The organism is Salipaludibacillus keqinensis, from assembly GCF_003226325.1.
GTDB lineage: Bacteria > Bacillota > Bacilli > Bacillales > Salisediminibacteriaceae > Salipaludibacillus > Salipaludibacillus keqinensis.
Window position 1 is genome coordinate 1 of the sequence record NZ_PDOD01000002.1, and the last position, 115,343, is coordinate 115,343.

General features: G+C 39.4%; 101 protein-coding genes, 6 pseudogenes and 1 other annotated feature (1 of these 108 running past the window's edge). Of the genes and pseudogenes, 20 read left to right on the forward strand and 87 right to left on the reverse strand.

Features of this window, described 5'->3' with window-relative positions:
* The 16 genes and pseudogenes from CR194_RS07195 to CR194_RS07270 all read right to left on the reverse strand — a co-directional run.
* Positions 1–283: pseudogene (locus CR194_RS07195) on the reverse strand (hypothetical protein); the annotation flags it as partial.
* 367 nt (positions 284–650) lie between these two features.
* A complete protein-coding gene (locus CR194_RS07200) occupies positions 651–1,676 on the reverse strand; it encodes a TAXI family TRAP transporter solute-binding subunit (RefSeq protein WP_110609009.1) in 1,026 nt (341 codons plus the stop codon).
* A gap of 17 nt (positions 1,677–1,693) precedes the next feature.
* Positions 1,694–3,301 carry a long-chain-fatty-acid--CoA ligase gene (locus CR194_RS07205; RefSeq protein WP_110609010.1) on the reverse strand — a complete coding sequence of 536 codons (1,608 nt, stop codon included), beginning with the start codon at positions 3,299–3,301 and terminating at the stop codon, positions 1,694–1,696.
* A 132-nt stretch (positions 3,302–3,433) separates the two neighbouring features.
* Positions 3,434–5,395 (reverse strand): TRAP transporter permease, encoded by a 1,962-nt coding sequence (locus CR194_RS07210; protein WP_110609011.1) that lies wholly within the window; start codon positions 5,393–5,395, stop codon positions 3,434–3,436.
* Positions 5,396–5,442: 47 nt separating this feature from the next.
* Positions 5,443–6,630 carry a thiolase family protein gene (locus CR194_RS07215; RefSeq protein WP_110609012.1) on the reverse strand — a complete coding sequence of 396 codons (1,188 nt, stop codon included), beginning with the start codon at positions 6,628–6,630 and terminating at the stop codon, positions 5,443–5,445.
* Positions 6,631–6,675: 45 nt separating this feature from the next.
* On the reverse strand, positions 6,676–7,827 hold the full coding sequence (locus CR194_RS07220; RefSeq protein ID WP_110609013.1) for an acyl-CoA dehydrogenase family protein: 1,152 nt from the start codon (positions 7,825–7,827) through the stop codon (positions 6,676–6,678).
* A gap of 12 nt (positions 7,828–7,839) precedes the next feature.
* Complete coding sequence (locus tag CR194_RS07225; protein ID WP_110609938.1) at positions 7,840–8,685, reverse strand: 3-hydroxyacyl-CoA dehydrogenase family protein; 846 nt, start codon at positions 8,683–8,685, stop codon at positions 7,840–7,842.
* A 16-nt stretch (positions 8,686–8,701) separates the two neighbouring features.
* The gene (locus CR194_RS07230; RefSeq protein WP_110609014.1) at positions 8,702–9,682 is read right to left on the reverse strand and encodes an electron transfer flavoprotein subunit alpha/FixB family protein; all 981 of its coding nucleotides are present in this window, start codon (positions 9,680–9,682) and stop codon (positions 8,702–8,704) included.
* Positions 9,683–9,695: 13 nt separating this feature from the next.
* Positions 9,696–10,469 (reverse strand): electron transfer flavoprotein subunit beta/FixA family protein, encoded by a 774-nt coding sequence (locus tag CR194_RS07235; protein ID WP_110609015.1) that lies wholly within the window; start codon positions 10,467–10,469, stop codon positions 9,696–9,698.
* Positions 10,470–10,473: 4 nt separating this feature from the next.
* Positions 10,474–10,884: a PaaI family thioesterase gene (locus CR194_RS07240; protein ID WP_110609016.1), complete on the reverse strand. Its 411-nt coding sequence runs from the start codon at positions 10,882–10,884 to the stop codon at positions 10,474–10,476.
* Between the two features lie 16 nt (positions 10,885–10,900).
* Complete coding sequence (locus CR194_RS07245; RefSeq protein ID WP_110609017.1) at positions 10,901–11,680, reverse strand: enoyl-CoA hydratase/isomerase family protein; 780 nt, start codon at positions 11,678–11,680, stop codon at positions 10,901–10,903.
* Positions 11,681–11,715: 35 nt separating this feature from the next.
* The gene (locus CR194_RS07250) at positions 11,716–12,582 is read right to left on the reverse strand and encodes a 3-hydroxyacyl-CoA dehydrogenase family protein (RefSeq protein ID WP_110609018.1); all 867 of its coding nucleotides are present in this window, start codon (positions 12,580–12,582) and stop codon (positions 11,716–11,718) included.
* 21 nt (positions 12,583–12,603) lie between these two features.
* Positions 12,604–14,232 (reverse strand): long-chain-fatty-acid--CoA ligase, encoded by a 1,629-nt coding sequence (locus tag CR194_RS07255; RefSeq protein ID WP_233254271.1) that lies wholly within the window; start codon positions 14,230–14,232, stop codon positions 12,604–12,606.
* Between the two features lie 12 nt (positions 14,233–14,244).
* On the reverse strand, positions 14,245–15,396 hold the full coding sequence (locus CR194_RS07260; RefSeq protein ID WP_110609019.1) for an acyl-CoA dehydrogenase family protein: 1,152 nt from the start codon (positions 15,394–15,396) through the stop codon (positions 14,245–14,247).
* Positions 15,397–15,592: 196 nt separating this feature from the next.
* Positions 15,593–17,269, reverse strand: coding sequence for a sigma-54 interaction domain-containing protein (locus tag CR194_RS07265; protein WP_110609020.1), 1,677 nt, complete (start codon positions 17,267–17,269; stop codon positions 15,593–15,595).
* A complete protein-coding gene (locus CR194_RS07270) occupies positions 17,266–18,183 on the reverse strand; it encodes a ketopantoate reductase family protein (protein ID WP_110609021.1) in 918 nt (305 codons plus the stop codon). Before CR194_RS07270 ends, CR194_RS07265 begins: the two co-directional genes overlap by 4 nt.
* Positions 18,184–18,711: 528 nt before the next feature.
* Between CR194_RS07270 and CR194_RS07275 the strand changes: the two genes are divergently transcribed.
* The 4 genes from CR194_RS07275 (at position 18,712) to glaH (ending at position 22,441) form a co-directional block, all read left to right on the forward strand.
* Positions 18,712–19,380: a GntR family transcriptional regulator gene (locus CR194_RS07275; protein ID WP_110609022.1), complete on the forward strand. Its 669-nt coding sequence runs from the start codon at positions 18,712–18,714 to the stop codon at positions 19,378–19,380.
* 10 nt (positions 19,381–19,390) lie between these two features.
* Positions 19,391–20,611 (forward strand): L-2-hydroxyglutarate oxidase, encoded by a 1,221-nt coding sequence (lhgO, locus tag CR194_RS07280; RefSeq protein ID WP_110609023.1) that lies wholly within the window; start codon positions 19,391–19,393, stop codon positions 20,609–20,611.
* A 182-nt stretch (positions 20,612–20,793) separates the two neighbouring features.
* Positions 20,794–21,120, forward strand: a complete 327-nt coding sequence (locus tag CR194_RS07285) for a DUF3870 domain-containing protein (protein WP_110609024.1) — start codon at positions 20,794–20,796, stop codon at positions 21,118–21,120.
* Between the two features lie 388 nt (positions 21,121–21,508).
* Positions 21,509–22,441: a glutarate dioxygenase GlaH gene (glaH, locus tag CR194_RS07290; RefSeq protein WP_110609025.1), complete on the forward strand. Its 933-nt coding sequence runs from the start codon at positions 21,509–21,511 to the stop codon at positions 22,439–22,441.
* 974 nt (positions 22,442–23,415) lie between these two features.
* Here the strand turns inward: glaH and CR194_RS07295 are convergent.
* From CR194_RS07295 to CR194_RS07320, 8 genes and pseudogenes are all read right to left on the reverse strand, one after another.
* Positions 23,416–23,493: pseudogene (locus CR194_RS07295) on the reverse strand (gluconate 5-dehydrogenase); the annotation flags it as partial.
* 83 nt (positions 23,494–23,576) lie between these two features.
* Positions 23,577–24,035, reverse strand: coding sequence for an FAS1-like dehydratase domain-containing protein (locus CR194_RS07300; protein ID WP_110609026.1), 459 nt, complete (start codon positions 24,033–24,035; stop codon positions 23,577–23,579).
* An 18-nt stretch (positions 24,036–24,053) separates the two neighbouring features.
* Positions 24,054–24,818 carry a 3-oxoacyl-ACP reductase FabG gene (gene fabG, locus CR194_RS07305; protein WP_110609027.1) on the reverse strand — a complete coding sequence of 255 codons (765 nt, stop codon included), beginning with the start codon at positions 24,816–24,818 and terminating at the stop codon, positions 24,054–24,056.
* A 27-nt stretch (positions 24,819–24,845) separates the two neighbouring features.
* A pseudogene (locus CR194_RS07310) lies at positions 24,846–25,438 on the reverse strand (acyl-CoA dehydrogenase family protein).
* Positions 25,410–25,505, reverse strand: a complete 96-nt coding sequence (locus CR194_RS20515) for a hypothetical protein (RefSeq protein WP_233254337.1) — start codon at positions 25,503–25,505, stop codon at positions 25,410–25,412. Before CR194_RS20515 ends, CR194_RS07310 begins: the two are co-directional and overlap by 29 nt.
* Positions 25,466–26,059 (reverse strand): annotated as a pseudogene (locus tag CR194_RS20520) (AMP-binding protein). Before CR194_RS20520 ends, CR194_RS20515 begins: the two are co-directional and overlap by 40 nt.
* A 221-nt stretch (positions 26,060–26,280) precedes the next feature.
* Entirely contained in the window at positions 26,281–26,634 is a 354-nt protein-coding gene (locus CR194_RS20525; protein ID WP_233254272.1) for an AMP-binding protein, read from the reverse strand.
* Positions 26,635–26,807: 173 nt separating this feature from the next.
* Positions 26,808–27,578 (reverse strand): SDR family oxidoreductase, encoded by a 771-nt coding sequence (locus CR194_RS07320; protein ID WP_110609028.1) that lies wholly within the window; start codon positions 27,576–27,578, stop codon positions 26,808–26,810.
* A gap of 675 nt (positions 27,579–28,253) precedes the next feature.
* Here CR194_RS07320 and CR194_RS07325 point away from each other — a divergent pair.
* Both CR194_RS07325 and CR194_RS07330 read left to right on the forward strand, forming a co-directional pair.
* A complete protein-coding gene (locus CR194_RS07325) occupies positions 28,254–29,327 on the forward strand; it encodes a glycosyltransferase (RefSeq protein WP_110609029.1) in 1,074 nt (357 codons plus the stop codon).
* Entirely contained in the window at positions 29,314–30,693 is a 1,380-nt protein-coding gene (locus CR194_RS07330) for a protein kinase family protein (protein WP_199228145.1), read from the forward strand. The genes CR194_RS07325 and CR194_RS07330 overlap by 14 nt, the downstream gene beginning before the upstream one ends.
* 231 nt (positions 30,694–30,924) lie before the next feature.
* Here CR194_RS07330 and CR194_RS07335 read toward each other — a convergent pair whose 3' ends face one another.
* The 5 genes from CR194_RS07335 to CR194_RS07355 all read right to left on the reverse strand — a co-directional run bounded on the left by CR194_RS07335 (position 30,925) and on the right by CR194_RS07355 (position 37,745).
* A complete protein-coding gene (locus tag CR194_RS07335) occupies positions 30,925–31,917 on the reverse strand; it encodes a tRNA dihydrouridine synthase (RefSeq protein ID WP_110609030.1) in 993 nt (330 codons plus the stop codon).
* 1,049 nt (positions 31,918–32,966) lie between these two features.
* Positions 32,967–34,355 (reverse strand): dihydrolipoyl dehydrogenase, encoded by a 1,389-nt coding sequence (gene lpdA, locus CR194_RS07340; protein WP_110609031.1) that lies wholly within the window; start codon positions 34,353–34,355, stop codon positions 32,967–32,969.
* Between the two features lie 14 nt (positions 34,356–34,369).
* Positions 34,370–35,734: a 2-oxo acid dehydrogenase subunit E2 gene (locus tag CR194_RS07345; protein ID WP_110609032.1), complete on the reverse strand. Its 1,365-nt coding sequence runs from the start codon at positions 35,732–35,734 to the stop codon at positions 34,370–34,372.
* A 16-nt stretch (positions 35,735–35,750) separates the two neighbouring features.
* Positions 35,751–36,734: an alpha-ketoacid dehydrogenase subunit beta gene (locus CR194_RS07350; RefSeq protein WP_110609033.1), complete on the reverse strand. Its 984-nt coding sequence runs from the start codon at positions 36,732–36,734 to the stop codon at positions 35,751–35,753.
* A gap of 21 nt (positions 36,735–36,755) precedes the next feature.
* Entirely contained in the window at positions 36,756–37,745 is a 990-nt protein-coding gene (locus CR194_RS07355) for a thiamine pyrophosphate-dependent dehydrogenase E1 component subunit alpha (protein ID WP_110609034.1), read from the reverse strand.
* 209 nt (positions 37,746–37,954) lie between these two features.
* Here CR194_RS07355 and CR194_RS07360 point away from each other — a divergent pair, with 209 nt between their 5' ends.
* A complete protein-coding gene (locus CR194_RS07360) occupies positions 37,955–39,895 on the forward strand; it encodes a sigma-54-dependent Fis family transcriptional regulator (RefSeq protein ID WP_146035921.1) in 1,941 nt (646 codons plus the stop codon).
* Positions 39,896–39,909: 14 nt separating this feature from the next.
* Here the strand turns inward: CR194_RS07360 and CR194_RS07365 are convergent, their stop codons facing one another.
* The 5 genes from CR194_RS07365 to CR194_RS07385 form a co-directional block, all read right to left on the reverse strand.
* On the reverse strand, positions 39,910–41,109 hold the full coding sequence (locus CR194_RS07365; protein ID WP_110609036.1) for an iron-containing alcohol dehydrogenase family protein: 1,200 nt from the start codon (positions 41,107–41,109) through the stop codon (positions 39,910–39,912).
* A gap of 15 nt (positions 41,110–41,124) precedes the next feature.
* On the reverse strand, positions 41,125–42,570 hold the full coding sequence (locus CR194_RS07370; RefSeq protein ID WP_110609037.1) for an aldehyde dehydrogenase family protein: 1,446 nt from the start codon (positions 42,568–42,570) through the stop codon (positions 41,125–41,127).
* 36 nt (positions 42,571–42,606) lie between these two features.
* Positions 42,607–43,902, reverse strand: a complete 1,296-nt coding sequence (locus CR194_RS07375) for a TRAP transporter large permease (protein WP_199228146.1) — start codon at positions 43,900–43,902, stop codon at positions 42,607–42,609.
* On the reverse strand, positions 43,903–44,457 hold the full coding sequence (locus tag CR194_RS07380; RefSeq protein WP_110609038.1) for a TRAP transporter small permease: 555 nt from the start codon (positions 44,455–44,457) through the stop codon (positions 43,903–43,905).
* 76 nt (positions 44,458–44,533) lie between these two features.
* Entirely contained in the window at positions 44,534–45,610 is a 1,077-nt protein-coding gene (locus CR194_RS07385; RefSeq protein ID WP_110609039.1) for a TRAP transporter substrate-binding protein, read from the reverse strand.
* Between the two features lie 781 nt (positions 45,611–46,391).
* Here CR194_RS07385 and CR194_RS07390 point away from each other — a divergent pair.
* Together CR194_RS07390 and CR194_RS07395 are read left to right on the forward strand one after the other, a co-directional pair.
* Positions 46,392–46,679, forward strand: coding sequence for a hypothetical protein (locus tag CR194_RS07390; RefSeq protein ID WP_110609040.1), 288 nt, complete (start codon positions 46,392–46,394; stop codon positions 46,677–46,679).
* A 171-nt stretch (positions 46,680–46,850) separates the two neighbouring features.
* Positions 46,851–47,048 (forward strand): hypothetical protein, encoded by a 198-nt coding sequence (locus tag CR194_RS07395; RefSeq protein WP_110609041.1) that lies wholly within the window; start codon positions 46,851–46,853, stop codon positions 47,046–47,048.
* A gap of 184 nt (positions 47,049–47,232) precedes the next feature.
* Here CR194_RS07395 and atzF read toward each other — a convergent pair whose 3' ends face one another.
* Both atzF and CR194_RS07405 read right to left on the reverse strand, forming a co-directional pair.
* Entirely contained in the window at positions 47,233–48,978 is a 1,746-nt protein-coding gene (gene atzF / locus CR194_RS07400) for an allophanate hydrolase (RefSeq protein ID WP_110609042.1), read from the reverse strand.
* A pseudogene (locus CR194_RS07405) lies at positions 48,975–49,229 on the reverse strand (acetyl-CoA carboxylase biotin carboxyl carrier protein subunit); the annotation flags it as partial. The gene atzF and the pseudogene CR194_RS07405, both read right to left, overlap by 4 nt.
* Positions 49,230–49,319: 90 nt before the next feature.
* Here CR194_RS07405 and CR194_RS07410 point away from each other — a divergent pair.
* Positions 49,320–49,877 (forward strand): APC family permease, encoded by a 558-nt coding sequence (locus CR194_RS07410; protein WP_233254273.1) that lies wholly within the window; start codon positions 49,320–49,322, stop codon positions 49,875–49,877.
* Positions 49,878–50,323: 446 nt separating this feature from the next.
* Here the strand turns inward: CR194_RS07410 and CR194_RS07415 are convergent, their stop codons facing one another.
* Positions 50,324–50,662: a cyclic-phosphate processing receiver domain-containing protein gene (locus CR194_RS07415; RefSeq protein ID WP_233254274.1), complete on the reverse strand. Its 339-nt coding sequence runs from the start codon at positions 50,660–50,662 to the stop codon at positions 50,324–50,326.
* Between the two features lie 104 nt (positions 50,663–50,766).
* On the opposite strand from CR194_RS07415, the gene CR194_RS07420 reads away from it, so the two are divergent.
* The 3 genes from CR194_RS07420 to CR194_RS07430 all read left to right on the forward strand — a co-directional run bounded on the left by CR194_RS07420 (position 50,767) and on the right by CR194_RS07430 (position 54,710).
* Positions 50,767–51,675 carry a cupredoxin domain-containing protein gene (locus CR194_RS07420; protein WP_110609046.1) on the forward strand — a complete coding sequence of 303 codons (909 nt, stop codon included), beginning with the start codon at positions 50,767–50,769 and terminating at the stop codon, positions 51,673–51,675.
* Positions 51,676–51,887: 212 nt separating this feature from the next.
* Positions 51,888–52,337 (forward strand): CopY/TcrY family copper transport repressor, encoded by a 450-nt coding sequence (locus CR194_RS07425; RefSeq protein WP_110609047.1) that lies wholly within the window; start codon positions 51,888–51,890, stop codon positions 52,335–52,337.
* A gap of 132 nt (positions 52,338–52,469) precedes the next feature.
* Positions 52,470–54,710: a heavy metal translocating P-type ATPase gene (locus CR194_RS07430; protein ID WP_110609048.1), complete on the forward strand. Its 2,241-nt coding sequence runs from the start codon at positions 52,470–52,472 to the stop codon at positions 54,708–54,710.
* 129 nt (positions 54,711–54,839) lie between these two features.
* Here the strand turns inward: CR194_RS07430 and CR194_RS07435 are convergent.
* From CR194_RS07435 to CR194_RS07455, 5 genes and pseudogenes are all read right to left on the reverse strand, one after another.
* Positions 54,840–55,211, reverse strand: a pseudogene (locus CR194_RS07435) (cyclic-phosphate processing receiver domain-containing protein).
* A 128-nt stretch (positions 55,212–55,339) separates the two neighbouring features.
* Positions 55,340–56,440, reverse strand: a complete 1,101-nt coding sequence (locus CR194_RS07440) for a hypothetical protein (RefSeq protein WP_110609049.1) — start codon at positions 56,438–56,440, stop codon at positions 55,340–55,342.
* A gap of 267 nt (positions 56,441–56,707) precedes the next feature.
* Positions 56,708–57,277: a DUF6143 family protein gene (locus CR194_RS07445; RefSeq protein WP_110609050.1), complete on the reverse strand. Its 570-nt coding sequence runs from the start codon at positions 57,275–57,277 to the stop codon at positions 56,708–56,710.
* 234 nt (positions 57,278–57,511) lie between these two features.
* A complete protein-coding gene (locus CR194_RS07450) occupies positions 57,512–58,837 on the reverse strand; it encodes a short-chain fatty acid transporter (protein WP_110609051.1) in 1,326 nt (441 codons plus the stop codon).
* 189 nt (positions 58,838–59,026) lie between these two features.
* On the reverse strand, positions 59,027–59,548 hold the full coding sequence (locus CR194_RS07455) for a GrpB family protein (protein ID WP_110609052.1): 522 nt from the start codon (positions 59,546–59,548) through the stop codon (positions 59,027–59,029).
* A gap of 296 nt (positions 59,549–59,844) precedes the next feature.
* Between CR194_RS07455 and pdxK the strand changes: the two genes are divergently transcribed.
* Positions 59,845–60,663, forward strand: a complete 819-nt coding sequence (pdxK, locus tag CR194_RS07460) for a pyridoxine/pyridoxal/pyridoxamine kinase (protein WP_110609053.1) — start codon at positions 59,845–59,847, stop codon at positions 60,661–60,663.
* Positions 60,664–60,725: 62 nt separating this feature from the next.
* Here the strand turns inward: pdxK and hpaB are convergent, their stop codons facing one another.
* From hpaB to dacB, 9 genes are all read right to left on the reverse strand, one after another.
* Entirely contained in the window at positions 60,726–62,168 is a 1,443-nt protein-coding gene (hpaB, locus tag CR194_RS07465) for a 4-hydroxyphenylacetate 3-monooxygenase, oxygenase component (protein ID WP_110609054.1), read from the reverse strand.
* A gap of 179 nt (positions 62,169–62,347) precedes the next feature.
* Positions 62,348–63,772: a DHA2 family efflux MFS transporter permease subunit gene (locus CR194_RS07470; protein ID WP_110609055.1), complete on the reverse strand. Its 1,425-nt coding sequence runs from the start codon at positions 63,770–63,772 to the stop codon at positions 62,348–62,350.
* Positions 63,773–64,430: 658 nt separating this feature from the next.
* Positions 64,431–64,994 carry a class I SAM-dependent methyltransferase gene (locus CR194_RS07480; protein WP_110609057.1) on the reverse strand — a complete coding sequence of 188 codons (564 nt, stop codon included), beginning with the start codon at positions 64,992–64,994 and terminating at the stop codon, positions 64,431–64,433.
* A gap of 12 nt (positions 64,995–65,006) precedes the next feature.
* Positions 65,007–65,219 (reverse strand): class I SAM-dependent methyltransferase, encoded by a 213-nt coding sequence (locus CR194_RS07485; RefSeq protein WP_110609058.1) that lies wholly within the window; start codon positions 65,217–65,219, stop codon positions 65,007–65,009.
* Between the two features lie 76 nt (positions 65,220–65,295).
* Complete coding sequence (locus CR194_RS07490) at positions 65,296–66,516, reverse strand: MFS transporter (protein WP_110609941.1); 1,221 nt, start codon at positions 66,514–66,516, stop codon at positions 65,296–65,298.
* Between the two features lie 75 nt (positions 66,517–66,591).
* Positions 66,592–67,644 (reverse strand): ArsR/SmtB family transcription factor, encoded by a 1,053-nt coding sequence (locus CR194_RS07495; protein ID WP_110609059.1) that lies wholly within the window; start codon positions 67,642–67,644, stop codon positions 66,592–66,594.
* Positions 67,645–67,900: 256 nt separating this feature from the next.
* On the reverse strand, positions 67,901–68,857 hold the full coding sequence (locus CR194_RS07500; RefSeq protein WP_233254276.1) for an aminoglycoside phosphotransferase family protein: 957 nt from the start codon (positions 68,855–68,857) through the stop codon (positions 67,901–67,903).
* Between the two features lie 5 nt (positions 68,858–68,862).
* Positions 68,863–70,497 carry a methionine--tRNA ligase gene (gene metG, locus CR194_RS07505; RefSeq protein ID WP_110609061.1) on the reverse strand — a complete coding sequence of 545 codons (1,635 nt, stop codon included), beginning with the start codon at positions 70,495–70,497 and terminating at the stop codon, positions 68,863–68,865.
* Positions 70,498–70,556: 59 nt separating this feature from the next.
* Positions 70,557–70,822: a binding site (T-box leader), on the reverse strand.
* Between the two features lie 443 nt (positions 70,823–71,265).
* Positions 71,266–72,771 carry a D-alanyl-D-alanine carboxypeptidase/D-alanyl-D-alanine endopeptidase gene (gene dacB / locus CR194_RS07510; protein WP_110609062.1) on the reverse strand — a complete coding sequence of 502 codons (1,506 nt, stop codon included), beginning with the start codon at positions 72,769–72,771 and terminating at the stop codon, positions 71,266–71,268.
* A gap of 297 nt (positions 72,772–73,068) precedes the next feature.
* Between dacB and CR194_RS07515 the strand changes: the two genes are divergently transcribed.
* Complete coding sequence (locus tag CR194_RS07515; RefSeq protein ID WP_110609063.1) at positions 73,069–73,500, forward strand: DUF2621 domain-containing protein; 432 nt, start codon at positions 73,069–73,071, stop codon at positions 73,498–73,500.
* Positions 73,501–73,535: 35 nt separating this feature from the next.
* Here the strand turns inward: CR194_RS07515 and CR194_RS07520 are convergent, their stop codons facing one another.
* From CR194_RS07520 to yneA, 16 genes are all read right to left on the reverse strand, one after another.
* Entirely contained in the window at positions 73,536–74,051 is a 516-nt protein-coding gene (locus tag CR194_RS07520; protein WP_110609064.1) for a CcdC family protein, read from the reverse strand.
* A 63-nt stretch (positions 74,052–74,114) separates the two neighbouring features.
* Positions 74,115–74,729, reverse strand: a complete 615-nt coding sequence (locus tag CR194_RS07525; protein ID WP_110609065.1) for a hypothetical protein — start codon at positions 74,727–74,729, stop codon at positions 74,115–74,117.
* A 1-nt stretch (position 74,730) separates the two neighbouring features.
* The gene (locus tag CR194_RS07530) at positions 74,731–75,282 is read right to left on the reverse strand and encodes a peroxiredoxin family protein (RefSeq protein ID WP_110609066.1); all 552 of its coding nucleotides are present in this window, start codon (positions 75,280–75,282) and stop codon (positions 74,731–74,733) included.
* 366 nt (positions 75,283–75,648) lie between these two features.
* On the reverse strand, positions 75,649–75,855 hold the full coding sequence (copZ, locus tag CR194_RS07535) for a copper chaperone CopZ (protein ID WP_110609067.1): 207 nt from the start codon (positions 75,853–75,855) through the stop codon (positions 75,649–75,651).
* Between the two features lie 24 nt (positions 75,856–75,879).
* Entirely contained in the window at positions 75,880–78,276 is a 2,397-nt protein-coding gene (locus tag CR194_RS07540; RefSeq protein WP_110609068.1) for a heavy metal translocating P-type ATPase, read from the reverse strand.
* Positions 78,277–78,295: 19 nt separating this feature from the next.
* Positions 78,296–78,619 carry a metal-sensing transcriptional repressor gene (locus CR194_RS07545; protein ID WP_110609069.1) on the reverse strand — a complete coding sequence of 108 codons (324 nt, stop codon included), beginning with the start codon at positions 78,617–78,619 and terminating at the stop codon, positions 78,296–78,298.
* 153 nt (positions 78,620–78,772) lie between these two features.
* A complete protein-coding gene (locus CR194_RS07550) occupies positions 78,773–79,216 on the reverse strand; it encodes an SRPBCC family protein (RefSeq protein ID WP_110609070.1) in 444 nt (147 codons plus the stop codon).
* 25 nt (positions 79,217–79,241) lie between these two features.
* Positions 79,242–81,041 (reverse strand): ABC transporter ATP-binding protein, encoded by a 1,800-nt coding sequence (locus CR194_RS07555; protein ID WP_110609071.1) that lies wholly within the window; start codon positions 81,039–81,041, stop codon positions 79,242–79,244.
* Positions 81,038–82,795: an ABC transporter transmembrane domain-containing protein gene (locus CR194_RS07560; protein ID WP_110609942.1), complete on the reverse strand. Its 1,758-nt coding sequence runs from the start codon at positions 82,793–82,795 to the stop codon at positions 81,038–81,040. Before CR194_RS07560 ends, CR194_RS07555 begins: the two co-directional genes overlap by 4 nt.
* Before the next feature lie 121 nt (positions 82,796–82,916).
* Positions 82,917–83,990 (reverse strand): tRNA 2-selenouridine(34) synthase MnmH, encoded by a 1,074-nt coding sequence (gene mnmH / locus CR194_RS07565; protein WP_146035923.1) that lies wholly within the window; start codon positions 83,988–83,990, stop codon positions 82,917–82,919.
* Positions 83,991–84,082: 92 nt separating this feature from the next.
* Positions 84,083–84,292 (reverse strand): YneF family protein, encoded by a 210-nt coding sequence (locus CR194_RS07570; protein ID WP_110609073.1) that lies wholly within the window; start codon positions 84,290–84,292, stop codon positions 84,083–84,085.
* 118 nt (positions 84,293–84,410) lie between these two features.
* Positions 84,411–84,869 (reverse strand): sporulation inhibitor of replication protein SirA, encoded by a 459-nt coding sequence (gene sirA / locus CR194_RS07575; protein WP_146035924.1) that lies wholly within the window; start codon positions 84,867–84,869, stop codon positions 84,411–84,413.
* Positions 84,870–85,095: 226 nt separating this feature from the next.
* Entirely contained in the window at positions 85,096–87,093 is a 1,998-nt protein-coding gene (gene tkt / locus CR194_RS07580) for a transketolase (protein WP_110609075.1), read from the reverse strand.
* Between the two features lie 230 nt (positions 87,094–87,323).
* Positions 87,324–87,569 carry a DUF896 domain-containing protein gene (locus tag CR194_RS07585; protein WP_110609076.1) on the reverse strand — a complete coding sequence of 82 codons (246 nt, stop codon included), beginning with the start codon at positions 87,567–87,569 and terminating at the stop codon, positions 87,324–87,326.
* A 72-nt stretch (positions 87,570–87,641) separates the two neighbouring features.
* Positions 87,642–88,292 (reverse strand): YneB family resolvase-like protein, encoded by a 651-nt coding sequence (locus CR194_RS07590; RefSeq protein ID WP_110609077.1) that lies wholly within the window; start codon positions 88,290–88,292, stop codon positions 87,642–87,644.
* Positions 88,289–88,600: a cell division suppressor protein YneA gene (gene yneA, locus CR194_RS07595; RefSeq protein WP_158282202.1), complete on the reverse strand. Its 312-nt coding sequence runs from the start codon at positions 88,598–88,600 to the stop codon at positions 88,289–88,291. Before yneA ends, CR194_RS07590 begins: the two co-directional genes overlap by 4 nt.
* A gap of 225 nt (positions 88,601–88,825) precedes the next feature.
* Here yneA and lexA point away from each other — a divergent pair, with 225 nt between their 5' ends.
* The 5 genes from lexA to CR194_RS20680 all read left to right on the forward strand — a co-directional run bounded on the left by lexA (position 88,826) and on the right by CR194_RS20680 (position 91,791).
* On the forward strand, positions 88,826–89,449 hold the full coding sequence (gene lexA / locus CR194_RS07600) for a transcriptional repressor LexA (RefSeq protein WP_110609079.1): 624 nt from the start codon (positions 88,826–88,828) through the stop codon (positions 89,447–89,449).
* Between the two features lie 108 nt (positions 89,450–89,557).
* A complete protein-coding gene (locus tag CR194_RS07605) occupies positions 89,558–90,793 on the forward strand; it encodes a DNA polymerase IV (RefSeq protein WP_233254339.1) in 1,236 nt (411 codons plus the stop codon).
* Positions 90,790–91,116: a YolD-like family protein gene (locus CR194_RS07610; RefSeq protein WP_110609081.1), complete on the forward strand. Its 327-nt coding sequence runs from the start codon at positions 90,790–90,792 to the stop codon at positions 91,114–91,116. Before CR194_RS07605 ends, CR194_RS07610 begins: the two co-directional genes overlap by 4 nt.
* Before the next feature lie 240 nt (positions 91,117–91,356).
* Positions 91,357–91,653 carry a hypothetical protein gene (locus CR194_RS07615; protein WP_110609082.1) on the forward strand — a complete coding sequence of 99 codons (297 nt, stop codon included), beginning with the start codon at positions 91,357–91,359 and terminating at the stop codon, positions 91,651–91,653.
* 6 nt (positions 91,654–91,659) lie between these two features.
* On the forward strand, positions 91,660–91,791 hold the full coding sequence (locus CR194_RS20680) for a hypothetical protein (RefSeq protein WP_269845705.1): 132 nt from the start codon (positions 91,660–91,662) through the stop codon (positions 91,789–91,791).
* Positions 91,792–91,973: 182 nt separating this feature from the next.
* On the opposite strand, the gene CR194_RS07620 is transcribed toward CR194_RS20680, so the two are convergent.
* The 20 genes from CR194_RS07620 to CR194_RS07715 form a co-directional block, all read right to left on the reverse strand.
* Positions 91,974–92,336 carry a DUF4363 family protein gene (locus CR194_RS07620; RefSeq protein WP_110609083.1) on the reverse strand — a complete coding sequence of 121 codons (363 nt, stop codon included), beginning with the start codon at positions 92,334–92,336 and terminating at the stop codon, positions 91,974–91,976.
* A 35-nt stretch (positions 92,337–92,371) separates the two neighbouring features.
* Positions 92,372–93,100, reverse strand: coding sequence for a DUF421 domain-containing protein (locus CR194_RS07625; RefSeq protein ID WP_110609084.1), 729 nt, complete (start codon positions 93,098–93,100; stop codon positions 92,372–92,374).
* A 426-nt stretch (positions 93,101–93,526) separates the two neighbouring features.
* Positions 93,527–94,321 (reverse strand): hypothetical protein, encoded by a 795-nt coding sequence (locus CR194_RS07630; RefSeq protein ID WP_110609085.1) that lies wholly within the window; start codon positions 94,319–94,321, stop codon positions 93,527–93,529.
* Positions 94,322–94,674: 353 nt separating this feature from the next.
* Positions 94,675–96,012, reverse strand: coding sequence for a type I glutamate--ammonia ligase (gene glnA / locus CR194_RS07635; protein ID WP_110609086.1), 1,338 nt, complete (start codon positions 96,010–96,012; stop codon positions 94,675–94,677).
* A 279-nt stretch (positions 96,013–96,291) separates the two neighbouring features.
* On the reverse strand, positions 96,292–97,545 hold the full coding sequence (locus tag CR194_RS07640) for a methionine gamma-lyase family protein (protein WP_110609943.1): 1,254 nt from the start codon (positions 97,543–97,545) through the stop codon (positions 96,292–96,294).
* Positions 97,546–97,568: 23 nt separating this feature from the next.
* On the reverse strand, positions 97,569–98,819 hold the full coding sequence (hflX, locus tag CR194_RS07645; protein WP_110609087.1) for a GTPase HflX: 1,251 nt from the start codon (positions 98,817–98,819) through the stop codon (positions 97,569–97,571).
* 69 nt (positions 98,820–98,888) lie between these two features.
* Positions 98,889–99,839: an AAA family ATPase gene (locus CR194_RS07650; protein WP_233254278.1), complete on the reverse strand. Its 951-nt coding sequence runs from the start codon at positions 99,837–99,839 to the stop codon at positions 98,889–98,891.
* Positions 99,840–100,133: 294 nt separating this feature from the next.
* Positions 100,134–100,367, reverse strand: coding sequence for an RNA chaperone Hfq (gene hfq / locus CR194_RS07655; protein WP_110609089.1), 234 nt, complete (start codon positions 100,365–100,367; stop codon positions 100,134–100,136).
* Between the two features lie 41 nt (positions 100,368–100,408).
* Positions 100,409–101,341 carry a tRNA (adenosine(37)-N6)-dimethylallyltransferase MiaA gene (gene miaA, locus CR194_RS07660; protein WP_110609090.1) on the reverse strand — a complete coding sequence of 311 codons (933 nt, stop codon included), beginning with the start codon at positions 101,339–101,341 and terminating at the stop codon, positions 100,409–100,411.
* The gene (locus tag CR194_RS07665; protein WP_158282203.1) at positions 101,334–102,146 is read right to left on the reverse strand and encodes a class I SAM-dependent methyltransferase; all 813 of its coding nucleotides are present in this window, start codon (positions 102,144–102,146) and stop codon (positions 101,334–101,336) included. The genes miaA and CR194_RS07665 overlap by 8 nt, the downstream gene beginning before the upstream one ends.
* 24 nt (positions 102,147–102,170) lie before the next feature.
* Positions 102,171–104,045 (reverse strand): DNA mismatch repair endonuclease MutL, encoded by a 1,875-nt coding sequence (gene mutL / locus CR194_RS07670; RefSeq protein WP_110609092.1) that lies wholly within the window; start codon positions 104,043–104,045, stop codon positions 102,171–102,173.
* A 16-nt stretch (positions 104,046–104,061) separates the two neighbouring features.
* Positions 104,062–106,707: a DNA mismatch repair protein MutS gene (mutS, locus tag CR194_RS07675; protein ID WP_110609093.1), complete on the reverse strand. Its 2,646-nt coding sequence runs from the start codon at positions 106,705–106,707 to the stop codon at positions 104,062–104,064.
* 139 nt (positions 106,708–106,846) lie between these two features.
* Complete coding sequence (locus CR194_RS07680) at positions 106,847–107,419, reverse strand: outer spore coat protein CotE (protein WP_110609094.1); 573 nt, start codon at positions 107,417–107,419, stop codon at positions 106,847–106,849.
* 327 nt (positions 107,420–107,746) lie between these two features.
* Complete coding sequence (locus CR194_RS07685; RefSeq protein ID WP_110609095.1) at positions 107,747–108,871, reverse strand: M14 family metallopeptidase; 1,125 nt, start codon at positions 108,869–108,871, stop codon at positions 107,747–107,749.
* Between the two features lie 147 nt (positions 108,872–109,018).
* Complete coding sequence (locus tag CR194_RS07690; RefSeq protein ID WP_110609096.1) at positions 109,019–109,447, reverse strand: RicAFT regulatory complex protein RicA family protein; 429 nt, start codon at positions 109,445–109,447, stop codon at positions 109,019–109,021.
* Positions 109,447–110,994 (reverse strand): tRNA (N6-isopentenyl adenosine(37)-C2)-methylthiotransferase MiaB, encoded by a 1,548-nt coding sequence (miaB, locus tag CR194_RS07695; protein ID WP_110609097.1) that lies wholly within the window; start codon positions 110,992–110,994, stop codon positions 109,447–109,449. Before miaB ends, CR194_RS07690 begins: the two co-directional genes overlap by 1 nt.
* Positions 110,995–111,115: 121 nt before the next feature.
* The gene (locus tag CR194_RS07700; protein WP_110609098.1) at positions 111,116–112,294 is read right to left on the reverse strand and encodes a glycine C-acetyltransferase; all 1,179 of its coding nucleotides are present in this window, start codon (positions 112,292–112,294) and stop codon (positions 111,116–111,118) included.
* Positions 112,295–112,312: 18 nt separating this feature from the next.
* Positions 112,313–113,353: an L-threonine 3-dehydrogenase gene (tdh, locus tag CR194_RS07705; protein WP_110609099.1), complete on the reverse strand. Its 1,041-nt coding sequence runs from the start codon at positions 113,351–113,353 to the stop codon at positions 112,313–112,315.
* 331 nt (positions 113,354–113,684) lie between these two features.
* Complete coding sequence (locus tag CR194_RS07710; RefSeq protein WP_110609100.1) at positions 113,685–114,551, reverse strand: 2-oxoacid:ferredoxin oxidoreductase subunit beta; 867 nt, start codon at positions 114,549–114,551, stop codon at positions 113,685–113,687.
* 1 nt (position 114,552) lies between these two features.
* Positions 114,553–115,343, reverse strand: partial view of a 2-oxoacid:acceptor oxidoreductase subunit alpha gene (locus CR194_RS07715; RefSeq protein WP_110609101.1) — the 3' end only. It continues 952 nt past the right edge of the window; only the last 791 of its 1,743 coding nucleotides appear in the window; its start codon lies off the right edge, out of view — the gene reads right to left on this strand; the stop codon is at positions 114,553–114,555.

Here is a 115,343-nt window from a genome sequence, read left to right on the forward strand (position 1 = left end):
AACCTTTCCAAATCACGTCGATAGCACTGAATTGTACTAACAGAAAACCATAGAAAAACATGACGTGAATAATCCCGCTTTTCTTATCCTTCAATAATTTTTTTTGTCCAAATACCATGGTCATCATCGCTACACGCCGGTCTTTTATTGAGGTAATAAACTTTGGCTTCTTTCCCATTTTGATATAGGCCATTCTCGTTTTGACAAGACTTACGAAAAGATAAACGGCATATAACGTAATTGCTAGAAAGCCAATTAAGTTTATATATAGATATGTATCCATATTGAATTCTCCTTTCTTTGTGTCCTCTCAATTTACCTCTCAAAACCGCTTCTCCATGTAATTATTATTCAAGTCGATTCCATCTATTTTTATGGTTAATATTCTCATAGGGAAGTCTTTTAAGTATAGAGAGGGTAATTTCTTAGCATTAATTTACTTAGTAGATCCATTATTAGTAGACGTTAAATGCCAAACAATTAAAGCAGTGGCTAGGAAATAAATGATGCAGCCACTGCTAAGTAAATGAGGTCTTGCTCTCTAGAAGAAGAGACCTGGTTAGGTATCACTTCAAACTATATACTATTCTTTATTTCAGGCTGAAATCTTATTTATTAAAACTCTAAGATTACTAGCTTTCGAGGAAGACTTATTCAGCAACACCAATTTCCTCGTAATAACGCTTAGCTCCAGGGTGCATATTTTCTTCAGCATCGACTAACTCATGATATCCAATTTCAAGATCAAAGTACTCACCGCGGTTCGGTTGTTCCTCTACAAAACGGTCAACATTCTCCCACAGTGCTTTCGTTAACTCATAAACAGTATCTTCATCCATATCTTTATTTACAACGAGCATAGCCATGGTCGTAACAGTGTTTACATCCTCTTCTTGATTTGCATAAGAACCACTAGGAATACTTAGATCAGTTGTATAACCGAAACCTGCTTCTTCTAAATTATCCAGTGCATCCTGAGGGATATCCAGAGGTCTGATCGGATTTGTTGTATCTAATTCACTCAGTCCAGTGACGTAAGGAGACCCTCCTTGAACGACCATATCAATATTTCCGTCTCTCATTTGATTGTTTGCATCACCGTAGTTATTGTAGGTCACACTCCCACCGTTGTTTTCAATATCCTCTATTGTATAACCCATAGCTTCAAAAACTCGCACTGCCGTTTGAGAACTTGCATCATTTGCTTCTCCTGGAATAATATCAGCACCATTTTCTAAAGCGTCCTCAATAGATTCATAAGGACTTGAATCTAAGACCGCAAAGTTCCATAATGTAGGATACAATACTGCCATTCCCATAAGATCATCTTGAGGATCATCTTCAAAAGATCCTCTTCCTTCTTTTGCATCGGCGAAGTCAGATGCAAAAGCCATACCAGTTAACATTTCACTTCCATCGTTAACATCTCTAATATTTCCAATAGCTCCGCCTTCAACCACAGTAATATTTGAACCTTCTAAATCATCCATCCAAATATCTGACAATAATGTGGAAAGTGGATACCACCCAGAGGCTGTTGGTCCTGAAATATGTGAGTGCATTAAATCTTCGCCTCCGCCCCCATCTCCGTTTCCACCTCCGCTTGCATTATCGTCTCCGCAAGCTGTTAATGTCATTAATCCTGCTAATCCAGTTACTACCATAAATTTTTTCATAATATTAACCCTTCTTTCTACTTTGTATTATTAAGATTTTTTATTTCTTTCTGTAGTTCACGACGCAAAATTTTTCCTACACTCGTTTTAGGCAACTCTGAACGAAATTCAATATAAGCAGGCACTTTGAAGACTGACAGCCGCTTTTTCAGAAATACTTTTAATTCTTCTTGTGTAACGCTTTCCCCTTTCTTAAGAACCACAGCAGCATAGATTGTCTCACCTCTATAAGGATCGGGGACCCCGAACACTACTGCTTCGTTTATCGCAGGATGTTCATAAAACACTTGCTCTACCTCAACTGGGTAAATGTTGTAACCACTTGCGATAATTAGTTCTTTTTTTCTTCCTACGATGTAAAAATATCCATCTTCATCCATTCTTGCTAAGTCTCCAGTATAGAGCCAACCATTTTTCAACGTTCGATTTGTTTCCTTTTCATTTCTCCAGTAACCTTTCATCACTTGAGGTCCTTTAATAAGCAATTCACCAACTTCGCCATTTGGAAGCGCTTCTATTCCTTCTGCTTGGTCGACAATTAGGCAATCTGTATTGGGAACTGGAATACCGATACTTCCAACTTTTCTAATTCCCATTGTAGGATTGCGGTGTGTGGTTGGCGAAGTTTCAGATAGACCGTAGCCCTCTAATATTTGCGCACCGGTTTTTCTTTCAAACTCTTCTATTATTTCTATCGGCAAAGGTGCAGAGCCTGCCATACATAATTTCAGAGATTGCATGGCTTCTTCTGTCGCCTCTGGGTGTCGCAAGAGTGAGACGTACATTGTGGGCACACCAGAAAATAAGGTCGGCCTTTCCTTTCGAATCAAGTCGAGTAGACTCTTCGGTTCAAAACGCGAGACACATATGACGGCGGTTCTACGAAACATAGCTAGTAATAGAACAGCAGTCATTCCATATACATGATAAAAAGGTGCAACGCCTAAAATTTTCTCATCTTTTTTGTCCATTTCCTTAACTGTGAAATGATAGTTTTGATAAATATTGGAGTAAATATTTTGATGCGTGAGCATTACTCCTTTGCTTTTCCCTGTAGTGCCTCCCGTATATTGAAGAACGGCAATATCCTCTTTAGGGTTAATAGTAGGTTTGGGAGCCTGGTATGGTAACCCTTCCTTTATCAATTCTTCGAAAGAAGAGGCCGTTGGCGATGATTTGGCCTTGACGAATATTTGCTCCACATGAGAATTAGTGATAGCTTTTTCTATTTTTTCTTGCTGGTTTGTACTGGCAACCACCCACGTTGCCTCTGAATCAATAATTAAATTATTTAATTCGCTGCTAGTGTACAAGGGGTTTGCTTGTACCACTATCCCCCCCAGACGCTGAACTGCAAAGTAACAAGTAATATATTCTTTGCTGTTAAATAAGGAAATAAGCATTTTATCCCCTTGCTTGAATCCTTTATTAGATAAGGAATCGGCCAGTGCTGCAACTTTTTCATATAATGTTTTGTAGTTCCACCGATCCGCTCCATCAATAACAGCGGTATTATTCGGAGACTTTTCATATGCCTCATTTAGAATGGAGAACAAGGAACAGTTTGGTATGGAAACATGCTTTTGTACTCCCTTTGGGTAATTAATATGCCAAGGACGTATCATGTCATTGTCAGTCTCCTTTAAATGCTTAGAATGTCATAATAATCATGCAACTTTACAAGATGTCTAAACTTTAAAAATAGGGACTTATCAATAAACGTTCCAATCTCACTAACTCGAAAGTGCTTTTTCATATTAAGCAACAGTGTTAGAAGTTATAAGTTCTTTCCGATTGTTATACCACTGAATCGCAAATATACTTAGGAAAACAGCTACCCCGAGTAAATCTGAGATTGGTTCATAGGTAACAAGTAGTACGGCTGAGATTAAGAAAGACATTCGTTGCCATAAGTTTGTTCTGGAAACTGCAAAGCCTTGAATAAAGCAAGCAAACGCAATAAGGCCAATGGTCGCAGTACTTACTCCTAATATAACCGTTCCTGTACTACCATCTAAGAGCAAGTTTGGATTATAGATGAACATGTAAGGGAGCAAAAAGCCTGCGATTCCAATTCTCAATGATTGAAAAGAAGTTTGAAGCGGTTGGCCTCCAGCTATTCCAGCAGTAACGTAAGAGGTGATTGCTACCGGCGGAGTAATTCCAGAAAAGATTCCGAAATAAAATACAAATAAATGAGCCGCTATAACTGGTACATCTAACTGAATCAATCCGCCAACAGCTACTGTAGCCAAGATTACATATGCAGAAACAGTCGGCATACCCATTCCTAGAATAATAGACGCAACCATGATTAATAGGAGCATTGGTAGTAAATTACCTCCAGATAAATCAATGGCTAACCGGGAAAAGCGTGTTCCTAGACCTGTCATAATAACAGCACCTGTAATAACACCAGCACCGGCACATGCCATGATTGTAGAAATTGAATTCTGGATGCCAGCCTCGATCGCTGCTAAGAACTTCATGAAAGACAATCTTGTTTCTTTACGAAGTAAACTAATTATCATTAATGATACAATGGCCCACATACCGGCCCTCATAGGACTAAATCCTTGAACCATCATATAAACAATAAGAATTAAAGGAATAATTAAGTAGCCTCGTTTTAAAATTACATCCCAAAAGTTAGGAAGATCTTCCTTCGGTAAACCCTTCAATCCTTGCTTTCGAGCTTGTAAGTAAATCATTACACAGGCCATAAAGAAATAGAGTAACGCTGGTATCAACGCGTATCCGGCTATCTGAATGAACGGGATACCTGTGTACTCCGCCATGATGAAAGCTGCAGCTCCCATAATCGGAGGCATGATTTGACCACCCTGGGAAGCCACTGCTTCTACTCCACCAGAAAAATTCTTAGAATACCCTACTTTACGCATCAATGGGATCGTAAAAGGGCCCGTCATAGAAGCATTTGCTACTCCATTACCGGTGATCGTCCCCATCATACCACTGGACAAAACAGAGGCAAGAGCAGGACCTCCACGAATCCTTCCAGTTAAGGAAAATGCAAAATCTATGAAAAACTGACCAGCACCTGTCCTTAATAACAAAGAAGCAAACAGTAAGAATAAAATTAAAACTGTCGATGCAATATAAATAGGATCAGAGAAGATACCATTGGTTGAAATATACATAGTATCAATGAGCCGGTTAAAGCTGTAACCTGGGTGTCCCGCTAAACCTGGAAAATACGGTCCGGCAAATACATAAAAAATAAAAAATACAGTTAGAACAGACATAGCTATTCCAATGGTTCGACGAACCCCCTCTACGATCAAGGCCAACATTAATGTTCCGGCCACTTTATCAAGAGGTATCATATTTCCACTCCGTAATGAAATGTCGGGGTAAGAGAAATATGTAATGAATATAAGAATGAACGACAATCCAATAGGCACCATATCGAATAAAGGGTGCAAAGAAGTCCGCCCTTTTTTATATGGGACAAAACTAAAACATAACATTAGTGCCACGGAAGTAAAGACCGCTCTATGCTGCCAAGCCGGCATCCCACCAAAAGCTGCTGAGTATAAGATATAAAGGGCTAATCCAATACTTACAGCAGATAAAAACAATCTCCACGCGCGATACCCTACAGACATGTTGTTTGTAAAATCGAGCGACTGTTCGATGTTGCTTCGCTCTTCCATATCTGCTTCTAAATCTATTTTTTCATCTTTATTGGTATTCATCTAATACCCCCTTTATCCTTTGCATTGTTTGAATACGAGGCTTATAACTACAAGGCTTCGACCATCATGGCCATACCTTGTCCACCTCCAACACAAAGTGTCGCAATTCCTTTTTTCAGCTCGTTTCTTTTTAGTTCATGAACCAATGAGGTTAAAATCCTTGCTCCTGTTGCACCGAGAGGATGACCGAGAGCAATAGCACCTCCGTTTACATTTACTTTGTCTGTTGGTAGAGAAAGTTCTCGAATTACTGCTAATGCCTGAGAAGCGAAAGCTTCATTCAGTTCAAATCGGTCGATACCATCCACTCGTTCACCTGTTTGCCTCAACAATTTTTGAACAGCTGGAATTGGACCTACACCCATAATTTCAGGCGCTACACCAACAGAACACCATCCGGTAATTTTGGCTAGAGGCTGCAAATTTAACTCCTCCGCTTTTTCGCGACTCATCAACACTAAAGCTGCAGCTCCATCGTTTCTTCCACACGCATTCCCTGCAGTTACTGATCCTTCTTTTCGGAAAACAGGATTTAATTTTTCTAACTTCTCCAAAGTAGTGGATGGTCTTGGAAATTCATCTTCACTAAAGGTATACGTTTGTTTCCGGCCTTCGATCGTAATGGGATGGATCTCTTCTTCAAAAATACCGTTTTCTTTAGCTTTTTTATATCTCTCTTGACTCTGTACAGCAAAAACGTCTTGATCCTCCCTCGACACTTGATATCGTTCCGCTACATTTTCTGCAGTTTGGCCCATCCCTAGTCCTTCACCGTACACTTCCATTGGCTGTTGGCCATTTTCAGAGTTCGGATCCACGAGTTTAGGAGTACCACCAAATCGAGCTTCTCTTAAATATAATGGGGAATCGCTCATATTCTCTGTACCCCCGGCGACAACAATGTCTGCTTGTCCTGTCATAATTTGTTGGGCAGCTGACCCTACACTTTGTATGGATGAAGCACAGAGCCGATTAATAGTATAACTTGGGACTTCCACTGGAATTCCAGCTCTTAATGCCGCTACTCTAGCCACATTTGATGACTTTGTAGTTTGTCTTACTTCTCCTAAAATCACTTCATCTACCATTGCAGGATCAACAGTAGCTCGTTTAAGAGACTCTTGAATAACCTCAGCAGCGAGATAGCCCGAATCCATATTTTTCAATGAACCTCCGTATTTTCCAATAGCTGTTCTTACCGCACTTATGATTACGACTTCCTTTTGTTGCGTCATTCGTTTCTCCTCCTCAATTATTACGTTTTTTCGATCTTCTAAGAGTTACTTCTTGTATTCTTTTCTAAGTTGACCGGAAATGATATTCTTTTGTATTTCAGATGTTCCCTCATAAATCCTAGTAATTCTAGCATCGCGGAAATAACGTTCAATTGGATATTCAGAGATATAGCCAATCCCACCATGAACCTGCACTGCTTTATCTGCCACTCGTTGATAAACTTCCGATCCAAATAACTTGAGCATTGCTGCTTCTTTAATTACTTTTTGTCCTTGATCTACCATCCAAGCTACTCGATATGTAAATGAACGAAGAGCTTCCGTGTCCATCGCCATTTCTGCCAACATATGTGCAACGGCCTGGTGTTCAATAATTGGCACATTAAATTGTTTTCGTTCTTCTACAAATTCCATCGACATATCTATTAATTTTTGACATGAACCTAAATTACGAGCGGCTAATCCTGCTCTTCCGTTCGCTAAAATTTTTAAAGCGTTTACATATCCTTGACCTTCCTCGCCAAGAACATTTTCAATTGGTACCTCGCAATCCTCAAAGAATAGCTCTGCTGATTGAGATCCTTTTAAACCCATCTTCTTTTCAACAGCTCCCACTTTAAATCCAGGAAAATCTTTTTCAACAATAAAGGATGTAATCCCTTTCGCTCCTTTTTCTGGGTTTGTTATTGCCATCACTGTGAAGACATCCGCAACAGTAGCGTTCGTAATATAGTGCTTTGACCCATTTAATATAAACTTGTCACCTTGTCTTACGGCAGTGGTTTTCAAGTTTGTAGCATGAGAACCTGCTGACGGCTCTGTTAAAGCAAAAGCGCCAATTTTTTCCCCTCTAGCCATGGCTGGTAAATATTTTTTCTTTTGCTCTTCATTTCCCATATCTACAATACCCACAGTTCCAATTCCGGTATGAGCACCGATTAATGTCGTATAACCGTTATGAGTCTTGCCTACTTCTTCATAAAGTGCACACTTTCCAACCATGCCAATGCCAAGACCGCCATATTCTTCAGGAATACTCAATCCAAAGAGTCCCATTTCCTTAGACATCGCAATTATCTTATGAGGGATTTCATCTTTTTCTTCGATCTCCATTGCGAATGGATCTACTTCATTCTTTACAAATTCTCTAATATTTCTTTTTAAAAATTGAATATCTTCATTTAAGCTGAAGTCCATATTTCTCACCTCTTATGAATAATCGTAAAAACCTTTGCCGGTTTTTCTTCCTAACCGACCTGCTTTCACGTATTTAACTAGTATTGGACACGGTCTATATTTCTCGCCTAAAGTTTTATAGAGATATTCCATATTTCGAAGTCTAGTATCAAGTCCGACTAGATCGGCTAACTCAAGAGGGCCCATAGGGTGGTTTAAACCTAAACTCATAGCTTTGTCGATACCTTCTGGCGTAGAAACTCCTTCCATAACCATATTCATTGCTTCGTTACCAATAAGACAGTTCATACGACTAACAGCGAAGCCTGGAAATTCGTTCACTTTTACGCATTCTTTTCCCATCTTCCCCCCAACTGCAAAAACTTTCTCAATTGTTTCCTCAGATGTTTCAAGCCCGCAAATAACCTCAATTAATTTCATTTTTGGAACAGGATTGAAAAAGTGCATAGCTATAAATTTCTCTGGTCGACTTGTCTGTGCTGCAATTTCTGTCGGACTCATTGTTGAAGTATTGGTTGCAAATATGGCATGCTGTGGCGTAATTTCATCTAGTTGCTTAAAGATTTTTGTTTTTAACTCCATTAATTCTAGAACTGCTTCAATCACAAGGTCTGCATCTTTTCCTGCTTTCTTGATGTCAGTAGTGAAGGAGATATTGTTTTGTGCAATTCTTGCTTGTTCTTCAGTTATAAAACCTCTGACTACGCTTTTCTCGAATTGCATAGTCAGATATTCTTCTGCTTTACGCAGAACTTCCTCACTTATATCTTGAAGCTTAACCTGGAATCCAGCTAGAGCACCGACATAACCTATGCCTCTGCCCATCGTGCCGGAGCCAATAACTGCTAAGTTGTTGATCATCATGTATCCTCCATTATGCGTTTGAATATATCTCTTTTTTTAATATTTCTTTAAGTAACGGTACAACTTCAAACAAGTCACCAACAATACTATAATCGGCCACTTCTAAAATCGGAGCTTCTGGATCTTTATTAATTGCTACAATCACTTTAGCATTCGACATTCCCGCTAAATGCTGAATAGCTCCGGAAAGTCCAATCGCGAAATAAAGGTCTGGGGTGACTACTTTACCTGTTTGACCAATTTGCAAAGAGTAATCACAATACTCAGCGTCACATGCACCACGAGATGCTCCTACGCCCGCCCCTAATATGTCTGCAAGCTCATATAATGTATTAAAACCTTCTGCGCTTTTCACACCTCGTCCACCTGCAACAATGATATTAGCTTCAGACAAGTCTATGCCTCCAGTGGACTTTTTCACTGTGTCCTTAATGATGGTGCGCAAGTCTTTAATGCTAAGGTCCACAGAAGTAATCTCCCCATTTCTTGCTTCATCTTTTTCAAGGGCAGGGATGTTATTTGGCCGGACTGTAGCGAAAATCGGACCTTCTTCTATTTGTTTTTTTTCAAATGCTTTTCCAGAATAAATCGGGCGTGTAAATATAACGTTATCGCCCTCCACTTCCAAGTCAACAACATCTGAAATGAGTCCTGATTGTAATTCAGCTGCTACCTGGGGCGCTAAATCTTTCCCCATAGAAGTGTGTCCCAGAATAATGCTTTCTGGATTTTCGTTGTTACATAATTGAATGACAGCTTGTCGGTAAGCATCTGTCGTATATTTTTTAAGATTATCATCTTCAGAAACGAGAACACGATCTGCTCCGTATTGAATTAGCTGGCTTGCACGTTGTTGGGAATTCTCACCGAATAGAGCGCCTACAACTTCACCTTCACCAGCAATTTTACGTGCCGCTGCTAGACACTCAAATGATAGATTTCGAAGTTCGCCTTCTCGCATTTCTCCAATAACTAATACTTTTTTATTCATTTATAACCCTCCATTAAAGAACCTTGGATTTTGTTTTCAACAGTTCAACTAATTCCTTTGCCTGTTCTTCCATGTCACCTTTTAAAACTCTACCAGCCGTTCGCTCTGGTGGAAGATAAAGTTCAACTGACTTACTTTTCGCTTGAATGTCTTCTTCTTCAAGATCGAGATCATCATAATCAATCGTTTCCAAAGGCTTTTTCTTTGCTTTCATAATGCCAGGTAACGAAGGATATCTAGGTTCATTGAGCCCCTGCTGACACGTTACTAAAACCGGTAAAGTTGTTTCAACAGTTTCAACATCCCCTTCAACATCACGCTCAATCGTTACTTTGTCACCTTCGACCTCAATTTTGGTTATTGTTGTTACTAAGTTAATATCAAGTTTTCTAGCTACACGTGGTGCCACTTGCCCTGACCCATCATCAATAGCTAAATTTCCGCCGAGAATCATATCGAAGTCCTGCGTTTTCAAATAGGAAGTGAGTATTTCAGCAATAGAGAAATGATCTAATTCCACGTCCACATCTTCTGTATCAATTAATACTGCCTTGTCGGCTCCCATAGCAAGTGCTGTTCGAAGCTCCTTCTCTGCTTCTTCATCACCTACAGTTACTACCTTCACTTCTCCTCCGTGCTTTTCCCGAAGAAGAATAGCTTCTTCAATCGCGTACTCATCATAAGGGTTAATGATAAACTCAGCTTCTTCTTCATCAATCAGTCCGTTTTTGATCGAAATTCTGTCTTCTGTATCAAATGTCCTTTTCATAATAACTATGAGATCCATGTAATCATCCTCCTGTAGAATGTTTTACTTTAAAGACGCCAGTAGCTTTTGCCAAAACGTCTCCTTCTTCATTTGTTACTTCCCCCTCGCAGGTAACAATGCGATAGCCTTGCTGCAAGATCTTTGCTTTTCCTATTAATACTCCTTTTTGTATCGCTGCAAAATAATTTACATTTAAATTCACTGTGACGATATCTTTATTCACCACGTCTCGAACTGAGATACTCATAATGTTATCTAACATCGTCGCGTAAACTCCACCATGCACCGTGCCATTCGTATTGATCAAATGTTTTTTTATCGGGAGTTCCAGTACTATTCCGTCTTTGTCTCCTTGTAATAGTTTAAAACCTAAATGAGCGAAAAAGGGACTTGCGTTGAATCTCTCTTCTAATGTTGCGTATTTTACAGTCATTGGAACCCCTCCTATATTAAGAACCTTTGAAATTTGGTTTTCTTTTTTCTAAAAAAGCAGTGGTTCCTTCTGACTTGTCTTCAGAGTTGAACAAAATTGCTTGTGATAGTTTTTCAATAATTTGACCTGTTTTAGCATCTGTCTCATAGCCTTGAGTAACTGCTAATTTAGCCAGCTTTACGGCTAGAGGTCCTTTGTTGAGAATTTGAGCCGCTACTCCTTTAGTGCGTTCAAGAAGTTCCTCTGGAGGAACAACTTCACTGACAAGCCCAAACTGGTAAGCTTCCTCACTGGATACGATTTTACCTGTAAGAATCCATTCCATCGCTTTTCCTTTCCCTATTAATCTGGAAAGCCTTTGTGTACCGCCGGCCCCCGGAATAATTGATAAGTTAAGCTCAGGCAGACCAAACTTTGCATTTTCAGAAGCAACGCGAATATCACATGCCATCGCTAGTTCACATCCGCCTCCTAGAGCATATCCATTGACCATAGCTATCGTTGGTTTTCCATATCCTTCGATATAGTCATACATTTGTTGCATGGTATTGTGTTCTAAGGCGTCGATCGCTGTTTTTTTCTGTAATTGTGAAATATCAGCACCAGCTGCAAAGGACTTATCCCCTTGACCTGTAAAAATGATACATTCTATCTCATTATTACTTTTAATCTCTTCTAGAGCTTGAAGGATCTCATCTAACGTATCTTTATTAATTGCGTTTCTCACTTCTGCTCTATTAATGGTAATGGTTGCTAATTTGTCGTTTGTATTTATTAAAATGTTTTCATAACTCATCTAATAGATATCCCCCTCATAAATTATCGAATGTTTTATACGTATGAATAGAAACCTTTTCCTGTTTTACGTCCTAATTCGCCTTTTTCTACTTTATCTATAATGACTTGCGACGGTTTATCTTCTTCTTTTCCTGATTCTTTATAACGCTGTTGACGAACGTTGTAATGAACATCCAACCCAGTTAAGTCGATCAATGCAAAAGGGCCAATTGGGTGATTCAAGGCTTTCATACAAGCTAGATCAATCTCTTCAGCGGTCGCGATTTCATTTTCATACAAGTACAACGCTTCATTCATTAATTTACCTAATATTCGATTAGCCACGAACCCGGATATTTCTTTTTTAAGTAAAATTGGCGTTTTATTTAATTTCTTAGCTAGATCAAATGCAGTTTCAGCCGTTTCTTTTGAAGTATGAGGTCCTTGAACAACTTCTACCAGCTCCATTACCAAAGCAGGGTTGAAGAAGTGGAAGTTACACACTTTCTCCGGTCTTTTCGTCGCATCGGCAATCTGGGAACTAACGATGGTAGAGCTGTTTGTAGATAGAATGGAATGAGACGGCGTAAATTGATCCAGTTTTTCGAAGAGGTCTCGTTTTATCTCTAAATTTTCTACGATAGCTTCGATTACAAAATCACTATCTTTTACCGCTTCTTCTAATGAAGGGATAAACGAAAGGCGATTAAAGGCACTTTCTACTTCTTCCTTAGAGATTTTTCCTTTTTCAACTCTTTTATATAATCTATCTTTTAATTCTTTTTCCGCTTTTTCCAAGCTCTGCTTATTAAGATCTTGCAAACTTACTTTAAAACCGGATAAAGCACTTACCATTGCGATTTGTGAGCCCATAGCTCCTGCACCAATGACACTTATTTTCTTTATTTGTTCAGCGTTCATAAATTTCAGACCACCTTTGAATTACTTTTTTTCTTTTGCGCCAATTTTATCTTTTTCAACTTCTTGCTCAACCAATTTTCTCCTTAAAACTTTACCTACTGTGGTTTTCGGTAATTCATCTCTGAATGAAATTTCTTTTGGCACTTTGTAACGGGCTATTTTTTCGTTGCACCACGATTTTATGTCATCTTCTGTAAGTGAAACACCTTCTTTAGGTACGATCACAGCCTTTACCGTTTCACCTCGGTACGAATTAGGAACCCCGAACACACACGCTTCTTTAACATTCGGATGTTCGTACAGTACTTCTTCGCATTCGGCTGGATATACGTTATAACCGCTTGCAATAATTAAGTCTTTTTTTCTGCCAACAATATAAAAGTATCCATCTTTATCCATTGTTGCTAAATCACCTGTGTAAAACCATCCGTCCCGCATACAGGACGCCGTTTCTACTTCATTATTCCAATAGCCTTTCATTACTTGGGGACCTTTAATGATTAATTCCCCTACTCCTCCTAGATCAACTTCTTCTTCGCCTTCAAATTGATCGACTACTTTAGCGTCTGTATTAGGAATTGGAATGCCAATACTACCGGGTTTTCGATTATCCCCAACAGGGTTTCTATGAGTAACAGGCGAGCACTCAGATAAACCGTACCCTTCTATAATTTGTGAACCGGTTTTTTCTTCGAATTTATTCATAATCTCTAATGGTAATGGGGCAGAGCCACTAATACACCTTTTAATAGATTGCAGTGTTTCCGCTGAAGCTTCAGGATGATCCAATATAGCTATGTACATTGTTGGAACTCCTGAAAATAGTGTTGGTTTATGCTTTTTCATCACCTGTATGAACCTATCAACATCGAATTTCTTCATACATATAAGAGCTGCAGCTCTTAAGACTGAAAGGTTTAATCCACTCGTCATTCCGTAGACATGAAAGAAAGGAGCCACAGCTAAAACACGTTCTCCTGGACGTTTTAGACCTTTCGTCGTAAAAATAAAACTCTGGTACACGTTTGCCACTAAGTTATAGTGAGTCAGCATAACACCTTTACTTTTACCCGTCGTTCCCCCCGTGTATTGAAGGACTGCGAGATCTTGTTTAGGTAGAATAGAAACTTCCGGAAGATCTACCATTTTGATATCTTCTATCAAGCTGTATAAATCATACTCGTCTTCTGAAAGCTCTTGTTCTCCAGAGCTGTAAACATTCTTAGTTATCCCAGAAATTTTTTGCATTTTCTCCCTTTGATCTCTAGTGCTAAAAAACCAGCTCGATCGAGAATTTTCAAGCAAATGATTGAGTTCATTAACTTGATAGAGAGGATTCGCTTGCACAACTACGCCTCCTAAGCGAAGAACAGCATAGTAACAAATGATATACTCAGCACAGTTCGGAAACATGAGAATGGCACGTTCCCCTTTTTTAAAGCCGTTATGATGAAGAGAAGAAGCTAATCGGTCTACCTTCGCTTTTAGTTCCCCATATGTTAACTCTTGCCTTTCATCGACCACTGCAGTTTGTTCTGGATAATCTTTGACCGAACGATCCAACATTTCATATAGATTAATCTTAGGGATCTCAACTTCTTCCGGTATGTCTTTTGGATAGAACTTATGCCACCTTTTCTTCAAGTTCACTCCTCCTTTGTTCTAAATCTTGTTCTCATTCAAAATATGTTTCGCCACGATCACTCTTTGAATCTCATTTGTACCTTCATAAATTTTCGTAATTCTTGCATCTCTGTAGAATCTCTCAATAGGGTATTCAGCTATGTACCCCATTCCACCATGAATCTGAACTGCTTTGTCAGCTACTTTATTAAACACTTCGGAAGCAAACATCTTAGCCATAGAGGCTTCTTTGATCGCTTTCTTTCCCTCGTCAATTAGGCTCGCTGCTTTCATCGTCAACTGCTTGGCAGCTTCTGTTTCTGTAGCCATATCCGCTAACATCCATTGAATACCTTGGTTTACAGCAATAGGCTTTCCAAACTGAACACGCTCGTTTGCGTATCTGGCAGACATCTCAATTAATTTTTCAGATGATCCAACTGCACGTGCAGCGAGGCCAACTCTACCTTCGCCGAGAATTGTTAAAGCAGAAACATACCCCATCCCTACTTGGCCAATAACGTTTTCTTCAGGCACTTCACAATCTTCGAATATAATTTGAGACGAGTGAGAACCTCTTAATCCCATTTTTTTATCTTCTGCTCCTACGCTGAAACCTGGGAAATCTTTCTCTACTAGAAAAGCAGTAATGCCACCCTTCGCTCCTTTTTCTTTATCTGTAATAGCAAATACAGTAATGACATCTGCAATCGGTCCGTTTGTGATGTAGTGTTTCAATCCATTCAAGATCCATTTATTCCCCTTTTTTTCTGCTTTGGTGGATAGATTTGTAGCATCCGAACCAGCGCCTGGCTCTGAAAGGGCAAACGCTCCTATTAGATTACCGGCTGCCATATCTGGCAAATACTTTTGTTTGATTTGTTCCGAACCTAATCTGACTAAGCCTGTACTTCCTATACCTGTATGAGCGCTAATTAAAGAGACATACCCATTATGTGTTCTTCCTAATTGTTCAAGAACAATTGCTTTTCCTGTTGCATTTAGGCCAATTCCTCCATACTCTTCAGGAATACTTAACCCAAAAAGACCAAGTTCTTTCGCTTTATCAACTAGATGTTGGGGAATATGATTCTCATCTTCAATTTGCTGAGCATAAGGATCAACTTCATTTTCAACAAAATTCCGAATCATAGTTTTCATTTGGGATACTTCACTTGCTGTAGCTGACATTAAAAACACTCCCTAAATCATTAATTTTTTGTTCACTCTTTTATATATGCAAGAATGATGCCAAAAATAAAAAACGCTATATGAAAGCGTTTTTTAAAATGTGTCTATTTTGTGAATTCATTTTTGTATCAATATTCTGAAATTTAAGGCAATTTGTCGATTCATTTTTGTATCACGATTCATTTTTGTATCGAAGTTAATCTTCTAATTTTATATTATATTTTTGTAATTTTCTTACGATAGTTGCTTGGCTCGTTTTCAAATGTTTAGCCACTTCGTATGTGGTGCTCCATTTTTTTGCCGCTAATAATAATGTTTGTTTTTCGGCTTTTTCGACACTTTCCTTTAGAGGGAGAATCGTCTCTTCAAACATGTAACAATTATCTTGTTTGTATTCTTCCGGCAAATCATGAAATGTCAATTCATTAGCAGGAGTAGTAAGCATCATTCGCTCTACTAAATTAGCAAGTTCCCTTACATTTCCCGGCCAATCGTAATGGTAAAAAAACTCTTTTAACGTACGATCAATTTTCTTGGAAAGCTCGTATTTTTTGTTATACTTCTCTCTGATTGATTCTACTAGTGGTAAAATGTCTTCTTTTCTATCTCTTAAGGAAGGAACATGAACTGGAACTACGTGCAAACGGTAATAAAGATCTTCACGAAATAATCCTTCATTAACCATCTTCTTAAGATCCTTATTCGTCGCTGCTATCACTCGAACATCGACATATTTTAATTTGGTACCACCTACACGCTGAATTTCTTTTTCTTGTAGAACTCGGAGTAGTTTTACTTGCAGTTCATGAGGCATATCTCCTACTTCATCTAAAAATATTATTCCATTATTAGCTAATTCAAAGACCCCTGGTTTACCGGAAGAACTTGCTCCTGAAAAAGCTCCAGCTTCATATCCAAATAATTCTGATTCCAATAAGTCCTTAGGAATAGCACCACAATTGATTTTAATAAGCTCTCCTTTATCTGAGCGATCGCTCACACGATAAATATGTCTAGCAAGAACATCTTTTCCTACACCTGTTTCCCCCGTAATTAATACAGTAGTTTCAACATTTGCAAGTCTATCTGCAATGTTGAAAATCTCAATCATCTTCTCACTTTTAATGACCACCTCTGGATCTTGTTTCGTATAGGCTTTTAACCTTTCCACTTCTACTTCATATTTCTTATTCAATTCTTGAACTTCCTTTAAATGCTCATGTAAATGATTTAACTCAGAGAGATCACGGATATTCGTCACAACCTTGTCAATCTCACCTTTTTCGTCAAGAATTGGACTGCCTGTCATCATCGTCTCTTTTTGATTATAATTTTTTTGTATAATATTTACTGTTTTTTTGGTTTCAAGCACTTTAGCAGTAATGGACTCTTTCAGAATGCCTCGCTCTATCAAATCTTTTACATTTTTCCCTATATAATAATGTTTAGGAATACCTGAAATACGCTCAATAGCAGAATTTGTTTTTAATGTATTTCCTTTATTATCCGTAATATAAATTCCATCGTATGAGTTCTCAATAATCGCATCCAGTTCTCGATTAAATTTATTCAGACCTTTAATATGTTCTTCCATTTTCGCGTAATCTTCCCCAGATAGCGCGATACACGCTAGTTCATTCCGGTCTTCAATATTCCATTCTTTCAAAAAGAATAAGAAAGGTTTATCGTCCAGCCGTCCTAAGAAGGTAGTTTTACTCGTATCAAACGCAGTGAAAATACGGTCTGCCTGTGCTCCCGGTTTTACTATCCCTTGGAAAAGCTTAAAAGCTACTTCATTACAGGTTAGAATAGTAGCTTTTTTATCAACAGTAAAAAAAGCATAAGGGAGGTCATATGATGTGATGACACTCATTGGCTTGTCCTTTGTTGATCAATGAATATTAGTAAAGAATAAAGAGTGTCCAATACTGGTGTTTCAAGATTTAGCTCCTCAGCCGTTTTAACAAAGTATCCACACAAGGATTCAACTTCCATAGCTCTTCCCTTTTCTTTATCTTGCAGCATGGAGGTTTTATGACCCCTGACTAATTTAGCAGTTTCAAATACCCTGTCGATGGTTTTATCTCTTAAATTTATATTTAAATTCTTAACGATTTGTACAATTTCCTTTAATATTGCCTTAGAAGTGTTGAGAAGTTCCGGATTGTCCAATATTTCACCAACTGTAGCTCCACTAATAGCAGAAAGCGGATTGAACGTAACATTCCAAAGGGACTTTTCCCATTTACGTCCGATAATACGATCGCTGTACTTTGTGTGAAGCCCTGCCTCTTCGAACATCTTTACAATGTTTTTAATACTTTCCTCATTGGTAGTGGTTAAACCTCCCACATAGAAAATATGGTTGCCGTCCTGTCTCACAACTCCAGGCGATTCGACTTGGGCTGAAATGTGTGCTGCACCTGAAAGAATTTGACCCTCCTCAAAGATTTCAGTCAAAATCTCTTCATTGTTTACCCCGTTTTGAAAAGTTAAAATAAAACTGTCTTTCTTAATATAAGGGGCTATATTCCTAGCCATTCGCTCTGTTTCAGTAGATTTAACCGTAAATAGAATGAGATCTGCCTCACTTACTGATTCAAATGATTCTGTGAAATGACTTTTAACAATTTCACCATCCAAACCACTAGTTAACTGTAAACCATTTTCTTGCATTTTAATTAGATGCTCTCCTCTGGCAATGAAAGAAACGTTATGCCCCTGACGACTAAGCATACCACCTAAAAACCCACCAATTGCTCCTGCACCCGCAACTGTTATATTCATGAAATCTCACCCTTCCTTAGAAAGATCTATTTTAAGACTTTATCTAAAATTCTAACAATTGATATTTCACGATGATTCTCTCTGGAAATACTATCTTTGTTTTAGTGTTTAAACGCTTACAAAATATGATTTAATATTTTACTTGTGATAGTAATATGTTAAATAAAATTAGCACTAATAGGCAACGTCTTTCTTTCAAAAAATAGTCTTAACCTGTTTATTTTGTCACTATAACTCTTTTCCACAGAATTATTCAACCTTTTTTTAATAGTAATTTTCCCTATATAAACTCAAACAATATACTGTATTTCTTGAAAATCTCGTATTATCCTAGGTCGATACTTCTATCAAATATATTAAATAAACGGAGGGGGTACGGTAGTCATACACTCAATTGTTGGGGTGATATAATTACATGAGCAGGTAATATTATATCCAATTTTATCATTTTATTTGTTTTTATTCAAAAAAAATGATATTATCCCTTTAAATTGTATCCAATCTTAACCTTCATAAGGAGGGTAGTTCATGACCCAGATAAATGGGGAAAATTCTACAACTGTAAGTTATGTGACGAAACAACTTCGTATCGCTATTTTAGATGGCAGTTTACAAAAAGGAGAGCGCCTTGTTCAAGCCGAGTGGGCAAACCGCCTCAATGTGAGCCGCATGCCTATTAGAGAAGCTCTTACGCAACTTGAATTTGAAGGTCTTGTGAAGATTGTTCCACATAAAGGCGCAGTCGTTACCCCTATCACTAAAGAAAATATTGAAGAGCTGTATCACACACGCTCTTTATTGGAAGGGCTAGCTGTAGAAAAATCCTTACCTCACTTAACGGATAATGATAAAGAAGAATTAAGATCAGTTCTATATGAAATGGAACACCTTCTTTTAACGGATGAAACAAACGAAATGTATATCAAATTAAATGCGAGATTCCACAAAACACTTCGGAAGGGCTGCCCTTGGTCACGACTTAAAAAAACAATAGATTCGTTAGGAATATCTCCAATAGCACCTAGTTTACTTGAAGAATACTACGCCGAAACTCAAAGAGAGCACAAGATGATTTACGAAGCGGTTTTACGTGGTGACCCATCCGAACTGCGTTCTGCATTGGAATTTCACATTTTACGAACGAAAAATAATTTAATTGCTCACATGGAATTCTTAAACAAAAATAATAAAGAATAGAGTGATAGGTATGGGATATGATTTTGCAATTATTGGTGGAGGAATTGTCGGTTTGTCTACAGGAATGAACCTGAATAAACGTTTTCCAAACGCTAAAATCGTAGTAATAGAAAAAGAAGCAGGTCTCGCCGAACATCAAACAGGACATAACAGCGGAGTTATTCACTCTGGCATTTATTATAAACCTGGCAGCTTCAAAGCTCGGTTTGCCCGAGAAGGAAGTAAGTCGATGACCGAATTTTGCAAAACCTATGGTATTGATCATGACATTTGCGGTAAAGTAATTGTAGCTACAAAAGAAGAGGAGTTACCAACACTAGAAAATTTATATAAGCGCGGTATAGAAAATAAGCTAGATATCCAAAAAATTGATAAATCTGAGTTAAAAGAAATTGAGCCTCACGTTAATGGTCTAAGCGCTATCCGAGTCCCCCAAGCTGGTATCGTTAATTATCGTCAAGTAAGCGAAAAATTTGCTGAAATCATTCAGGATAATGGTGGTGAAATTAAGCTTAACAGTAAAGTTAAGTCCATCCACGAAGAGACGACCGGAGTAACGATTGTAACAAGTAAAGAGACTGTAAAAGCTAATATCGTGATTAACTGCGCTGGATTACATAGTGACCGCGTTGCCACTTTATCTGGTTACAAAACGGATATGAAAATCGTTCCGTTTAGAGGTGAATATTTCAAATTGAAACCAGAAAAGAGAGATTTAGTTAAACATTTAATTTATCCCGTACCAAATCCAGACTTTCCTTTTTTAGGCGTTCATTTCACCAGAATGATTGATGGAGAAATTGAAGCAGGACCTAACGCGGTCCTTAGTTTTAAGCGAGAAGGGTATAAAAAGACTGATTTAAATTTAAAAGATTTGTATGAAGTGTTAAGCTATGGAGGGTTTTGGAAGCTAGCGAGTAAATTTATGAAAGAGGGCACAAAAGAGTATGTCCGTTCCTTTAGTAAAAAGCAATTTACGAAAAGTTTACAGGAATTAATACCTGATATCAGAGAAGAAGATTTAATTACTGCTCCTGCTGGTGTCAGAGCACAAGCTATTAGTCAGGATGGCTCAATGGTCGACGACTTCCATATTATTCATGGAAATCGAACAATTCACGTTTGTAACGCACCTTCTCCTGCTGCGACAGCATCTATAGAAATCGGGAAAGAGGTTGTAAAGCAGCTGCCTCAACAAACCCATTTGACCGAAGCAGTGGTAACAACCTAAAAAACGTTATTTATAACCTAGTTTTAGGAATTACCGATAATTAGAAGTATACGGAGCCAAAGCGAGGCGACTGATGTTAGACCAGCCCGTCCGTCACACAGCAGTATCGAGAACTGATAACTTCTCTCTTAAATGTGTCATTTTAAGCAAGATGAAGAAAATTAATTTTAAGGAGTGTCGCTATGAATAATGAGAATATTGTATTTATCGCTGGTCATGCCCGTCTTCCAGAGGGTATGGCGGCTCAAAGTATGTTTCAAACATTAACAGTAACTGCGGAAATTGAACGGCAGTACGGAGTAATATTGCAATGTTCCTGTACTTTGGCCACTGATCACGGCCGAGATTTTATTAATCAAATGTTCAGAGGCTATAGCTTAAAGAATGGAATTGATGCTCCTATCAGAGCTATCCATAGTAATTACTCTGGTAAAGCAAAGAATGCTATCATCGCAGCTTTGAAAGATTTATATTCACAATATACTACATTGCCAACCACAGATAGCTAAAAGAGTGAATAGTTCATTACGATATATCCCTACTCATCCCCTGTCATTAAGATGTTAAAAGAACTTTTGAGTTCATCAAATACTAATTTTACAAGAAATATATTTTAAATATTGAAAAAACATTGACAATTGTGACATCTTTTTGTATATTGTTAACAGATCTTACTTTGATTAAGAGATGATCTTTTTCAATTCGTAAGTGAATCACAAAAATTGTAAGTCTACAAAACTTTAAATAATGCTGTTTATAAGACTTGGGTTTTATCTACCAATAAAACTCACACGGTCTTTTAAAGCCAGCCTATCGCGTTCATGGGATCATTGCGCGATTTGGGCTGGCTTTTTGTATTGTTTAAAAAAATATTTTCAACCCTAGGAGGGCTATTTAATGAGTATGTTAGAAAAAAATGTCTTAGATTTCTCGCAAAAAACAAGTCAGTACAACATCGCACCTCATTCACAGTCAAGTCGCATGTACCATGTAGAACTTGAGGATTCAGCTCTTAAATCATTCTTTGAAAAGACGCGTTCAATCGAAGTACAAGAATTAGAATATGTTCCTTATATGCGTTATATCGTTTCAGGCATTCTACAAGATGTTTTTGGTGAAGAATTTACTAATACCTTACAACAAATACTCCAGGATCGAAGTACTGGCGGTTACACACTTGGTTTAGATGATAAACAGTTAACAGCCGATGAGTACGTTATCTTCTCTACAGCATTAACGCACTTAATGGGACAATGTAATTTTGATGCCATGTCAGGTAAATACTATGCTCGATTCACTGTAAAACATACTGATGAAAGTGATTCGTACTTGCGCCAAGCTTACCGGTTGTTTACTCTTCATACAGACGGAACATTCGTAGATGAATCCACGGATTGGCTCTTAATGATGAAAATGCAAGAAGAGAACGCTGTAGGTGGAGAGTCTCGTCTTCTACACTTAGATGATTGGGAAGACGCTAACCACTTCGTGAATCATCCGTATGCAAGAAAAGAAATCACATATAAAGCACCATCCAGTAAAAATGTTGACCAAGAGATCAAGAGAAAAACATTCTTCTATCAAGACGGAAAGCCATGTATCTGCTTTATCGATCAATTCGCGAATCCCGAATCAATAGATGAAGCCAGATATCTCAAAGATCTATCCAGTTCTATGGAAAACGACAGAAACCTTATTGAATTAGGTCTTCCTGTAGGACATCTTGTAATGGTCAACAATTTGTTCTGGTTACACGGGAGAGCAGCCTTCGAACCTAATGAAAACCTTCATCGTGAATTATTACGTCAACGTGGCCGTTTCCACGTATAATAATTTAAAAAATACCTTTAGCTTCTGAATAATAGAGATACAGCTTTTTGCCCTCCCGTTTCGTTAAGGGATCGACGATACCACTTAGGACTGAGCCTATAATCACGGAAGTGCTGCGAGTTGTCTCGAGGAGGTACACGGTCTATAAAACCAGCGGTCAATATTAACAGAGCGATAATTTTAGCGACTGTCTAGTCTTACCTTTGCTTTAATACCTGAAGCAACACGTAAACTAGAGCCAGTTATACCCGTTCAAATATAACGGATGTATAACTGGCTTTTATTATCTTATGATGAAAGGATGAGATCCTATTGTGTATTATTATTAATGATAAAAAAAGCTTCCCTAACAAAACAATCATTCAATCTTCTCTTCGAGAAAACAAAGTTTCCAAGCCAACATGCAACGGTAAATGTTTAACCTGTGCAAAAGCTAAATCGACGAAATAAAGGTTTGTAACCTAAACCTATTATAATAAGAAGAGACTAGAAACAATGTTCAAGTTGTATGTAGGGGGTATGCTTAACACCCACCTACACACAAAAAATATTTCTAGAAAAAGAATTGCCAGTTTAACTTTCCACTTTTTCAGCCTCTCATCCGAGTTCCATAGGGTAAAATAACCACATATTTATAATTTTGTAAACTTAAATCCTCTCACCTTCCTGAAAATAGTAGTCTACTTAAGGATATGGGGTAACCAAGGAAACAAATTCATCGGTATTCACTGTCATATCATTCGCAGTATATAACGGTACCCCTGCAAGGGCATAGTTACCACGAAACCTTTCAAGGAACCTTTTCTGCCAAGTATTCACCCCTGCGTCTATTTCCATTACTTTATAGTGCGGTTTTAGCCTTTTTATATGATTCCAGCAATTCTTTCACTATTTGTGAAACTGTTTGAACTTTTTTTATCCCCCCTACTCCTTGACCTGCTCCAGTTTCTCCTCTTATATGATTCGAAGCTGGTTTGTTGTCCTAGCCCAAGCCCTCCGCCAGTTACAATAGCGGTCTTTCCAGTCAGGTTAAATAGCTTTTTAACATGCATAAAAAAATCTTTTCTCATAGATGATGCTCAAAGAGGCGCTACAAATGGCTTTCATTCCTCTTAGGTTTTCACGCAAGACTAATTTATTGATATTTTTTTAATTCCTGCCTTGCAACAGTCCTGCGATGAACCTCATCAGGCCCATCTGCTAATCGCAAAGTTCGTATATTTGCCCAGCTTGCGGCAAATGGAAAGTCATTACTTACACCAGCCGCTCCAAAAGCTTGAATAGTACGATCGATCACTCTTGCAGCCATATTTGGAGCAATTACTTTAATCATAGCAATTTCTGCTTTTGCTTCTTTATTTCCAACCGTGTCCATCTTTTCCGGAAGTTTCAATCCTTCGACACTCCCAAAATCAAACACTCGTGGAAATGTAGGTGGTGCTATATTTTGACCATATCTTGACTGTCTTCCTGTTTCTTCTTCAACATAAATTGGGTGTAAATCACCGATTGATTCAGCAAATCGAGTGACCAATCTCCTTTCTACGGTATTTTTGACTTTATTAGATTGTTTGCCAATCAAATACTTATACATGTGGATTGCTCCTTTCCCTTAATTCTTTGGGCCGCCCGCAACATAAATAACCTGCCCATTAACAAAAGAGGACTTCTCATCTGCAAAAAAGGCTACTGCATTTGCAATATCTTCAGGTTTACCAGTTCTTGCTGCCGGTATCGTACGGATCGCTCCTTTGATAAAGTCATCAAACGGAACACCAACTCGTTGAGCAGTTTCCTTCGTCATTTCCGTCTCAATAAAACCAGGTGCAACCGAATTTGAGGTTATTCCATATTTACCAAGTTCAATAGCAAGCGTTTTCGTAAAACCTTGCAACCCGGCTTTAGCTGTTGCATAATTAGCCTGTCCCCGGTTACCAAGTGCTGAGGCGGAGGAAATACTGATAATTCTCCCATATTTCTGATTGACCATATACTTTTGAGCGGCACGAGAAACATTAAATGAACCTTTCAAATGGACATCCATTACCATCTGCCAATCACTGTCCGTCATTTTAAATAACATATTATCCCTGATGATCCCTGCATTATTGACGAGAATATCGAGGCTTCCAAAGGATTTAACTACTTCCTCTATTGCTGTTTCTACTTCTTTTGCTTCCACAACATTTACCTTTTTGACAAACACTTCGTAGCCTTTTTCCTTAAATTCTTTTTCTGTCTCACTCATAGCTTCTTCATTGATATCAATAATAGCTACTTTTGCTCCTTCTTCAGCAAAAGTTTGAGCCACTGCTTTCCCTATACCACGACTTCCTCCTGTAACAAATGCTACTCTACCTTCAAATCTTCCTGACATAACAAAGTCCTCCCCTTATTTCAGAATTTAAACAAATTGACCTAATTTAACGTTACCTTTGATTAAGTTTCTGGAAATAATTAATCTCTGAATTTCGTCTGTCCCATCATAGATTCTCCATAATCTTGCTTCACGGTACCAACGCTCAATTGGTGACTCTCTTGTATATCCCATTCCTCCATGAATTTGCATCACCCGATCTACTACTCTGTTACCCATGTTCGCTCCATATAATTTAGCAATAGAAGCTAAATGACGGTTATCCTCCCCTTCATCGAGTGTAAATGCAGCATTTAGTGCCAGCCATTTAGCCGCTTCGATTTCAACGGCAGAATCATCAATTTGCCATTGAATCGCCTGTCTCTCAGTAATTGGTTTTCCAAATGTTTTACGTTCTTTGGAAAAATTGGTACAAAGGTTTTTGAAATTTCCATGGAAACAAAAGCTTGCATCATCTGACCAATGTCTGCTCCACCATATTCTTCCGGTGTATTAATCCCCCAAAATCCAGCTTTCTTGGCTTTCATTTTTAGTTCTTGTTGCTTTTCAGCAGATAAACTTGGCTTTCCTTTACGTTCGTTGCGAAGGACTTCATTCTCTAATGGAATTAATTCTTTCACGACAAAATTTAATAAGTTCTTCTTCCGTCAGTGCCTCATTATCTTTAAGGACAACAACGGCTTTGATAGACTCACCTCTGTACTTATCCGGCACCCCGAGAACAGCAGAGTGATAGCATCAACAATTTTTGCATCTGTATTTGGAATAGGGATACCAATGCTACCAGCTTTTCGGATTCCAGAAATTGGATTTCTATGTGTTACAGGAGAGGCCTCTGATAAACCATAACCTTCTGCCACATTCGTTCCACTTGTATCATTGAAACTGTTAAGAACTTCTACAGGCAAAGGTGCAGATCCACTTGTGCAAGTCCTTATACTGCTGAGATTAAAATTATTTTCTTTATAATAATTAAGTTAAGCAATAAACATTGTTGGTACACCAGGGAATATGGTTGGCTTTGCCTGCTCTATTACTTGTGCAGCTTGTTCTACTTCAAATTTTGGAACTAATATTAAATTCCCACCAATATAAAAGGTAAGATTCATACAGCTTGTCATTCCATATACGTGAAATAAAGGAGATATTGTAAGCACACGTTCTTCGCCCAGTTTGGTTCTCGCCTGGGAAGTTGCATAACTTTGCAAGGTATTTGCAACTAAATTATAATGAGTCAGCATTGCTCCTTATGAACGCCCTGTAGTCCCCCCCCTGTATATTGCAGAACAGCTATATCTTCTATGGGATCCACGGATACATCAGGAACTGGGTTTCCATTGTCCCTGAGAAGCTCGTTAAACTTGCAAGCGCTCTCAAGAGAAACAGGGATTAATGTAGATAAAGAGGTTTGATCCATTACAGCTTCTACAGCTGGAAGTAGTTGATCTAAAACGATCAGAACTTAATCATTTAATACGTGCAGTAATTCTGTTGATTTATACATTGGATTAACTTGAACAACTGTGGCACCGCATAAAAGCGCTGTATAATAGCTAATAGGATATTGCGGGCAGTTTGGCAACATTAAAGCTACTCTGACACTTTTGCCTACTCCAATATTTTGCAAAGATTTGGCGACATTTTTAATGCGTGCGTCAAGTTGCTCATAGGTATAGTGATTACTAAAAAAAGTAACAGCAGTATGACTGGAATATTTGCGTACGGATTCAGTAAATAACTCAGTCAAGGAAATTTCAGGTATATCAATTTCTTTTGGGTTTGATTCAGCAACATGTTTGAGCCATAGTTTGGTCATTTAAATTCCCTTTCCTATACAATGTTGGATTTTCTTTTAGCCATTACAATTTCATACTTGCTAAACATTTAAATACTAACCGATTAGTATGTTTTGAATATTTTAATTATAAGAATCGAAATTTAAAAAACAATGCTTTTCTATAAAACTGTCAGAAGTATCACTGTTTTATTCTATAAAGTTGCCCCACCATCTACAGCAATGATTTGTCCAGTGACAAAATCGCTCGCTGTCGATGCAAGATAAAGTGCTATACCTTTTAGCATATTCTCATCACCTATACGCTTTAATGGAACACGTGAAATTATCTCGTCACTTTTTTGATCAAGAAGAGCATTCGTCATTTTTGTAGGGAAAAAACCTGGTGCAATGGAGTTTACATAAACACCGTCTTGGGCCCATTTTCTAGCTAGGTCTTTCGTGAAATGGATAATCGCAGCCTTACTCGTACTATAGCCAATGGCATCTAAAACTTCTGGAGGTTCTGCTTTTATACCAGCAACAGAAGAAATATTAATAATCTTTCCTGAACCATTTTGAATCATATGGTTCCCCACTTTTTGTGACATCATAAATGTACCTTTAACATTGACATTCATTACTTTATCCCAAGCCTCTTCGGGCATATCTTCAACAGAGGCACCCCACGTTGCTCCACTATTATTAACTAATATATCGATTTTTCCAAACTCAGCAATAGCTCTATTTACAGCATTTTCAATATCTACTTTACTTGTGACGTCACAAGCTATAGCGATTGTTTTTATTCCCTTTTCTTTTAACATATCAGCTGTTTCTTGACAATTTTCTATCTTTCTAGAACAAACAATAATGTCACAACCAGCTTCTGCAAAAGCTTCAGCAATTTGTTTACCGAGTCCTCTGCCACCCCCTGTAATTAATGCCACTTTTCCTGTTAAATCAAATAATTTAAATACATTCATTCTGATTCCTCCTAAATGTCCTTCATTAAACAATAAAATAGTGTTACGGAAAATAATACTACTAGCTAACATAACATACTGACCACTTAGTATTTTTTAAATATTTCAATTATATCAAATTGACATTAAAATACAATTTATTTTTATGAAGCTGCTCTATTATTTTATTAATGACACCGATTTTATGGTGCGGAAATGGCCTCCGATCCGCAGAAGTCAAGTCTAATACTTCTTCAAGTTCTTCTCCTAGATTAACAACTTAAATCCATTTCTATAAAATAAGCAATTGTGCAAACTTCATTTCCAAGACGTGTTCGGGTTTATTTAACCGTATATGAGCTACCATCGACTGTTCATCTTCTAACTAATATATAGAGTTAAACTTTGTAATTTAAATATTAAAACCATTTACTTATAATACGATTCTACGTACTGAATCTAAATAAAAGTTTGCAAAAATTCAAGTATACTTTCAACTCTAGAATTATAAGAAATAATAAAAGACTTATAGTCGTTACTATCCGTAAGCTTATTCATAATCCGATTAACCACTATCGTCATTACTTGGAAAATGGAGCACATTTTCTCTTATATTTTATATTTGTCCACTCCAAATATTCTCCCTTCACATATCTAGTATAAAAGGCAACTATTTTGAAAGGAGAATCATAGAAAATGTCTTCGGTTATGCATTTAAACTTACGGGTTGATCCGACACAATATATTCCACAAATAAGACAAGTTCCAGGTTATGACTATATCCATCTAATTCGACAACCTAAGTATATGATTGATTCGTCTCTTCTAAATGAAAAAGTTCATTACCTTAGCGAAATTCTTTCCGCTCAAAAATACGTTAAGAAAAATAATATCTCTCTTTTACATGCCCATCATGGTCAATTAGGATTATTATTACTTCCTTTTAAAGAAAAAACCAATCTCCCTTTAATAACTAGTATCCGCGGAGCAGACGCCACTCTTGCTGAAGGTAGAGTTGGCTATTATGAAAATATGAAAATGCTCTTTGAGAAAGGAGACCGTTTTTTTCCAGTTTGTCAATATTTAGCTGACAGAATTAACGCTTGGGGCTGTCCAGCAGAAAAAATCAGGGTTTTATATGGCGGAGTTGACCTTAATCAATTCACTTACAGACCTCCTCAGCAAAGAGAAACTCAAAATATTCTATCGGTGGGAAGACTTGTAGAGAAAAAAGGACACCATATCTTAATGCAAGCTTTTCAAAAAATCAAAAATAAATTTCCTAATGCCACATTAACCATTATCGGAAGAGGAGAGCTTGAAGAGCCCCTGAAATTATTAGCTACTCAACTTAACTTAGGAGAATCCTTCCGTATATTAAAACATCTTCCTAAAGATCAAGTTTACGTAGAGATGGCTAAAGCAGACTTATTTTGCGCAGCAAGCTTAATAGCGTCTGATGGGAATGTAGAAGGAATCCCTAATACTATAAAAGAAGCGATGGCCACTGGCTTACCAGTTATTTCAACTACACATGCAGGCATTCCTGAATTGGTCACAAACCATAAAGAAGGAGTATTAGTGGAGGAGAATAATGTTAATCAACTAACAGAAGCTCTAATATTTATGCTAGAAAACAGAGACCGATGGGAACAATATACAAATGCAGCGCGTCGTAAAGTGGAAGAAAACTTTGACCAAGTTCATCAACTGCAACAGCAAGCTAAGTTTTATGATGAACTGTTAGGAGGAGAATATGGAGGACATTAAATCTATTACCGTAACCAAAGGTGAAGGAACTTTAGATATTATTAATCCTACTAACTTTCCACTGATTGGCCATGGCACACAAGGGGCTGTATTTAAACTTTCTGAAAAGCGCTGTGTAAAAATATATGCAAACAAGGAACAAGCAACAATGGAGGAAGAAGCACTTAAAGCAGGGCAACACCTCTCGTTCATGCCCAAAGTATTTGAAACTGGACCTAATTATATCATCATGGACTATTTTAATGCTCCTACCTTGAAGGAGTACCTAAAGAATAGTATGTATATGAAAGAATCTCTAGCAAAGAAACTTTTAGCATTATTAAAAGAATTAAATCAATCGGGTTATAGTATGGTAGATGCTCCTTTACGTCATATTTTCGTCCTAGAAAATGAAGAATTAAAGGTGATTGACCACGTTAACGCATTTAAAAGAGAACACCCCGTCCCAATAAAACTTTTAAGAGAATTAAAATTAATCCTACTAAAGGAATCATTTTTAATGCATGTTGCAAAATTAGAGCCTAAGATATACCGAGAATGGCAGAATTTTTTCAATGAGAGAGAGATTGATTTTAGAAATATTGAAGTAGTAACTGGAGGTTCGGGGAATTCGGTAAACGTTAATAGCGCTCTTCCACTTCCGCTTGTTGGTCAAGGACATCAAGGTGCTGTGTATAGAGTATCTGACGATCAATGTGTGAAAATTTACCCGAACTCCGACAATGCAAAACAAGAGAAAGAGGTTCTTGTTTCATGCCAACACTTGCCATTTATTCCAAGAGTGTTTGAAACTAGCACAAATTATATATTAATGGAATATCTATTAGGACCAGATTTAAATTCCTTTCTAAAAAAGCAACGTGCTTTCCAACGTTCCCTCCCAGAATTTATAACAAGACAAATTCTCGAAATGTTAAAAACAATGAAAGATGAAGGATTTAAACTAATTGATGCTCCGCTACGTCACACCATTTTAACCATTAATGGATTAAAATTAATTGATCATGTCTATTCATTTACACGTGAACAAGAGCGCCCTCTTGAACTGTTCAAGGACCTTTCTTTATTAAATTATTTAGATCCTTTCTTAGAGCAAGTAAAATCAATGGACTTGGAAATCTACCATGATTGGACAAACACACCCCTTCCCCCAATCCAAGAAAAAATAAATTATACAGGCCCTCATATTCAAGACGAAGAAAAACTAAATATTAAAACTCCTGAACAAATTGTAAAAGAGATACTAATTAGAGATAACTCTATTACCCTAAATCACCAAGAACGATCTGTTAATCTTAACCCTGCAGTAAAGGCAAGGAAGAGAGTTAGGAAAAAAAGAAGGTGGAAAAGACGGAGGAAAAGATAAAATAAGGTATCAATAAAACAATTGTTATTTGAAGTTTCTCTTTACGCATAAGCTTCAATTGCGTAACCTTTCCTATAAAGAAAGCCCGCCTGGATAAACAGGCGGGCTTTCTTTGAGAAGATGACTTCAGCATTTGTTTCGATGCTGCTATTCATATATGAAGAAAAATGCATGTTGCAGTCCAAACAGTGAAAGGGCAAAGAACACTTTATGTCGTCCGGTGCACTTCCGTTAGGAATTCAACTGTTTTTCTCTATCGCTCTGGACAAGCTCAAATTCATTGAGCAAGGTGCGCACTTCATCCGTCGACTCTGTAGTCATCAACTGATTTCTCAACTCACTGGCCCCGCGAATTCCGCGGACATATATTTTAAAGAAACGGCGGAGCGGTTTGAATGAGATCGCCTGCATTTCTGTTGAATATTTATCATGCAGATCCAGATGAAGCCGTAAGAGATCAAACAATTCCTTGCTGCTATGCTCTCTCGGCTCTTTTTCAAAGGCAAACGGATTATGAAAAATCCCTCGTCCAATCATGACTCCATCGATGCCGTATTTATTGGCAAGCTCCAAGCCTGTTTGACGATCAGGAATATCCCCGTTGATTGTCAACAGTGTATCCGGCGCAAGCTCATCGCGGAGTTTCTTGATCTCAGGAATCAGCTCCCAGTGCGCATCCACATCGCTCATTTCTTTTTTCGTACGCAAATGAATCGATAGATTGGCGATATCTTGCTTTAGGACGTGTGTCAGCCAGCCCCTCCACTCGTCCACGTCGGTATAGCCAAGCCTTGTTTTCACACTGACAGGCAATCCACCCGCTTTTGCTGCTTGTATGATCTCAGCCGCAGTATCAGGATGCCGGATGAGACCACTGCCTTTTCCTTTTGCTGCCACATTTTGCACAGGACAGCCCATATTGATATCTACCCCTTTGAAGCCTTGTTCCGCCATACCGATACTCATTTCCCTGAAGTGTTCAGGTTTATTTCCCCATATGTGAGCAACCATTGGTTGTTCATCTTCTGTAAAAGTAAGGCGCCCCCGCACACTGAAGACCCCTTCCGGGTGACAAAAACTTTCAGTGTTCGTAAACTCTGTGAAAAACACATCAGGCCTTGCTGCTCCCGCCACTACATGGCGAAAAACAACATTCGTCACATCTTCCATCGGTGCTAATACAAAGAACGGTCGTGGCAAATCACGCCAAAAATTTTCTTTCATAATCAACTTCCATTCCTTTCATTATGAGATAAAGGTCTGTCCCTCATCCAAATTCTTGTTGTCTCTATCCTAGAAATTCATCAAATATATTTATGAAGGCATCTTATTATTTTATTAACCTTATATATTTTACACGATTCAAGCGTTTGTGGAAAGAGGCGGATTTTAAACGATGCTTCATAAGTGCAGTTCTTATCCGTTGCGTCAATTTTTGTTACAAATTAGACATCCCCCGGCTAAACGATTTAAGTTAATGAGCTGTTTAAATGTAGAGTCAATATTATTTAAAATCGTGATAAAGCTGAGAAAATATCGCTTTCATCTGCCATTGCTTAGATCATCAGCTAATTCCTTCATTTATTTTCTTCTACACAAAAAGCGCCAACCCCGATAATAGAGAAGTTAACGCTTTTACATGTGTGGGCAAGGTTTATATCATGCCGCCCATCTTTTAACTCGATAAATATCTCAAAATACGTTTCATATACCTTGATATATTAGCGTTTTAACTCCAGTAAAACAAATAGGATATGCTGAATACACATATAAACATGAGCATTTATTTTGTGAAATATTTCTGAGGGGCTTATTTTTACAAGTTCGTCCTTCTATAAATATACCTAATTGTTGCAAATAAATTGGAATTAGGTATGATTACCTAAGGTTCGAGTAAGATATTTTCCTCATGCTCATTTCATGCCGCTCCCTTCTATCTCAGTTTGTCGCAATGGTAGAAGAGAAGGGGCTGTCATAGAGGTGGTGTTGCTAAGTTTTGAAAAGAGGGAGAATTGGGTGTTTGAACTCTCCGTATCTGAAGTAATTAAAATAAAGCGAGCAACTATTGTAAAAGTAGCTCGCCGTATATAAGATCACCTATTTATTTACCTACCTATTACTTATTTGTTAATTATCAATATTCTCTGCATAACCACTCAGATTTTATATTGTTCAATCTCAACATGGCTGTCTATTCGCTTCACTTCGAATTTAGGTGAACTTTGCACTTCATTATGTTCATTCGGAAAGTTTCTTAACACTCTCAGTACTTCCTAGTGATGAATACCCTGACCAAGCCAGGCTTCTGCAGCTTCAAATAAGTTCTCAGACAATGTCGGATGAGGATGAACCATGCGGGACAATTCTTCCACTGTGCCCTCTAGTTCAATGATAGCAACAGCCTCGGCGATCATTTCAGTCACATGTGGGCCAACCATAACTACTCCAAGGATTTGACCATATTTCTGTTCGGCAATCAGTTTAACGAAGCCCATTCTTTCATCCATAGCCAAAGCTTTTCCATTTCCACCCATTTGTATTTTCTGAACCTTTACATCGTATCCCTCTGATTTGGCTTGCTCTTCAGAGATACCCACACTGGCGATTTCTGGGGCTGTATAGACACAACGAGGCACGATTTGTTGGCCCCATTTGGTTTCGTGGCCAAGCACATTGGCTACAGCCACTAAACCTTCGGCACTGGCTGAGTGTGCCAACTGCCAACCGCCGATGACATCTCCGACTGCAAAGATGTGCGGTATACTCGTTTGCATGTATTCGTCCACGGCTACAAAAGGACCATCCATTTCAAGAGACAATTCTTCGAGTCCTTTGAGGTTTGGTTTTCTACCTGTTGCAGCAAGCACTAGGTCGCCATTCCAATGTCCAGTGTTGCCCTTGGCATCTTCATACTGAACGGTTGTCCCTTGTGTAGTTCGCTTTAGTTCTTCTACTTTCGTTTTGGTTAGTATCTGTACGCCCTTTTTCTTTAGCGATTGGCTCAACATGCGTGCAGCATCAACATCTTCTAAAGGCAAGAGACGATCAGCCATTTCGGCCAAAGTGACTTCTACTCCTAATGCCGAATAGATACAAGCGAACTCCACACCAATGAATCCAGCTCCCATAATAAACACAGATTCAGGCAATTCTTGAACATTAAAGATTGTATCAGTGCTGTGTACACCAGCTTCCTCTATCCCTTTAATAGGAGGCACAGCAGGCTTTGAACCTGTGGCCACAATGATGTCATTACCCCTGATATAAACCTCTTGCTCATCTTTAAAAAGATCGATGCGGACGGTTAAATCCTGACGCACATGACCAAATCCTTGGTAATGTTTAATCTTGCCTGCTTTGATGAGCCCGGCAATCCCTTTGCGCAATGTGTGAATGACCGTATCTTTTCTGGCTAACATCCGCTCAAAGTTAATTGAAACAGGACCGGTTTCAATGCCCCAACCCCTCGCTTTTTCCATTTGTTCGAGGAATTCACTATGCCTTAATAATGTTTTGGAGGGAATACAGCCTCTGTTCAAGCACGTACCACCAAGATGATCGCCTTCCACAAGTGCAACGGAAGCGCCTGACTTGGCCGCACGTAATGCGGCAACATAGCCCCCTGGACCTCCGCCGATAACAATAATATCGTATGATTCCATATGAGCATCTCCCTTTAAATCAGCAATTGAAATGGTTGTTCAAGCTTTTGTTTAAGAGCGGTCAGGAAGGCCGCCGCCGGTACTCCGTCCATGACACGATGGTCAAAGGAAAGGCTCAAGGACATAATGGGACGCAAGACTACATTTCCTTCTATACCTACTGGCTTCTCAGTTATTCTTCCCAGACCGAGTATGGCAGACTCCGGCTGGTTAATGATTGGCGTAAAGGCATCTACAGCATACATGCCCAGATTGCTAATGGTGAATGTTCCACCTGATATTTGTTCATTTGTTAATTTGCCTTCTCTTGCGGCCTGAGCGAGGGTTTTGCATATGGTGGTCAATTCACACAATCCCTTTCGATCCGCGTGCCGTACTACAGGCACATACAATCCATTCTCCACGGCTACCGCCAGCCCGACATGTACATCTGTATAGCGCCTGATGACATTATCCTGCAACGAAGCATTGACATCGGGATGTTCCCTTAGTGACATGGCCACAGATTTTAAGATGATCTCGGTATAGGAAAGACGGTACACCGTCCGTTGTTCGATAATTGGCAATAGAGCTTTTCTGAGACGGATAATTTCAGACATGTCTACCTCGCTAACCAAGGTGACATGTGGAGCGCTTTGGACGCTTTGCACCATGCGTTCTCCTATAATTTTACGCATTCCCTCTACCTTAACTTCCTCCACTGATTCAGTAGAAGAAATCAGTTGATCTAAACTAGGTATTGCATCAATCCTTGAGCCTTTCTGCATGTAATCTTGCACATCCTGCTTTTTCACTTTCCCTTGCACACCACTTCCTGATACTTCATCTAACGCAATTGCATGATCCTGCGCTATTTTGTTAGCTAATGGTGTGACACGCGGGACCGACGATTGCTGTTGGAGGACATAGTCTTGAACATCCTGCAAGTGAATACGACCTTCTGGTCCACTGCCGAAGACATCCCTAAGAGATACGTGTTGTTTTTGAGCCTCATGTCGTGCTGCGGGAGTGCGACGAATTGATCGCTCATCTATATCTATCTGTTCTTTTGTAAGGTCTGGCATAACCGGACTTCCTTCAGAAGTACCAGAAGAGATTGTCTGATTTGATTCTGCTGTTTTTCCAGCAGGTATTTCCTCACCTTCTTTGCCAATATAACCAATCACCTCCTGCACAGGCACTTCATCGTCATGGACATAAACTTTTTTTAACAGTATCCCACCAGCCTCTGCTTCTATTTCAATGTTGACTTTATCGGTTTGGATTTCTAACAGCATTTGTCCAGCTTCAACGGCTTCTCCTTCTTCAGCAAACCAACGGATAATGGTTCCACTTTCCATCGTTGCTCCCATTTTAGGCATAAGAATTTCTACTGCCAATGTGGTTCCTCCTTTCTTATGCTCGGTTTAGCATCTCTCGTACTTTTTGCACAATATCCCCCACCTGTGGCACGGCCATTTTTTCAAGGGTTGGATTGTAAGGCATAGGAGTGTCAACTCCACCTAAACGACTGACGGGGGCATCCAAGAAATCGAAGGCCTCACTTTCCCCTATCATACTGGCAATTTCTGCCCCATACCCGCCACGTTTGACAGCTTCCGTCACGACCAAGGCTCTTCTTGTCTTAAGAACAGACTTAATGATGGTTTCCTCATCAAGCGGCACGAGGGTTCTTGGATCAATAACTTCAATATGAATATTCTCTTTACCCAATTCTTCGGCCGCTTCAAGGGTCTTATGTACCATGATAGAAGTGGCCACTACAGTTAGGTCTGTCCCTTCCTTTTTCACATCTGCGACTCCAATGGGAATGGTGTAAGAGTCTTCAGCTACATCCCCTTTCATGCCATACAGCAATTTATGTTCATAAAACATGACAGGATTATTATCCTCAATCGCTGCTTTCAATAACCCTTTGGCATCACTTGGGGTGGAGGGCTGAATTACTTTCAATCCAGGAATATGCGCCATCCACGCTTCTAAACTTTGCGAGTGTTGGGCGGCCAATCCTGCACCTGATCCAGCCGGGGTTCGGATGACCACGGGTACACTCGCCTTACCACCATACATATAGCGCAATTTGGCGGCTTGGTTTACAATTTGATCGGTAGCGATAGTTATAAAATCGGAAAATTGCAGTTCCAGTATGGGCCGCATCCCCGTCATAGCTGCCCCGATGGCACAACCAGTAATAGCGGCTTCTGAAATGGGAGTCGTGCGTACCCTTTCTGGTCCAAATTCATCCAACATCCCATTAGTTACCCCAAATGCTCCGCCATAAATACCAATGTCTTCCCCAAGGATGAACACATCTTCATCAGCTCTCATCACTTGACTCATCGCTTCCCTAACTGATTCTGCATACGTAATTTCTCTCATGTGAGTACCTCCTCTCAATTTTTATGCGTAGACGTCTTCTTGCAATGATTCTGGTGATGGCTCTGGACTGTTTTCAGCAAATCCCTGCGCTTTCTCCACGAAAGATTGCACTTGATCTTCTATCGCTTGTGCCTTTTCCTCTGACAGAACACCCTCGTCAATTAGACTCTTTTTGAATAGGGCAATCGGATCCTTTTTGGTAATCCATTCTTTTTCTTCTTCTCTTGTGCGGTATTTGCGAGCATCCGCACGTGAATGACCCTTAAAACGGTATGTTTTGGCCTCTATCAAGGTTGGCCCCTGACCAGAACGAGCCCGTTCAGCCGCTTCTTTGGTCGCTTCATACACTTCCAAAACATCACTGCCGTTAATGGTCACTCCAGGCATGCCGTAGGACGATGCACGCTGGGAAATATGTTCAATATTAATCATTTCTTTGATTGGACCTGACATAGCATACTCATTATTTTCACAGAAAAAGATGACCGGTAAATCCCATACAGCTGCCAAATTCAATGATTCATGAAAGCTACCTTCGTTGGAAGCCCCATCTCCGAAGAAACAAATGACCACATAGCCCAATTTTTTCATTTTGGAGGTTAGTGCGGCACCCGTGGCCAAAGGATGGCCCCCAGCAACTATACCGTTCGCTCCTAGATTACCTAGATCTAGATCAGCGATGTGCATGGAACCCCCTTTACCTTTGCAATATCCTGTTTCTTTAGCTAACAGTTCCGCTAGCATGCGACCGATGTCGCTACCCTTAGCTATACAATGACCGTGTCCGCGGTGAGTACTGGTGATTTTATCCTTAGCTTCTAATGCTCCAATAGCTCCAACTGCTGTCGCTTCCTGTCCTGTACACAGATGCATTGTCCCATGAATCTTGCCCTGCATGAACATCTGCTCAACCTTCTGTTCAAAATGCCGGATGACAATCATCTGTTCCAACATCTCTACTTTTTTTTCTGGGGTAATATCTTGACTACCCTTCGTCTTTTTCCCAGTCATATGCACTCGCCTCCTTGAAGAATGAGTATACAATTAAAAAAGTAAACGCTATCATAATAGCTATATTATAAATGAGAAGTGTCTGTTTTTACAATATTCAGACATCTACATAGTGTTGCATTATTCAACTACTTTAATTTATATATATATATATTAATAAGCTTCCACAGAAAGGGGATTTGTTTTATAATGAAAATATAGATACACTATTGAAGTTTGAAAAAAAAAAATATAAAATGTGTATTATAATACAACATATCGGAGGCGCTATGTACAAGTTTTTATTTATTGCTCCCTATGAAGGGCTACAAAATCTGATGATTGATGTCAACAAGGGATTAAACAATCACTCAGATATTTTTGTAGGTAATTTATATGATGGACTGGAAATTGCTAAAAGGTTTACAGACAAAGATTATGACGTCATTATTAGCAGGGGTGCCACCGCAAGGTTGATCCGCCAGTATAGTAAAATACCTGTTGTTGAAATCAAAATTACTGGATACGATATACTAAGAACATTAACACTTGTCAAAGGCTATTTAGGAAAAATAGGTATGATGAGTTACCTCAATACCATACAAGAGGCAGATACCATTGGAAAGCTTTTAGATATGCAAATTGTCTTTTATCCTATTCATACAGAGCAAGAAGTCAGTGAAAACATACAAAAGGCCACTCAAGAGGGCATTGAAGTTATTATAGGCGACGTCATCTCAACTCAGAAAGCAGAGAAAGAGGGAGGAATAAATAGCATTCTTATCACATCAGGTAGTGAAGCTGTTAAAGAGGCCATTGATGAGGCCACACAAATTGCACGGTATACATTTATGGAAAAAAGATTTAACCAGATCGGACAAGAAACAATGGAAAAAATTGAAGATGGAATCGCCTTCATTGACGATGAAACAAAGTGTCTGTATTTAAATAAAAGTGCTGCAGACATGTTGCAAACGGAGAAAGATAACGTGATTAATCATAAATTAGATGAGCAATTGCCTTCACTCAAATTAAACCAAAAACCCGGTGAGCCTGTTTCGGTTTTTTCTGATTATATTCAGTTAAAGAATGAAAGCGTTCATGTGCACTTGATACCTGTTTCCTCCAAGGGGAAGCTTATTGGAGCTGGAGCTATCTTGAAAAAAGGAATTAGCTATAATGACAACTCCAAATCGACATTTAGAAATCAAGCACACTTTCACTTTAACCAATTAGTTGGCAACTCAAAAAAAATGAAATCTCTGATTGAACTCACCCGCAAAACAAGCAAGTCAGATCGCCCTATTCTAATCAAAGGAGAACACGGTACTGGACGCAACAGTTTTGCGCAAGCCATCCATAACAAGAGTGATCGCTTTAATAATGTTTATATAAGCTTTAATTGCGCAGCCTTCGGAGCTGAACAACTAGAAAAAGAGCTTTTCGGTTTTGAGGATGAGGACCGACACTTCATTCAACCTGGCGCAGTAGAAAGAGCTAATCACGGTACACTTTTTCTCCATTCTGTGGCATCCCTCCCTCCTGTCTTACAGGGAAAACTTTATCATGCATTGCATAACAATAAAGTGACACGGATGAACGGGAACCATCAAATCGACTTAGATATTCGAATTTTATCGTCTGATACGGATGAATTAGACCAAAAAATTGACAATCACGAATTTCGAAAAGATTTATACAACACCCTAGCTGGATTTAGATTAACCATTCCACCATTAAGAGAACGCATGGATGACTTAGAAAACTTAATTCGTCTGTTTCTATCCTCCTATAATACTAAATTCGGCAAACAAGTTGTGAAGGTGAACGAGGACGTCCTTTCCGAACTTAAACAATTATCGTGGCCAAGAAATATTGCACAACTAAAAAATGTAATCGACCAGATGTGCACAATGAGCGACGGACCTTTTATCGAAAAAAAAGATGTACAGCCTCTATTGACCAAATTAAAGCAAGACGAAAAACGTAAATTGATTGAAAATCTTAATTTTGAAGACAAAACACTTGAAGAAATTGAACAAGATATTATTCATTTGGTCTTGCAAGAAGAAGATTTCAATCAGTCAAAGGCAGCCAAAAGATTGGGCATAAACCGTTCTACATTATGGAGAAAATTAAAAATTTCAAGAGAAGACGAACAACAACTCTAGATACATTGATCGAATTAATAAGCTTTTTTTAAAAGATTAATTAATGATTTGAGAGATGGCGTTCTGGGGTTATTTCTCATAAGCCGATCTATTCCCTTGCTTTTTTCAGCTATATCAGGAATGCTAGATTGACCAACGCCAATGGCTGACAATTTAGATGGAAGGTTTATTCTTTTTAACAGATCAAATAGCGCTTTTACAATGACATCGGTTGCTATATGCTGATTTAAAATAGTTTTATCAGAACCCATTGCTTCTGCTATTTTTAATATTTTGTCCTGCGGGATTGCTTTGGCATTAAAACGAAACACATAAGGAAGCAGGATACCAGTCATTTCGCCATGAGGACGCTCGACCTCTGTATTAATCGCATAGGCAAGCGCATGTGCGGCCGCAGTCCCCGCATTCGAAAATGCCATTCCAGCATACATGCTTCCAAGTAACATTTTCGATCGTCCTTCAAGGTTATCACCTTGCAGAACAGCTAAAGTCAAATGATTACTCAAAAGTTTAATGGCTTCTAAAGCAATCATGTCGCTTATAGGATTGGCCCCTCGAAAAACCGCCCCCTCTTTGATTTCCATTTCAGTGGATGACTTAGCAGTATATGCCTCAATAGCATGACAGAGTGCATCAATTCCAGAACAAGCGGTTACATACGGAGGCAATGATAATGTCAGCTCAGGATCCAATAAAGCTACCGAAGGACGCAAAAAGTGATCAGAAATACTCATTTTTACATTTTCATCATCCGTCAACACAGCAACAGTCGTTACCTCAGATCCTGATCCGGCAGTAGTAGGGACGGCAATGAGGGGTGTGATTGGACCCGGTATAAGATTTTCGCCAAAATAGTCACTTGGATGACCATGAAAAGAAAGCAATAAAGCCACTACTTTGGCTAAATCAATGCTACTCCCACCACCCAATCCTATTACGAGATCAACTTCCTGTTGAGATTGCGCAAAGCGATAGCATTCGAGTGCCAATTCAACATTCGGCTCTGGCTTAGCATCGTCAAAGGTAACATAAGACACTCTGTTCCCCTGCAATAATTTCGTAATTTTCTCTAAAGCACCCGTCTCTTTAATTCCTTGATCCGTAACAATAAGAACAAAGTTAGCCCCGAATTGATCGATCAAATACGGCAACTTCGCAATAGCTCCATTGCCGTAAACTACTCTTTTTGAGAAAAAATGCTCCCATGATCGCATTTAACCAAACCCTTTTCATAAATTGATAACAATTGTTTTTTCATCTGTCATTTCGTGAATCGCGTATTTTGGTCCTTCTTTGCCAATTCCGCTATCCTTTAGTCCTCCATATGGCATAATATCAGCTCTGAATGTTGAAACATCATTAATAATGACCCCACCAAAACATAAATCCTTTGCGGCTTGCATAGCCAATTGCAAATTAGATGTGAAGAACCCAACTTGCAGACCATACGGTGTATCATTCGCTAACCTAAATGCCACTTGAATATCATCATAAGGCATAATGCTGACGACAGGCGCAAACACTTCTTCACATACCACTTTCATATTTTGGGTCACATCTTTTAGAACGGTTGGTTGCATAACTGCACCATCTCTAGATCCCCCACTCACCAAGACCGCACCTTGATCAACAGCCTCCTTAACCCATGACTCTGCTCTTTCCGCTTCTTTTTCTGAGATCATACAACCAACATCTGTTATTTCAAGCTCCGGATCACCATACGTCATTTTTTTTACGACATTAGTCGATTCCTCTATAAACCTTTCATAAATATCACGATGCACATAAACTCGTTGGACCGAAACACAAGCTTGCCCAGAGTTCATAACGCCTCTTGTTACACATAATTCGGCAGCTTTGGTCAAATCCGGAACGTCGTGATGAATGATATTGGGAGAATTATTACCCAATTCAAGTGTTATTTTTCTAATACCCGTTACAGTCTTGATATGACGACCGACTTTTGGACTTCCTGTAAATGTGTACATAGAAATCTGTTCATTCTCCAATAAATATTGTCCAGCTTCATGCCCATACCCATTGACGACATTTAAATATCCTCCAGGCAAACCAGCTTCCATTAATATTTCAGCCATTTTAATAGCACTTATCGGTGTCAATTCCGCTGGTTTTAAGACCACTGCATTCCCTGCAGCTAAAGCAGGTCCAACCTTATGAGCCGTCAAATTAAAAGGGAAATTAAAAGGCGTGATCGCCCCAATAACACCTACGGGAACCCGGATAGAAAAAGCCATTTTCTTTTCCTGGGCTTTTTGCCCTTCAATTGGAATTCCATTTCCAGAGATTCGTTTCGCTTCCTCCGCCGAAGCAATAAATGTCTCTGCCGCTCTTTGCACTTCCAATCGAGCATCCTTAATACATTTCCCAACTTCACACGTAATAGTCATTGCTAGTTCTTCTTGGCGTTCCAAAAAAATAGATGAAGCTTTAGTTAGAATATCATACCTTTCGGTTGCTGTTAAAACTCGATCATTAAAAGTATCCAAAGCATTCTGAACCGCTTTTGTTATATCGTCTTGTGAAGATCTAGACACAAACGCAAGTGTTTTGTTTGTAAATTTATGTTGAACTTCAAATTGTTGTTCGCTCTTTACCCAAGATCCCCCAATTAAGTTATGATAATGTATTGTATGATCACTCTTTTTTCTATCCATATTATGGACTCCTTCTAATAATTTATTTTTGAATTTTTACCGCCCCATTAGATTAGGCAACCACAAAACCAGTGCTGGGAAAAAGGTAATAATTAATAACACCACTAACAGAATGGCTATAAAAGGAAGTAGTTCTTTTGTCAATACAAAGATATTGACATTTGATATCTTGGAAATAACAAACAAAACTAGGCCAAATGGCGGAGTTATTAAACCAATCATTAAATTAAAAACCACAATAACTCCAAAGTGGACAGGATCAACCTCATATAAGTGCATTAGCGGCAATAAAATAGGCATCATAATGGTGATCGCTGATATGGTTTCCATAAAAGTTCCCACTATAAGTAAAACAACATTAACAATTATGAGAAAAGTAATTTGATTCGTTGCAAAAGAAGAGACAAATTCTAATATATCAATTGGAATCTGCGCTCGTAAAATTACATTTCCATACAAATTGGCACATGCCACAATCAAGCCTAGAACAGCACTATCCCTAGCGGTTGATCTAAGTACAGGAATTAAATCCGACCATTTGAGTTCTCGATAAACAAATTTAGATAAAACAAAAGCATAAACAACGGCCACAGCAGCAGCCTCAGTGGCCGTAAAGATTCCCCCATATATTCCACCAATGATAATAATGGGTGTCATCAATGGCAGGAACGCTCTTTTTAAAGCAATCCAAAACATTTTCCAACTCGGTTTAGCTTCACGAGGAAAATTGCGTTTCTTGGCTAAGTAGGCCACAAGTATCATCAAAGCTACACCTGTCAGAAGTCCCGGAATAATACCTGCCAGGAACAACGCTCCAACAGAAACACCCGCGGATACACCATATATAACCATTGGTAAACTAGGCGGTATGATAGGGCCAACAGTAGAGGAAGCAGCTGTGATAGCTCCTGAAAATTTGCTTGTATAGCCCGCGTCTCGCATGGCTCTAATTTCGATTTCACCTAATCCCGCTGCATCCGATACTGCTGTTCCAGACATTCCAGAAAAAACCATACTGCTCGCTACATTAACATGACCCAAACCACCAGGCAAATAACCTACACACACTTTACAAAATGTAAAAATTCTATCTGTAATACCGCTTGAATTCAACAATTTCCCAGCTAACAGAAACAAAGGAACCGCCAATATGACAAAACTATTGACACCACCCATTAATTGTTGGGCAATATTTGCATATTGAATATTTCCGTTCATCATCATTAAAATGATAGAAGTTAACCCCATGCTAAATGCAATGGGCATGGCAATGATGAATAGAAACAAAAGCACGGAAAGAAACATAGCCATGGGATTCAATAAAAAGTTCATTTATTTCTCACCGCTTTCTACGACAACATTTTTACCATCTGAATGGTCCTCATCATTTCCATTTCCACTACCTTTGTCATTCCAACGAAAAAAACCTCTCATAAAAATAGTGAAATTCAACAGGCTATAAAATATCATGAGGATGGTTCCTGAAAATACACCAAAATAAACGTGAGACATTTTTAACCAGCTAATTGTTGAAGTGGATACTTCTGAACTAACTGAAACCATATACCAACTTCCTACTGCTACGATATAAAGAAAAAAAAGAATTCCCAATTGGACAAACATCAAAACAATATATCTGATATATTTTGGCAATCGATCTACCATGACTTCAATCACAATATGTCCTTTATGTCTGATCGCTAACGCCGAACCTAAAAACGTTAAATAAACGAAGACATACCTAGATAATTCACTGGTCCAAGGTGCGGATACATTCAAAACAAAACGAAATAAAATTTGACTGGTTACTAACAAAACAAGTAGCAAAGTCAATGATATTGTTGCAATATCTAACGCTCTATCCAAAAAAGACAGTAACTTTTTCATAGTACCCCTCCTTTAGCTCATCTTCGATGGAGAGTTTATTAAGAAAGCTACCTAAAGGTAGCCTTCTCATGATGATTTACCTGTAAGAATTAACCTCATCCAGGGTCGTTACATTCCACTTCTCTTCAAAGAAGTTAGCGAAGACAGGTTGAGCTTTCTCAACAAATGAAGCTACATCAGGTTCAATAACTTCCATGCCACCATCTACTAACTGTTGGTAGAAAACATCTGCATCTATTTCCGCCTGTTCATCAGCATATGCCATCGCTTCTTCAGCTGCATCTTGCAATATGTTTTGATCATCCGCACTCAAAGAATCAAATAATCCATTGTTGATCCACAGGAATACCATCTCATGTACATGTTCTGTAAGTATCAAATAATCTTGAACTTCCTCAAGATTAAAAGTAGCCATCTGTTCAAACGGCCCTTCAGAAGCATCTACAACTCCAGTTTGGAGAGAACTATACATTTCTGGAAGAGCTACAGCCGTTGGCGTCGCACCAATCTGACTCCATGCCGCAACCCAAGCCTCAATTTCTGGTAAACGCAAGCGTACATTTGACAGTTCATCCGGATTAGAAAATGCTTGGTTTGAGGTCATATGGCGAACTCCACGATAATTTGCAGCAAGGAACTGAAAGTTGGATTCTTTCATACTCTCAAACATATCGTCACCAAGTTCACTGTAGAAAGCATTTTCTAGATGTTCTTTTGAACTAAACAAGAATGGTGTAATAAAGTACATATACTCGGGCGCATACATATCTACACCTGTGAAACCACCCATCACCATATCTAAATCTCCAGAGCTCACAGCTTCGTAAATTTCATTTTCCGACCCTAAGGACCCTGCTGGAAAAACATTAACTTGGATTCTACCATCCGTTGCTTCATCTACCAATTCCGCAAACATATGAGTACCTTGAATAGGTGCAGCAGCATCTTCATAAACACTAGCAACATCTATCGTAATACTTTCTATTTCTTCCGAATTACTCTCTGTTTCTGCATTTACACTATCATCCGTTTCCGCATTTTCACTAGCATCTACCTCGCTGTTGGAATTTAATTCTTCGCCTCCACAAGCAGCTACAACGATAATAAATAGACCAAATAATAACAATAATAGGAATTTTCTGAATAAATTCAATAGATTTACCTCCCTTTTTTTTAAGCGCTTACATCAGCGCTGTACATTTATTATAATGTCGTGTGTTTCATTATTCAAATGCTATTGTTTCAATATTTGTTTCATTATGCAACGTTATGAGTCATTTCGTCATAATTTTCACAAGCCGACCGATCAAATCAATATTATATTGCAACATTCAGTAACAATTATTCATCGATGTCAAAATACGAATCCAAAAGTCTTCATAACCAAAGCGTTGTTTCTTAAAACGGAAAGAACGACTCTTTCACCGACCGTGATGCTGAAATGCGTGTAAAAGGAGAAACTAGTTTAGGTGCCTGGCACTTGTCGAATAATATTGTTCCGTAAACTGTATTGAGATAACAGATACGATAAATTTCAACACTTCAAAATAAGTTATGAAATTAATCTATTAAACCCCAACCTTTACAGCGTTAAAATCTTTCTCTGAAATTGTACCAGCATATTACATCATGCCGCCCATCTATTAACCCTTTCAATAGAGTTAAATACGTCTCCTAAACCTTGTTATATCAATATTTCTAATTAAGTGAAGCAAGTAGAACTTTCTGAATACACATATGAACATGAGCATTTAGTGCCAATGACGTACTGGATATCGACGAAACATTTGAAGTCACCTATAGTACGTGGGCAAGCAAGGGAGAACCAGCTTACTATGGAATGGAACGATTTAAAGAAATTCTTGAAGAAAGATCCGGAGGGAACATCACAGTAAATATTCCTAGGAAACCAGATAGGGTCTGCACATGAACAAATGGAACAAGTGAGCACCGGTTCAATCGAGATGATATCGAGTGGAGACCCAAGAATTAACGAAATTGAGTACCTCTCCCTACCGTATTTGATGGCATCAAATGATCATTGGAATGCCGTACTAATTCTAGAAGCTGCTGAAGAAGGAGAACAGGTGGCTAATCAGAGCTTAGAAGATAGTGCAGCAGCTACGGTTGAAGAAATGGAAGATAGTGAAGTAGAATTCATTGACCCTGATCTGATGCATTTAAGGAAGCTACGCAAAATGTTCGAGACGAGATGGGTGTAGAAATTTGGGGAGAGGAAACGTATAACGACATCGTAGAAATTGGCCAATCCGATTTAAACTAATCGTTAAACTGGAGGCTCCTTCCGCTTACTATCCGGGGGAGCCTCTTTCCCTATCTAATAGTTATCAACTTTACTAACCAAATGAATTTACACCAGGAGGAATAGCTTTATGGATATCCATTCTCACACATCTGAAATAATAGAACATAGACCAATCATGGCTGCAGCAGATAAATTCACCATTGAAACTGATGGATCAGGCGGACATGCGGCCCACCCCCACATAGCAATTGATCCAATTCCTATTACTGCTCAGATTATTAATGCTATGCAAACGATCATTTCGAGGCACATCTCCCCTCTTTAATCAGCCGTATTAACCATTGGGCAAATTCATGGTGGTAATGCCGATAACATTATAGCAAAAAATGTTACGATATCTGTGTCAATCCATTGTCTTCGATGAAAAAGCTATTCCAACTGGCATCAAAGCAATGAGTGCTTTAGCATAAGGATCAGGAACCATAGAGTTAAAAACACACTTTATATTATCAATTCTTCACGAATAGATTTCGCCATCCCCCTGTTGCGGTTATGTCTTCGGCCGTTTCTGCTACATAGGCTTCACAAACAAAGCCTGGTACTTCTTCTCCATTTTCTAACTCTACTTTCCCAATGCCTAGAGGGGAAGGGATGGAGGCTGCAAATGCCCCAAATTCAGATAAGGGCATTTCCCACAGCTCTAATTCAATCGCTCCTCCTTTTCGTTCGTCTTTGATCATTCCAGGCTTTTCAGGTGTCGAAGTTAGTTTCACCATTTGGTATTTAGGTGCACTCAATGCTTCACACACAAAGGTTGCACGACACTCCTTCATTTGTTTTTCCAGTGGAAAACCTCTCATATGCAAGCCACATACAGCAACTAATGTGGTCGCTTCGTTTTTTTTAGTAGTATTAAGAAACTGTTTAGCCATTGAACAGATTAAGCCTTCATTTTCTGCTAAGCCAAAGAGAGTAATGCCAAACGGAAGCTTCTCTGCGGCTTTTCCTGCAGGTATGGCAATCGCACATAAATCAAGGAGATTACAGTGATTCGTATAACGTCCCATATCACTATTTGTTTGGATTGGTTGTGCTCTTACTTGTTCTCTCGTCCAAGTTCCCCCTGCTGTCGGCATTACAAGTACAGCATCAGCAAATACTTTTCTTGCCTTTAACTTAAAGGCTTGAAGCTGATGGATCGCCTGAAAAACGAACGGGGCATTGAATGTTTCATTTAATCCAGAACGAAGAACTTGTTCTGTTACTGGGAAAGTGACACTCGGATTTCCTTCTACAAATGACCCAACCGCAGCCCATCGCTCTGCTACCATCGGTCCCTCATATAAAATAGCGGAGGCTTCCTTTAAAAATGTCGTATCTACATATTCAATCGGAAGGTTCGTTTTCTTTAGTTGATCTAGTGCAACATCCCAAGCTTCACTATACTCTTTGGCATAAGAACCAAAGAAATCAATTGGATTTGATGGAACGATTATTTTTGATGGTAAGCTTTGCTGCGGTGTAGCAACGTCTTTTGACCATGGATCAGATTCTTCTACTCCTCTTGCAAAACGATCAACGAGCATCGCCTCTTCTACACTCTGAGAAAAAACGGTGACACAATCTAGGCTTGCACAAGCTGGGACAACCCCTTTCATAGACCAAGCCCCTAAAGTCGGTTTGTATCCAACAAGATTGTTCAAACCAGCTGGGACGCGCCCTGATCCTGCTGTATCGGTTCCTAATGAGAAGACAGCTTGGCCTCTTGCGACGGCAACAGCAGATCCCGCGCTCGAACCGCCACTTATTAATTCCGGTCTGAGTGAGTTATGCGTTTCTCCGTATGGGCTTCTTGTTCCCACAAGCCCTGTAGCGAATTGATCTAGATTTGCTTTGCCAACTGGGATCGCACCAGCGGCAATCAACCTTTCAACAACAGCCGCATGTTCCACTGGTGTATACGTATATTCGCTACACCCCGCCGTCGTTGGCACACCGGCAAGATCGATATTATCCTTAATTGCAAAAGGAATTCCCCATAATGAAGCACTTTCTCTATCAATCGTTTCTAGTCTTTCTATAAAAGGTTTCATCAGCTCGATAGAAGGTGGTGTGATCCAAATGTTCATCTCAGCGTCTGTTTCAGCGCGTTTGATGATTTCTTGAGCTACTTCGTCTGGTGAGAGTGAATATGCGAGATACTGTTCTCTTAACCAATCAACTGTTAATTGTTCTGGGAGGTTTATCTTGATCATTTGATCGACACCGCCTCTTCTTTTTCTTCCATAATTCCTACTATGAGTTGACCTGCATGAACTTCATCTCCCGGTTTCACATGGATGGATGCTACATATCCATCACAAGTGGCATGCTGTGGGAACTCCATTTTCATACTTTCTTCTATTATAATAGTCTCGCCTTTTTTCACTTGTTGACCTTGTTCTACAAGCACCTTCCATACACTTCCTGGCATCGAGCATCGAACTGCTTCAACCCCTTCTGGGAGCAGAAATTTTCCGTAAGAAACAACAGGATGCATTTAAGGAAGAGCGCGAAAGCTGGAGGGCGCTGGGGGTTGCTGAATACATTTCTGAACATGAAACCGTCGTGGAGAACGAAGAAGATGAGCTTTATTACGGTATTGATTGCAGCGATCTTTACTCAAGGACTAGCTTCAGTTAATGCAGTCTCTCGTCTTTTATATGTAATGGGAAGGGATTCGATCTTGCCTAGTCGTTTCTTTTCCTATGTTCACCCTAAATACAAAACGCCAGTCTTCAATATTATCTTCTCATCTGTTGTGTCCCTCTTAGCTATTTTTATTACGATCGATCAAGCATTGAGATTTGTAAACTTCGGTGCCTTAACAGCATTCTTTTTCGTTAACCTTTGTGTAATCACGTTATATGTTTCAAAGAAAACAAAGGAACGCTCGGTAAAAAGGATGATCTTCAACTTGATCTCTCCTATAGTGGGAGCCGTTTTTATACTCTGGTTGCTCTTTTTACTCGATGTTCCAACCCTACTGGGAGGATTAACTTGGGTAGCGATTGGAATGATCTATCTTGGCTACTTAACGAAAGGCTTTAAAGGAGCACTCCCTCAAACAGTCTCTGAGAAAATAGAATTAGAGCTCAAGGACAAGGCAGTATAGTAACAAGGAAGAGTACCCTCCTATATACCTCCAATCCATATAGGAAATATTGGTGACAAAAGAAGGTGTAGGAGGGTATGAAAGTGAGTAAATTAGAGTCATCCAAGCAAATGCACCAAATGATAAAGGATTTAAAACGCCGAAATGAAAAAGCAAAAGCAAATAAAGCACTAAACAAATAAAAGCTGATACATACGTGCCAGCTTTTTGTAGGTCTTTTTAGTTAGACGATGATCGTTTGGGAGTGCTTTTAAGGCTTCTTCGCGCACCCGTTTAGACGAATGAATACTGCCCCCCACTATAACAATAGGAGAATTTGTTATAGCATACCCCATATTAGAACCACCTTTCATTTTTTATCAGATCATACCTGCTCTTTAAAATTTTCTTCCGTAAGTGGTTGCTGAAGATCTCCTAAGATTTTACTTACTCTTCACGCTAAGGTCTCATCCCCCAGTATATTTATTCTCAGTGATCGAATAATGAAAAATCTCAATGTCTTGGTCAATGAATCCTCTTCTTTGAGCACCTTTTAACGTGTGGTACATGTTTTCACGACCTACTCCGTTGTCTGTGTGGAGATATATTTTATTAGCACGATAACCTTTTTCACAGAAAATCTTCACAAGGTCATACCCAGTAGGAAGTAGGTTTCCTTCACTATCTTCACCTAAATCGTGGTCGAGGGACAGTAGATGAACTGTATAATTTTCCAAATAATAGATCGCCTCATCTATGTTTCTAGCTAGGACAAAACCTGTTGGACAATCTCTCAAATCATCCACATATAGATTGATTTGTTTTCCTCCCTCTAGAACATCACGATCCTATGCATTTTATTATTGGTTGTACATATTATTCTAGTATTAGGTGTTAGGAGGAAAGTACAATGACCACTTTTATTATTATAGTTGTATCTTTGTTATCGATTATTCTTATTACTTCGTTTACAACTTCATTCATACAAAGAAAGAGAAGTGCCGTAATGACAGGAATGATGGCGGCTATGGTTATAGGGATGTGTATTGGTTTAACTATCGGTGTTTTACTGGGTAGTTTATTCCAAGGAGACCTATTCACCTCTACGATCATTTCTATGGCAATTGGAATGTTTGCGGGTATTTTAGTAGGAATTCCATTCAACGCGCTATCCGTGTTGGATGGGATGCTCGCGGGTATTATGGGAGGAATGATGGGTGCCATGCTTGGAGAAATGATTTCTCCTGCAGATGCTATACTTTTAGTGAAAATTTTATTGACTATTTCAATCTGTTCGACAATTATCATATTATTATTTCTATTACAAACAAATAGAAAAGAAGAAAACGCTAATTTTAAATGGATGATACGCCCCCTCGCAACTTTTGTTGTGTTATTCCTACTTCTTGGATCGATTGCTCAAATAAATGTAAACTCAGACAACCACAATCAAAGTCATCACACACCTGACATAAATAATCCTGATAATCAGTTAAAAATCGAAGTAACGGGGTTTGAATATACCCCTAATGAAATATCTGTTACTAAATCGGAGTCTACAGAGCTTAAATTAGTAAATAATGATGACATTGAACATGATTTAGAAATTATAGATTTTCCATTTGAAACATTAAATACTGAACCTGTAATAGAAAATCATACAAACCACTCTCATAATTCAGCGCTACATATCCATTCAAAACCTCACAGTAAAAATTCTATTAGTTTTAAAGCTACTCAGAAAGGAACTTATCTTTTTTATTGCACAATACCTGGCCATAAAGAAAGAGGAATGGTAGGTACTATAATAGTAAATTAGTTAAGAATGAGTAAGTTACGCAACTTTAACTTTTGAGATGAATCACATATTATATGTATTCTACCGACGATACAACTAAATAATATGTCTAAAGATGATGCTTTAATAGCCCAATAAAAAATCCATTAAAAAAAGTGTTGACAAAAATCGTTTACAAGTGTAATCTGAAATTAATAAATCGATTACAAGTGTAAACGGAAGGCGGTGACGCTATGGCAACAGAAATTAATACTAAGATTACCGAATCAGAATGGGAAATTATGCGTGTAGTTTGGACGTTCAATAAAGTGACAAGTAAAGAAATTATTGAGGTTTTACAAGAAAAAAAAGCTTGGAAACCAGCAACGACGAAGACATTTATCGGTCGTCTCGTAAAAAAAGGAATGCTTAATACAGAGCCTCATGGAAAACGTTACCTCTACTCTGCAACTGTCAGTGAAGATGAAACAGTGAAGAATGTTACCAATGAATTTTTTGATAACATTTGTAGTAAGGATGTTGGTAAAACTATTGCAGAAATGATTTCTACCTCCACGTTGAGCTTTGACGATATAGCCTTAATAGAAGAAGTATTAGAAAAGAAGAAGAAAACTGCTGTTGAACAAGTGAAGTGTAATTGTTTAAAAGGACAATGCCAATGTAAAAATAATCATAATCATTAAGGCAAAAACCTTTTATGAGTAGTTAGTATAGAAAGATCTGCACTTGAATTCCATATTCAAGTGTACTTTTACTAAAATTAACATACCCTACTCGGGTATAGTATAAAAATATTTATGATTGGAGTGATTAAAGTGGAAAAATCCTTATTCTCTGTTAGAGGAATGACTTGTTCTTCTTGTGTTAATCGCGTTGAAAAAAAGATAGCTAAAGTCCCTGGAGTTCAATCCGTTAATGTAAACTTAGCGGCAAATCAAGCACAAGTCTCTTATGATACTTCCTTGGCAAGTACAGAAAAAATTATTGAAGCCATTGAGAACATTGGTTATAGTGGCAATGTGATCGATGAAAATAATGAGGCTGATTCCAGCCTTGGACAGCAGAAAGAAACGAAAAAACTAAAAAAGGATTTTATATTTGGGGCTATTCTAACTTCCATCGTTCTAATAGGCAGTATCCCACACATGATGGAAGGTTGGGGAAATTGGATTCCTAGCTTTATGACAAACCCTTACTGGTTACTATTATTAACAAGTTTTGTTCAGCTTGGTCCAGGATGGCGATTTTACAGTAACAGTTATAAAGTATTAAAAAATAAATCGGCTGACATGAATGTTCTAGTAGCAATGGGAACGACAGCAGCGTGGTTATATAGTGGCGCTATGACACTCTTCCCTACTACTCTAACCAATATGGGATTTCCATATCAGTTATACTACGACGTAACCACTGTAATTACAACGCTGATCATTCTTGGGCGTTACCTTGAGGCAAAGGCGAAAGGAGAAACTTCTTCCGCCATAAAAAAACTAATGAACTTACAAGCAAAAACAGCAAGAGTGATCCGTAGTGGGCAAGAATTAGAAATACGTGTTGAGGATGTTGAAATTCATGACGAAATTATCGTTCGTCCAGGAGAAAGAGTCCCGGTAGATGGTGAAGTAATAAAAGGCAAGTCTTCCGTAGATGAATCGATGCTAACCGGAGAATCCATTCCCGTTGAAAAACATATAGGTGATGAAGTAATTGGGGCTACTATCAACAAAACAGGAAGCTTTACATTACGAGCAACCAAAATAGGAAAAGATACGGCACTTTCTCAAATTATACGGATGGTTAATGAAGCACAAGGTTCAAAAGCTCCTATACAGCGTATTGTTGATAAAATTTCTGCTTATTTTGTTCCTGCCGTCGTCATCCTTGCTTTCATCAGCTTTGGGGTTTGGTGGACATTTGGTCCTGAACCTGGTTTCATAGTCGGGCTTACCTCCTTTATCGCAGTATTAATCATTGCATGCCCATGTGCATTGGGTTTAGCTACTCCTACCGCGATTATGGTTGGTACTGAGAAAGGTGCTGAAAATGGGATTTTAATTAAAGATGCTGCTAGTATCGAAAGAGCTAATAAAGTAAAAACAGTCGTATTAGACAAAACAGGTACGATTACAGAAGGAAAACCGAAAGTAACGGATATTGTATCTAGTAATTCCATTACTGATATAGAATTATTAACACTAGTAGCTTCTGTTGAACGAGTTTCCGAGCATCCACTTGGGGAGGCAATTGTTCAGGAAGCAAAATCAAGAAACTTAGAGCTTCAAGAACCTGACACCTTTGAGGCCATAACAGGTCATGGTTTAATTGGAACGCTTCATAATAAAGAGATATTAGTTGGAAATCTCAAATTGATGAAAGAACACAACATTTCCAATCAAGAAATGGTACAAATTGCAGAAAACCTTGCAGATCAAGGAAAAACACCTATGTATGTAGCAATTAATGGTGAATATGCCGGGATCATTGCTGTTGCAGATACGTTAAAGAAGGATACTGTAACTGCAGTAAAAGCACTAAAAGAAATGAATGTAAAAGTAATCATGCTTACTGGGGACCACTACCGAACAGCAAAAGCAATTGCTAAAGAAGCCGGTATCGATGAGTTTATCGCAGAAGTCCTTCCAGAGCACAAAGCAGAAGAGATCAAAAAATTACAAGCTAATGGTGAAGTCGTTGCCATGGTTGGTGATGGGATTAACGATGCCCCTGCCCTTGCCCAAGCCGATGTGGGTATTGCGATTGGGACTGGCACCGATGTAGCAATGGAAACAGCAAGTATTACCTTAATGCGCGGCAATATCATGAGTGTCGTTACTTCATTAAAATTAGCTAAGAGAACAATGCATATGATCTGGCAAAACTTGGGTTGGGCATTTGGCTATAATGTCGTATTGATTCCAGTTGCAGCAGGTATTCTATATCCGTTTATCGGTATTTTCTTGAATCCTGCATTAGCTGGAGCTGCAATGGCATTTAGTTCTGTATCCGTTGTGTTAAACACATTAAGATTAAAAAAGTTTAAATCTGTCCCGGCTTAACTACCTTTTACTATTATAGAGAAGTAGATAAAGCTAACTAGTCGTTAAGCTAAGCTTAACGACTAGTTACGTTAATTAATTTTCACTTACAAGCTACAGCTTCCTCATCCATATCTTTCATACCTGGTTTCATCCCCCAGTATATTTATTCTCAGTTATCGAATAATGAAAAATCTCAATGTCTTGGTCAATGAATCCTCTTCTTTGAGCACCTTTTAACGTGTGGAACATGTTTTCACGGCCAACGCCATTGTCTGTGTGGAGATATATTTTATTGGCACGATAACCTTTTTCACAGAAAATCTTAACAAGGTCATACCCGGTAGGAAGAAGATTTCCTTCACTATCTTCACCTAAATCGTGATCGAGCGACAGTAGATGAACTGTATAATTTTCCTAATAATAGATCGCTTCATCTATGTTTCTAGCTAGGACAAAACCTTTAGGGCAATCTCTCAAATCATCCACATATAGATTGATTTGTTTATTCACGCTACCCACCCCAATCCTTTTGTCTCATTTTAGTATAAAACTGGAAATAAAGCGAACGATTCATCGTTTTAAATTTGATTCTTTAACCGAACTGGGATCTAGGTTCTGGTGCTTTGTTAACGTCTACTGAACTCCCTTTAAATCCTCTCCCATTGTGATACTGAGCGAAGGGTTTTAAGATCCACCACTTGGTGATACTTGTATGTTTTAGGCCAACTGCTAAAAACAGACTTATTTCTGAATATCGCCTTGGTTAATAAAGAGTTTGGTCGGGCCATCCATCCATCTGATGGGGTCAAGTCAATAGTGACAGAATCACCTTCTCTTTTAATGGAATAGATGCCTGATAGATTTCCCATGCTTTCATCAGTCGTGATAGTAAAGGCATCCTCATAACTCGTGTTTTCCTCGAATTTTCGAATGTCTGGGAAACCGCCAACAAATTCAACCATCAAAGGATGAGAAGAATTGGTTAAGCTGATCGACTGCAGCACGCCTTTAGAATATTGATAATCTAAGGAGCCATTTGATATAACACCGGAAGAATCAAGAACAAATTGTTTAAGGACACCATTGTGTTCATTTGCGAACTCCACGATATGACAGTCCATCGTATAACGGGAATAATACCGTTTTTGGAAATCCTTTGCAAAAGGCAATGGGAAGGGATCCTGTACGATTCTCTGGTGATCGATGGTGATATGAGCCTCAGTCTTATTTTTTCTAATGAAATCAAAATCGAACAGAAAGAACAATGGGAAGTAGGATGGAGTCTCTGTAGACGAACCAATAGGTGCTAACAAATTCATTCCTTTTGTCTTTTTCTTTGATCGTTCTGTTATACGAACGGACACCGTTCTTCCTGATATATCTATGAACGAGAAAGAAATCTCTACACAACCCTCGATGGTTTGAAAAATCGTGTCTGTCATCTCAATCGTCCGTCGTTCCATAAGACCTTTCCCAGCTACATCGAAGGTTTCATTGTCTGTATCGTTTAAGTTGATATCGTCGTATACGTCTACATAACCATCAATCCGATACGCGATTACCCGGTAACCTGATCCACTTTCCTCTCCATCCAAATACTGTAGCTCGAGTCCTTTATATATGGAATCTGTATTTTTCTCGAAATTTATGATAGCCAGTTTCTTAATTGGTTTGTACGTAAGGCCGAACGGGATCACCACTGTTTCGGCATGTCGTCCATACGTGGCCTTATTGATCCTTCTAATCATTGACGTCGCCTCCCCTTGAGGTTATTTGGGATACTTAATCTACATATTCGAGGAGACGATCTCTTTCACCTTCAGAAAAACGAAAGGCAAAAGCTAATTCATTAAACGTTCACTATTATTTGATGAGTAAACTTCACAAAGAACTGCTTACTATCTAACTGTTTTTTAGATCTTGTCATTATCCTATACAAAAAGGCAACTAACCCTGTGTGGAGGCAGTTACCTTAATGATTGGTTTTGATATGAAACGTATCTGATAAAAAATACTTATTTACGTGAAGAACAGTTTATCGGTTCTTCCCACCATCCAAATGCAATTCTACCAGACGTCTTAATATTTGGTGATTCTGGATTTGATATAAATACAAGAAATGAACCTCCTGGTGGAAAAATAAACTTACCGTTTTCTACATCAACTAATGTAGTCTCAGGCTGGGCCCTTCTGACGAAAGCTTTAATTCCCCCAGTTGGTTCACCAGTGACATTCTTTGAGAATTGAAGTTTTATTTTTGGTTTCGGAATCGGTTCAATTGCTGTATTAGCAGAAGTGACAAATTTTGATGTAAATGGCTTTCCCGGTGGATCTGCATTAAACCAAAATTGAGCGCGAAAGGTGGATTCAGATACATCTGAAACTGTCCAAACATTGACATGCAAATTTACTTTTGATTTAGGAGGATTATATAACCTTGCCCATGCACTCTTCCCTTTACCAAAGTCAAGTTCGTCTGCATAGCCAACAAAATAACGCCCCTTCTCCGATTGGTATAATTCTATTGGGATGTTCACCGCTTCTATCCGTCGATTCTTTTTATGCCCCCTTTTCTTTCTATACACATAGATCACCTTCTTTTCAGATTTCACCTTTACTAATTGTTATCATCGATATACTTTTACCTTTAAATGAACAGTCAGCTTTATATTTTATATTCATGAGATGAAAACTAGTATAGACAGAGAAACTAATTCACAAAAAATAGGGGTTTTAACCATGGAATGAAACTAGTAGTATTACCTAATGGACGAAATGAACCGGCTGCCTAAGCAACCGGTTCATTTAAATATGGATTTTTATAAAATCATCAGACCTAAGCCTATCACTACCCCACTGAGAAACAACACCCAGATACAGAAGCCCATGATGTCACGAGCATTTAAACCTGCAATCGCTAATGCTGGAAGAGCCCAGAACGGTTGGATCATATTTGTCCAAGCATCACCCCAAGCGACGGCCATCGCTGTCCTTGCAGGACTTACTCCTAATGCCTCGCCCGCAGAAAGCATGATTGGCGCTTGAACAGCCCATTGTCCCCCACCTGAGGGGACAAAGAAGTTAACGATTCCGGCACTTATAAATGCGAAAAGTGGAAACGTCACTTCTGTTGAAATGGATACGAACCATTCTGAGAATTGAACGGCTAAACCTGAAGCGACCATCATCCCCATGATCCCTGCGTAAAATGGAAATTGAATGATGATTCCCCCAGCATTTTTAACGGCTCCTGACACGCTAGCCAAATAATTTCGAGGCGTCATATGAAACAAAATACCAAGGAACAAGAAAATAAAATTAACGATGTTCAGATTGAGGTTAAATCCACTTGTGCTTAAATAATAAATAATAAATGCTAATCCAAGAAACCCGGTAATCATAGACAACACTACACTGTTTTCCATTCGTTCCGCTGGCGTTTGTTTGCTTTTGGCCTTTGTTTCTTTCATCATATTGTCAGCGGGGTCCTCTAGTAGTTTCGGATCTACCTGAACAGCTGTTTTAGGATTAATCATGAACCAGTTCAACAAAGGAACGGAGATAAAGAGTGCTGCAACGATAAATAAATTAAAAGGGGCAAAAATCGTTTCACTTGTAGAGACTATTCCAATAATATCTTCGGAAAAATGTCCATTTGTAGCAATCGTTAAAGGGATAGAACCCGCTAATCCCCCATGCCAGACGATAAACCCACTGTAAGCACTGGCAATAAGAAGTCGATAGTCAACATGTCTTACCCTTTTGGCCAGCTCCTTTGCAAATAGAGCCCCAATGACCAAGCCGAACCCCCAGTTGATCCAACTGGCAAGTAACGCCACTAAGGTAACGACGATTATTGCTTGACCAGGTGTATTCGCAAGCGTTGCTAACTGTTGCAATCCTCTCTTAAATATTCTGCTACTGGCAAGGACATATCCAGTCACTAATACCAACACCATCTGCATCGCAAATTCTAATAAATCCCAAAACCCTTCTCCCCAATAAACAACCATATCAACTGGATTACTAGGAGTAAGCACCAAACCCATGAGAAATACAACTAACGTTAAAATCACAACAAATAAAAATGGATCAGGTAAATACCTTTGCATCAATCTAGTTGAAAAATTTGTAAGCGTTTTCATAAAACAAGCCTCCATTTCCTTCTTTTTTAGTTGGGATTCGTCTTTTATTCTACTGTTCACCCCCTCAAAAAGAATCAATATTTAGATTTTTCCGAAAATAACCTATGTAGAATTATACAAATAATCTAAGTCACCGTCTACTGGAGACGATCACTTCTGATTCCATTTTTTCAAATGATTAACGGACAATTATTCGGTGTTTCTATTTATCCAACTTTGAGCCTTTTCATCTATGTTTTGAATGAAATCATGTTTTCCTGCAATGTACTCGTCTATTTCTTTAGGAAATTCTCTAGCTAACTCACGTTTTAAATCGCTATATTTTTTTGCCTCTTCTGGGTGGGCATTCATAAAATCTCTGAATAGTAAATGACGCTGAATTTCTGGATTTTCCGATTCAAATACATGTAAGTGATGAGTACGGTCGTCTCCTCCTTTCATAAAAAATCTTCTACCTGCGATTCCGTTCTCCCCTTTCGCCACATAACCTAGCTGTTCCATTTCATAATCATATAAATCTATTCTCTCAATATTTTTAGCTTCTATTAAAATATCGATGACAGGCTTAGCATATATGCTTTCGATGGCGGTGCTTCCGATATGATAACTTTCTACCATCTCATCACCAAAAACCTGCTTTAGTTTCCTCGCTTCAGAATGATATAAAGCTATCCACTCTTTTTGGTGAGGCACTACTTCAACTTTCCTCAAGTTAGACACATCCTTTCTTTATCATTCAACCTCTTATTAAAGAGTACCATAAAAGGATTAGGACAATTGCATTTATATTCGGCTCTATAGCTAATCTATATTTGTTTGAACCTTCGAGACTAGTAATCGTCAATCGTGGTGACCAGACATTTCAAGTTACCTCCAGATTTTATCGTTTCTTAACCTACGTTAGTTGACTTCCTTCCCCTTTCCCCCTTACAATTCAAAGAATAATCGTTATAATAAAGGAATGTAAATAGAGAAACAAAGTTTTTATACTTGTTAGGAGGATCTTTATGACAATGCAAAAAGTATTAACAATCGCCGGCTCTGATAGTAGTGGTGGTGCTGGTATTCAAGCCGACCTGAAAACATTTCAGGAACTAGGCGTATATGGAATGACGGCATTAACGACCATCGTAACGATGGACCCAAATAACAACTGGTCTCACGGAGTTTTTCCTCAAGAGGCAAATACAGTGGAACAACAGTTGAAAACGATTGTCAAAGGCGTTGGCGTTTCAGCAATGAAAACGGGAATGCTAGGTTCAGTGGAAATTGTTGAACTAGCATCTAAGGCCATTGAAGAAAACCAGCTAAAGAACGTGGTCGTCGATCCTGTGATGGTTTGTAAAGGAGAAGATGAGGTTCTTCACCCGGAAACGACAGAAAGCATGAAGGAATTACTCGTACCAAAAGCGACTGTTGTGACACCTAATTTATTTGAAGCTTGGCAATTAAGCGGCGTTGGCCCTATCAAAACGGTGGAGCAAATGAAAGAAGCTGCTGTGAAGATTCTTGAGTTAGGTGCTAAGAACGTATTAATAAAAGGTGGAAGTAAGCTCGATCATGAGAAAGCGGTAGACTTATTGTACGATGGAGAAAACTTTGAGTTACTAGAATCTGAACGAATCGAAACTCCTTACCTTCACGGTGCAGGGTGCACGTACTCAGCTGCTATTACAGCTGAACTTGCCAAAGGACGCACTGTTAACGAGGCTGTCCATACAGCGAAAGCGTTTATTACCGAAGCCATTAGAGAATCGTTTAAGCTCAACGAATATGTTGGACCAACGGATCACGGAGCTTTCCGTCGCACATTAGCTGAAGCTTAAGTATCATTGATATAGACGTACGAAACACAGCTAGAGGAGTCCCCTCTAGCTGTGTTTTTCGTCTAGTCATTTTTTAAAAATGTGTTCTCCACACGATCAACTAGCGACTTCCGATTATAAGTTTTGTAGAGAATACTAGATAACCGAACAGGGTCTCCAAAGAAATACCGTTCATATAACGTTTGCCGCGAACCGAAGGCACTCATACACGTGTCCCAAGCTAACCGGAATAACTTGACTCGGTCCCTTCCATTCTTCGTATAAGATTGCAAATATAGATCTAAATCTTCTTTATTATCCGATGAAAAATCTTGCTCTGTGGGAAGAGCAACCAATCCACTTGCCCCTAACAACTGCATAATGTCCATTAACCTCGGGTACAAACGTGGAAACGTATTAATCGCAACGTATAATGGATTTAAGTTAGGCAGCATAAATCCATTTTGTTTTTGTGCCCCTGTTTCAGAAGCCAATAGGAGAGCTTTGATGGTCTCAAGTGCCACAATGATCTCACTTACTTTTTCTTGAACATGTTGATACTCTCCTGAGTTGATTGTATCTACCATTAATTGAGCGACACCTAGAATAAACTCTAGCTTGATCACTTGACGAGAAACGACTTGATGTAACGCTAATGGGGCAAAGGCTCCTTGTAAGGTTAAAATATCATTGACGACAATATTTGCATAGTGGAAAACCCTCTCCCAAGGAACTAACACATGGTCAAAGACGACTAGAGCATCATTCTCTTCAAATCGTGCACCTAGAGGGGAATCATAAGTCGAGAGAGTATTTGTAAAGGGCTGCCTACATACAAATTTTAACCCTTTCGTATTACTTGGGATGGAGAAAGCATAAGAGTAAGCTTTATCAACCAAGCCTGCAGAAGAATACACGAGAATTTCGTCGGTCATTCCTCCTTGAGTCGCGAGCAGCTTCGCCCCATTGATTATCATTCCTTGGTCGTTCTTTCCAACGATTTTAGCAGCGACCATTTCATCAGGATCATCGAAGATCTGAAAAGAAGATCGATTGACTTGTGGATTAATGAACGTGTGAGTGAAAGACCAATCGTTCTCTCTCGCTTGTTCGTAAAACGAGAGAACGTGTTCTGGGAAACAATGGTCATGTTTCTCAAAGATGTGATGAGACGCCACGAGTGAAACTAAAACTGTATTCATATAATCTGGACTTCTTCCCATCATTCCTGCATTGGTGCTCGCCCATTTTTGGATCATAGCTCGGCGCTGCTTTAAATGTTTCTTTGTCTTGGGCAATAAAAAGGATAACCCAACTCGTGCTCCCGAAGTTGGAGATTCATACGTCATCTTTTCTTTTAGGGATTGGTCTTTTTGTAGATCGTATAATCTCGCCTGGCTGTGGATCACACCATGAAAGGATGGGTGCTCAGAGATATCTCCTTGAACTTTCTCTCCATTGATCCATACGTCATTTTTCAATCGATTAATCCGGTTTATATACTCCGACCCACTAATGGCCCCCATGATCTCACCTCTTTACAAGACACTACATCTTGTCTCGCAATTTTAATCACAACTCCTTTATTACCATATTTTTGTGAAGGTGAAATATTCGCTGAGGACAACCTGAATCTAAAAATACGTACACCTTATTGCGATCGTATAAGGATTTTCTAAACCGGAAGAACCGTCCCTTTGATCAGTTACTTTTTGTTTGCTTCATCCCACTCTTCGTCTGTTGGAGGATAGGTCTTTTTCAATTGAAATGAAAGAACTAATGCAACCACCGTTAACAATCCAATAAGACCAAAGGATACGATCGCTCCAAGGATGTCTGGGTTAGCGACAGCCGTATTCTCAGATGTTGCCTGTTCAGTAGTCGTCATCGTCGTGACAAGAAGTGCTGTTCCGATGGAGGCAGACAGTTGCCTCACCGTGTTAGTCACCGCGGCTCCATGGGGAATCATTTTCCGTGGCATCTGATTTAATCCGGCTGTATTCGTTGGCATCATCACCATGGAAAAGCCAAACATTCGAATCCCATACATCACCGCTAAATAAACAAGTGAGGTTTCTGTATCAATGAACAGAAAGGCAAACGTCGAAATGGTCATGAGGATTAATCCAGGGATCGCCAACGCTTTTGCTCCAATTTTGTCAAATATCCGACCAGTAATTGGTGCCATTAATCCTGCAATTAGCGCTCCGGGGAATAAGACAAGTCCCGCTTCCACTGCCGTAAATCCTCTCATGTTTTGCATATATAGAGGAATTAATGTTTCCAGGCCGATTAAACCCATGAAACCTATGCTGCAAATGACCGTTGATAAGGTAAAGATTCGTTTCTTAAACACTCGAAACTCAAGCATCGGGTGATCCATTCGAAGCTGACGTAAAATGAACATCGTAACAGAAATGACAGATACTAAAAGAACCATCAATGTAATTGGACTGCCCCAGCCATTATTACCTGCGCTAGTAAACCCGTAAAGCAATCCACCAAATCCAAGAGTAGATAACATAATTGAAATAGGATCGACCTTTGGATTCTTCAATTCCGTCACATTTCTCATAAAGAAAAAAGCAACCACGAGCATGATGAGCGCAAGGGGAAGGACACCCCAAAATAAAACTCGCCACTCATAGTTCGATGTGACCCACCCCGAAAGCGTCGGTCCTATAGCCGGCGCAAAAGAAATTACGAGACCGATATACCCCATTGCCGTTCCTCGCCGCTCGACGGGGAAAATAAGCAAAAATACCGTTTGCATAAGCGGCAACATCACACCGGCTCCAGCTGATTGAATAATTCTTCCTGCAATCAGTGTCTCAAAATTTGGTGCTACTCCACCCACTAATGTTCCAAGCGTAAAGATCGCCATCGCCGTCATGAATAGCTGTCTCGTTGTAAACTTTTCAAGGAGGAAAGCGGAAACGGGTATCATGATTCCGTTTACTAGCATGAATACCGTTGTCAGCCACTGGGCTGTGTTGGCTGTAATATTCATTTCCGCCATAATAGGTGGGATCGCTGTGATCATCAGTGTCTGATTTAACACGGCAATAAACGAACCTGAAATTAATAATGATGCAATTAACACTTTGCTGTAATTCTCAGTTTGTGACATAGTTAATCTCCTAAGTATAGTTAGAATTCTTATACCCTACGGTTAATCTAGTAATCTCAATCGAAAAAAATCGATCTGATATCAACCAAGATCGACCTTTAAAAGATAAGTGTAGGAGTCTTTGATGAAACTATCAAGTAAATGTACTTCACAATGAATGAAGGTACACGGTTTAGCTTCAAGATTTGAAAGGTGCGGTAGCTTCATTTTTATAGATATAAAAAACAAAAGCCATTCCGTTTGAAAGGAATGGCTAAGAATATATTAGGTCCCATTAAAAACTTAAGCTATTTTCGTAAAGATTGTTGTTTTTAATCCAACATAAAGGGTATACCAAAATATGCTAAAATTAAACAATAGATAGGGGGATATTAGTTGACTAATCAAAAAAGTACAAGGAAATTAGAGATAGGATTTCATATTTTTATAATTTTATTTGCAATTTTCATTATAATATCATCAATTCTAGAATACGAAGAAACAGAAAGAACAACAGTTATGTGGATATTAATGGGCGTATTGATTGGTCTTAGTAGTATCTTTCGTTTGATTAAGTTAGTGAAGAGACAATGAATTTTTCACGGAACATGTCGTGAAGCTTCAACTGTCATGTCTCCTTATCCATATGAACATAATCTCGGTCATATTAGCAAAACAATTACCCTTTGTTTAAGATAGTTACATAGCAGCCATGTTCAACCGGGTGATCTATCTCCCCAAATTCATTCATTACATGGTTGTAAATTCCATCAAGAATTTCCGTACGTTTTTGATCGGTAAAGCCGGTAAGCCAAGATAAAGACGCTACTCTTCCGCACCATTCTTCTGCAGAAAAAGAGACCGTGTATGTAAATTTATACGTTTCTTGCAAGTCAAAGTTATTTTCCTTCCATTCTTGAAACCACTCAATTGGAAAACCGTTAATGGTCTGCTTCGATTCAGCTTTCGTTCCAGCAGGCTTTAATTGACCAGTTGGCATATGTCCTTTAATTATTTCAAGTGTGTCTTTAATAAGCTTACTTTTTGATAAAAAGCCTGAATCCATCACGAGTAAAGTACCATCATTCTTTAACAATCTTTTCACTTCAGAAAGAGTCTTTTCGGAATCAAACCAATGCCAGGCCCTTAAAACGGTTACATAATCAAATTGACCCGTTTCCAGCAATGTATCTTCTGAATAACTATTTATGTACTTTATATCCAGTCCTTCATTCTTGTCGATTGTTTTAGCCTCTTATAACAATTCTGTTGAAGGCTCTACGCCTATAACCTCTGCCCCTGCTTTATGAAGAGCACGACTCAGGACACCAGTTCCCGATCCTAGATCTGCGACTCTTCTATTGAGGAAATCAATTCCTCTAAGTTTCAAACTATCTAATAATTCTACTGGTAGATCATTTCGATAGTTGGCATAACTTTTGGCTACGTTTCCAAAATTCACTTTCATGGACATCCCTCCAAGGTTTAATTATGTATATAATAACATTTTTTGACAGACAGACCTCTGAAAACTCCATTAAAGATTAAGAAACGTTCTCTTGTTGAACTTCTTGATCAATAAATCTAAAATAGGGGTGTAAAATTCCGATTAAAGCGACAATACTAATCAATGAACCTATGAAAAAATAAAGAGGTCTTACTCCCATCATTTCGCTTAATAAACCTCCTGCAACGACACCTAATGGCATGGCTCCTCTTACGATTAGTAATCTCACAGAAAACACTTTGCCCATAAGGTGATTTGGGATCACTTGCTGACAAATCGTCACATTATGAATACTAAAAACTGCCATCATGACACCGCCAATGATCTCCGTTAAGATACCTAAACTAATACTTTGATTGAAGCTTAGAAATATAAACGTCAATCCACCGATTACAAGGGATCCGAGCATTAATACTCGCCGACTTTTGAATTTCAGTTTTCCAACGATCATTGCCCCAAGAATATACCCAATCGGAAAACTGGCCATGAAATAGCCATAATCAGCATAACTTCCTGATAGTTCATCGGTGATATAAGGCAAAGTAGTTACCATAGTCACCCCTACTCCGAACTGCACAAAGGCAAGAAAGACACCGAGCCATACGATGATTGGTTTTCTGAAGAAGAAAGTAGTCCCTTCCATAAATTCAACTAACCATGTTTTTCTTTCTCGTTGATACGTAGAAGGTTCTTGGATAAAGATTAGCAAAAAGCCACTAGATGATAGCATGATACTAACGAATATTAGTGTTGGCTGAACGCCTATGTATTCAGTGACGATTCCTCCTAGAAGAGGGGCCATAAAAGTCATTAATCTAACGGTTCCATCGATATAAGCATTCGCGGACTGAAGTTGTTCTTTCGAGACAATTGTCGGTAAAATTGCCTGATTGGCCGGAACATAGAAAGGTGAAATAAGACCGATAAACAACTGAACGATAAATATATGCCACGGTTCAAGAGTTCCTGTCAGTAATGCCCCGATCGGAACAAGAAAAATCAACCCCCTTGCCCATTGGGAGAAAATCATAATCCATTTCCTGCTCCAACGATCAATAAAAGGACCGATGAACAATTGGAGAACGAGTGAAGGAACAAAATACAAGAGCCACATGCTTCCTAAAGCCATAGCGGATCCCGTTAGCTGATAAATCAAGATAGAATTTGCAAATGTACCGAAAGCTCCGCCTAATTCGGAGGTAGCATTTCCAATCCACACAGATACAAACGAACGATTTTTCAAGATTTTTTTCGTCAAATCCCCACCACCAGTCATTTTTTAACTCATACTCGAAATCTAATCGCATTCATTAATCATAAGAAAACTCTATGTTTATTGAACTTTGCCACTTAAATAAAGATCTAATTCTTTAGATAAGCTTTCCACTGCTCTTTTTTTGAGCGAATACTTTGATGAAGTGATTTCTACTAACTTCGCTCCTCTAAGTATTTTTAGATGATGATGGGTGGTGGACTTGCCTAAATTCAACTTATCGCTCATTTCATGCAAAGAATGGTCCTGTTCATTCAATAATTTAACCATACGCAGGCGAACGTCATCACCTAGTGCTTTATGTTTAAGTACTAAAAAATGATCCGGTGTAAAGCGATCAGCTGGAGAAATACTATCGTTTGCTACAGGATAGTAAAATATTTTCGTTCCCTTCTCATCTGCTTCAATATTCCATGGACGATAAATATATTGAGGGATTAACAGGACTTGATTCACACTTGGTTCCGGTAAGTATGTAACCCCTCCAGTCGCCCATTCAACTAATTCTTCAGGATTCATTTTATTTGCCATTTGTTTTTTCGCTTCGTAGTCTGTTTTCAAGATTCTAGATATCGTCTCTGAATCTTTTTTTATCACCTCTTCAAACCAGCCTGACATAACGCATTCGAGATGATTTTTTAACGATTGAACATCCGTCACACATATAAATTCGATATATTTCGGAAAAAATGGATTCTCTTTTGTTATCTGTTTTAATTCATCCATTGAGGAAGTGTCTCCTTGGGCCGCCTTTAACCTCACATCTTCAAATTGCAAACCTGTATAGGGAATACAAACTCGTCTGAATTCTTGATCTGAAAGCTTGGAAAGATAAGAAAAAAACGCGCTTATGTCAGAAAAGGAATGCTGGTGGAGTAACTGTAATAATGCTTTCCATGTATTATTTTTTTCGACATGTTCAAGTTCACTAGATAAAGACCTAGAAAGATTTCTTCTCATCTCTTGCCACTCTTCATAAGACTTTTCCATCGTCTTTAACATTGGCTTATTTGTTATAGCAGCAATTCCTAAAGCGCATTCCCATAAAAGAGAGTATTCTAATTTCACTTTATACGTCTCTCTCTTCCTACTTGTCATATTTAATACATCCATTTGTAAGCACCTCTTGTTCTAATTTTTCCTTATTATGTATTCTATATTAATTGAATTAGTAATTCAACTTATTTAGAACATTATTTCCGAGTCTTTCTCGTTAGCAAAAGTATTTAACAATAACCATCCCTAAGATTGGTAAGGAGTTGAGGTACGTTCTAGGTGAAATTGAGAATGAAGCATACAAAAATAAACCCACTCATTAATGAGCAGGTTTAGCCAACATCACTCGTGATCATATTAAGCGAAATAGCAACTAGCTTCTAGCTACCTCACTTATCGAGCCATAAAGAGTTTCATAGAGCTCCTCAAAGATTTCGATGCATTGATGAAAGCTCTTATCGAAGGTTCCGTCGTCATCTATGCTCCAATAGGTTGCTAACACGGTATGACAATAACCCCATAGGATTAAGCGTTCTTTATTTAAATTTAATTCATCTATGAAAATATCCACTCTGTTAGCAACGACCTCGTAAGCACCTTTATCAGGCAAGTGATTTAACATAAATTGAATCAAGTCGTACTCTCGCTCCCCGATTAATCCCTTCGGATCTATCGCTTTCCACCCTTTATCCTCACTGTATAGAAGATTATAATGATGGAAATCGCCATGAAGGATCTGCCATTCAGTAGTAGTCTGATTTAAGTGTGTAAAGATTTTCAAAGCTTTTTGAAGCGTTCCCATCGTGATTACGGATGAATGTTTGTGATCAGCTACAATGTCACGAAGGCTTTGTTCACGTGCTTTTGTAGAAGGTAGTTTCGATTCATTTGGAGCAGGGGTAGTTAACTTTTGCAGTATCTTTGTTGCTAATCTGCAGGCTTCTCTATCATCTTTTAATTCCGCTAAAGTAAAACCTGGAGATAGTTTCTCCAAAATGAAGATTCCCTTCTCCTTATCTGAATCAATTAATTTAACCATGGCGTTTCCATTAAAACTCTGCAAGGCTTCCCGTTCATTAAGAAAGTCTTCTCCAGGGAGGCATATTTTCACGACGACTTCTCTTCCGTCTTTCGCCATCGCTGGAGCGACAAAATTGATAGACAGTTTATAGGGGTCCTTTATTGTTAATGACCATGTCTCCTCACAATAGTGAATCAAACTAGGTAACTGTTGTAACCATTTTTCTCCCTTCGTTTTGAAATATAACCGGACATTTTTAACAAACTGGTCTTGGAAGTTCATATTGTTCTCCTTTCGATTGTTAGGCAAAGAACTTAGGAAGTCTCTTCGTTTAATTTAGCCACTTCTTCAATTCTGCCTACGTCAATTCTTTCAAAAAGTGGTCTGACATTTTTTAAGGAAGTAGAAGAATTCAATTCTATTTCTTCCCATTTAAAAGCATCTAAACTTAACATTTTCTTTACCTCTTCACTTGAAAATGGAAGAAAAGGGTGGAGTAACTGTGCCAGATTGGCAATGATATACAAGCAGTTTGCCATTGTTTCATCACATGACGCTTCATTTTCTTTTATTTGCACCCAAGGTTTCTTTTCATCAAAGTACTTATTTGAATAACGAACGAAAGTAAACACTTCTTCTAAGGACTCTTTAAAACGAGTATTAGAAATGAGAGAACCGACTTTTTCATAAAGTTGAATAATATTCGTCCTCATTACAGGATCTACCTTACCAATAGGGGCCTTTCCATCATAATATTTATTAATAAACTTCAGTGTCCGATTAACAAAATTACCGTATGCTCCTAACAATTCACTGTTATGGCTATAGACAAATTCTCTCCATGAGAAATCAGCGTCTCTATTTTCTGGAGCATTTACGGTTAAAAAGTATCGAATTGAATCTGGATGGTAGTTTTCAATCATCTTTGGAAGCCAGACAGCCCAATTTCGACTAGTTGAAAGTTTCTTTTGTTCTATCGTTAAGTATTCGTTTGATACGATATGGGTAGGCAGAGAACCTATTTCAGTACTTTTAAGAATAGCCGGCCAAATAATAGAGTGAAACGGAATATTATCTTTTCCATGAACATAGTAAGAAATGGTCTGATCATTCCAAAATAAAAGATTATCTGTACCTTTTTCCTGAGACCATTGTTTACTTGCGGAGTAATAGCCAGATACGGCTTCTATCCAAACATAAATTTTTTTGTTCCTATATCCTTCAACTGGAACACTTACTCCATTGGGAAGGTCTCTGGAAACTGCCCGATCGTGAAGACCTTCCTTTAAATATCGTTCAGTTAATTGAATCGCGTTATCCCGCCATAAGTTATTTGTTTTCGCTTGCAGCACATACTGCTCCAAATCGTTTTGTAATGAACTTAATTCAAAATAAAAATGCTCTGTATTTTTTGTTACAGGAGTATCTTCACACACCTTGCATTTTCTATTTAAAAGTTCTAATGGATCCAATATATTTGAGCAATGATCACATTGATCTCCTCTTGCTTGCTGGTGGCAGTGTGGACAATTCCCTTCCACAAATCGATCTGGTAAATGCTGTTCACAAGAATTACAGTAGCATTGTTTGACTTCTTTTTTGTAGATTTTGTTTTTTTCGAGTAGCTTAAGAAATAGATCTTGAACAACTTCATGGTGCAATTTCGTATCTGTACGAGTATAACAATCATAAGAAAAACCCAATTGATTAAAATTCTCTCTAAATTCATTGTGGTACTGATCGGCTATTTTTTTCGTTGACACTCCTTCCTGTTTAGCTTTAATGGCTATTGGCGTTCCATTACAGTCACTCCCTGAAACATAAAGAACATGGTCCCCTTTTAATCGAAAGTATCTTGCTAAAATATCACCTGGTAACAAACTGGCTATGTGACCTAAGTGTAATGAGCCATTTGCATAAGGCCAAGCACCACCTATAAAAACATTCATTTTCATTTCCTCCCTTATTTTATAACATTAAAAAACCTCGCCCATAGACAAAATCATTGTCTAAGGACGAGGTATCTCTCGTGTTACCACCTTTATTTACTAACCACTCGCGTGATCAGCCTCTGCAAGTACGGAGTGACTTAACACTCTTATACTCTGACATTTATAACGAGTGCCAACTCTCGGCAAAGTCTAATTCAATTTTGAAAGTCGACTTTACAGCTCCAAGGCCATGTTCAATCAACGATTTTCTGCCCCTTTTCAGCTACCGAAGCTCTCTGTAAGAAAATGAATATTGATTTACTTTCCTTTTCATAGCTTTTATCATACATATTTTCCTTATTATTACACACTAACTAAACATTTAGAACTCCTAAATACAATTAAATAGAAATAATTCACTTCGTTCTCTTAAAAATATTCGACTATATAGTTTACATAATAATATTATAGTTAATTTATCAACTTTCTATTTTTTTGAATTTGACCGTTTTTACTGTTAAGGCACATTGTTTAGTTATTCTTCTCGTAATATGCTTCCAGTTGATTCTCATACACATACAGGATCTCTCAAACTGGATACAGAAGCTTCCAATTCGGATACAAAACTCTTCGAACCGATTACAGATCGGCCTACGGACTACAGGACCTCTCAAACCAGCTACAGAACCTTCCAAACTGGATACAGCCCACCCCAAACCGACTACAGAAGACAATAAAAAATACCTGAAAAGCGACGGATCGCTTTTCAGGTATTCATGCACTCGTTTATTCTTCTAAATTTCTTGAAAACTCGGCTAACGCAATGGCAATCTCATCTTCAATGAACTTTGGATGACTGCCAATATAGTTGTTTATGATAATGCTAAAGATAAGCTCTTCATTATCTTGTGATGTGACGTAGCCTGACAATGAGGTTTTGGAAGTGACTGTACCAGTCTTAGCCTGCACATTCCCTTCTGCCGCCGTACCTTGCATCCTATTCCTTAACGTTCCTCCCGTCATACTGTCAACATTTCCTGCTACCGGAAGGGAGTTATAGTAAATTTCATACCAATCTTCTTGTTGAACGGACTGTAATAAAGCCGTCATTTCTTCAGTGGGAATTTTGTTTAAGTGAGACATTCCTGAACCGTCTCTTAACTGAATGGTCTCTGTATTTAACCCTGCTCCTTGAAGATAATCTTCTACGACGTCTAAACCTGCGTTCCAACTACCTTCTCCATGGACTTCTTGCCCCATCGTTTTTGTGAGACTTTCAGCGATCCCATTATTGCTTGGTTTCATCATATGGTCAAATAATTCTTCTAAAGGCATCGATTCTTTCAACGCTAGTTCATTTGCCCCTTCAGGAGTTTCTCCTAATGTTAGCTCCCCTTGCACTTTAACTCCATGGCGTTCGAGTGCCTGATGGAATAAGTCTTGCGCCAATTCGGTTGGTTCCCATATAGCAATCCAATTTCTCCAGCGTGCGCCGTCTGTGGGGATCGTACCATCTACAAAAATATTATTATTTCCATGCTCTCTCCCCCAGTCCACTGTCCGGGGTCCGCCTGCTTCAATTGTTTCGACGTCATTTAATACAGTAATATAATCTGTTTCTGGATATACGCTAACAGTCGTATCTTCACCAGCCGTTTCGCTAGGAAACACCTCGACAATCACAGTTCCTGCATCATACCCTTCATCTGGTGACACTGTTAAGGCGGAAACTTGAGCACCTGTTGAGCGTCGTTGATTAAACCAAGACAAGTCAAGAGATAATCTCATGTCATCAAAAAATGAATCATCAGCTACAAGGTCTCCTTGCACGACTTTGATTCCTTGATCTGCTACTTGAGCTGCTAGATCATCAAAGTCTTCTGGCAGCATCGTCGTATCTCCAGTCCCTTTCAAGTATAAATCGCTATGTAACACTTTTCCCGTATGACTACCATCACTATAAACGCCTGTTGTATAAGTATAGTCAGGCCCTAACGTATCTAAAGCCGCTGCCCCAATTAACATTTTCTGACCTGATGCAGGAACCACACTTATGTCACTATTATAAGAAAAGAGTTCTTCATCTGATTCGGCTGATTGGACGTGAACAGCTGGTAAAGCATGGTCTAAATCTTCATTCTGCAAGATGTCTAATAGATCTGCTCTTAATTGTTGTTCCGCAGTTAAGTCAGAATCAGCTCCCGTCCCCATTTGAAATACAACTAACATCGCCATTAAAGCAAAAACAGCCCCAAAACGAAAAAATATTTTTTTGCTAAAAATACCCACCATCTCCTCTTATGTAATTTTTAGTTTTTTCTGTCTATTTAAGGTTATAAGAAATGGATGTGTATTACATGGGCCATTTACCTGTTTATTCCAGATATTTGTTGAGATAAATTTCCTAGAGTTATCAAATGGGCTATCCTACTTTTCTTGGAAGAAGGTGTGCATCTTTTATCGCATAAAATCTTATCTATCTGTCTTCTTCGTCCATTGATACAAAAATACGATTTAAGTAAGATGAAACTTTTCATCTGTGGTTAAGTATCGTAAAATGATAGATGGACAAGAAAGAGGTGTAGATCTGTGCTTGGCGATATATTTATGTGGTTTATAGCTTTATGGTCATTATTTATTTTTATTTTTGTCTCTATTGGCGGCTACTTTATGTTTAGAAAGTTTCTGAAGAAGATGCCGAAAGAAGATGGGAAGTCGATTTTAGATTGGCAAGATTATTACATTCATGAAACTCTCCACTTATGGACGGACGAACAGAAGAAGTTTTTAAACGAATTGGTCGAGCCTGTACCGGAATTATTTCGTGACGTAGCTAAAGGAAAGATTGCAGGAAAAATTGGACAATTAGCGATGGAAGAAGACGCCGATGAGATGCATGAAGAACTCATTATTAAAGGCTACATTCTGGCGACACCTAAGCGAGACCACAAGTTTTTGCGAAAAAAATTAAAGGAAAAGGATATTGACGCCACTCCTTATGAGCCTTATTTTCACCAATAGAAAAACCCAACCCTTAAGAATGATACGACATTCCTTTAAGGTGTTGGGTTTTCTGATTTTACAGGCCATTTTGACCCTGATCTAGTAGCTCGTAATTGTTTTTCCACTTCTTTGAACTTCAAGTACATAGCCACTCTCCATGGCAAGATCATTCCAAATGCAAGGATAAAAAACATTCCAGCAAGTACTTCATATTCAAAATAGATTCCGAAAATGAGTTTAAAAACAATCCGGATCACAAGCAGTCCAATTAATATAAATGGGAAGGCTTTGGATCGTTTCATGTAAATGTCTTTCCCCCGAATTTCAAAAGAAGACGTTTTGATCAGAATAATTGAAAAAAGCAATCCGACCGAGAACGCTTCGATTACCTCTAAAGGCGTAATTTCACGAACAGGAGGATAGAGAAACATGAGAAATCCTGTGGACATCGCGATCGGCGGGATCAGAATTTTCTTTACATTGGCTGGTCGCTTCATCGCTTTCATCCGAACGAAAAGAGCAAAAATAGCCATAAACACAGCTAAAATCATAAATAGAGTTGCGTACATAGGCATTCCACCTTACTTTAATCATCCCGGATATTATACCATATTTCAAAAAAACGAGTCTGATTATACTTGAAATGGAGCAATAAGAAAGTAAATCGCTCCCATGGCAATGATCAAGTAAACACTGCGAGCGTACCAGATCGTGCCTTTAAAGAAGAACATCGCTCCAAGCAGTGTCAAACTGTAAAACCATACATAATAGAAATTCACCGGATGTACGGTCCCTCCGTCTAATTGAAAACCGAAAGGCAGTGGCGTCATTGCTCCAAATTGCTGGACAAATACATGGTAAAAAATTATTGAGACGATGACTGCCGTTAAAAGACTTTCCCAGACGATAAACGTCCATTTTAATTTTTTGTAAAAATAGACGATGAGTGCGAATGCAACGGTTGAAGCTGTTGGCACGGCCCAAGGTCCTCCAGAGAAATAGATCAAGTTCCGTAAGTCCGTCACTAATCCCGGTTGCAAGATGAATGGCCATAATTTGAAAATCACTATCCAAATGATCAAAGCAAGGGTTATCTTATCGACAACTGCTTCATGATCTTCTACACCGGACTTGTTTAAATAGAAGGAAACGACGGTGACTGCTACGAGAGCTGATAACATCAAAAAGAGTAACTCTATTGAAACGGTCAAAGGCCCTAAGGACCAAGTTTGCAGTGGATGAAACAAGTTACTCCTCCTCCTTTACAAGGGAGCGAATTTCAGATTCAAGTTCCGGATAGGAAATCGCTCCTGTTTTTCGATATGTAATCATACCATGCTGATCAATGAAAATGGTCGCTGGGACGGGAGGTGCGTAGTAGTTTCTTGAGATGATGCCGTCTTCATCTAAAATATTTTTAAAAGTCAATTCGTTTTGACTTATAAATGATTCTGCTTCAGACTGGCGATCGTGCATGGTGGCATTCACCCCTACAATATTCACCTCGTCGCTGAAAGTTTGGTGCGCTTCTTCCATCGCTTCGCTGGATGCTTGACAATAAGGGCACCAAGAAGTCCAAAAATAGAGCACCGTACCCTTTTGTCCTAACTGATCGGTTAGATCAAAAGGCTCTGCTGAAAAGGTCTCCGCACTGAAATCCGGTGCTTGATGGCCCGCTTGAGCGTGAGCGGGGGCCCCTGTTGTTCCTTGATCTAAGTTTTGCTGTTCTTGTGCGAGCCATAGAAAGGCACATACAGATGCCATCATGACGATAAAAATTACTCTTTTTATTAGAATCATTGTTTCACCTGCTCCTTAATACGTGTATAGGTATTATGGTAACATAAAAAATTAATTATGGGGGATAACGGTGCTCCTGTGACGGTTGCGAAATTTGTCGAAAGTTGTTATATGATCGAATACTCTGGCTATACAGCGCAGCTGAAACTCTATACGACGTAACTCTGTCTCTATACGAATGAACTTCGTTTCTATATGAGTTAATTGACGTTCTATAGGAAGTAACTACGTTTTTATAAGAACTAACAGCCGTTCTCCTAGGCGCAACTACTCCTCTACTTAAAGACAACTCAAAATTCTATCGTTCCATAAATAACAAAAAAGAAGCAGCACCTATAGTCAGGTACCACTTCCCACACATGGTTATTATTGAACGTCATAGCCTTGTTCTTCGATTTCTTCCTTTAGAGTTGCCACCGTTACTTCGTTATCATTGAATTCTACGGTCACATTTTTCGCATCTAAATTTACTTCTGCTGTAGAAACGCCGTCTACTTTCGTAAGAGCCCCTTCTACTGCGGCTTTACAATGATTACACGTCATACCATCTACTAGAATCGTTTCTTTTCTCATTTTTGAATCTCTCCTTTAATTTCATTAAGATTTATATTCTAGCTTTACTCTTTTCAAGCGCAAAGCATTAGAAACAACAGATACGGAGCTAAAGGCCATCGCCGCTCCTGCAATCCAAGGCGCTAATAATCCGAGGGCCGCGATAGGGAGACCGATGGAATTATAAATAAACGCCCAAAACAAGTTTTGCTTGATATTTCGCATCGTTAAATGGCTTAAGCGGATAGCTTGCGGGATCGAACGTAAATCACCGCGCATGAGTGTGATGTCCGCCGCTTCCATCGCTACATCTGTTCCGGTACCGATCGCCATGCCAATATTTGCGGTGGCAAGAGCTGGAGCGTCATTAATCCCGTCGCCTACCATGATCACATGCTTTCCATCTTCTTGCAACTGTTTCACTTGTTCTGCCTTTTCTTCAGGCAGCACCTCAGCCAGGACGTGGTCGATTCCAACCGAATGAGCGATTGCCTTAGCTGTACGCTCATTGTCACCTGTGATCATCATGACTTGGTAACCCATTTTTTTCAATTCCGTCACGGCCTCTTGTGACGTTTCTTTCACTTGGTCTGCTACAGCAATGGAGCCTAAAAGCTGATTGTTTTCAGCTACTAACATCACTGTCTTTCCGTCCCGTTCTAGGTTCATCATTTCATCTTCATAGACGTCAACGGATATGCCGTGTTCAATCATTAGTTTTCTCGTACCGATTCGTAACGTTTTGTCATGGAAGCTTCCTTGCAACCCATGGCCTGGGATCGCTTCGAATTGACTGATCTCAACGAAAGTTAGTGCTTCTTCCTTCGCTTTATTCACAATCGCCATTCCAAGAGGATGCTCTGAATAATTTTCAATCGAAGCAGCCATCTGCAATAGTTCTTCATCTGTATAACTAGAAAAAGACACAATGTCTGTCACTTCAGGAGTCCCTTTCGTAATCGTACCGGTTTTATCTAGGACAACCGTATCCGTATGATGCGCCCGCTCTAAGTGCTCTCCACCTTTATATAAAATACCATTTTCTGCGCCTTTCCCCGTACCGACCATGATCGATGTAGGTGTGGCCAGCCCTAAGGCACATGGACAGGCGATGACAAGCACGGCTGTGAAATTGATCAGTGCATCTTGGAATGATGCTCCCGCAAGAAAGTACCAGCCAAGAAAAGACAGTACAGCAATCATGACAGCCCCAGGCACGAAGTAACCTGAAATAATATCAACCATCCGCTGAATTGGTGCTTTAGATCCTTGTGCTTCTTCAACGACTTTAATGATTTGTGATAAGGTTGTTTCTTTCCCTACCTTCGTTGCTTTTAATGTGATCGAACCATGCTTATTAATCGTAGCTCCAATCACTTCTTCTCCTGCCTGCTTTTCTACAGGAAGGCTCTCACCTGTTAACATTGATTCATCTACTGTCGAATAACCTTCTTCCACGATGCCGTCGACAGGGATCTTTTCACCTGGTTTTACCCGAACGAGGTCATTCACTTCTACATCCGTAATCGCAATTAGCATTTCTTCGCCGTTACGAATCACCGTGGCTTTTTTAGCTTGCAGTCCCATGAGTTTTTTGATCGCTTCTGAGGTACTGCCTTTTGCCCTTGCTTCCAACAGCTTCCCTAGTAAAATCAACGTAATAATCACAGCACTCGTTTCAAAGAACAAGTACACTTCGCCAGTTAAGACGAGATAGACAGAATAAAAGTAAGCCGCTGACGTTCCCATTGCCACGAGGACATCCATATTGGCACTTCCACCCCGGAGGGATTTATATGCTCCTTTGTAAAACTGCAGACCTGCGTAAAATTGAACGGGTGTAGCAAGTGCCCACTGTAAATATCCATTCATAAGCCAATGGGGTAATAACATCGTTTCAGGGTAAAAATGGTCAATCATTGTGACAAACAAAGGTATCGAGAAAGCGAGTGAAAATAGGAATAAGAACTTTTGCTTACGAACAGCTTCATCTTTCTTGCTTGCTTTATCTTGGTCATCTGCCCTATGAGGTTTCGCTTTGAAACCGATTTTTTCAATACGCTTGATGATCGTTTCTTCATCGACTACCCCTGGGGTGTATTCGATCGTACCCCGTTCCATTGTTAAATTCACCGTGGCTTGTTGAACCCCGTCTAATTTAGAGACGACTTTCTCGATTCTTGCTGAACAGGCGGCACATGTCATGCCTTCAATGGCTAAATCTAATTTTTCTTCTTGAACATGAAATCCAAGTTTCTCTATTTTTTCAACCGCTTGTTGCACGGTATATTTCTCATCATCATATTGAACCGTTGCTTTTTCCATCGTCAAGTTCACTGAGGCTTCAACGCCGTCTTGTTTGTTCAACACTTTTTCAATCCGTGAGGAGCAAGAGGCGCATGTCATCCCTTGAACAGGCAAATGAATTTTTTTAATACCCAAATCGTCTCACCTCCTCTTCTTAAGACTTGGAAAACTGTTGAATCACTTTCATAAGCTCATCAATTGTTTCTTTTCCATCACCTTGCTGAACAGCATTCGTCACACAACCTCGCGTGTGGTCTTCCAACAACTGATATCCTACTTTTTTCAACGCAGCATTTATGGCAGATACTTGCACAAGAATGTCGACGCAATAACGTTCTTCTTCAATCATTTTTTGAATCCCACGTACTTGTCCCTCTACGCGCTTTAACCGTTGAATCAACTGCTTCTTTTCCTCTTCAGTCCTCATCTTCACGGGTGTCTTTTCCGGTGAAAGGGGAATCGTAAACTTTTCGTCCATGATAATCACCTCAAATTTTTGTTTGTTTATATATACCATACCCCCGGTTGGTATATATGTCAACCGTGTTCACTTATTCTTCACATGATCACGGAAATGCAAAACACCCATGGAGGATCAGCTAAACTGACTCCATGGGCGTTTCGAACCTCTCTATTCTTGTTCATTTTCCAAGTACTGTTTCACATATTTCAAATGATCTTGGTCCTCTTTTTTCAACATTCTAACGACTAATGGTTTCGTTAGCTTCATCATCAATTTTTCAGGAAACACTGTTCCTTCAAAGCTCACTTTTGTCTTCCCATCTTCTGTGTCAAAAGTGTACCCATACTCTACTGTTAAACCGTTCGAAGTGCTTTTAAAGCTATATTTCTTCCCCTGTTCATAACGGGTAATTTCAATATCAGTTCCTACTCGTCTATTTGTCAACTGTCGATACTCCCGGTAGGTAGCCCCCACTTGTTGCTCTTGATCGTTGGTTCTTTCCACTTCAGTCACATTGGCAAACATTTTTGCGGCATTTTCAGGGTTTGCCATCGTGTTAAATACGTCATCAATCGGTCGGTCTATCAGAACTTTCTCAAATAAATCAGCCATACTTAACGCTCATCCTTTCAATTAACTAGTTGGAAGGGGATTCTTCTAATTTTTCTGCCCCTTGCTGTAGCAAATACATTTTCTCATATAATCCTTTTTGTTTCAGTAGCTCCTTGTGATTTCCTTGTTCCACTACTTGACCTTGGTGTAATACAAGGATATGGTCGGCGTTTTTTATCGTTGACAATCGATGAGCAATAGCAATGGTCGTTCGGCCTTTTCTCATTTTCTCCAAAGCCAACTGAATCTCCGTTTCTGTTTCCGTATCTACACTAGCTGTCGCTTCATCTAGAACAAGAATTTTAGGTGCTTTTGCCATCGTTCGCGCAAAGGAAAGCAGCTGTCGCTGGCCGCTTGAAAACGTCGATCCTCTTTCACCAACAGGGTGGTCATAGCCTTTAGGAAGCTTGGAAATAAAGGAATCTGCGTGTACAAACTCTGCCGCTTCCTTTACTTTCGCCTCTGTCATCGTATCATCAAACAAGCGGATATTATGTTTCACATCGCCTACAAACAGAAAAGGGTCTTGCATAACGAGTCCAATCTTTTCTCTTAGCTCTTTATTCGTATACGATTCGATTGGCTGTCCATCAATAAGGATCTCCCCTTGCTCAATCGAATAGAAGCGCATTAACAGATTGATGATCGAACTTTTCCCGCTGCCGGTATGTCCCACTAACGCTAATGTTTCTCCTTTGTTGACTTTGAAACTTATATTTTTTAACACATCTTGTTTTCCGTCATACGAAAAAGTTACATTTCTAAATTCAATATCTCCTTGAGATACGATCGGTTCATTTGTTCCTTGTTTCTGAGGAGCGAGCTCATCGTGATCCATTAATCGAAAGACTCTGCCTGCGGAGATCATCGCTTGTTGGAAGATCGATAATCGCTGCATGATCTGGTTCACTGGTTCAAAGAAACGGTCTAAATAATTCACGAACGCATAGAGAACACCGATTTCCACAGGGTTATTTAACGACGTGATGCCAAAAAAGGTTAATACGAGCACGAGAGCAATGATAGAAATAAAATCAACCGCTGGCCTAAGAAGTAAGCCATCTAGCTTCATACTCTTATACCAAGCTTGATGATGACCCTCATTAATCTCCTGAAATTCCCGGTTCATCCGGCGTTCTTGGCGAAATAGCTGAATAATCGTCATTCCTTGAATGGATTCATTTAAACGAGCGTTTAATTCGCTAAGTTTCTCACTCATCTCTGCGTAATATTTTGAACTGAACTTTCGATACAAGTGCATGATGGTGAGAATCATCGGTAATAACACAAGACAAAACAGGGCTAACTGCGGATTTAAATAAAACATAGCGATGAAGACACCGACAAGAAAGACGATATTTTGTATAAAGGTCGCCATGACACTGACGTACAACTCTTTCACTTGCTCCGTATCGTTGGTGATTCGAGATACGAGACCTCCCGTAGGAAATTGATCAAAAAACGACAGACCTAGCTTTTCTACTTTGGCGAAAATATCAATCCTCAGCTTTTGAATGATTTTGAGTGCAATTTTTTGAAACAGCAAGAGCTGAGAATAATTCATGATCGCAGCTGAAAAATGGAGGAACAAATATCCTGCCCCTAATAATAGCAAAGGTTGAAATTCAAACACTCGCGGCGTAAGAAAATCATCTATAAAAATTTTAATCAAAATGGGTCCAATCAGTTCGGCACCCGTTCCTCCAATAAGAAGAATCATCGCAATCGTAAGCCATTTCCAGTGAGGTTTCGCATAATCTAGTAACCTCTTAAATACGGGTCCTTGTGGCAAGGGGGTAAGCAAATGTTTGTGGCGGTCGATCATGATGATTCCCCCCCTTTATGAACCAACGATTCTAACTGCTGATGGTCGTACATATTTCGGTACCATCCATTTCTATCCATTAGAGTGTCATGAGAACCATGTTCTGCTATCGTCCCTTGGTCCATGACAATGATTTGATCAGCATGCTTTATAGCACTTAATCGGTGAGCGGTGATGAGTGTCGTTTTTCCACGACGAATGTCCCTCAAGTGTTGAAGGATCGTTTCTTCTGTTTTGGCATCGACGGCAGACAACGAATCATCTAAAACGAGTATTTCCGGATCTTTAAGAATTGCTCGAGCAATGGAAATCCGCTGCTTTTGTCCTCCAGACAAGGTGACTCCCCTCTCGCCAACCATCGTTTCATATCCTTCCTCAAATTGAAGAATATCTTCGTGGATGGCAGCCAGTTCCGCCGCTTGAATAATTTCATAATACGAAGCATCCGGTTTCGCGAAGCTGATATTATCGGCAATCGTGGCCGAAAAAAGAAAGTGATCCTGTGGAACATAACCGACCGTCGTTCGAATCGCCTCTAACGTGTATTGGGTAATGGGACGATTTTCGAAGTAGATCGAACCTTTTTGTATATCATAATCTCTCATAAGTGAGCGAACGAGTGTCGTCTTGCCGCTTCCTGTACGACCTGCTATCCCGAGCGTCTCTCCGCGGGTGATTTGCAATTGAATCGACGATAGTGCGGGTTCTTCTTCTTGATCATAAGAAAATTCGTTAATCTCAAATGTTAAGTCTCCTTTAGGAGGTTTTGTCAAGGCACCAGGCTCATCTACAATATCTTGTTTAACAGATAATAGATTTCTCACCCGGTCATACGAAGCACGACCTCTTTCCACGATATTAAAAAGCCAGCCAAAAGCGAGCATGGGCCATATGAGCAATCCTAAATAAACAGTGAAACTCGTTAACTGCCCTATCGTTATCTCCCCGGCTACCACATATCTTGAACCAAATACAATAGATAAAAAGAAAGACATGCCGACAATTAACGAAATAGTCGGGTCAAACAAAGCATCGACTTTCGCTACCTCAACATTTTTCTTAACAACATGATCAGATTCCTTCTTGAAGGATTCTACGTCTTCAGTTTCATAACCGAATGTTTTCGTGACGCGAATGCCTGACATACTCTCTTGGACTTTGTCATTTAACGTAGAGAAAGCGGCTTGAGCTTTGGAAAATCTGGCATGCAACATGGAACCGTATTTACTAGTGGCCAGTGCCATAAACGGCATAGGAATCAAGGCAATTAGCGTTAACTCCCAGCTAATCGTGGCGGCCATTGTGATGATGACAAAGCCTCCCATCGTTAATGAGTCCACTAAAGTAAGAACACCCGCTCCTGCCGTTTGTTCAACTGCACGAATATCATTGGTTGAGTGGGCCATTAAGTCTCCTGTTCGCCGTTTTTGAAAGAAGGAGGAGGTCATTTTTGAGAAGTGTTCATATAATTGATTACGTAACAGACGGGCTAAGCGAATCGCCGAACCAAAAATTAAAATCCGCCAAACGAATCTTAATATATAAACCATGACGGCTAATACGAACAACACTAGCATCCACTGCCATAATATTTGTTCTGTTAATGTATTCATGGAAATATGGTCAACGATGACGCCGACAATGTAGGGAGGTAACAAAGACAGAACAGAAACAACCGCTAAAATAGCGATTCCCCCACCGTATTGCCACTTCTCCTGTTTGAAATACCACATTAAATCAATAAAAACTCGCAGCACGCCCACCTCAATTCATCAGGACATAAATTTTTCCATATATTTGTATAACAAAAATTATTTTACCATATTTGGGCGTAGTAGCGGTGAAAAGGTTTACAATAATTTTACCTAGTATTGGCTACAAATTCTGATCTATTTTCTCTTGAATGACTGTGGTAATTTGTGACTCTTCATACTTGTTTAATTTAAGAATGTTTTCTTTATCGCTAGGAACGTATTCATTGTTTTTATGATTATACTTGGGATCGTAATAATGTGTAAGAAGTAATTCAAACAATTCCTCGTACTGTTGATTGGCAAGGGCCTCTTCTGCACTTCCGACTATTTTAGTAGGGAGTCGTTTTTTGATTTTACCTACCCCTTCAGCAATTTCTTCTGAGTATTGAAAAGGTTGATAGTCTTCCATAATATGATTGACTCTTCGCTCCATCCGATCTTGAATTTCAATAAACGTTCCTTGTTGTTTATTTTCTAATATAAAAGGCGGTATAATGATTCGACCAATTCGTTTGCTTTCAGCTTCAATAATCATCATTCTTTTATCCACAAGCTGTTCAAGTTCCTCAACTAAATGGAACTCAAATTGTTTCTGGCTCGTTTGTTTGAGTCCAATGTGACCGAATACGGATCCTCGGTGGCAGGCTAGCCCTTCTAAATCCAAGACAGGATAGTCCCTCTCTTTTAATTCCAATAGCCATTTTGTCTTCCCGGTACCTGTATTGCCACCTAGAACGATTGTTTTCCAGTTCAGTGATGCGAAGTGATCCAACTTTGCTTGAACATGCTTTCTGACAGAACGCATGCCCCCTTCCAACTGGCGAACGGGAAGTTTCATAGCAAGCATCATCGAGACAAATGATCCACTTCTCATCCCGCCTCTTGCACAGGTCACTACAGCCGTTTTCGTCGGGTTCGCTTCTGCTAATTGCATCCATTTATGATAAAATTCAGGTAATTTTTTTGAATAGATGTCTATGCCGATTTTCTTCGCTTTTTCTGAACTTTCTTGTTTGTAGATGGTCCCTACTTGTTTACGTTCTTCATCGGTAAATAAAGGTACATTCAGACTGTCTGGTAAATGAAACTCTTGATATTCTGATGGGGAGCGAACATCAATCACATAGTGACGGTGAGGATCTATTTGGTCATAGGTAATGGACGGAAACGTATAGGATTGCATGTATGTATTCACCTATTTCATTAAAATTAGTTAGGTTGTAACTCCTTTACTTTACCATTATTCTTCACTAAATGAAAAAACACTCCATCACGGAGTGTTTATCCTTATTTTTGATTATTCATCGCTTTCATCATCTGGTTGATCTTCTTCTGTGATGGATTCATGCCCATTTGCATCATCATCACTCGAAGCATTTTTTCATTAATTGGCGGATTTTTCTTCATGTAACTCATCATGTACTGTCTAGCAATAAAGAATCCAAGCGCGATCCCTGCTAACAGAGCGATGACACCGATTAAAATATTTACCCACATCGGCGTTGACCCTCCTTCTTCTGTCTACTTAAGTTGTCGGATAGAAATATATTCTTATGAACCTCATTTATTATACATGAAGAAGCTCGCTTTTAAAAGAGGGTTGAGAAATTTTGTCTTATATCCCCGATCTCTCTTGCATGATATTCATCACTTGGATTGGTTTCAACCACCCATATTTATTTGTCTCGTAATTCATAGCCAAAAAGAAGGACTGATACCTTCTTAACACTTCGAAAAAGCTCGTCTCAGCGTCAATTCCTCCACTAGCAAAAAGAATCATCTTCTTTGGAAACAATGTTAATCTTGCGAAGCTTTGCTCTTTCACCATATTTAACGTATGCGTGTGTTTGGAATAGGAGTAGTCTTTCTGGTGAAAGAAATACTGATATATAAAATGATCCAAATTACTTTGATAAAAGTCTTTTGTAATGTATTGAACTTGGCCAGTAGTGATTTGTTTCAGGTTTCCATGAGCATGTCTATGTTCATAGAAAAGTTGAAAAAGTTTCTTTTCCATCCCGCTGTACATATAAGCCACTTCTTCGTCTATCAAGACGATTTCATATTTTCTCATTGGATCACCCTCTCTCAATCTATTCACTACCCCTAAAATAAAAATGGAGTTAAGATCTCTTGACCCTTGCTACCTCTATTATAAAAGACAAGATCATGAACATCTGTCACAATGTGTAAGGAGAGAATGACTAATTTTGTCTAAATTCGAGGATTTTCAACGATTAAAATGACATCACAAAAGAAAGCACTTGGGAATAACCCCAAGTGCTTTCTAAAGAATCTTATTATTTTTCTAATAGTTGTTTAAATCGAGTCACGACGTTTTCAGCTGTGAAGCCATATTCTTTTAAAATACGGTCTCCAGGAGCAGAAGCACCAAATGTATCGATTCCTAAAATAGAACCTTCACTGCCAGTATAACGATCCCATCCTAATGAAGCAGCCATTTCGATCCCTAGGCGATGCTTAATGTGGGAAGGTAAGACAGATTCTTTATACTCGGCAGATTGTTGCTCAAACCGGTCCCAGCTAGGCATGCTGACAACAGACACGTGAATTCCTTCTTTTTCAAGAGCGTGCTGTGCGTCCACTGCTAATGAGACTTCAGAACCTGTAGCAATAAGAAGTCCGTCAACATCTCCATTGGCATCAGACACGACGTAAGCACCTTTCTTCACTCCTTCATACGCTTTTTCTTTCGTTGAAGGAAGTGTCGGTAACCCTTGACGAGTTAATATTAATGCATGCGGTTGGTCTGTGCTTTCCAAAGCGATTTTCCAAGCGGCAGCCGTTTCATTTCCATCTGCAGGTCGAACGACAGAGAGTCCTGGAATCGCTCGAAGCGCTGGCAATTGTTCTACTGGCTCATGCGTTGGACCATCTTCACCTACTGCGATGCTGTCATGTGTAAATACATACGTTGCAGGTACTTTCATTAATGAAGAAAGTCTTAGTGCAGGACGTAAATAGTCAGAGAAGACGAAGAACGTTGCCGCATAAGGCTTCACACCTCCGTGTAGAGCCATACCGTTCACTGCAGCAGCCATGGCAAATTCACGGACACCAAACCAAATGTTTCGGCCTGCATAGTTTTCCCGGGAGAAATCTTCTTCTCCTTTTAACATCGTTTTATTTGAAGAGGCTAAGTCAGCCGATCCACCGAACAGGTGAGGAGTATTTTGTGCAAGAGCATTCAAGACTTCTCCACCGGATGCGCGAGTTGCCGAGCTGTCACCTTCTTCATAGACAGGTACATCTTTGTCCCAACCTTCAGGCAGTTCACCTTTCACGGCTGTTTCAAATTGAGCTGCGAGTTCAGGATAAGCTTTCTTGTATTCTGCAAAGGTTTGATTCCAAGTATCTTCTTTGTCTTGGCCTTCTGCAGCAAGCTTCTCATAATGATCTCTTACTTCATCAGGAACGTGGAAATCCTTTTCAAATGTCCACTTATAAGCTTCTTTTGTCAGTTTCACTTCATCTTCACCTAATGGTGCCCCGTGTGAAGCTGATTTTCCACTCTTACCTGGAGAACCGTATCCGATGACTGTCTTCACTTCGATGAGTGTTGGACGATCATCTGATTTCGCCGATTCAATGGCACTTGTAATTGCCTCTAAATCGTTTCCATCTTCCACTCGAATCACTTGCCATCCGTATGCCTTATAACGATCCTCTACACTTTCAGAGAATGATTGATGTAATTCACCATCTAATGAAATATCATTGGAATCGTAAAAAACGATTAATTTGCCAAGCTTAAGATGACCTGCTAATGAAGAAGCCTCTGCTGAGACACCTTCCATTAAATCGCCATCTCCACAAATACTATATGTATAATGATCGACGACATTGAAATCATCTCGGTTGTAGGTAGCAGCCATATGGCTTTCTGCCATGGCAAACCCTACAGACATAGCAATTCCTTGCCCTAAAGGACCTGTTGTTGCTTCTACTCCAGGAGTGTGACCGAATTCAGGGTGCCCAGGAGTTTTACTTCCCCACTGTCTGAATCCTTTTAAGTCGTCCATTGTCACATCGTAACCATGTAGATGAAGCAAGCTGTATAAAAGCATCGAGCCATGTCCAGCTGATAGAATAAAACGATCACGGTTAAACCAGTCTGGGTTTGAAGGGTTATGGTTCATGTATTTCGCCCATAATGAATAGGCCATTGGCGCAGCACCCATTGGCATTCCAGGGTGACCCGATTGAGCCTTTTCAATGCTGTCGATTGACAAGGTACGTATCGTATTAATGGATAGATTATCAATGTTTGTTGACATAAAATATCAGCCTCTTTTCAAATGATTTAACTCAAATATACTACAATCATATACCTTCTAAAGACGTTAGACAACCGTTTCCCTTTATGAAAATTGAACAATTTATTAATCATTTGATTAGGATTCGCTAAATTCCGACTAAATACACAAAAAATATCCGGCTATTTTAAAGGGAAATAGTCCGGATATTGTTTACTCATGCGTTTATTGTTGCCTTGCAAATGGTTTCATTAATGCAATGGGCCGTTGTATTGATTATTCTTTTTCTCTTCTTTTAATTTGTCTGGGGTCACATCGGTCCCGTCCTCATCAACGACTTTCACAGAAGTTAATTGATTCTTGAAAGATTGACGAACATTTTTTAAATATTGTTGTCGAAGGTCTTTTTGTTCTTTTTGTTCTTTCAATGTAAGTCCTTCAGACTTTGATTTTTTAGCTAACTCGTTTATGCGCTGAATTTTATCTTTACTAAGCACTTGAATTCCTCCATTTATTAAAATGCTTGTTTTATCTTAATAAACTATAGAAGGGTTTTCAAGTATAACTGCTTATAGGACGTCTTTTTTTCTCATGTGTTCTTGATATCTTCGGTGGGCTGTCGCTTTCGAAATGGAATACCCGAACCCTCTCAACATGGCTGCCACTTCATGAAAGGTCATCCCACTTTCTTTCAGTCGGATGATTTCATCTAAGGGAACATCTTTACGTTTTCGACCACCGGAGTGATCCGCATGAGTCAAATTATTGTATGGGGAAAAACCTGCGTTTACCGCTCTTCTCATGCCTCGCTTAATCTTGACGTTATGGAGTTTTCGTTGATGCTCTTCAACAATGGCTACAATGTCTAAGATCATCGTATCTGTTTCAGATAAAAGCAACTGTCCATCGTCTTTTATCGTGTAAATGGAGATTCCTAGTTTATTTAACTGATGAATCAGGGCAATCTTCGCGTTTCCTCTCCCTAGTCTTGTCTCATCTTGAATAAGTAAGCTATCTGCTTCTTTCTCTTTAAATCGGTCTAAAATGGTTAAGATTCCTTCTCGATCCACGTCGTATCCGCTCGCTCGTTCTTCAATGATATCTACAACACGAACTTCCCATTTTTTCGCTGCTTGGAGAAGTTCTTCTCTTTGTCTAAGAAGAGAGGTTTGTTGCGATTCTTTCTCTGTACTTACTCTTACGTATATAAGTCCGTTCACTCCGTGGCAACACCTTTCATTTCAGTTGGTACTTTCAATGTTTGGCCAGGATAAATGGCTACATTGTTTAATTCATTTTCTTTTTGTATCCATAGAATAGCTTCTTCAATCGTTAATTCCATTTCTTTTGAAGCCATGCTTGCAATTGTCCAGAGTGACTCCCCTTCAGATACAGTCCACTGGGAAGATAGTTGAAACTCTTCCGAAGGTTCACTTTCTTCGGAAAAGTGGGTCCATGAAAATAATACAACAGATAATAACAGAATTAAAATAGAGCCGTCTAGTTTCTTTCGCAGAAAATGATTCATGTTCATCATCACCTCTAATAAGAATGTTTGTTCCCTTACTATACCTAGAACGAATGTTCGTGTCAAGAGAAAATACAGAACGTTCGTTTGCGCAACTTATGTTCTCATGGTATAATGTTCCTGTATTATAAATGAAACTAAATCATTCATATGATGGACAAGCATGTAATAGAACAACGATAAAGGAACTAACAATATCAAATAATTTTTAAAGAGGTGTTTTACATGTCAAAGTTATCTTCTCGACAGCAAGCTATACTTGAATTTATTAGATCAGAAGTGAAAGCTAAAGGGTACCCCCCGTCGGTAAGAGAAATCGGTGAAGCGGTAGGACTTGCATCCAGCTCTACTGTCCACGGTCACTTATCACGTTTAGAAAAGAAGGGACACATACGCCGGGACCCTACCAAACCCCGTGCGATCGAAGTGATTGGGTTAGAGCGAAGAGCGAACGAAGTGTCTGAAACACCTTCTCTTTATATTCCTGTCATTGGTAAAGTCACCGCGGGACAGCCGATTACGGCGATCGAAAACGTGGAAGAGTATCTACCCCTTCCTGCAAGCTTTGTACAAGACGAACAATCATTTATTTTGGAAATATCCGGTGATTCCATGATAGAAGCGGGGATCTTTGATGGGGATTATGTCGTCGTTAAGCAGCAAACTCATGCCAATAACGGCGATATTGTCGTAGCTATGACCGAGGAAGACGAAGCAACAGTGAAGCGATTCTTCAAAGAAGAAGATCATATCAGACTTCAACCTGAGAACTCGACGTTGGATCCAATTATCTTAACCAATGTACACATTCTAGGAAAAGTCATTGGTGTATTCCGAACATTACACTAAAAATTTTTAACGGGCTAAGTGCCCGTTTTTCTTTTTGCTCAATAAAACGAACAAACGTTCTTGTTTTTCTTCTCTTGATTATGTATTCTTATGATAAGGAGGGATTACATCATGAAGAAAGTCATTTTTTTAGTTGATATGCAATCTTTTTTTGCCTCGGTTGAAAAAGCAAAGCATTACCACAATTTAAACCGACCACTCGTTGTTTCCGGGGATCCAACACGACGCTCCGGTGTGATTCTAGCCGCTTGTCCTCTCGCCAAAAAAAGCGGCATTCAAAACGGCGAGCGCCTATGGGAAGCAGAACAAAAATGCCCTGGCCTCGTGACTGTCCCCCCTCATATGCAAGAATACATTGACAACTCCATCGTCATTACGGAAATTTTGGAAAGTGTCACCGATTTAGTGGAACCTTACAGCATAGATGAACAATTCATGGACGTCACTCACTCTCAAAAACTTTTCGGTGACCCTTATGAAATCGCTAGCTATATTCAGCATGAAATTCACTCTAAACTGAGAGTGTTCGCACGAGTTGGAATTGGCGAGAACAAAGTCCTTGCCAAAATGGCCTGTGATAATTTTTCTAAGAAAAACGAAAATGGGATCTTCTTTTTAAAAAAAGAAGAATTGGAAGATACCTTGTGGCCTTTACCTATTGAGAAGCTATTCCGAGCTGGGGGGAAAATGTCACAGCACTTACGGCGAAGAGCCATCCGTACGATCGGTGAATTAGCTCGAACGGATGTAAATAAAATCAAGAAAGAATGGGGGATTCACGGGCAAGTTCTTTGGATGAATGCTCACGGGGTCGATTATTCCCCTATTTCTCTTACTTCGACTAATGGGCAAAAGGCGATTGGAAACGGGATGACCCTTCCCCGGGATTACAGCGAAAAAGCCGAAATTAAAGTCGTCCTGCTGGAATTGTGCGAAGAGGTTTGCCGGCGTGCACGACTCGCCCAAGTCATGGGACAAACGGTGTCTTTAGGCGTTTCCGGTGCCAGCTATGAGATCAGAACAGGATTTCACCGTCAACAAAAGATGGCGGAACCGACGAACATGACGATGGAGGTGTTTCGCTATGCTTGCGATCTCCTTGAAAGTTTTTGGGACAGAGAACCCATTCGAAGGCTCCACGTCTCCCTTTCCAGTCTTCACAGCGATCAAACGATTCAGCTGAGTCTATTTGAAGAACAACGTGGGGAGAACATCCAGTTGGGCTATGTAACCGATGAACTCGTAAAAAAATACGGCAAAACGGCAGTGATTCGAGCTGCGTCTTTGTTACCTGCTAGCCAAGTGAAAGAGCGTTCAGCTAAAATAGGAGGTCACTACAAATGAGCAATTTCTTAAAACGGGGAAACCTTATGTGGGAAGGAAGTCGTATGATGCTTCCCGAACACATCCAAGCGCTTCGGGAACGAAAAAGAAAGGCAACACATGATCCACAGCCTAACCTAACAGAAGACGAACTAACGGAGCTTGGTCATGTCGCTATGGACTCTCTCTATCACACGATTGAAGTGACTGTGGTGTACTGGCAAGATGGCTATGACCAGCGGGTTACAGGAGTGATCGACGAAATTGATAGCCTAGGCAAACGACTGAAACTAAACGGTGAATGGATAAACATTACGGTCCTTAAACGGATTGACCGCGTGTAAATATCGGTAAAAAGAAGCGCACGCGAAAAAACTATAAATTATGTCGAGCACAATAGCAGCCGTCAGATCGGTAAGAACAAAAATAACTCCCCTTGGACAAGGAGGGTTATTTTTGTTCTATGTAGAGCTCAAATAAGCAGATGATGGTATAATCTTAGCCTCATATGGAAAGGCGAAGAATGAGTGAACAATTGAATGAAATCTAACATATATTAATGTATCCGAACGGAGGGGACGGGGATGGCCGAAGATAAAAGAGGAATGGAAAAACTAAATCAATTTTCAATTAACGATCTTTATAAAGGGAAAAACTTAGATATTATAGCCGCTGCACTTTTACTTACGGGAAAATTAAAAGTAGATTCTGTAGAGATATTTCGTGGATCACCAACCGTATCCGTTGGTCTTGTAGGAGAATATCGGATCCCAAGTAATAAGAAGGTAAATAAGATGGTCGATTTTATGGATCAAAATGGAGACATGACCATAGATGAAATTTTTGAGGCATTTCAAACGAGAATGAAGAAAAAGGAGTAGGTTAAGATGGAACAACAATGTAATGAAAAGGCCGAATTTAATGGTACTGGATTCATTGGTCTTATACTAGTCATTATTTTTATAGCACTGGTATTGTTCGGCTCAACAGATCTTGAGAACCTTACTAATGCGCCATAGCTTTACCGAAATATAATTACTTTTTTGTAGACTTCTCTTCACAACATAAAAATAGAGAGATTTGTGAACGAACATAGTCCAACAACCAAATTTTAATGACAAGCTTGTCCCTCAGATTTCATTACCTCTTATCATTGAATTTTAAAAACACGCGACTCATTTTTTACTTTTTCAAAATTGGTTTACCCTACCTCTCTCCATAGCCCATAAAAATAATAAATCTCAGAAAGAATTGCTTGAGAATCATGAGCCTCTATCCCTCCTTCTACTCTAAAAAGTGCTTCATTAATGGCAACAATATCTTCTCTTTCTACACTGTATTGGATTCGAATCTTGATCAATTCCCATGCTTTCCTCGCTCTATTATATTCTTTATTTGCGTCCTCCCAATTTTCTTCTCTTACGTTACTTTCAATATTCTCTACATAAGCTGCCAAATCATCGTCAGAGCGAAATGGTTCTTTGAGCCAACTACCACTTGTCATAATTATGAAAGACGATGCCACAAATAAAATAGGTACGAAATAAATGAAAAATTTTTTCATGGGATCCTTCTCCTCATATGCATATTTCAATCTCACTAATAAGGACCATCGTAATCACTTATATTTAAATCATCTGATATATTGTCATCTACTTTGTCTAAATAAAACATTTCATTAGGTAATAGTGCTGCATACGATACTTCTTTCAAGGATTTTACCCCTCTTATTTTTAATTGATCCATTAACCAATCTTCATTCTTTTGTCTTTGTTCAAGATTTTGTGGAATGACTTTCCCGTCAATGATTAATTCTGTGGTAAGTTTCACGGGCTCAGCAGGGACATGCAAATCCTTTTTCTGGACCGTCTGATAATCAGATTTAGGCAAGACGGAAAGTGTCCCATCTGGCTCTAATATCGCTATTTCTACTTCAACTGGTGAGAACACATCCTTTGATCGCAATTGTTGCATGAGTTCGTCTTTAGTAATACGAACCTTTAATAAATTTTTTTCTAATATATTTCCTTTTTGCATTAAAATTACAGGTTCAGAATCTTGTATTTTAGACAGGTACCTACTTTTTAACCCAATAAATTGCAGTAATATTGTTAAGACAATAAACACAGTCAACGCGATCCAATGAACTAGTGCTTTGGAAGACAAGTCTGTAGCTAACGTTGCTGCAATCGAGCCTATAGTAATTCCATTTATATAATCAAACATTGTGAAATTACCTATTAGCTGTTTCCCAATAAGTCTGGCATATAAAAGGATAGTAAAAAAAGTAATACTTGCTCTGACAATAACAACGAGTGATTCCTGCATATGAACCCTTTTCCTTTCAACCTTCAGTTATATAAGTGAGTAAGGCTATGGTGTTGCTCTATCTTTATTCACGTTAATAAGGTAACACCATTCATATTATAACCAGGATCCCCGCTATGATTCTTACGTTATTAGTACTGTGTTCCCTGCGACAGAAAAATGGGTATTAAGAACAGTCCGGACAACTTCGCATAATGTTTGTACTCAAACCTCAGGTAAACTAGGCAAAACAAACCTCTTAGAAGCACAATGTTTCTAAGAGGTGTTTCTAATGATATGTGCTTAGGTGCAACCGTGCTCTTAAGAGTCAACATAAGTAAAGGTTATCTAAGAAGGTCATAACAAACAAAGATGAGCATGTTCATAACATGAATCAAATACTTAAATTTAACATGTAGGAGGTCTGATTGAAAAATACTTTACAGTTTAATACGATACAATCCCATAGATTTTCCAATCACCATCTTCATCTACTGACACGAGGACATCATCAACAACCCCAGAGACTTCTCCAAAATTAGAGACTCTAAGATCAACAATAACGATATAATTTTCACTTTGAGTAATTAATTGTTCAAACACCTCTGGAATTCTTACATCCATTGTGACTTCATCAACAGATCGGATTGATATTTCTTCAATACGCCAGTCATTTAAGGTTTGGTTGTCTTTATACGTATTTACGTAATCACGCTCAGTTAGTCCTAAGAAATGAAGATAGTCTGTATTAACATAGCTAACTGACTGCTCGAACTCTTCATTTTTTAAATGTTGATAATAATTGAATGTCATTTCTGCAGCTGGATGGTCAAACTCTGCTTCACTTAGGTCTTCTTCAACCTCATTTTCGTTCTCTGCCATCTCATTATCGTTCTCTTCAACGCCTTCCTCCTCCTCAGGTACTTCGTTGGACATATTCTCTTCGGCGTCCAAATCCTCCGCATTATCGGTCTCTTCTGCCTCATTATTAGATGAATCAATTTCTTCATCTGCGTTTTCGTTCTCTGCTATCTCATTATCATTATCCTCAACGGCGTTCTCCTCATCCGCCCCTCCGTTGGACGTATTCTCTTCTGCACCCACATCCTCTGAATTATTCGTCTCTTCTGACTCATTGTTAGACGGATCGTTTTCCTCATCCGTATTTCCTGTTGCACATCCAAAAATCATTATAGATAAAAAAATACCCATCAACATGTTTAAAGCTATCTTAGGATTCATCCATTTCCTCCTCAATTTTTTTCTTTCATAATGTATGACCTAGAGGAGATGTCTGATACTAAAATCTTCAAAACTCTGTTTTATTCCGATTATTTACGGTGATGGGAACTGTTGCATTAAAACCCCTTTCCTATGTTCCTTTTGCTTACAGATTTCTAAAACAGCATCAACTTTTATAACTAAAAATCCTTAAAGATTAATTTTAAAAGAATTTAATGGACAAATCTCGGCACGACGAGGCTTGTTTGTCCCGTTTCTGCTTTCAAAAAGAAACTTATCCGCAACTCAAAAATCTATAGTTTCCTAAACAAAAATAAAACCCCTGAAGCCTAATGGCAACAGGGGTTGTCTTATTAATACGTTTGTAGGTACTGCTCGCGCTCCCATGGGTGAACTTGGGTACGGAACATATCCCATTCGATTTCTTTTGCTTCAACAAAGTGCTCTAATGCGTGGGCACCAATTGCCTTTGCAATAATTTCGTCTTTCTTTAACGCTTCAAGTGCTTCTTTAAGCGTTGCTGGTAACGCTTCGATGCCTTCTGCTTGGCGCTCATCGTAATCCATCGCATAGATGTTACGATCAGTTTCTGCAGGTGGAGTCATCTTATGACGAATACCATCAAGACCTGCTGCAAGCATTGCTGCCATCGCTAAGTATGGGTTCGCTGCAGGGTCTGGGCTACGTACTTCAATACGAGTACTTAATCCTCTAGATGAAGGAATACGTACTAGTGGTGAACGATTGCGCATAGACCATGCTACGTAACAAGGTGCTTCATAACCTGGAACAAGACGCTTGTATGAGTTTACTGTAGGGTTCGTAATTGCAGTAAACGCATGTGCATGCTTTAATGTTCCTGCTAGGAATTGCATCGCCGTTTCACTTAATTGATTTTCTGTATTTTCATCATAGAATGCATTGACATTACCGTCTTGGAATAAAGACATGTTTGCATGCATCCCACTTCCGTTTACGCCAAACAATGGTTTTGGCATGAACGTTGCGTGCAATCCGTGTTTACGAGCGATTGTTTTTACAACAAGCTTAAACGTTTGGATATTATCACACGTAGTTACTGCATCCGCATATTTAAAGTCAATTTCGTGCTGACCTGGAGCTACTTCATGGTGAGAAGCTTCAATTTCAAAGCCCATGTCTTCAAGTTCAAGTACAATATCTCGACGGCAGTTTTCACCTAAGTCCGTAGGAGCTAAGTCAAAATATCCACCTTTATCATTTAATTCAAGAGTTGGTTCACCGTGTTCGTCATTCTTGAAAAGGAAAAATTCTGGCTCTGGTCCAATGTTGAAGTCAGAGTAACCAAGATCTTTCGCTTCTTGAAGAACTCTTTTCAACACTCCACGCGGGTCACCTTCAAATGGGGTACCGTCCGGGCTGTAAATATCACAGATTAATCTTGCTACTTTACCTTTTTCAGGAGTCCAAGGGAAGATAACCCAAGTATCAAGATCCGGATATAAGTACATGTCTGACTCCTCAATACGAACAAAACCTTCGATTGATGATCCGTCAAACATCATAAGGTTATCCAATGCTTTCGTTAACTGATCCACTGGGATTTCTACGTTTTTAATGATCCCCATTAAATCTGTGAACTGTAATCGAATGAACCTTACGTTTTCCTCATCTGCCATGCGTAAAATGTCTTCTTTAGCGTACTTACTCATTCTTTTAGTCTCCTCCTTCAAAATGTCTGCTACTAGTTTAATTGGAGTAACAGGTTGTCTATCGCCTGTCTTACTCCTTCATCAGAAGAATCTGTTCTTGTCTAAAAAGATCGAACATTCGAATTCTTCATTATTTAACGATAATCATATGATAACGAAGATCTAATTCCAATTGTTTGATCTTGTCAGATTATCTGACAGAGAAATTTTCTGACAAAGAAAAAGAAAGCAGGTTAATTTAAACCTACCCTCTTTCTGACATTCATAACCGATTTTTTATTATTTTAGTGAAATTTCTTCATAAATTGTAAGAACTGCATCTGTCACGGCGATCTTTATATGTTCAAATGTCAAGCCACCCTGAACATACGCCGTGTAAGGTGGCCGGATAGGACCGTCAGCAGTCAACTCAATGCTTGAACCTTGTATAAACGTTCCTGCAGCCATAATAACATCGTCTTCGTAACCAGGCATATAGCTTGGATGTGGTTTAACATGGGCATCTACCGGAGATGCCCCTTGGATGGCCTGACAAAAGGAAATCATTGACTTCGCATTTGGGAAAGAGACCGACTGGATTAAATCGGTTCTGTCTGCATCCCATGCAGGAGAAGTTTCCATGCCTAGTTCACTAAGAAACTTAGAGGTAAACATCGCCCCTTTCAACGCTTCATTCACCACATGAGGAGCCAAGAAGAATCCTTGAAACATGTCGAGCAGTGTGTTTAGGCTTGCCCCTCCCTCCAGACCAATCCCTGGTGCAGTCAATCGATTGCCACATAGGTCAATGAGAGCTTTTTTTCCAACGAGATAGCCGCCAGTCTTGGCAATTCCACCGCCGGGATTTTTTATTAGTGAGCCTGCAACTAAATCTGCTCCTACGTCGGATGGCTCTTTCGTTTCAACAAACTCGCCGTAACAGTTGTCTACAAAGATAATCACATTCGGATTGATGGCTTTGACGGAATCGATCATCTCTTTGATTTTTGCAATGGTAAATGAAGGGCGATCGGCGTAGCCTTTCGAACGTTGAATGCCGATCACCTTTGTTTGATCTGTCATTTCTTGTCGGATAAGATTCATATCTACTTCGTGATCAAGCAACGGAATTTCTTTATATGTGATTCCAAAGTCAATGAGTGATCCGGCATTTTCAGAACCTCTAACTCCTATCACCTCTTCTAACGTATCGTAAGGCTTCCCAGTTATGTACATCAGCTCATCTCCTGGCCGCAGGACACCAAACAAGGCGGTTGAAATTGCATGAGTTCCTGAGACCAATTGCGGTCGAACTACCGCAGCCTCTGTTCCAAAAACTTGAGCATACACCTTTTCTAACGTTTCTCGACCGATATCATCATAGCCATAGCCGGTAGATGGATGGAAATGAAATTCAGAGACTCCTTGATCTTTGAAAGCTTTCAACACTTTCCGTTGATTTTGTTCAGAAATGACAGCTCTCTCCAAAAAAGAAGGCTGTAGGTGTTTCGTTGTTTCGTTTGCTAATGCTATTAGTTGATTTTCATTCATCATTTGTTGCAACGTCGTATCTCCTTTTATTCTTCTTGTCTTTTTTTCAACTCGTGATAAATCGCAGATTCAGCTGGGGCATATCCCCTTACTATGTAATGTTCAGAGGACTCCTCAAATTTCTGCTCCAATTGGATCGTTTCCTTCTGCAATCGGTGAAGCCATTTCCCCTCATCTGATGATAGAAACACAATGTAGGGGACAAATTGTTCTTCCATCACGGACTCAATCTTGGCTTTGAGCTTGTCTAAATCTCCCTCGTTATGAGCACTAATAAGGATCGACGGACCTTCGCTGTTAGCGAAGAAGTCTCCTTCAATACGATCTCGTTTATTATACACCGTTAACGTAGGAAGGTGATTCGCGTCTAAGTCTTCTAATAATTTGGACACTGTCGCTTCATGATTAACAAAGTCAGGGTTGGAAGCATCTACAACGTGAACAATTAAATCTGCTTGTTTAACTTCTTCGAGCGTCGATCTGAAGGCGGCAATGAGTGTCGTTGGTAACTGTTGAATAAAGCCAACCGTATCCGTCATAAGTACTTCTATACCGGATGGAAGCTTAAGTTTCTTCGTTGTAGGATCGAGCGTAGCAAAAAGCTGATCCTCAATATATACATCCGCATCAGACAACTTCTGAAGCAATGTTGATTTACCCGCGTTTGTATAACCTACTAATGAGATTTGGAACGCCTGATTTTTTTTCCGTCTGTCGCGGTAACGTTCTCTATGAGCCACAATTTGCGAGAGTTGCCGTCTAATTTCATCTCGTCGTTCACGAATGTGTCGTTGATCTATTTCCAGTTGTGTTTCCCCAGGTCCTCTCGTACCAATTCCGCCGCCAAGCCGGGAAAGCACATGGCCTTGACCACGCAAACGAGGAAGCAAATAGCTTAGTTGCGCTAATTCCACTTGCAGTTTTCCTTCTTTAGATCTTGCTCTTTTGGCAAAGATATCAAGGATTAACTGTGTTCGGTCAATGACCGGGGTGTCCATTTCGTTCGTTAAGTTCCTCAATTGCGAAGGCGACAATTCATCGTTAAAAATGATTAAATCAGCTTCCCTTTCTTCGATGAACATCTTTAATTCTTCGACTTTCCCCTTCCCGATATACGTCGATGCCTGGGGATGATCCAAGTTTTGCGATAATTGAGCGACCACATGTCCTCCAGCCGTCTTTGTTAATGATTCTAATTCTTCCATCCGATATAAGAAATCTTCCTCTTTTGCAGATTTCAATTTCACTCCAACTAAGATCACAGATTCCTGATTCACTTTTGACTGTTTATCGATTGCTTTCACCTTCTTTTATATGTCGTTTTTTAATACATGAATTTCAATAACCTATTCTAGAAAAATCGTATGAAACGCTTTGGAAAAATCAGTTTTAACTAATGTTAACAGCGCTTCTTTATGGTATGTGTCCTCTTCAAGTAGTCGAACAGCTTGAACACGAATGGCTTTCTCTAAGAAGTTTCGAATAAATCGTCCGTTGCTAAAGCGCTCCTTATGATACTCCTTAGCAAATACGAGCACTTCCTTGATATAAGCAAGCCCACTCTGTTCTATTTGATAATCTCTTTTCCACGCCATTTGCTTTAACATGTCCAATAGTTCATTTACGGAGTAATTCGGAAAGGAGACAATCATCGGGAACCTTGATGGCAGACCAGGGTTCAGTTGTAAAAAGTTCTCCATTTCTACGGGATACCCTGCTAATATTAAAACAAACCCATGTTGTTTATCTTCCATCAGTTTCACTAAAGTATCAATCGCCTCTTTACCAAAATCTTTTTCTCCGCCCCTTGCTAAAGAGTAGGCTTCGTCAATGAAAAGGACCCCTCCCATTGCCTTATTCACTAATTCTCTCGTCTTTTGTGCGGTATGTCCAATATACTCTCCTACAAGGTCTGCCCGATCTACTTCAAGAAAATGACCTTTTTCCAAAACATTCATCTCTTTTAACATCTTAGCGATTAATCGCGCCACCGTGGTTTTCCCAGTTCCTGGATTACCTTTGAAAACCATATGAAGAGATTGTTTGTCGGCTTTCAGTCCATTGGCTTCCCTTTGCTTGTTTAAATAGAGCCATGCGTATAATTCGTGAATAAATGCTTTCATCGAATCTAAGCCTACAAATTGTTCAAATTCCTTCATCATTTCCATATATTCTTTATGCTGAACAAAAGGGGTGAAATGAGACGTACGCATGGAATGAACGTGCTCTGTCGTTTTAGTCGATTGAATGACGACGTTAATTTGTCCCCGTTTTTTCATTTTAGCCGACTGTGCCACTGAAGTCACCATCCTCAATTTCAAAGTGGATATGTTTCTGTCACAACTATCTTACGCAAAACGGCACCAGACGTGACAAATGCCTAATGAAAAAACTAGGACTTGGCGGAACTTAAATGAAAGGTCTTCTTTTCTAATTCAGAAACGTACTTCCAAATGACAGGATTCCTCTCAGTTTTTGAGTGACCTGATCTGAAGTATATAAAAGTATATTTGAAACACTGGGTGGTTGATTGAACAACTGAAAAAGAGAATGTCACCTAAGCTAAATGCTTTAGGAACATCCTCTTTTAATTACTTATTGTCTTGATTTAACTGCACGTTCCGTTGCGGTGAAAAAGTGGAGATTGCATGTTTATAGACGAGTTGTTGCTTTCCATCTGTCTCCAATATTACGGTGAAGTTATCAAAGCTTTTTACATGTCCTCGTAATTGAAAGCCGTTCAGTAAAAATACAGTCACAGGGATGTTTTCTTTTCTGAGTTGATTTAAGAATTGATCTTGAATATTTACAGATTGTTGTTTCATCGTATGCAGGCCTCCTCTAATCGCATTATTAACTATATTCGCTACGAATAATAACTTTCCTTCAAAAATTGATGAATTTCTTTTATCCTTTTTTCCCTGTGAACTGTCATATCAAACCATTCGATCTGCATTTTATTGCGGAACCACGTCAATTGCCGTTTAGCAAACCGCCTTGAATTCTGTTTCAGTTGAGAAATGGCCTCCTCTTCTGAGACCTCCCCTTTCACATATGCGAGAATTTCTTTGTAACCGATCGCTTGCATCGATTGACATTGATCATACCCTGCCTCAGAGAGCCTTTTCACTTCTTCTATCAAACCTGCTTCTATCATCGCATCCACCCGTTGATTGATTCGCTCATATAGGAGTTCACGCTCCATCGTTAAACCGATCACAGTCGTATCGTAAGGGCTACTTTTTTCAGGTTCTTCTTGATTTCTTAAAGGTTTTCCTGTGACGTGATACACCTCCAAGGCTCGGATGACCCGTCTACGGTTGTTAGGGTGAAGCTCTTGATAGCTTTGGAGGTCAACAGATTTCAATTGCTGATGTAAAGCAATATTTCCATGTTCTTCAGCAAATTGATCTAACCGCTCTCTATAGCCTGAATCCTCGGCCACTTCTGAAAAATGATAATCATAAATCACTGCATTTACATAAAGGCCCGTGCCACCTACAATAAATGGGATCTTGCCTTGTTGGTGAATGGAATCTATCTTTTTTTTCGCTAACGATTGGAAGTCTGCCACAGAAAAAGGTTCGTCTGGCTGTTTGATATTTATCATATGGTGCGGTACGCCGTCCATTTCTTCTTCAGTAATCTTGGCAGTACCAATATCCATCTCGCGATATACTTGCATCGAGTCCCCGCTGATCACTTCACCGTTATAATGTTTTGCCAACTGGATACTGGCGGCTGTTTTCCCCACAGCTGTAGGACCTACAATGACAATAAGGGGCTTCTTTTTAGTCATATGATTCACTCTTTTCTAACTCGATTACTCCAAAATGATAGGTTGCAGATGGACGAACCTGAACGGTAAAGCCAAGTTGTTGAAAGAGGTGGCTGCGAAAGTGGTCTTTAAGGACGATTCTTTTCCTAGCCACCTTTTTCGCTTGTTCCATGGTTTCCTCCATTAAAGAGTTATTGTTGGATAGATAGCGAAGACTCTTCACGCCATCTGAGGTGTTAACTTTTTCTTGAAACATGGGATCAAAATAAATAATATCCACGCTATCGTGCGGTTGAGTTCGTAACCACTTCAAATGGTCAGTGCAGACTACTTCGATCCTTCTCATGGCCTGATCCAATGGGGAAAAGTGGCTTTCATATGTTTTTAACCCTTCTTTAACAAGCTGTGCGACCACAGGCGAAGACTCTAACCCGATCACTTGGCCCCCTTTCCCAACAGCCATACTTGCTAGCTGAGCATCTGATGCGAGACCGAGGGTAGCGTCTACCACCGTATCTCCTCTTTCAATCTTGCAAGCGTGAACTAATGGATCGTCACCGTTTCGGTGCCAACGTTTGGCGCGAAACATGGCTCCATTGGGGTGAAAGAAGAAAGGTTCATCTCTTCCTTTCTCGAAGGCCTCTATGCGCTGAGAAGAGACCACAAACACCGTTGTATTAAATTGTTCCTGTAGCAAGGGGATCGAGCGTTTTTGTCGTTCTTCGAATGGAAGGTTCCATTTCTCAGCTATCCGCTTCGCTTTGGCCTTCACTGTCAAAGAAGGCCTTCCAGGTGTGGTAACGATTCCGCATATATTCATGGTCATCATTCATTTCTATAAGATTATTGACTAAGACATCACTCGTTTAAACATTCGCTCGATTTCATATGTGGAATAATGAATTAAAATCGGCCTCCCGTGAGGACATGTATAAGGATCCTCACACGTTCTTAAAGTTTCAAGCAATTGGAACATTTCATCTCTCGTTAAATGACGATTCGCTTTAATTGCCGCTTTACATGACATTAGGATAGCCGCTTCTTCACGAATTTTCCCGACCTTGATCACACGCTCTTTCTTTAATTGTTCAAGCATCTCTTCAATAGTTTCCTCTTCTTGTCCTTTAGGAAACCAAGTGGGGCAAGCTCTGACGACAAACGTTTTTGTACCGAAGGGTTCGAGAAATAGGCCAACTGCCTCTAACTGTTCTTGATGTTCTTTAATTAATTCTTCTTCAGCTAATGTGAATTCAAACGTTAAAGGCACAAGTAAATCTTGTAGCTCTTTATTTGTCGAAGCTAATTTGTCGCGAAAATACTCGTACTTGATCCTCTCCTGAGCAGCATGTTGATCAACCATATATAACCCTTCGTCATTTTGCGCTAAGATATACGTTCCATGCAGTTGGCCGATTGGATAAAGAATTGGCACGCCCCCGGCTGGTTCGTCTTCGTTTAACTCTTCAACAGGGGTTGGTTCGTTAGGGCTAGACGTAGGCGTATTGTCCAATGGCTTAGTATATGGCTCTAGAACGTCGCTAGAACTATGAATGTCTTTGTTGCCCGTTTCCCTATATGAATGATACTCGTCTTGTTTCTGAGGGATTAGAGTCTCCCTGATTTCATAAGGCTCATCGTTCTTTGCAGCTTGTGGCGTATGATCGAACGAAAAGGCCATTTGCTCCGATTTTTCTCTTGGGGACTGGAAATTCATCTTCGCAGGACCTTCTGGAATTAATTGGATCCGTTTAAACACATCTCGAATCGTAGACGTAATGAGTTCTTGCAACGCATGTTCTTTACTAATTCGAACTTCCAATTTTGAAGGATGAACGTTCACATCTATTAAAATTGGATTCAACGTAATATGCAACACGACGAGGGGAAATTTCCCGATAGGTAAAAGCGTGTGATAGCCTTCTTGAATGGCTCGTAATAACGGATAATTTTTCACATATCGGCCATTTAAAACTGTCGACATATAAGAGCGGTTGGATCTCGTCACTTCCGGCTTCGCAAGATATCCTTCTACTTTAAAATCCATCGTTTCCGTTTCAATCTTGACCATTTTCTTCGCTATAGTCGACCCGTAAATCGAAGCAATCACCCTTGGTAAGTCTCCATTCCCAGTCGTTTGCAGCATCGTCTTGCGATTATGAGTTAATACAAATGAGATTTCTGGGTGTGAAAGGGCCATCCGATTGACCACATCGGATATGTGACCTAACTCTGTGTGAATCGTCTTTAAATATTTCAACCGTGCAGGCGTATTGTAAAACAACTCCGTAACGGTAATTTCTGTTCCTTTTCTAGGAGAAACGGTTTTTCGATGCTTAATATGGCCTCCCTCTAAATAGAGTTCGTGCCCCTCCCGTCCTCCTGTACTCGTCTTTAAGGACAATTTCGATACAGAAGCAATACTAGGTAAGGCTTCTCCCCGGAAACCTAACGTTTTAATTCGAAACAAATCTTGATCATATTTAATTTTACTTGTGGCATGTCGATAAAAAGCCGTTTCAAGATCATCTTCTTCAATCCCATCACCGTCATCGAGAATTCGAATCGATGAAAGGCCACCTTCTTCTATATCAATACGGACGTTTGAACTGTTTGCATCGATCGCATTTTCTACCAGTTCTTTCACTACCGAGGCAGGGCGTTCTACCACTTCTCCGGCGGCGATTTTGTTTGATAGAAATTCATCTAGTTGAAGAATATTGGCCATACTGCACCTCCTCTCCTTATTTTTTCAACTTTCTTTGCAAGTTATCTAACATTTGAATCGCTTCAATTGGACTCATGTGTAACAGGTTGGCAGAAGAAAGCTCTGCTAACACTTTTTTCTGATCGTCTTTCAAGTTGGACTTAGTATGTTTTTCAGACGGTGCCACATCGTCTTGAAATAACGTCAATTGTTCCGGCTCATCCTTTGGGGCCTCTCGAAAAAACGAACGACTTTCCCCTTCAGAGGATTGCCCTTCAGCCACTCTTTTTTGGTAATCTCTCATATCAGACTGGTCTTTTTCAAACTCTTTTAAAATAGCTTTTGCTCTCGATATGAGTTTCTCAGGGAGTTCAGCAAGTTCAGCCACATAAATACCGTAACTGCGATCAGCGGCGCCATCAATTACTTTATGAAGGAAGACCACCGCCCCATTTTCTTCCATCGCTGAAACATGGACATTCTTTAATCTCGGTAGCTTCGCTTCTAATGTGGTCAATTCATGATAGTGGGTGGAAAAGAGCGTTTTAGCACCGATTTCATCATGGATATATTCGATAATTGCCTGCGCTAATGACATCCCATCATAGGTGGACGTCCCTCGGCCAATTTCGTCTAATAATACTAAACTTTTTCTTGTCGCTTTCGATACAGCGTGTTTTGTTTCAAGCATTTCAACCATGAACGTGCTCTGCCCTTGAGCTAGATCATCAGCAGCGCCAATTCTAGTGAAAATTTGATCAAGTATAATGAGTTTAGCTTCGTTGGCTGGAATGTAGCACCCTATTTGAGCCATGATTGAAATCAACGCAAGCTGGCGCATATACGTGCTCTTTCCGGCCATGTTAGGCCCAGTAATTAGGAGCAGTTCACGGTCTTCGGTTAACTCGATATCATTTGCTATATACTTTCCTTCATCAATCATCTTTTCTACAACTGGGTGACGCCCTTCACTTATGACGACATCTCCTTCAGCTTGAAGCTCCGGTTTAACATAGTGATTTCGTTCAGCTACCTCTGCAAAACTTTGTAAAATATCAAACGTACTGATGACGTTAGCTAATTGTTGCAACGGCCGGATAAACGGTTTCACCTTTTCGCGAATTTCCATAAACAATTCATATTCCAGTTTCTCACTTTTCTCTTCCGCTTCTAGTATGAGCGTCTCTTTTTCCTTTAGCTCATCCGTAATAAAACGCTCTGCATTCGTCAGTGTTTGCTTTCGTTCATATCTGCCTTCTGGAAGATGAGGTAAATTTGGTTTGGTCACTTCAATAAAGTATCCAAAAACTTTATTAAAACCTACTTTGAGAGATCGAATACCAGTAACCTCTTTTTCTTGTTTTTCAAGGCGGGCAATCCACGCCTTCCCATTTTTCATCGCATCGCGGTATTCGTCAAGTTGTGTGGAGTATCCGTCCTTGATGAGTCCGCCCTCTGTAATACTAATAGGGCATTGTTCCTCAATACTTTCTTCAAGAAGTTGCCTCAGTTGTTGGCATTCCCCCACATCTTCCATTAATGAACTCCCGTATGAACTCTCCATAGAGCGGATCGTCTCAAAAATCGCCGGAATTTTCTCTAGAGATTTCTTTAATTGGATTAAATCCCGACCATTCACGTTTCCAAAGGCCACTCTACCGGACAGACGCTCTAAATCATACACACCTTGCAATTGCTCTTGTAAATGCTCTCTTTCAAAAAAGTGATCATATAGTTTACCAACCAGTTCATGTCTTTGTTCAATAACCTCCCGATTTAACAAGGGACGTTCGATCCATTGTTTCAGCATCCGACCGCCCATCGCTGTTGCCGTGCGATCAAGGACCCAAAGAAGGGAACCTTGCTTTTTCTTTTCTCTCAACGTTTCTACTAATTCAAGATTTCGTTTAGAGTGAACATCCATCGACATAAATTCTTGTGGTAAATAGAATTGAGCCGGCTGAAGATGGTCTAAGGATCTCTTCGTCGTCCGTTTTAAATACCAGATTAATTGAAAACAAGTTTCTTTCACTTTACCGTCGGACAAGCCATTGACTAAGGAAATCCCGTCGTCAATGGGCTCTGTGTGGTCTTCAAATGACAATGTCACACGAAGTCTTTTTGTCAATTCTTCCCTCTTTTGTTCAGAAAACGAAGATGGAACAATCACCTCTCTCGGGCGAAAACCTGCCATTTCATTCATTAAATCTGTGAAATCGGATAACGTCGTGACAAGGAATTCACCTGTGGTCATATCTGCAGCAGCTAAACCTAGTTCATCTCCTTCAAAGGGTGTGACAGAAAGAAGATAATTGTTCTCTTTCTCACCGACAGCTCGTCCTTCCATAACCGTCCCTGGTGTAATCACTTGAACCACTTCACGGCGGACGACACCTTTGGCTTGCGCAGGGTCTTCTGTTTGCTCACAGATAGCCACCTTATATCCTTTTTCTATTAATTGCGCTATGTATTGTTCAGAAGAGTGATGAGGTACTCCGCACATTGGGATACCATCTTCCCCTTTACCTCTCGAAGTCAACGTAATTTCAAGTTCTTTCGCCGCTTTCTTCGCATCGTCATAAAACAACTCATAAAAGTCGCCTAAACGAAAAAATAAAAAAGCATCTTCAAATTCTGCTTTAATCCGTAAATATTGCTCCATCATAGGTGTGACTGTTGCCATATATATCATCCAACCTTTAAGTATCGTCATTTCGTCATAAATACGGCTTTATTATATCATAATCCAAGCCATGACTTCATATTTTCGAAACAATGAAAACAGGAAGAAAGTGACTCTTTCTCCCTGCTTGAGGATGGCTTTATTCTTCTAATTCACCCATTAAGAAATTCGGATCTAAATCCTCGAACTTCTCATCTTCTATTGGATCTTCCCAAAGTTCTTCATCCATCTCATCTGAAGTTCCTTCAGGATTTACAAGCACACTCATTTTTGTTTCCCCGATGACTTCTACTAAAAATTCTCTTTCCACTTGGACTTCAACATCTTTTCCGTTTGAAGCGATCAGAGCTTCCAGCGTATTAGGCTGTTGAATCGTTCGTGCTATGACTTCAACATCATCCGAAAGGATATCGCTATCTTGCATCACTAATGACACCACATCGTTGTACGCGACCGTTTCCGTTGCTACATTTGTTTTCGTGTTGCCGGAGTAAGAATACCAAATATTAATATCGTAATTCCCATTGATCTCTACAGCGTCTCCTTTCTTTTTAGAACCATACTTGTGGTTGATGATCCAGCATCCTAATATACTAGTAGGCTTATCCCCTGGAGTAATAGAATGCTTTGTTTCAGAAAATTTCCGTCCTTTTCCGCAAACCGCCTTCGTTATAATCTCTCTGTAATGAACATCTTTGTCTGTTGCTGACATCGCTTTCCCTCCTCACGCGTAAGTGAACCTAAATCATTCCCTGCAATTTAATAAGATTACATTCCAACGTATGCTTGAAAAATGACAAGTATGCGATGAATAGTGGTCTGAGCATTAATTAGACCGGATACTTGTATCATGAGTTCAATTATGTATATGACTCGATATTCTAAAACATGATGAAAATTTAAAATTCACTTTTCTCCCTAATCAACAGGACAAGAACGTACATCTGTAGCATTTATACCGGTTTAGCAGGCATCCGTGAAGAAATCCATCATAATGGTACATAGAAAAAAGGACTTGAAAAAATTCAAGTCCGAAAAGTTATTGTTCATTTATGGCATCGTCGCTAAGAACTTGTTCGCTTGTTAAGACAGCTTGTAACCCTTTCCTTCCTTTATCAATCACTTGCTGCTTCCAACTTTCATCTTCTGGATAAAAGAGAAGACGAAAATCTTTTTTTATTTTTTGTTCATCTTCTTTCTTTTCCACACCTTTAAAATACAATAGATTCTCATTAATCATCGTCTGCGTGCATTGAACATAGCCATCTATTGACTCCTCAAGCGTCCCAAACTCAAATAAACAGACTGTACTTTGTTTATTAGGATATAACTTCCTTAATTTTTCATCGAAATACTGTGTAGAATCGCCCGGCACTGAGGTAGATACTTTTTCAACTGGTGAATGATCGATCTGTTTTTTTAACTCTTCTTCCGAACGTCGGTCTCCCTCCATAAAATTCAAAGATAACTCATCTTTAGGCCCTCCGCCTGTATGCAAATCTAAATGAATGAGATGGTCATATTCTTTGATCCACTCGAAATAATTGTTCTGAAACTTAACGGTAGGTTCGTCAGATTCTTCTCCTCCGAAAAAAATGCTTGTTGGATAAGCATGTTGCCCTTCAGGGGTATTTTTAAATTGTTCAAGTTCTTCCATGGTAAACATTGTTGCCAATTTCAAGGACAACTTTTCATTATGCATCTTTAAATCTTTCATTGGTTCGGTTGGAGCAAACATGTTTTCGTGAACATCATGTGTAGCAGTGGTATCTACGCTTGTCCAGTCTCTAATATAATTACGATTTAAATCAACATTGTTTTCTGAGACTCTTCTCCAATTCCTCATTCCCCAAGGGTTCACCCCATGAACGAGTCGAATCCCTGTTGTACGAGGATTCACATAAGGCAAATGTTTTTCAATAAACACATTCATTATAGCACTACCTGCGTAACCTTCGATGCCATGTTCACCAGACGTGATCGTAATTAAGTGTTGCTTTTCCTCGATTGCATCAGCAAGAAGGATATCCGTTGTATTGTCTTGGTCTCTAGATCCTATATGATAATTCTCTAGAGTGGCATTTGGCCAATATGCTTTGATTGTATTTAACTGTTTTCGAAATTTTTCACGGGATTTTTCATAGGTCTCACTGAAATAGGACATCTTCTACACCTCTTTTAAAAATTGTAGTGAAGTTATCTCATTACACGTGAAGGATCATTTCAAACCTGAAAGTCACAATGAAAAAAACCGCCCCTCACTAAGAGAAACGGTCTACCCTTTGTCCACTAGGACTAAATCATTCAGTTATTATTGACATCCACCGGAGTTTAACGGGTTTTTCGTCGTGGTGCCCTTTAAAAGGTCGCCACCTGTGGACTCAATTATTTTCGTTGTGACTGTATTGGAAATGGTGTTACTTACCATTTGCAACAAGGCATTCACATCTGTTTGCGACTGCTTGAATTCACGAACTAGTGGAAGTTCATCCAACTCATCTTGAAGGGCATCTATTTTGGCGTCTGTCGCTTTTAGTGCTTCTGTCTTTTGGTAGTGCTTCAGATTAACGGCCTCTTTTTGCAAGGCTTTGATTTGCCCAATAATTTCTTGCACGCGCAAATGTTCATTGATTTGTCCTTCTGCGCGCTTAAAGAAATCTACTTCTTCTGTTTCAGCTACCATTGCAGCTAACTCCCGTGCTTTATCAATAATTTCTTGTTTCGAATATTTACGTTCCATTATGAATTCACCCCTACAGTTTCCACAACTTCACCATTTAAAGACCAAGTCTTCGCTTCGGTCACTCTCACTTGTAAAAGTGTTCCGATTGTTGATGTTGGCGCTTTGAAGTTGACAAGTTTATTTGTTCTCGTTCTTCCCATTAATACATCTGGGTTCTTTTTACTTTCACCTTCCACTAGTACTTCAACAACCTTGCCTTCATAGGCTTGATTCTTTTTAGCAGAAAGATCGTTCACGATCGCATTTAAGCGCTGAAGCCGGTCTTTTTTCACATCCATCGGTACGTTATCTTCCATTTTAGCCGCAGGTGTACCTTCTCTCGCTGAATAAATATACGTATAAGCACTATCGTACTCCATTTCTTTCATGAGTGACAGTGTGTCTTCAAATTGTTCTTCTGTCTCATTAGGAAAGCCTACAATAATATCCGTAGTAAAGGATGCATGAGGCATGGCTTTCTTAATTTTTTGAGCTAATTCGATATATTGTTCTCTCGTGTATTTACGGGCCATTAACTTTAGTACTTCACTGTTTCCGCTTTGAACCGGCAGATGAATGTGTTCAACCAAGTTTCCACCTTTAGCAAGAACCTCGATTAAGTGATCATCAAAGTCGCGCGGATGACTGGTAGTGAACCGGACACGAGGAATGTCAATCTTACGAATCTCATCCATTAAGTCTCCTAATCCATAATCACTGTCCACAAGATCTTTTCCGTACGCATTGACATTTTGACCGAGGAGTGTGATTTCTTTATAACCGTTCCTAGCCAAATGGCGTACTTCTTCAATAATATCTTCAGGAAGGCGACTTCGTTCTTTCCCTCGTGTGTAGGGAACAATACAGTACGTACAGAACTTATCACAGCCATACATAATGTTTACCCAGCCTTGAATCTGGCCTTTTCTTGCCCGAGGCATGTTCTCAATAATGTCGCCTTCTTTAGACCACACTTCTATGACCATCTCTTTATTGAAAATCGCGTTCTTCAGTAGTTCTGGTAAGCGGTGAATATTATGGGTACCGAAAATCATATCCACATGCTGATGCTTTTGTAAAATTCGATTGACGACAGATTCTTCTTGAGACATACATCCACAGACACCAACAATGAGTCCTGGTTTTTCTAGTTTCAATGGTTTTAAGTGTCCAATCTCGCCAAACACTTTATTTTCAGCATTCTCACGAATGGCGCATGTGTTTAATAGAATAACGTCTGCCTCTTCTGAAAATGCTGTGGATTCAAATCCCATTTGTAGCAAGATGCCAGCCATATTTTCGGAATCATGCTCGTTCATTTGACACCCGTAAGTGCGGATTAAGAACTTTTTCCCGTTTCCAATCCCTTGCATGTCTTCAGGGATATCGAAATCGTAATGGACGGCAACATTTTCTTTCCCTCGCTTTTTAGCCTGTTTAAGATCCGGCGGAGTAAATGTTGTTTGAAAATATTGTGAGTAGTCCTTGGTCTGATCGGATTTTTTGTCCGCAGAAGAAGTCCCCACTCTTGCTTGAGTTTGCTCCTTACGTTGTTCTTCATTCATATATTCATCATTCTCCTTAAATAAATTCTCCACAACCTACAATTATAAAGGGTTTACTACCGTTACACAACCGTGAGTGCAAGGGAAAAGGCAGAGGAAGTGCCTCTGCCTTGAAAGTTTATTAAGATATAATCCCTAACTCTTTCCCTGCTTTTTCAAATGCCACTAAAGCTTCATCTAATAATTCTTTCGTGTGATCCGCTGTAACGATTGTTCTTACGCGGGCTTTTCCTTTTTGAACCGTTGGAAAAGCGATCCCTTGTGCAAAAACACCATATTGTAAAAGTTTATCTGATAGTTGGTGAGCTTTGGCGCCGTCTCCCACTACTACAGGAGTAATAGGCGTATCGCTGTGTCCTGTATTAAATCCTAATTTCTCTAATCCAGCTTTGAAGTACTTTGTATTATCCCATAGGCGTTCAATTCGCTCTGGCTCTTCTAGAAGAATATCGATCGCTTCTGAGCATGCTGCAGTGACTGCAGGTGGGTGAGAGGTACTGAATAGGAATGGACGCCCTTTATGGATTAAATAATCTCTCACGGCTTGCGTACTGGCAATGTATCCGCCAAGAACTCCAATCGCTTTACTCAATGTTCCCACTTGAATATGCACACGTCCATTTAAATCAAAGTGATCCACCGTGCCACGTCCATTACGGCCTAATACACCGCTAGCATGGGCATCATCCACCATGATGAGGGCGTCATATTTTTCAGCTAATTCAACGATTTCAGGAAGAGGAGCGATGTTACCATCCATTGAGAACACACCGTCCGTTACTACAAGACGTTTTCTGTAATCTTGTGTTTCTTTCAGAGCAGTCTCTAAACTCTTCATATCTACGTGTTTATAAATTTTACGAGCCGCTTTCGTTAAACGAATGCCGTCAATGATCGAAGCATGATTTAGTTCGTCTGAAATCACGACATCCTCTTTAGTTAAAATCGAAGAAAGAATCGCCTGATTAGCCGTAAAGCCCGATTGTAAGACAAGCGTTGCTTCTGTATGTTTGAATTCAGCTAATTTCTTCTCAAATTGTTCATGCATAGAAAACGTCCCTGCAATCGTTCTTACGGAACCAGTGCCTGCACCAAATTGGTCGACAGCCCGCACAGCTTCAAGTTTCATACGGGGATGGGTCGTTAATCCAAGATAGTTGTTAGAAGATAGTTGAATCACTTCTTTGCCATCAATAACAACTTTCGCTCCTTGGTCAGATTGAAGAGGAACAAGCGAACGAAACACCCCTTCATCTCTCATTTCTTGCAATTCTTCTTCTAAGTATTCAAAACCTTTCACTATCAATCTCCTCCTTCTTTATGGGTGTAAGACCACTTTACCGCATTTGCCTTCAATCATTAATTCGAAACCTTTATCAAAGTCTTCTAATGGAAAATGGTGAGTAATCATTTGTTTCAAGTCTACTTGACCGGATTGGAGTAGCCCTGCGACTTGTTGCCACGTTTGATACATTTTTCTCCCGGTAATTCCTTGAACTGTAATCCCTTTGAAAACAATATCGTTTGTTACATCAATTTCCACTGGTTTCACAGGCAAACTTAGTATTGATACTCTTCCTCCATTTGTGACCATTTTAAACCCCTGATCCATAGCAATAGGATGACCGCTCATTTCACAAACAACATCCACCCCTTGTCCGTTAGTCAAGCTTTTGACCACTTCTAATGGGTTTTCATTCAATGAATTCACTGTTCGAGTAGCACCCATGTCTTTCGCCAAATTTAACCGGTAATCATTTAAATCAAAGGCAATCACTTGAGCAGCGCCAGCCGCTTTAGCTACACCTACTGCCATCATTCCAATAGGTCCGCAACCGATTACAGCAACGGTTTTCCCAACAACATCGCCCGCAAGCACTGTGTGTACTGCATTTCCAAAAGGCTCTTGTACGCTTGCTTCATCAAATGGCAAACTAGGATCATTTTTCCACATGTTTTCAGCTGGTAACGCCACATATTCTGCAAAACATCCATCCCGGTCTACCCCGATAATTTCTGTATTCGCACAAATATGCGCTTGGCCTGTTAAACATTGAGGGCAATGCCCGCAAACAATATGGGTCTCCGCTGAAACATGATCCCCTATTTCTACATTGTTAACCAATTTCCCTTTTTCAACTACAATTCCTGCGAATTCGTGCCCAAATACGTACGGCGGCTTGACTCTACTTTGCGACCATTCGTCCCACGTATAAATATGCAAATCCGTCCCGCAAATGGACGTCGCTTTCACTTGAATAAGAACTTCTTGATCCCCTATTTTTGGAATAGGAACTTCTTGTAATGTTGCTCCTGGAGCACGTCTATCTTTTACAATCGCTTTCATCTTTCCATCCATTAGACCACCCTCTCCCTCTATTCGCCTTATATAAGTCATTCATTACAAAACGTTATCAGAACACTGCATGAACTATCCACTCTATTCTAGCACGGTTATATGTCTTCGTAAATAACACTGTCCTTCACTCAGAGACATTTGACTGCGTCAGAAAATTTAATTGAATTTTTTTTGCAGCAGGTTCGTTCATTTAAATGAGGATCTAATGAAATCAAGAAGTTCACAACATTTGAGGTTAGATGAGTGCGTCAATTCATTTCCATTTGAAGCGATTTCATGCAAAAAAGCGCCCGGAGTTGAGGATTCCGAGCGCTTACTTTGGACAGAAGGACTACATAAATTCTGCTGCTAGCTTATCAAATTGCTCTTGATTAAGAGAAATGTCTTGAGATGATAAAGCTTCGTCTTTAAAGCCAGTTACCAATGATTCGTAAGAAGGCTTCTCTTTGTTCTGGTAAATCAATCCTGTAACTAGACCGTCGTGCTCCATTAACGTGTTCATCGCTTGCATCCGATTATGAGGGTCATAGTCTTCAATCGTTGATAAAGAAGTCAGGTTTTCTTTGAACCAATCATACGTATTTACCTTGTTGAACGTGACACAAGGACTGAATACATTGATTAAGGAAAAGCCTTTATGATTGATTCCTTGTTCAATTAATGAAGTCAGTTCTTTTAAATCACTGGAAAAACTTTGAGCTACAAAGCTTCCCCCTGCCGTTAAGGCCATTTCCATCACACTTAAGGAAGATTCAATGGAACCTGCCGGAGTACTCTTTGTCTTGAATCCCATTTCACTACGAGGGGATGTCTGCCCTTTTGTTAGTCCGTAAATTTGGTTATCCATGACAATGTAAGTCACATCAATGTTTCGTCTAATCGCATGGATCGTATGTCCCATCCCAATAGCGAAACCATCTCCATCACCGCCTGATGCAATGACCGTTAACTCACGATTAGCCATCTTTACCCCTTGAGCGATCGGTAAGGAGCGACCGTGGATTCCGTGAAGACCGTAAGAATTAATGTACCCCGAAATACGGCCTGAACAGCCAATTCCAGATACAACAGCCAACTCTTCAGGAATAACTCCTACATTCGCTGCTGCTCGCTGAATCGCAGCTTGAATGGAAAAGTCACCGCAACCCGGACACCAGTTAGGTTTTACGTTATTTCTAAAATCTTTAAAGGTTGCCATATTAGAACAGCTCCTTGCATTCATTGTGTATTTCTGAAGGTAAGAACGGATTTCCGTCATATTTCAGAATCGATTCTACTTTATCGACTTTGTTGTTCATTTTGATTAACTGAGCCACTTGACCGGTCGCATTGTTTTCCACTACGACGACTTTTTTCGCTTTATCTATCATCGACTGCAACGCTTCAGTTGGGAACGGATGTAACAATCGAATTTGACCATGGTTTACTTTCAAACCCTCTTTTTCAAGCCTAGGTAACGCTTCTTGAATTGTCCCTCTAGTTGAGTTCACCCCAATAACGAGTAAATCTGCTTCGTCATGGTTTTCAAATTTCAAGACTGGGTTCGGAAATCTATCAGCTAATGGAGCCAGTTTTCTCATTCGTTTGTCCATTTGCGCTTTTCGGTTTTCCGGACTTTCAGATGGTTTACCTTGTTCGTTATGCTCTACTCCTGTGACATGATGCAACCCGTGCTTCATGCCTGGAATCACCCGTTTAGAGACCCCATCTTCCGTCACTTCATAACGTTTGAAGTAAACGCCTTTATCAAGCTCAGGTAATTCCTCTGTCGTATCCAACTTCCCTCGGCGGATGTCCACCTTTTCAAAGTCTAGAGGATTCACTGTTTGTTTTCCTAATGAGAGAGCTAAGTCAGTAACGATAATGACCGGCACTTGATATTCTTCAGCAATATTGAAGGCTTCAATCGCATCATAAAACGCTTCTTCAACACTTGAGGGGGCCATCACTACTTTTGGAATTTCCCCGTGCGTACCGTAAATCATAGCAA

Excerpts from the sequence above, each read along its gene's own strand:
- CR194_RS07200 (WP_110609009.1), bottom strand. The coding sequence starts at position 1,676 with ATGAAAAAATTTATGGTAGTAACTGGATTAGCAGGATTAATGACATTA.
- CR194_RS07205 (WP_110609010.1), bottom strand. The coding sequence starts at position 3,301 with ATGATACGTCCTTGGCATATTAATTACCCAAAGGGAGTACAAAAGCAT.
- CR194_RS07210 (WP_110609011.1), bottom strand. The coding sequence starts at position 5,395 with ATGAATACCAATAAAGATGAAAAAATAGATTTAGAAGCAGATATGGAA.
- CR194_RS07215 (WP_110609012.1), bottom strand. The coding sequence starts at position 6,630 with ATGACGCAACAAAAGGAAGTCGTAATCATAAGTGCGGTAAGAACAGCT.
- CR194_RS07220 (WP_110609013.1), bottom strand. The coding sequence starts at position 7,827 with ATGGACTTCAGCTTAAATGAAGATATTCAATTTTTAAAAAGAAATATT.
- CR194_RS07230 (WP_110609014.1), bottom strand. The coding sequence starts at position 9,682 with ATGAATAAAAAAGTATTAGTTATTGGAGAAATGCGAGAAGGCGAACTT.
- CR194_RS07235 (WP_110609015.1), bottom strand. The coding sequence starts at position 10,469 with ATGGATCTCATAGTTATTATGAAAAGGACATTTGATACAGAAGACAGA.
- CR194_RS07240 (WP_110609016.1), bottom strand. The coding sequence starts at position 10,884 with ATGACTGTAAAATACGCAACATTAGAAGAGAGATTCAACGCAAGTCCC.
- CR194_RS07245 (WP_110609017.1), bottom strand. The coding sequence starts at position 11,680 with ATGAGTTATGAAAACATTTTAATAAATACAAACGACAAATTAGCAACC.
- CR194_RS07250 (WP_110609018.1), bottom strand. The coding sequence starts at position 12,582 with ATGAACGCTGAACAAATAAAGAAAATAAGTGTCATTGGTGCAGGAGCT.
- CR194_RS07260 (WP_110609019.1), bottom strand. The coding sequence starts at position 15,396 with ATGTCAGCTACAGCAAGTGAAGTATCCCAAATGAAAACTATGATTCGG.
- CR194_RS07265 (WP_110609020.1), bottom strand. The coding sequence starts at position 17,269 with ATGAGTGTCATCACATCATATGACCTCCCTTATGCTTTTTTTACTGTT.
- CR194_RS07270 (WP_110609021.1), bottom strand. The coding sequence starts at position 18,183 with ATGAATATAACAGTTGCGGGTGCAGGAGCAATTGGTGGGTTTTTAGGT.
- CR194_RS07275 (WP_110609022.1), top strand. The coding sequence starts at position 18,712 with ATGACCCAGATAAATGGGGAAAATTCTACAACTGTAAGTTATGTGACG.
- lhgO (WP_110609023.1), top strand. The coding sequence starts at position 19,391 with ATGGGATATGATTTTGCAATTATTGGTGGAGGAATTGTCGGTTTGTCT.
- CR194_RS07285 (WP_110609024.1), top strand. The coding sequence starts at position 20,794 with ATGAATAATGAGAATATTGTATTTATCGCTGGTCATGCCCGTCTTCCA.
- glaH (WP_110609025.1), top strand. The coding sequence starts at position 21,509 with ATGAGTATGTTAGAAAAAAATGTCTTAGATTTCTCGCAAAAAACAAGT.
- CR194_RS07300 (WP_110609026.1), bottom strand. The coding sequence starts at position 24,035 with ATGTATAAGTATTTGATTGGCAAACAATCTAATAAAGTCAAAAATACC.
- fabG (WP_110609027.1), bottom strand. The coding sequence starts at position 24,818 with ATGTCAGGAAGATTTGAAGGTAGAGTAGCATTTGTTACAGGAGGAAGT.
- CR194_RS20525 (WP_233254272.1), bottom strand. The coding sequence starts at position 26,634 with ATGACCAAACTATGGCTCAAACATGTTGCTGAATCAAACCCAAAAGAA.
- CR194_RS07320 (WP_110609028.1), bottom strand. The coding sequence starts at position 27,578 with ATGAATGTATTTAAATTATTTGATTTAACAGGAAAAGTGGCATTAATT.
- CR194_RS07325 (WP_110609029.1), top strand. The coding sequence starts at position 28,254 with ATGTCTTCGGTTATGCATTTAAACTTACGGGTTGATCCGACACAATAT.
- CR194_RS07330 (WP_199228145.1), top strand. The coding sequence starts at position 29,314 with ATGGAGGACATTAAATCTATTACCGTAACCAAAGGTGAAGGAACTTTA.
- CR194_RS07335 (WP_110609030.1), bottom strand. The coding sequence starts at position 31,917 with ATGAAAGAAAATTTTTGGCGTGATTTGCCACGACCGTTCTTTGTATTA.
- lpdA (WP_110609031.1), bottom strand. The coding sequence starts at position 34,355 with ATGGAATCATACGATATTATTGTTATCGGCGGAGGTCCAGGGGGCTAT.
- CR194_RS07350 (WP_110609033.1), bottom strand. The coding sequence starts at position 36,734 with ATGAGAGAAATTACGTATGCAGAATCAGTTAGGGAAGCGATGAGTCAA.
- CR194_RS07355 (WP_110609034.1), bottom strand. The coding sequence starts at position 37,745 with ATGACTGGGAAAAAGACGAAGGGTAGTCAAGATATTACCCCAGAAAAA.
- CR194_RS07365 (WP_110609036.1), bottom strand. The coding sequence starts at position 41,109 with ATGCGATCATGGGAGCATTTTTTCTCAAAAAGAGTAGTTTACGGCAAT.
- CR194_RS07370 (WP_110609037.1), bottom strand. The coding sequence starts at position 42,570 with ATGGATAGAAAAAAGAGTGATCATACAATACATTATCATAACTTAATT.
- CR194_RS07375 (WP_199228146.1), bottom strand. The coding sequence starts at position 43,902 with ATGAACTTTTTATTGAATCCCATGGCTATGTTTCTTTCCGTGCTTTTG.
- CR194_RS07380 (WP_110609038.1), bottom strand. The coding sequence starts at position 44,457 with ATGAAAAAGTTACTGTCTTTTTTGGATAGAGCGTTAGATATTGCAACA.
- CR194_RS07390 (WP_110609040.1), top strand. The coding sequence starts at position 46,392 with ATGGAACAAGTGAGCACCGGTTCAATCGAGATGATATCGAGTGGAGAC.
- CR194_RS07395 (WP_110609041.1), top strand. The coding sequence starts at position 46,851 with ATGGATATCCATTCTCACACATCTGAAATAATAGAACATAGACCAATC.
- atzF (WP_110609042.1), bottom strand. The coding sequence starts at position 48,978 with ATGATCAAGATAAACCTCCCAGAACAATTAACAGTTGATTGGTTAAGA.
- CR194_RS07410 (WP_233254273.1), top strand. The coding sequence starts at position 49,320 with ATGAAACCGTCGTGGAGAACGAAGAAGATGAGCTTTATTACGGTATTG.
- CR194_RS07420 (WP_110609046.1), top strand. The coding sequence starts at position 50,767 with ATGACCACTTTTATTATTATAGTTGTATCTTTGTTATCGATTATTCTT.
- CR194_RS07425 (WP_110609047.1), top strand. The coding sequence starts at position 51,888 with ATGGCAACAGAAATTAATACTAAGATTACCGAATCAGAATGGGAAATT.
- CR194_RS07440 (WP_110609049.1), bottom strand. The coding sequence starts at position 56,440 with ATGATTAGAAGGATCAATAAGGCCACGTATGGACGACATGCCGAAACA.
- CR194_RS07450 (WP_110609051.1), bottom strand. The coding sequence starts at position 58,837 with ATGAAAACGCTTACAAATTTTTCAACTAGATTGATGCAAAGGTATTTA.
- pdxK (WP_110609053.1), top strand. The coding sequence starts at position 59,845 with ATGACAATGCAAAAAGTATTAACAATCGCCGGCTCTGATAGTAGTGGT.
- hpaB (WP_110609054.1), bottom strand. The coding sequence starts at position 62,168 with ATGGGGGCCATTAGTGGGTCGGAGTATATAAACCGGATTAATCGATTG.
- CR194_RS07470 (WP_110609055.1), bottom strand. The coding sequence starts at position 63,772 with ATGTCACAAACTGAGAATTACAGCAAAGTGTTAATTGCATCATTATTA.
- CR194_RS07485 (WP_110609058.1), bottom strand. The coding sequence starts at position 65,219 with ATGAAAGTGAATTTTGGAAACGTAGCCAAAAGTTATGCCAACTATCGA.
- CR194_RS07495 (WP_110609059.1), bottom strand. The coding sequence starts at position 67,644 with ATGGATGTATTAAATATGACAAGTAGGAAGAGAGAGACGTATAAAGTG.
- metG (WP_110609061.1), bottom strand. The coding sequence starts at position 70,497 with ATGAATGTTTTTATAGGTGGTGCTTGGCCTTATGCAAATGGCTCATTA.
- dacB (WP_110609062.1), bottom strand. The coding sequence starts at position 72,771 with ATGGTGGGTATTTTTAGCAAAAAAATATTTTTTCGTTTTGGGGCTGTT.
- CR194_RS07520 (WP_110609064.1), bottom strand. The coding sequence starts at position 74,051 with ATGTACGCAACTCTATTTATGATTTTAGCTGTGTTTATGGCTATTTTT.
- CR194_RS07530 (WP_110609066.1), bottom strand. The coding sequence starts at position 75,282 with ATGATTCTAATAAAAAGAGTAATTTTTATCGTCATGATGGCATCTGTA.
- copZ (WP_110609067.1), bottom strand. The coding sequence starts at position 75,855 with ATGAGAAAAGAAACGATTCTAGTAGATGGTATGACGTGTAATCATTGT.
- CR194_RS07545 (WP_110609069.1), bottom strand. The coding sequence starts at position 78,619 with ATGGACGAAAAGTTTACGATTCCCCTTTCACCGGAAAAGACACCCGTG.
- CR194_RS07550 (WP_110609070.1), bottom strand. The coding sequence starts at position 79,216 with ATGGCTGATTTATTTGAGAAAGTTCTGATAGACCGACCGATTGATGAC.
- CR194_RS07555 (WP_110609071.1), bottom strand. The coding sequence starts at position 81,041 with ATGATCGACCGCCACAAACATTTGCTTACCCCCTTGCCACAAGGACCC.
- CR194_RS07570 (WP_110609073.1), bottom strand. The coding sequence starts at position 84,292 with ATGTGGGTAAATATTTTAATCGGTGTCATCGCTCTGTTAGCAGGGATC.
- sirA (WP_146035924.1), bottom strand. The coding sequence starts at position 84,869 with ATGAGAAAATATGAAATCGTCTTGATAGACGAAGAAGTGGCTTATATG.
- tkt (WP_110609075.1), bottom strand. The coding sequence starts at position 87,093 with ATGTCAACAAACATTGATAATCTATCCATTAATACGATACGTACCTTG.
- yneA (WP_158282202.1), bottom strand. The coding sequence starts at position 88,600 with ATGAATCATTTTCTGCGAAAGAAACTAGACGGCTCTATTTTAATTCTG.
- lexA (WP_110609079.1), top strand. The coding sequence starts at position 88,826 with ATGTCAAAGTTATCTTCTCGACAGCAAGCTATACTTGAATTTATTAGA.
- CR194_RS07610 (WP_110609081.1), top strand. The coding sequence starts at position 90,790 with ATGAGCAATTTCTTAAAACGGGGAAACCTTATGTGGGAAGGAAGTCGT.
- CR194_RS07615 (WP_110609082.1), top strand. The coding sequence starts at position 91,357 with ATGGCCGAAGATAAAAGAGGAATGGAAAAACTAAATCAATTTTCAATT.
- CR194_RS20680 (WP_269845705.1), top strand. The coding sequence starts at position 91,660 with ATGGAACAACAATGTAATGAAAAGGCCGAATTTAATGGTACTGGATTC.
- CR194_RS07620 (WP_110609083.1), bottom strand. The coding sequence starts at position 92,336 with ATGAAAAAATTTTTCATTTATTTCGTACCTATTTTATTTGTGGCATCG.
- CR194_RS07625 (WP_110609084.1), bottom strand. The coding sequence starts at position 93,100 with ATGCAGGAATCACTCGTTGTTATTGTCAGAGCAAGTATTACTTTTTTT.
- CR194_RS07630 (WP_110609085.1), bottom strand. The coding sequence starts at position 94,321 with ATGAATCCTAAGATAGCTTTAAACATGTTGATGGGTATTTTTTTATCT.
- glnA (WP_110609086.1), bottom strand. The coding sequence starts at position 96,012 with ATGAGTAAGTACGCTAAAGAAGACATTTTACGCATGGCAGATGAGGAA.
- CR194_RS07640 (WP_110609943.1), bottom strand. The coding sequence starts at position 97,545 with ATGATGAATGAAAATCAACTAATAGCATTAGCAAACGAAACAACGAAA.
- hfq (WP_110609089.1), bottom strand. The coding sequence starts at position 100,367 with ATGAAACAACAATCTGTAAATATTCAAGATCAATTCTTAAATCAACTC.
- miaA (WP_110609090.1), bottom strand. The coding sequence starts at position 101,341 with ATGACTAAAAAGAAGCCCCTTATTGTCATTGTAGGTCCTACAGCTGTG.
- CR194_RS07665 (WP_158282203.1), bottom strand. The coding sequence starts at position 102,146 with ATGACCATGAATATATGCGGAATCGTTACCACACCTGGAAGGCCTTCT.
- mutL (WP_110609092.1), bottom strand. The coding sequence starts at position 104,045 with ATGGCCAATATTCTTCAACTAGATGAATTTCTATCAAACAAAATCGCC.
- mutS (WP_110609093.1), bottom strand. The coding sequence starts at position 106,707 with ATGGCAACAGTCACACCTATGATGGAGCAATATTTACGGATTAAAGCA.
- CR194_RS07680 (WP_110609094.1), bottom strand. The coding sequence starts at position 107,419 with ATGTCAGCAACAGACAAAGATGTTCATTACAGAGAGATTATAACGAAG.
- CR194_RS07685 (WP_110609095.1), bottom strand. The coding sequence starts at position 108,871 with ATGTCCTATTTCAGTGAGACCTATGAAAAATCCCGTGAAAAATTTCGA.
- CR194_RS07690 (WP_110609096.1), bottom strand. The coding sequence starts at position 109,447 with ATGGAACGTAAATATTCGAAACAAGAAATTATTGATAAAGCACGGGAG.
- miaB (WP_110609097.1), bottom strand. The coding sequence starts at position 110,994 with ATGAATGAAGAACAACGTAAGGAGCAAACTCAAGCAAGAGTGGGGACT.
- tdh (WP_110609099.1), bottom strand. The coding sequence starts at position 113,353 with ATGGATGGAAAGATGAAAGCGATTGTAAAAGATAGACGTGCTCCAGGA.
- CR194_RS07710 (WP_110609100.1), bottom strand. The coding sequence starts at position 114,551 with ATGGCAACCTTTAAAGATTTTAGAAATAACGTAAAACCTAACTGGTGT.